General features: G+C 40.4%; 103 protein-coding genes, 1 pseudogene and 1 riboswitch (1 of these 105 running past the window's edge). Of the genes and pseudogenes, 55 read left to right on the plus strand and 49 right to left on the minus strand.

Going from position 1 to position 115343, the window contains the following annotated elements; genetic code table 11:
• Positions 1–203: 203 nt before the first annotated feature.
• On the minus strand, positions 204–1067 hold the full coding sequence (gene murI / locus PSF27_RS11960; RefSeq protein ID WP_272574414.1) for a glutamate racemase: 864 nt from the start codon (positions 1065–1067) through the stop codon (positions 204–206).
• Entirely contained in the window at positions 1012–2910 is a 1899-nt protein-coding gene (gene btuB / locus PSF27_RS11965) for a TonB-dependent vitamin B12 receptor BtuB (protein WP_272681532.1), read from the minus strand. The genes murI and btuB overlap by 56 nt, the downstream gene beginning before the upstream one ends.
• A 74-nt stretch (positions 2911–2984) precedes the next feature.
• Positions 2985–3266, minus strand: a riboswitch (cobalamin riboswitch).
• A gap of 110 nt (positions 3267–3376) precedes the next feature.
• Here btuB and trmA point away from each other — a divergent pair.
• Entirely contained in the window at positions 3377–4474 is a 1098-nt protein-coding gene (gene trmA / locus PSF27_RS11970; protein ID WP_206085991.1) for a tRNA (uridine(54)-C5)-methyltransferase TrmA, read from the plus strand.
• Between the two features lie 71 nt (positions 4475–4545).
• Here trmA and PSF27_RS11975 read toward each other — a convergent pair whose 3' ends face one another.
• Positions 4546–4941 (minus strand): YijD family membrane protein, encoded by a 396-nt coding sequence (locus tag PSF27_RS11975; RefSeq protein ID WP_206085990.1) that lies wholly within the window; start codon positions 4939–4941, stop codon positions 4546–4548.
• 12 nt (positions 4942–4953) lie between these two features.
• Positions 4954–5610: an HTH-type transcriptional repressor FabR gene (fabR, locus tag PSF27_RS11980; RefSeq protein ID WP_206085989.1), complete on the minus strand. Its 657-nt coding sequence runs from the start codon at positions 5608–5610 to the stop codon at positions 4954–4956.
• 422 nt (positions 5611–6032) lie between these two features.
• Here fabR and sthA point away from each other — a divergent pair, with 422 nt between their 5' ends.
• The gene (gene sthA / locus PSF27_RS11985) at positions 6033–7430 is read left to right on the plus strand and encodes a Si-specific NAD(P)(+) transhydrogenase (protein WP_206085988.1); all 1398 of its coding nucleotides are present in this window, start codon (positions 6033–6035) and stop codon (positions 7428–7430) included.
• Positions 7431–7506: 76 nt separating this feature from the next.
• Here the strand turns inward: sthA and oxyR are convergent, their stop codons facing one another.
• On the minus strand, positions 7507–8412 hold the full coding sequence (gene oxyR / locus PSF27_RS11990) for a DNA-binding transcriptional regulator OxyR (protein ID WP_047756880.1): 906 nt from the start codon (positions 8410–8412) through the stop codon (positions 7507–7509).
• A gap of 1304 nt (positions 8413–9716) precedes the next feature.
• On the opposite strand from oxyR, the gene PSF27_RS11995 reads away from it, so the two are divergent.
• Positions 9717–10070 (plus strand): hypothetical protein, encoded by a 354-nt coding sequence (locus tag PSF27_RS11995; RefSeq protein ID WP_272681533.1) that lies wholly within the window; start codon positions 9717–9719, stop codon positions 10068–10070.
• Positions 10071–10134: 64 nt separating this feature from the next.
• Here the strand turns inward: PSF27_RS11995 and argH are convergent, their stop codons facing one another.
• The 4 genes from argH to argC form a co-directional block, all read right to left on the minus strand.
• Entirely contained in the window at positions 10135–11511 is a 1377-nt protein-coding gene (argH, locus tag PSF27_RS12000; protein ID WP_272681534.1) for an argininosuccinate lyase, read from the minus strand.
• Between the two features lie 78 nt (positions 11512–11589).
• Complete coding sequence (locus PSF27_RS12005; protein WP_206085985.1) at positions 11590–12810, minus strand: argininosuccinate synthase; 1221 nt, start codon at positions 12808–12810, stop codon at positions 11590–11592.
• A gap of 44 nt (positions 12811–12854) precedes the next feature.
• Complete coding sequence (gene argB / locus PSF27_RS12010; protein WP_206085984.1) at positions 12855–13631, minus strand: acetylglutamate kinase; 777 nt, start codon at positions 13629–13631, stop codon at positions 12855–12857.
• Between the two features lie 12 nt (positions 13632–13643).
• Positions 13644–14648 (minus strand): N-acetyl-gamma-glutamyl-phosphate reductase, encoded by a 1005-nt coding sequence (argC, locus tag PSF27_RS12015; protein WP_272681535.1) that lies wholly within the window; start codon positions 14646–14648, stop codon positions 13644–13646.
• Positions 14649–14750: 102 nt separating this feature from the next.
• Between argC and argE the strand changes: the two genes are divergently transcribed.
• The 3 genes from argE (at position 14751) to PSF27_RS12030 (ending at position 17354) form a co-directional block, all read left to right on the plus strand.
• The gene (gene argE / locus PSF27_RS12020; RefSeq protein WP_206085982.1) at positions 14751–15905 is read left to right on the plus strand and encodes an acetylornithine deacetylase; all 1155 of its coding nucleotides are present in this window, start codon (positions 14751–14753) and stop codon (positions 15903–15905) included.
• A 231-nt stretch (positions 15906–16136) separates the two neighbouring features.
• Positions 16137–17021, plus strand: coding sequence for a methylenetetrahydrofolate reductase (metF, locus tag PSF27_RS12025; protein ID WP_206085981.1), 885 nt, complete (start codon positions 16137–16139; stop codon positions 17019–17021).
• A 93-nt stretch (positions 17022–17114) separates the two neighbouring features.
• On the plus strand, positions 17115–17354 hold the full coding sequence (locus PSF27_RS12030) for a hypothetical protein (protein WP_272681536.1): 240 nt from the start codon (positions 17115–17117) through the stop codon (positions 17352–17354).
• Between the two features lie 181 nt (positions 17355–17535).
• Here the strand turns inward: PSF27_RS12030 and ppc are convergent, their stop codons facing one another.
• The 3 genes from ppc to metB form a co-directional block, all read right to left on the minus strand.
• The gene (gene ppc, locus PSF27_RS12035; protein ID WP_206085979.1) at positions 17536–20175 is read right to left on the minus strand and encodes a phosphoenolpyruvate carboxylase; all 2640 of its coding nucleotides are present in this window, start codon (positions 20173–20175) and stop codon (positions 17536–17538) included.
• Between the two features lie 404 nt (positions 20176–20579).
• Positions 20580–23021, minus strand: coding sequence for a bifunctional aspartate kinase/homoserine dehydrogenase II (locus tag PSF27_RS12040; protein WP_272681537.1), 2442 nt, complete (start codon positions 23019–23021; stop codon positions 20580–20582).
• Between the two features lie 12 nt (positions 23022–23033).
• On the minus strand, positions 23034–24194 hold the full coding sequence (metB, locus tag PSF27_RS12045; RefSeq protein ID WP_272539885.1) for a cystathionine gamma-synthase: 1161 nt from the start codon (positions 24192–24194) through the stop codon (positions 23034–23036).
• A 315-nt stretch (positions 24195–24509) separates the two neighbouring features.
• On the opposite strand from metB, the gene metJ reads away from it, so the two are divergent.
• Both metJ and PSF27_RS12055 read left to right on the plus strand, forming a co-directional pair.
• On the plus strand, positions 24510–24827 hold the full coding sequence (metJ, locus tag PSF27_RS12050; RefSeq protein ID WP_004265315.1) for a met regulon transcriptional regulator MetJ: 318 nt from the start codon (positions 24510–24512) through the stop codon (positions 24825–24827).
• Between the two features lie 212 nt (positions 24828–25039).
• The gene (locus PSF27_RS12055) at positions 25040–25783 is read left to right on the plus strand and encodes a hypothetical protein (RefSeq protein WP_272574410.1); all 744 of its coding nucleotides are present in this window, start codon (positions 25040–25042) and stop codon (positions 25781–25783) included.
• A 217-nt stretch (positions 25784–26000) separates the two neighbouring features.
• Here PSF27_RS12055 and rpmE read toward each other — a convergent pair whose 3' ends face one another.
• Positions 26001–26216 (minus strand): 50S ribosomal protein L31, encoded by a 216-nt coding sequence (gene rpmE, locus PSF27_RS12060; RefSeq protein WP_004265313.1) that lies wholly within the window; start codon positions 26214–26216, stop codon positions 26001–26003.
• 217 nt (positions 26217–26433) lie between these two features.
• On the opposite strand from rpmE, the gene priA reads away from it, so the two are divergent.
• The 7 genes from priA (at position 26434) to rraA (ending at position 34683) form a co-directional block, all read left to right on the plus strand.
• Positions 26434–28632 (plus strand): primosomal protein N', encoded by a 2199-nt coding sequence (gene priA / locus PSF27_RS12065; RefSeq protein WP_272681538.1) that lies wholly within the window; start codon positions 26434–26436, stop codon positions 28630–28632.
• Positions 28633–28983: 351 nt separating this feature from the next.
• Positions 28984–30012, plus strand: coding sequence for a DNA-binding transcriptional regulator CytR (gene cytR / locus PSF27_RS12070; RefSeq protein ID WP_206085974.1), 1029 nt, complete (start codon positions 28984–28986; stop codon positions 30010–30012).
• Between the two features lie 73 nt (positions 30013–30085).
• Positions 30086–30901, plus strand: coding sequence for a cell division protein FtsN (ftsN, locus tag PSF27_RS12075; RefSeq protein ID WP_272539883.1), 816 nt, complete (start codon positions 30086–30088; stop codon positions 30899–30901).
• Between the two features lie 166 nt (positions 30902–31067).
• Complete coding sequence (hslV, locus tag PSF27_RS12080) at positions 31068–31598, plus strand: ATP-dependent protease subunit HslV (protein ID WP_004265304.1); 531 nt, start codon at positions 31068–31070, stop codon at positions 31596–31598.
• Positions 31599–31609: 11 nt separating this feature from the next.
• On the plus strand, positions 31610–32944 hold the full coding sequence (gene hslU, locus PSF27_RS12085) for an HslU--HslV peptidase ATPase subunit (protein ID WP_206085972.1): 1335 nt from the start codon (positions 31610–31612) through the stop codon (positions 32942–32944).
• A 185-nt stretch (positions 32945–33129) separates the two neighbouring features.
• The gene (locus tag PSF27_RS12090; protein WP_206085971.1) at positions 33130–34053 is read left to right on the plus strand and encodes a 1,4-dihydroxy-2-naphthoate polyprenyltransferase; all 924 of its coding nucleotides are present in this window, start codon (positions 33130–33132) and stop codon (positions 34051–34053) included.
• 120 nt (positions 34054–34173) lie between these two features.
• Positions 34174–34683 (plus strand): ribonuclease E activity regulator RraA, encoded by a 510-nt coding sequence (gene rraA / locus PSF27_RS12095; protein WP_272681539.1) that lies wholly within the window; start codon positions 34174–34176, stop codon positions 34681–34683.
• A gap of 360 nt (positions 34684–35043) precedes the next feature.
• On the opposite strand, the gene zapB is transcribed toward rraA, so the two are convergent.
• Positions 35044–35283 carry a cell division protein ZapB gene (gene zapB, locus PSF27_RS12100; RefSeq protein WP_004265299.1) on the minus strand — a complete coding sequence of 80 codons (240 nt, stop codon included), beginning with the start codon at positions 35281–35283 and terminating at the stop codon, positions 35044–35046.
• Positions 35284–35588: 305 nt separating this feature from the next.
• Between zapB and PSF27_RS12105 the strand changes: the two genes are divergently transcribed.
• The 3 genes from PSF27_RS12105 to PSF27_RS12115 all read left to right on the plus strand — a co-directional run bounded on the left by PSF27_RS12105 (position 35589) and on the right by PSF27_RS12115 (position 42207).
• Entirely contained in the window at positions 35589–36449 is an 861-nt protein-coding gene (locus PSF27_RS12105; RefSeq protein ID WP_206085966.1) for an MIP/aquaporin family protein, read from the plus strand.
• 3 nt (positions 36450–36452) lie between these two features.
• On the plus strand, positions 36453–37979 hold the full coding sequence (gene glpK, locus PSF27_RS12110) for a glycerol kinase GlpK (protein WP_272681540.1): 1527 nt from the start codon (positions 36453–36455) through the stop codon (positions 37977–37979).
• 238 nt (positions 37980–38217) lie between these two features.
• Complete coding sequence (locus tag PSF27_RS12115) at positions 38218–42207, plus strand: hypothetical protein (RefSeq protein ID WP_272681541.1); 3990 nt, start codon at positions 38218–38220, stop codon at positions 42205–42207.
• Between the two features lie 50 nt (positions 42208–42257).
• On the opposite strand, the gene emrD is transcribed toward PSF27_RS12115, so the two are convergent.
• Complete coding sequence (emrD, locus tag PSF27_RS12120; RefSeq protein WP_272681603.1) at positions 42258–43442, minus strand: multidrug efflux MFS transporter EmrD; 1185 nt, start codon at positions 43440–43442, stop codon at positions 42258–42260.
• Positions 43443–43882: 440 nt separating this feature from the next.
• Here emrD and fpr point away from each other — a divergent pair, with 440 nt between their 5' ends.
• Positions 43883–44629 carry a ferredoxin--NADP(+) reductase gene (gene fpr / locus PSF27_RS12125; RefSeq protein ID WP_272681542.1) on the plus strand — a complete coding sequence of 249 codons (747 nt, stop codon included), beginning with the start codon at positions 43883–43885 and terminating at the stop codon, positions 44627–44629.
• A gap of 44 nt (positions 44630–44673) precedes the next feature.
• On the opposite strand, the gene PSF27_RS12130 is transcribed toward fpr, so the two are convergent.
• Positions 44674–45093 carry a DUF805 domain-containing protein gene (locus tag PSF27_RS12130; protein ID WP_272539881.1) on the minus strand — a complete coding sequence of 140 codons (420 nt, stop codon included), beginning with the start codon at positions 45091–45093 and terminating at the stop codon, positions 44674–44676.
• A gap of 51 nt (positions 45094–45144) precedes the next feature.
• Here PSF27_RS12130 and PSF27_RS12135 point away from each other — a divergent pair, with 51 nt between their 5' ends.
• From PSF27_RS12135 to PSF27_RS12145, 3 genes are all read left to right on the plus strand, one after another.
• A complete protein-coding gene (locus PSF27_RS12135) occupies positions 45145–45759 on the plus strand; it encodes a DUF1454 family protein (protein WP_206085955.1) in 615 nt (204 codons plus the stop codon).
• A gap of 178 nt (positions 45760–45937) precedes the next feature.
• The gene (gene tpiA / locus PSF27_RS12140) at positions 45938–46708 is read left to right on the plus strand and encodes a triose-phosphate isomerase (protein WP_206085953.1); all 771 of its coding nucleotides are present in this window, start codon (positions 45938–45940) and stop codon (positions 46706–46708) included.
• Between the two features lie 323 nt (positions 46709–47031).
• Entirely contained in the window at positions 47032–47976 is a 945-nt protein-coding gene (locus PSF27_RS12145; protein WP_272681543.1) for an autotransporter outer membrane beta-barrel domain-containing protein, read from the plus strand.
• A gap of 210 nt (positions 47977–48186) precedes the next feature.
• On the opposite strand, the gene PSF27_RS12150 is transcribed toward PSF27_RS12145, so the two are convergent.
• The 9 genes from PSF27_RS12150 to PSF27_RS12190 form a co-directional block, all read right to left on the minus strand.
• Positions 48187–49200, minus strand: a complete 1014-nt coding sequence (locus PSF27_RS12150) for a sulfate ABC transporter substrate-binding protein (RefSeq protein ID WP_272681544.1) — start codon at positions 49198–49200, stop codon at positions 48187–48189.
• A gap of 311 nt (positions 49201–49511) precedes the next feature.
• Positions 49512–50489 carry a 6-phosphofructokinase gene (gene pfkA / locus PSF27_RS12155; protein WP_047756829.1) on the minus strand — a complete coding sequence of 326 codons (978 nt, stop codon included), beginning with the start codon at positions 50487–50489 and terminating at the stop codon, positions 49512–49514.
• A 405-nt stretch (positions 50490–50894) separates the two neighbouring features.
• A complete protein-coding gene (locus PSF27_RS12160; RefSeq protein WP_206085942.1) occupies positions 50895–51839 on the minus strand; it encodes a phosphatidate cytidylyltransferase in 945 nt (314 codons plus the stop codon).
• The gene (locus PSF27_RS12165) at positions 51836–52477 is read right to left on the minus strand and encodes a lysophospholipid acyltransferase family protein (RefSeq protein ID WP_206085940.1); all 642 of its coding nucleotides are present in this window, start codon (positions 52475–52477) and stop codon (positions 51836–51838) included. The genes PSF27_RS12160 and PSF27_RS12165 overlap by 4 nt, the downstream gene beginning before the upstream one ends.
• A 217-nt stretch (positions 52478–52694) precedes the next feature.
• On the minus strand, positions 52695–53447 hold the full coding sequence (locus tag PSF27_RS12170; RefSeq protein ID WP_047756827.1) for a M48 family metalloprotease: 753 nt from the start codon (positions 53445–53447) through the stop codon (positions 52695–52697).
• 227 nt (positions 53448–53674) lie between these two features.
• A complete protein-coding gene (locus PSF27_RS12175; RefSeq protein WP_206085938.1) occupies positions 53675–54256 on the minus strand; it encodes a HutD/Ves family protein in 582 nt (193 codons plus the stop codon).
• Between the two features lie 79 nt (positions 54257–54335).
• Positions 54336–54620, minus strand: a complete 285-nt coding sequence (locus tag PSF27_RS12180; RefSeq protein ID WP_206085937.1) for an addiction module antidote protein — start codon at positions 54618–54620, stop codon at positions 54336–54338.
• Positions 54611–54919, minus strand: coding sequence for a type II toxin-antitoxin system RelE/ParE family toxin (locus tag PSF27_RS12185; protein WP_272681545.1), 309 nt, complete (start codon positions 54917–54919; stop codon positions 54611–54613). Before PSF27_RS12185 ends, PSF27_RS12180 begins: the two co-directional genes overlap by 10 nt.
• A gap of 237 nt (positions 54920–55156) precedes the next feature.
• The gene (locus PSF27_RS12190) at positions 55157–55732 is read right to left on the minus strand and encodes a Spy/CpxP family protein refolding chaperone (protein WP_206085858.1); all 576 of its coding nucleotides are present in this window, start codon (positions 55730–55732) and stop codon (positions 55157–55159) included.
• A 150-nt stretch (positions 55733–55882) separates the two neighbouring features.
• Between PSF27_RS12190 and cpxR the strand changes: the two genes are divergently transcribed.
• The 16 genes from cpxR (at position 55883) to PSF27_RS21065 (ending at position 75071) form a co-directional block, all read left to right on the plus strand.
• Complete coding sequence (cpxR, locus tag PSF27_RS12195) at positions 55883–56581, plus strand: envelope stress response regulator transcription factor CpxR (protein WP_206085856.1); 699 nt, start codon at positions 55883–55885, stop codon at positions 56579–56581.
• Positions 56578–57948, plus strand: coding sequence for an envelope stress sensor histidine kinase CpxA (cpxA, locus tag PSF27_RS12200; protein ID WP_047756819.1), 1371 nt, complete (start codon positions 56578–56580; stop codon positions 57946–57948). The genes cpxR and cpxA overlap by 4 nt, the downstream gene beginning before the upstream one ends.
• 485 nt (positions 57949–58433) lie before the next feature.
• Positions 58434–59873, plus strand: coding sequence for a capsule assembly Wzi family protein (locus tag PSF27_RS12205; RefSeq protein WP_272681546.1), 1440 nt, complete (start codon positions 58434–58436; stop codon positions 59871–59873).
• Positions 59874–61928: 2055 nt separating this feature from the next.
• Positions 61929–63128 (plus strand): oligosaccharide flippase family protein, encoded by a 1200-nt coding sequence (locus PSF27_RS12210; RefSeq protein WP_272681547.1) that lies wholly within the window; start codon positions 61929–61931, stop codon positions 63126–63128.
• Positions 63125–64192 carry a glycosyltransferase gene (locus tag PSF27_RS12215; protein ID WP_272681548.1) on the plus strand — a complete coding sequence of 356 codons (1068 nt, stop codon included), beginning with the start codon at positions 63125–63127 and terminating at the stop codon, positions 64190–64192. Before PSF27_RS12210 ends, PSF27_RS12215 begins: the two co-directional genes overlap by 4 nt.
• On the plus strand, positions 64182–64745 hold the full coding sequence (locus tag PSF27_RS12220) for an acyltransferase (RefSeq protein ID WP_272681549.1): 564 nt from the start codon (positions 64182–64184) through the stop codon (positions 64743–64745). The genes PSF27_RS12215 and PSF27_RS12220 overlap by 11 nt, the downstream gene beginning before the upstream one ends.
• On the plus strand, positions 64746–65918 hold the full coding sequence (locus PSF27_RS12225; RefSeq protein ID WP_272681550.1) for a glycosyltransferase: 1173 nt from the start codon (positions 64746–64748) through the stop codon (positions 65916–65918).
• The gene (locus PSF27_RS12230) at positions 65915–66919 is read left to right on the plus strand and encodes an NAD-dependent epimerase (RefSeq protein ID WP_272681551.1); all 1005 of its coding nucleotides are present in this window, start codon (positions 65915–65917) and stop codon (positions 66917–66919) included. Before PSF27_RS12225 ends, PSF27_RS12230 begins: the two co-directional genes overlap by 4 nt.
• Before the next feature lie 12 nt (positions 66920–66931).
• Positions 66932–68047: a glycosyltransferase family 4 protein gene (locus PSF27_RS12235; protein WP_272681552.1), complete on the plus strand. Its 1116-nt coding sequence runs from the start codon at positions 66932–66934 to the stop codon at positions 68045–68047.
• Positions 68048–68088: 41 nt separating this feature from the next.
• A complete protein-coding gene (locus PSF27_RS12240) occupies positions 68089–69255 on the plus strand; it encodes a nucleotide sugar dehydrogenase (protein ID WP_272681553.1) in 1167 nt (388 codons plus the stop codon).
• A gap of 149 nt (positions 69256–69404) precedes the next feature.
• Positions 69405–70559, plus strand: coding sequence for a polysaccharide export protein (locus PSF27_RS12245; RefSeq protein WP_272681554.1), 1155 nt, complete (start codon positions 69405–69407; stop codon positions 70557–70559).
• Positions 70560–70565: 6 nt separating this feature from the next.
• Entirely contained in the window at positions 70566–70994 is a 429-nt protein-coding gene (locus PSF27_RS12250; protein WP_272681555.1) for an arsenate reductase/protein-tyrosine-phosphatase family protein, read from the plus strand.
• Positions 70995–71029: 35 nt separating this feature from the next.
• Entirely contained in the window at positions 71030–73108 is a 2079-nt protein-coding gene (locus tag PSF27_RS12255; RefSeq protein ID WP_272681556.1) for a polysaccharide biosynthesis tyrosine autokinase, read from the plus strand.
• Between the two features lie 17 nt (positions 73109–73125).
• Complete coding sequence (galE, locus tag PSF27_RS12260; RefSeq protein ID WP_272681557.1) at positions 73126–74151, plus strand: UDP-glucose 4-epimerase GalE; 1026 nt, start codon at positions 73126–73128, stop codon at positions 74149–74151.
• 141 nt (positions 74152–74292) lie between these two features.
• The gene (gene trmL, locus PSF27_RS12265) at positions 74293–74796 is read left to right on the plus strand and encodes a tRNA (uridine(34)/cytosine(34)/5-carboxymethylaminomethyluridine(34)-2'-O)-methyltransferase TrmL (protein WP_272539957.1); all 504 of its coding nucleotides are present in this window, start codon (positions 74293–74295) and stop codon (positions 74794–74796) included.
• Between the two features lie 110 nt (positions 74797–74906).
• A complete protein-coding gene (locus PSF27_RS21065; protein ID WP_272681558.1) occupies positions 74907–75071 on the plus strand; it encodes a hypothetical protein in 165 nt (54 codons plus the stop codon).
• Positions 75072–75122: 51 nt separating this feature from the next.
• On the opposite strand, the gene cysE is transcribed toward PSF27_RS21065, so the two are convergent.
• From cysE to PSF27_RS12290, 4 genes are all read right to left on the minus strand, one after another.
• Complete coding sequence (gene cysE, locus PSF27_RS12275; protein ID WP_272681559.1) at positions 75123–75944, minus strand: serine O-acetyltransferase; 822 nt, start codon at positions 75942–75944, stop codon at positions 75123–75125.
• A gap of 62 nt (positions 75945–76006) precedes the next feature.
• A complete protein-coding gene (gene gpsA, locus PSF27_RS12280) occupies positions 76007–77035 on the minus strand; it encodes an NAD(P)H-dependent glycerol-3-phosphate dehydrogenase (RefSeq protein ID WP_206085793.1) in 1029 nt (342 codons plus the stop codon).
• The gene (gene secB, locus PSF27_RS12285) at positions 77035–77511 is read right to left on the minus strand and encodes a protein-export chaperone SecB (protein WP_206085785.1); all 477 of its coding nucleotides are present in this window, start codon (positions 77509–77511) and stop codon (positions 77035–77037) included. The genes gpsA and secB overlap by 1 nt, the downstream gene beginning before the upstream one ends.
• Positions 77512–77752: 241 nt before the next feature.
• The gene (locus PSF27_RS12290; RefSeq protein ID WP_206085783.1) at positions 77753–78190 is read right to left on the minus strand and encodes a rhodanese-like domain-containing protein; all 438 of its coding nucleotides are present in this window, start codon (positions 78188–78190) and stop codon (positions 77753–77755) included.
• A gap of 435 nt (positions 78191–78625) precedes the next feature.
• On the opposite strand from PSF27_RS12290, the gene envC reads away from it, so the two are divergent.
• On the plus strand, positions 78626–79918 hold the full coding sequence (gene envC, locus PSF27_RS12295) for a murein hydrolase activator EnvC (protein ID WP_272681560.1): 1293 nt from the start codon (positions 78626–78628) through the stop codon (positions 79916–79918).
• 37 nt (positions 79919–79955) lie between these two features.
• A complete protein-coding gene (locus PSF27_RS12300; protein WP_272681561.1) occupies positions 79956–81005 on the plus strand; it encodes a divergent polysaccharide deacetylase family protein in 1050 nt (349 codons plus the stop codon).
• A gap of 66 nt (positions 81006–81071) precedes the next feature.
• Here the strand turns inward: PSF27_RS12300 and tdh are convergent, their stop codons facing one another.
• Both tdh and PSF27_RS12310 read right to left on the minus strand, forming a co-directional pair.
• The gene (gene tdh / locus PSF27_RS12305) at positions 81072–82097 is read right to left on the minus strand and encodes an L-threonine 3-dehydrogenase (protein WP_206085771.1); all 1026 of its coding nucleotides are present in this window, start codon (positions 82095–82097) and stop codon (positions 81072–81074) included.
• A 10-nt stretch (positions 82098–82107) separates the two neighbouring features.
• The gene (locus PSF27_RS12310; protein ID WP_272681562.1) at positions 82108–83304 is read right to left on the minus strand and encodes a glycine C-acetyltransferase; all 1197 of its coding nucleotides are present in this window, start codon (positions 83302–83304) and stop codon (positions 82108–82110) included.
• Positions 83305–83533: 229 nt separating this feature from the next.
• On the opposite strand from PSF27_RS12310, the gene rfaD reads away from it, so the two are divergent.
• The 3 genes from rfaD to rfaC are packed head-to-tail and all read left to right on the plus strand — an operon-like array spanning position 83534 to position 86493.
• Positions 83534–84472, plus strand: a complete 939-nt coding sequence (gene rfaD, locus PSF27_RS12315; protein ID WP_206085769.1) for an ADP-glyceromanno-heptose 6-epimerase — start codon at positions 83534–83536, stop codon at positions 84470–84472.
• Positions 84473–84481: 9 nt separating this feature from the next.
• Positions 84482–85528 (plus strand): ADP-heptose--LPS heptosyltransferase RfaF, encoded by a 1047-nt coding sequence (gene rfaF, locus PSF27_RS12320; protein WP_272681563.1) that lies wholly within the window; start codon positions 84482–84484, stop codon positions 85526–85528.
• The gene (gene rfaC / locus PSF27_RS12325) at positions 85528–86493 is read left to right on the plus strand and encodes a lipopolysaccharide heptosyltransferase RfaC (protein WP_272681564.1); all 966 of its coding nucleotides are present in this window, start codon (positions 85528–85530) and stop codon (positions 86491–86493) included. The genes rfaF and rfaC overlap by 1 nt, the downstream gene beginning before the upstream one ends.
• Before the next feature lie 37 nt (positions 86494–86530).
• On the opposite strand, the gene PSF27_RS12330 is transcribed toward rfaC, so the two are convergent.
• Positions 86531–87991, minus strand: a complete 1461-nt coding sequence (locus tag PSF27_RS12330) for an ArnT family glycosyltransferase (protein WP_206085763.1) — start codon at positions 87989–87991, stop codon at positions 86531–86533.
• 187 nt (positions 87992–88178) lie between these two features.
• Positions 88179–89459: a lipid IV(A) 3-deoxy-D-manno-octulosonic acid transferase gene (gene waaA / locus PSF27_RS12335; protein ID WP_206085995.1), complete on the minus strand. Its 1281-nt coding sequence runs from the start codon at positions 89457–89459 to the stop codon at positions 88179–88181.
• 203 nt (positions 89460–89662) lie between these two features.
• Between waaA and coaD the strand changes: the two genes are divergently transcribed.
• Positions 89663–90148 (plus strand): pantetheine-phosphate adenylyltransferase, encoded by a 486-nt coding sequence (gene coaD / locus PSF27_RS12340; RefSeq protein WP_206085761.1) that lies wholly within the window; start codon positions 89663–89665, stop codon positions 90146–90148.
• Positions 90149–90158: 10 nt separating this feature from the next.
• Here the strand turns inward: coaD and mutM are convergent, their stop codons facing one another.
• Positions 90159–90968: a bifunctional DNA-formamidopyrimidine glycosylase/DNA-(apurinic or apyrimidinic site) lyase gene (gene mutM / locus PSF27_RS12345; RefSeq protein WP_206085753.1), complete on the minus strand. Its 810-nt coding sequence runs from the start codon at positions 90966–90968 to the stop codon at positions 90159–90161.
• A gap of 200 nt (positions 90969–91168) precedes the next feature.
• Here mutM and PSF27_RS21070 point away from each other — a divergent pair, with 200 nt between their 5' ends.
• The gene (locus PSF27_RS21070; protein ID WP_272681565.1) at positions 91169–92407 is read left to right on the plus strand and encodes an O-antigen ligase family protein; all 1239 of its coding nucleotides are present in this window, start codon (positions 91169–91171) and stop codon (positions 92405–92407) included.
• Between the two features lie 41 nt (positions 92408–92448).
• Here the strand turns inward: PSF27_RS21070 and PSF27_RS12355 are convergent, their stop codons facing one another.
• Positions 92449–93489 (minus strand): glycosyltransferase, encoded by a 1041-nt coding sequence (locus tag PSF27_RS12355; protein ID WP_272539964.1) that lies wholly within the window; start codon positions 93487–93489, stop codon positions 92449–92451.
• A gap of 324 nt (positions 93490–93813) precedes the next feature.
• Here PSF27_RS12355 and PSF27_RS12360 point away from each other — a divergent pair, with 324 nt between their 5' ends.
• Positions 93814–95367 (plus strand): phosphoethanolamine transferase, encoded by a 1554-nt coding sequence (locus PSF27_RS12360; protein WP_272681566.1) that lies wholly within the window; start codon positions 93814–93816, stop codon positions 95365–95367.
• A 43-nt stretch (positions 95368–95410) separates the two neighbouring features.
• Here the strand turns inward: PSF27_RS12360 and PSF27_RS12365 are convergent, their stop codons facing one another.
• From PSF27_RS12365 to radC, 9 genes are all read right to left on the minus strand, one after another.
• The gene (locus tag PSF27_RS12365) at positions 95411–96382 is read right to left on the minus strand and encodes a glycosyltransferase family 52 (RefSeq protein WP_272681567.1); all 972 of its coding nucleotides are present in this window, start codon (positions 96380–96382) and stop codon (positions 95411–95413) included.
• Positions 96375–97418: a glycosyltransferase family 9 protein gene (locus PSF27_RS12370; protein ID WP_272539966.1), complete on the minus strand. Its 1044-nt coding sequence runs from the start codon at positions 97416–97418 to the stop codon at positions 96375–96377. The genes PSF27_RS12365 and PSF27_RS12370 overlap by 8 nt, the downstream gene beginning before the upstream one ends.
• 43 nt (positions 97419–97461) lie before the next feature.
• Positions 97462–98472: a lipopolysaccharide 3-alpha-galactosyltransferase gene (gene waaO, locus PSF27_RS12375; RefSeq protein ID WP_272681568.1), complete on the minus strand. Its 1011-nt coding sequence runs from the start codon at positions 98470–98472 to the stop codon at positions 97462–97464.
• A 28-nt stretch (positions 98473–98500) separates the two neighbouring features.
• Positions 98501–99298 carry a lipopolysaccharide core heptose(I) kinase RfaP gene (gene rfaP, locus PSF27_RS12380; protein ID WP_206085719.1) on the minus strand — a complete coding sequence of 266 codons (798 nt, stop codon included), beginning with the start codon at positions 99296–99298 and terminating at the stop codon, positions 98501–98503.
• A complete protein-coding gene (locus PSF27_RS12385) occupies positions 99291–100415 on the minus strand; it encodes a glycosyltransferase family 4 protein (RefSeq protein WP_206085717.1) in 1125 nt (374 codons plus the stop codon). The genes rfaP and PSF27_RS12385 overlap by 8 nt, the downstream gene beginning before the upstream one ends.
• 1 nt (position 100416) lies before the next feature.
• On the minus strand, positions 100417–101481 hold the full coding sequence (gene rfaQ, locus PSF27_RS12390) for a lipopolysaccharide core heptosyltransferase RfaQ (protein ID WP_272539968.1): 1065 nt from the start codon (positions 101479–101481) through the stop codon (positions 100417–100419).
• A gap of 205 nt (positions 101482–101686) precedes the next feature.
• Positions 101687–101854: a 50S ribosomal protein L33 gene (gene rpmG, locus PSF27_RS12395; RefSeq protein ID WP_004265124.1), complete on the minus strand. Its 168-nt coding sequence runs from the start codon at positions 101852–101854 to the stop codon at positions 101687–101689.
• Between the two features lie 11 nt (positions 101855–101865).
• Positions 101866–102102 carry a 50S ribosomal protein L28 gene (gene rpmB, locus PSF27_RS12400; protein ID WP_004265123.1) on the minus strand — a complete coding sequence of 79 codons (237 nt, stop codon included), beginning with the start codon at positions 102100–102102 and terminating at the stop codon, positions 101866–101868.
• Between the two features lie 251 nt (positions 102103–102353).
• Positions 102354–103019 carry a RadC family protein gene (gene radC / locus PSF27_RS12405; protein ID WP_272539969.1) on the minus strand — a complete coding sequence of 222 codons (666 nt, stop codon included), beginning with the start codon at positions 103017–103019 and terminating at the stop codon, positions 102354–102356.
• 183 nt (positions 103020–103202) lie between these two features.
• Here radC and coaBC point away from each other — a divergent pair, with 183 nt between their 5' ends.
• The 3 genes from coaBC (at position 103203) to slmA (ending at position 105672) form a co-directional block, all read left to right on the plus strand.
• Positions 103203–104414 (plus strand): bifunctional phosphopantothenoylcysteine decarboxylase/phosphopantothenate--cysteine ligase CoaBC, encoded by a 1212-nt coding sequence (gene coaBC / locus PSF27_RS12410; protein ID WP_272539970.1) that lies wholly within the window; start codon positions 103203–103205, stop codon positions 104412–104414.
• Positions 104401–104856: a dUTP diphosphatase gene (gene dut / locus PSF27_RS12415; RefSeq protein WP_272681569.1), complete on the plus strand. Its 456-nt coding sequence runs from the start codon at positions 104401–104403 to the stop codon at positions 104854–104856. The genes coaBC and dut overlap by 14 nt, the downstream gene beginning before the upstream one ends.
• A gap of 216 nt (positions 104857–105072) precedes the next feature.
• Positions 105073–105672 carry a nucleoid occlusion factor SlmA gene (slmA, locus tag PSF27_RS12420; RefSeq protein WP_206085700.1) on the plus strand — a complete coding sequence of 200 codons (600 nt, stop codon included), beginning with the start codon at positions 105073–105075 and terminating at the stop codon, positions 105670–105672.
• A gap of 50 nt (positions 105673–105722) precedes the next feature.
• Here slmA and pyrE read toward each other — a convergent pair whose 3' ends face one another.
• Complete coding sequence (gene pyrE, locus PSF27_RS12425) at positions 105723–106364, minus strand: orotate phosphoribosyltransferase (protein ID WP_206085693.1); 642 nt, start codon at positions 106362–106364, stop codon at positions 105723–105725.
• A 121-nt stretch (positions 106365–106485) separates the two neighbouring features.
• Positions 106486–107199: a ribonuclease PH gene (rph, locus tag PSF27_RS12430; RefSeq protein ID WP_206085691.1), complete on the minus strand. Its 714-nt coding sequence runs from the start codon at positions 107197–107199 to the stop codon at positions 106486–106488.
• A gap of 122 nt (positions 107200–107321) precedes the next feature.
• Between rph and PSF27_RS12435 the strand changes: the two genes are divergently transcribed.
• From PSF27_RS12435 to PSF27_RS12460, 6 genes and pseudogenes are all read left to right on the plus strand, one after another.
• Positions 107322–108185, plus strand: a complete 864-nt coding sequence (locus PSF27_RS12435; protein WP_206085689.1) for a YicC/YloC family endoribonuclease — start codon at positions 107322–107324, stop codon at positions 108183–108185.
• A 241-nt stretch (positions 108186–108426) separates the two neighbouring features.
• Positions 108427–108830: pseudogene (locus PSF27_RS12440) on the plus strand (hypothetical protein).
• A gap of 326 nt (positions 108831–109156) precedes the next feature.
• Positions 109157–110467, plus strand: a complete 1311-nt coding sequence (locus PSF27_RS12445) for an MFS transporter (protein ID WP_272681570.1) — start codon at positions 109157–109159, stop codon at positions 110465–110467.
• Between the two features lie 40 nt (positions 110468–110507).
• A complete protein-coding gene (locus tag PSF27_RS12450) occupies positions 110508–111155 on the plus strand; it encodes an RraA family protein (protein ID WP_206085685.1) in 648 nt (215 codons plus the stop codon).
• A gap of 9 nt (positions 111156–111164) precedes the next feature.
• Positions 111165–111956: a carbon-nitrogen hydrolase family protein gene (locus tag PSF27_RS12455; RefSeq protein ID WP_206085684.1), complete on the plus strand. Its 792-nt coding sequence runs from the start codon at positions 111165–111167 to the stop codon at positions 111954–111956.
• A gap of 164 nt (positions 111957–112120) precedes the next feature.
• Positions 112121–112744: a GntR family transcriptional regulator gene (locus tag PSF27_RS12460; protein WP_047756388.1), complete on the plus strand. Its 624-nt coding sequence runs from the start codon at positions 112121–112123 to the stop codon at positions 112742–112744.
• An 81-nt stretch (positions 112745–112825) separates the two neighbouring features.
• Here PSF27_RS12460 and PSF27_RS12465 read toward each other — a convergent pair whose 3' ends face one another.
• From PSF27_RS12465 to PSF27_RS12475, 3 genes are all read right to left on the minus strand, one after another.
• Positions 112826–114082 carry a nucleoside permease gene (locus tag PSF27_RS12465; RefSeq protein WP_225820420.1) on the minus strand — a complete coding sequence of 419 codons (1257 nt, stop codon included), beginning with the start codon at positions 114080–114082 and terminating at the stop codon, positions 112826–112828.
• Complete coding sequence (locus PSF27_RS12470) at positions 114079–114996, minus strand: DMT family transporter (RefSeq protein ID WP_272539972.1); 918 nt, start codon at positions 114994–114996, stop codon at positions 114079–114081. The genes PSF27_RS12465 and PSF27_RS12470 overlap by 4 nt, the downstream gene beginning before the upstream one ends.
• Positions 114997–115061: 65 nt before the next feature.
• Positions 115062–115343, minus strand: partial view of a purine-nucleoside phosphorylase gene (locus PSF27_RS12475; protein ID WP_206085679.1) — the 3' portion only. It continues 537 nt past the right edge of the window; the window shows 282 of its 819 coding nt (coding positions 538–819); its start codon lies beyond the right edge, outside the window — the gene reads right to left on this strand; its stop codon occupies positions 115062–115064.

The raw sequence follows: 115343 nt of genomic DNA on the forward strand, positions 1-115343 counted from the left end.
TGACGTATATTACGTTTTTCTTTTAGAAAGTCAAGTGTTTATTTTCAACTTTTTCTTTCTTCACCTCTGTTATCACTGGGTTTCCCCTTTTCGCCGAATCGGTTTGTCGTGACAACGGATGCGCATTATAGGGAGTCAGAAAAATCTGGCAACCCCTTTTTTGCATTTTTTTTTCGTTCGCTCAGCTTTTCAGCAAATTTAAGTTAAAGCGCTAGTTTTTCCAGCGAAATAAACCCTTCAGTTTCAAGTACAGGCCTTAAATCTTGCACAGCATCATTCATTAAGAGGCAATAAGCGAAGTCTTCTTCGTTAGAATCATGAATTTCTGCCTGATTGTTTATCAGCCAAACGGCTCTTCTAGCGATAGCAGAACCTGAATCTATAAACCTTGTTCCATCTGGTAAGACTTTTTCGAGTTCTTCTATTAATAGAGGGAAATGGGTACAGCCTAAAATAACCGTGTCTGGCGGTTCAGGCATTCTGATCCACGACCTTACCGTTTGAGCTACTTCATCTAACGGTAAAGTTTCCCCATGTAACTTTCTTTCTGCCAATTGGACTAATTCAGCAGAGCCCAGCGAAACCACTTTGCAGTCCGTAGCGAAACGGTCAATTAATTCTTTCGTGTACTCGCGATTCACAGTGCCTTTCGTGGCTAATAAACCGACCACGCCATTACGCGTGAGTTTAGTAGCAGGCTTGATTGCAGGAACCACACCGACTACAGGGAAAGTAAAGTGCGCTCTTAGATTAGGCAAACTGACGGTACTTGCAGTATTACATGCAATGATCGCAATTGTTAAAGGATGCTTTGCTGCTATTGCATTAACAATTTGATAGACCCTATCAATAATAAACTCTTCACTTTTTTCACCATACGGAAAAGCTTCGTTATCGAATGCATATATATAGTGCGCATTCGGGATCAGTTTTTTAACTTCGCGATAGACAGATAACCCGCCCACTCCTGAGTCAAACACAAGAATGGTCGGGCGAACAGATAAGGTGTTATCAGAAGTTGTAGCTTCCGGTAAGGAAATATTCTCTTCCAGCGGTGCGATAACCATACGCGGTCTCATAGTCTTTATCGAACATATTAGCTATTTTACCACGAATTGTGAGATGTGAAGTGATTGGATATGCAGCTGTGAGATCCCAAAGGCTAACGCCGCCGAGTTTTAGCCTTTTATAATCACCTGTACTGACATCATATTGACCGAAGTCTTTATCATATCTAGAGCCAATATATTGATAAGTTAACCCCCAATCTACATTGGCAACATTCCAATCTAATTGATACTTGATTTGCTGCTTAGCACGACGAAGTAGCACTTTATTAGTTTTATCATCACGCGGATCTGTATATTGATAAGTTAATTGATGATGGAAAATACCAGTGTCCATATCACCAGTCCATTCAATACCTTTTATTGTAGCTTCACCAACATTTCGCCACCCCCAATTTGTTGCATTTGTAGCATCGATAAGATTAGTTATTTCATTTTTATAAGCGACAAATTGCCAATTTAATGGACCAGTTAGCCCTTTTACTCCACCTTCCCATTGTTTACTTTCTTCTGGCTTCAAGTTTGAATTACCATAGGGTGCTGAAGAATATAACTGGCTAATATTTGGCGCTTTATATGCTGTAGCATAAGACCCAATCAATTGGTAACCGTCTATAAACTCCCATCCAGCTCCTGCTTGCCAAGTTGTATGTAAGCCAAATTCTGAATGATGTTCAGACCTTATAGCACCTTCTAGAGTAAAATCAGAAATAGCTTGCTGAGATGTTAAATATATTCCTGTATTATTGATTGATTCATTATTAGGTAACGAAGAGGTTCCTGCTTCAATGGTTTGCTTCTGATAATCAACACCCGCAGCTATTGAACCATGCTGTAATTGGTAATTATTTCCCCATTGAATATTGTACTGTTTTGAATCATCGGCTCTAGAATATTTGCCATACTGGCCATAACGAGGGTCATAGTTATAGTCTTTTACATGACTATAACTTCCCATCAATGACGTAGAATATGCATCTTGATGATATTTAACCCCTGTCTCATAGGTTCGGCTATATAGTTTTCTTTTATCAACAAGATAATTATTTCCACTTATAAAATCTTTACTATAGTAAGCATCATAATCAGTTCGATTATCATAGCCATACGCTCTCGCATAAGCTGATACTGTAGAAGATAATTGGTGCTCAACACCTAACCATAACGTCTTATTAAGGAAACCATCTTTATCAGGCTGTCGATGCCCCCCTGTATTCCCTCTTGCCTCTACATCAAAGCCTGTCGTATGCGTATAAGCCGCAGCGGCAGTTACGGTTGTATTTTCACCAATCTTTTGCTGAGTCGAACCGTTATAGTTTTGGTAACTGTGTGAGCCAATACCTGCATTTAAAGTTGTGCCATCGTTATCACGGCGAGTAATAATATTTACTACTCCACCTACCGCATCAGAACCATAAACCGCTGAACGGGCGCCGCGAATATATTCAATGCGTTGCACCAGTGAGATAGGAATTTGGCTCATATCTGATGAACCCGAAATACCTGCTTGATTTAAACGGACACCATCAATTAGCACTAGAACATGGCGAGACTCTGTTCCCCTAATAAAAAGGGAACTTTGCTGCCCCATTCCCCCATTTTGCGCAATATCCACTCCTGGTAAACGCCTTAACACATCAATCACGGTATTTGACTGCCAATGATCAATATCTTCACGAGTGACTACTGTCACGGGCGCTAATATAGAAGAAATGGGTTGTTCGAAACGATTGGCTGATACGACAACTTCGTCAGCTTTATTATTTGCACTTGCCAGAGAAGAAACACCGCATAACACTGCCACAGCAGCGGCCGATAACGGCAGCAACTTGTTATTATTCATTATGATTACACTCGGAAAATCAATTAAATTAAAATTCCGCGAAGTTGAATAAAAGGTTCGCGCTGATATTCAACAAAGCGATAAGACGTGTGGCAGGTATCGGACTCATAAGTTCCAAAGCGTTATTTCTATAATAAAAGAAACAGAAAAATGCTTGTATATATCCTAAATAATTCAAGTTACATGTAGGCGGCAAGCGAAGATATCCCTAGAAGCATACTGAAGTATGTGACTAGGGTAGCTGAGCGATGCTAACACCCATGTAGCTTGAAGAATAACGGGGATACCTTAATTACCGTTGCGCGTCAGTCTTGGATTTCAACCAAATTCCCTCAACCACACACTGTTATCGTAAGTTGAATAGTTATGAGTGTCTACGGATCGATAATGAAAACTGGACATCTTCGCCGCATTCCCTACAATTTCGCCCCTGATATGAATTTTTTACTGTTTTATGGGGCCAAGTATGCCAAACACGTTGCACACCAAAGACTACGAACTGCAACTCGCAGAGAAAACTGACCGTTTAAAGGCTATGATGGCCCCGTTTAACGCACCTGAACCTGAAATTTTTTCATCTCCAACCTCGCATTACCGGATGCGGGCAGAGTTCAGAGTTTGGCATGATAATGATGATTTGTTTCATATCATGTTTGATAAAGAGACCAAAGAACGTATCCGTGTTGACCAATTCCCAGTGGCGAGTCAATTAATTAATGACATGATGGCTGAATTGCTACCATTAATTAAACAGAATGAATTACTACGCCATAAGTTATTCCAAATCGACTATTTGTCGACACTGAGCAACAAACTGATCGTTTCACTGCTTTACCATAAAAAATTAGGTGATGAATGGACCGCTGAGGCGAAAAGTTTAAAAGCCACATTGGTGGAAAAAGGCTTTGACCTGCAGTTAATCGGCCGCGCCTCAAAAACTAAAATCATGCTTGATAATGATTATGTAGATGAAGTGCTACCTGTAAATGGTAAGGATATGGTTTATCGCCAAGTTGAAAATAGCTTCACGCAGCCGAATGCACAGGTCAATATTAAAATGCTGGAATGGGCAATTGCCGCAACGCAAAATTCAACGGGTGACTTATTAGAATTGTATTGCGGAAATGGAAACTTTTCCTTGGCATTAGCACAAAACTTTGAACGTGTTTTAGCCACTGAAATTGCTAAACCTTCCGTTGCTGCAGCGCAATATAATATAGAAGCAAACAACATTAATAATGTGCAAATTATCCGAATGTCTGCTGAAGATTTTACCCAAGCAATGCAAGGGGCACGTGAATTTAGACGTTTGGAAGGTATTACACTAACGGATTACCAATGTAATACGATTTTTGTTGACCCACCACGTAGTGGTTTAGATGATAAAACCGTAGAACTTGTCCAGGGGTACGACCATATTTTGTATATTTCCTGTAACCCAGAAACCCTTTGCGATAATTTAGTTGAGCTGACAAAAACGCATAAAATTGAGAAGCTAGCCTTGTTCGACCAATTCCCTTATACCCATCATATGGAAAGTGGTGTTTTATTAACGCGTCGCTAATTTTTAAATATAATCATAATCCATATAAGAACGCCGCAATATCCTGCGGCGTTTTAGTCTAAATACGTTTTTTAAACTTCGTTTTCAGTTTCTTGTTCAAGTGCTAGCTCAGCTTTTTCTTTCTTACGCGCTTTCCAGCTTGCATACATCCATAACGCTAGAATCACGATAAACGTCGCTGGAATAAAGTTAGAACCAATTTCAGGGTTCTGAACGCGTAAAATCGCGGCATAACCAAAGATCCCAATGAAAAAGCTGCCTGCAACAAATTTAGGGAGTCCGATTGGCATCGCTTGGTGTAAGTAGCGTTGGTGTAAACAATACGCAGCCAATACTAAGGTCAAAATTGGAAAAAATGAAAAGTCGACTAGCGAGTTGAACAACGTTGAAAAGGTTCCATGGGTTGCAAGTCCGATAACAAAGGCGAGCAATAGTGTACTTCTTTCATAACTTTTTTGATCCGTCATTGATTCTCCTTATTATTTAGTAAGGTCTGGGTCAGTTTGATTTTGTTTTTCCTGTTCACGGCGGTACCAATAGTAGGCGCCTTTAGCAATCATTCTTAACTGTAATACCAGCCGTTCTTCAAGATGTCTGCGTTTTTCTTCGTCAATATCAAGCGCTTCTGCGCCTGCACTAAAGACTATCGTTACCATCGCTTCAGCCTGCATCTCAGTAAAATGGCGAGGCATGCGACTTTCAAGTTCAAGGTAATCAGCTAATTCCGCAATAAAATGTTGAATTTCCCTTGCAACGGCAGCACGAAACTCAGCTGATGTGCCTGAACGCTCACGCAATAATAACCTAAAGGCATTGGGGTTATTACCAATAAACTCCATAAAAGTTGAGACTGATGTGCGGATCACACTCCCACCTTTTGCGATACGCTGCCTCGCTTGTCGCATCAGTTGACGTAACATCAAGCCACTTTCATCGACCATTGTTAGGCCGAGTTCATCAACGTCTTTGAAATGACGATAAAATGACGTTGGTGCAATGCCTGCTTCTCGAGCAACTTCACGTAAACTTAAGCTCGTAAAACTCCGTTCAGCGCTTAATTGGCTAAATGCGGCTTCGACGAGTGAACGCCGAGTTTTTTCTTTTTGTTTTGCTCTAACGCCAATAGTGTTACTCACGGTGATCCTAATTTCTATGTCATTAAATATTAATGAACGCATTATTGAAGGTTAATAATAAGCAAGAGTTCACCTTCTAGCATACCTGAAATTTCTTAATCTGGTTTAGAGAAAAATCGACTCTTACTGCAAATTAGCAATTTTCAGAATTTCGCATATTACCGACACCGCTTTCTTATATAGAGAAATGTTCTCACTTCCTTCTACCCTACCTGAACCCTAAAAAATAGATTCACCAAAAATGCACTTTATTTTTTGCTTTTCCCAAATGTGCTTTCTTCTCGAATTTCAGATTGAAGTAAATCAGTGAAAGAGATTCACGACGTTTTAATTAGAAAGACAAAGGGAACGGGAAATTAGGCGAAATAACCAACTAATGATAACATCTTGTTGTCATTTTGTTTTAGAGCAGGTCTTACCTCATGCAACTTACCCATTTTGATGCAATAGTTATTGGTTCTGGTCCTGGTGGCGAAGGCGCCGCGATGGGGCTGGTAAAACAAGGAAAAAACGTTGCTGTTATAGAACGTTATAATAATGTCGGCGGAGGCTGTACCCACTGGGGAACCATTCCCTCTAAAGCCCTCCGTCATGCTGTTAGTCGTATTATCGAATTCAATCAAAACCCCCTTTATAGCGATAACTCCCGTAGCTTAAGCTCCTCTTTCTCTGAAATTCTGCAACATGCGGAAACGGTCATTAGCCAACAAACTCGCATGCGCCAAGGGTTTTATGAGCGAAACGGTTGCCAGATGTTTTCGGGTGAAGCCACGTTTATTGATGATCAACATGTTAGTGTACGTTACGCCGATGGAAGCTGTGATGTTTTAAGTGCCGATAAGATAGTAATAGCAACGGGTTCACGCCCTTATTGCCCTTCGGATGTCGATTTCAACCATTCGCGAATTTATAACAGCGATACAATCCTCAACCTTACCCATGAACCTCGCCATGTTATTATTTATGGTGCAGGTGTTATTGGTTGTGAATACGCCTCAATCTTTCGCGGATTAGGTGTGAAAGTAGACTTAATCAATACGCGAGATCATTTATTAGCCTTCCTCGACCAAGAAATGTCTGATGCATTGTCTTACCATTTTTGGAATAGTGGCGTTGTCATTCGCCATAATGAAGAATATGAAAAAATCGAAGGTGTCGATGATGGTGTTATTGTTCACTTGAAATCTGGCAAGAAAGTGAAAGCTGACTGCCTATTATATGCCAACGGAAGAACGGGTAATACAGATGGCTTAGGCCTTGCAAATGTTGGCATTGACGCAGATGGCCGTGGCCTTGTTAAGGTGAATAAAGCTTACCGCACAACGAATGAACATATCTATGCTGTCGGTGATGTGATTGGTTACCCAAGTCTCGCTTCTGCGGCTTATGACCAAGGCCGAATTGCAGCACGTGCAATCGGTGGTAGTCTTGGTGATGCGCATTTAGTGGAAGATATTCCAACGGGCATTTATACCATTCCTGAAATAAGCTCTGTGGGTAAAACCGAACAAGAACTTACTGCAATGAAAGTGCCTTATGAAGTCGGCCGTGCACAATTCAAACATTTAGCACGTGCGCAAATTGCGGGAATGAATGTCGGTAGTTTGAAAATCTTATTTCATCGTGAAACATTGCAAATATTAGGTATTCACTGTTTCGGCGAAAGAGCGGCTGAAATTATACATATCGGCCAAGCGATTATGGAACAAAAAGGTGAAGGCAATACTATCGAATATTTTGTGAATACGACGTTCAATTACCCAACGATGGCAGAGGCTTTTCGCGTTGCGGCATTAAATGGTTTAAATCGACTATTTTAATTGCCTGTCTTGATGGTTGCCTCTTTTTGGCAACCATCATATCAATCTACTAAACGTTTATTTTAGCGCTTTATTCCTAAACTCTGTTTTTATAATAATTATCCATTGAGTTATAAATAGTTTCAGCTAATTGTTCATAGCGACCACGTAAAGGTGAACCTGGGCGATATACCAGAACAATTGTCCGCTTAGGTTCAGGCTCAATACAATTTAAGTAACACACGCCATCACGACACGCTTCATTTGGCACCGCCAAATCAGGTAAAAGTGTAATGCCACTTCCCGCTGCAACCATATTTCTTAATGTCTCTAAACTGGTTGCCCTAAAATGCGTATCTTCTTTTGCACCTGCTTGAAAACAAAAACCCATTGCTTGGTCACGTAAGCAATGCCCATCTTCTAACATTAATAATTTTTCACCTGACAGCTCCCCCATTTCAATGGTGTCACGGTCATGCCATGGATGGCTTTCATAAATAGCCAGTTTCATTGGTTCTTCAAATAAAGGCACAACAATAAATGGCGCTGTTTCTTTCACATCAGCCAAAATTGCACAATCTAATTTGCCGCTATCTAATTGAGCTAATAGTTGCTGAGTTTGTGCTTCATGTAAGTAAATTTCTAACTTAGGATGAGCTTGGTGTAATTGTGGGATGATATGAGGTAATAAGTAAGGTGCGACCGTTGGTATTAGGCCTATATGCAGTGGGCCAGACATGCTTTCCCCTTGCAGAGCAGCCATTTCTTGCAACACTTTTATTTCTCGCAAAATAGTTCGAGCCTGTTCAACAAGTAATAAACCTTGCTGGGTAAAAAGAACTTTACGGCTCGTTCTTTCTAATAACATGACGCCGAGCTCTTCTTCTAATTTACGAATTTGACCGCTTAATGTTGGTTGGCTGACATGACAAGAATCCGCGGCGCGTCTAAAGTGTTTATGTTCGGCGAGTGCAACGAGGTACTCTAAATCTCGAATATTCATATTTCTTTTCCTTTCGTGAATTCTTTGTCAAACCAAAGATAGATAATACCAATCACTATATCGATATTGTTCTGTTTTATCTATTAATAAATTAATAAATATCGCCATACTTCACTTTTCATACAATTTCATGCAATAAAATGAAATAATTTGCAATATTTAGAAATAAAATTGTATCCCATGTTTTTGATTGGTGATATTGATGACAACTCAAAAATAATTAAATTTATTAACCATACAGTTTTCGAGATAAAGACCCAAATAGATGTAATATTCGTGTTTTTATAATATGTAACTCGTATCTTTTATTCTTAAAACGTACAAAACAATTAAATTATTTTTGTCGAAAAAAAGCAACCATTGGCTTACTAGAAGTATTTATTAGATGGACACGCTAATATGAAGACTGAGTATATCGATATTAATAAACTGGCATATACAACTAAAGCCTCAATACTTTCAAATCACCTTGGAAGTTATGAATTCGAATGGCTGAGAAGTGATCATAAAGAAGGGCTCGTTAAAATTAGATATCAATAAACTAAAAAGAGTGTTTCGAAAGGGCTCTAATAAAGAGCCCTTCAGACTGCTGACAAACCGATTAGGTTTGACTGCAGGTTGAATAGGTTTTGAAAATAAATTAGGAAAATCAATTTATTGATTTTCGGCTGATAACACAAAGCAGGAAAAACCACGTTTTATCCTGCTTTGTCAACAACCTCAAGGGCTCTAATAAAGAGCCCTTTCTCAGATTGAGGGTCACCATAAACCTTATTGTTTTATTTAGTATCCCTCTAAACGTTAATAAATTACCTAGATAAAGTTATATTTATTTTCATGGTTGAAATATTTTGTTATGTTTTCTTTCACTCACCGTTAAACTTTGTAAGATTTTATATAAAAATAAATGTAAAATCACGATTCCTTTCTGTTAAATCCCCACAAAAAGTTATTACACGCTTATAACCCTACTCCGTTCGCTAGAAGATCAAACCAACCAAAAGCACACCAAGAAAGCATAAAACCATAAAATTATGCAAAAATAGCAATTAATTAGAATTTTACACCGCTTAAAACCCAAAGGGCAATTTAATAAACTAATGTAATCACGTTAGTTATCTTTATATTTTTAAACATTTCATTTTTTTGATTTACACATTTCTGGCATTTTTTTAATTATAATTCCTTCCCTCAAAACATCAGGGAATATTAATCACGAATTATTATTTTTAATCTATATAAGACATCTTCAATTTAAACATACAGCAAGTTGATTCACTAAAAATCAATGACGGAATACTATTATGAAAAATTCACTATTAATGTTAAAAAAATCATGTATTTGCTCATTAACCAGCTTATTTCTTGTAGCCGCTTTTACATCAATGAATGTGAATGCCAGCAATGATGAACACACCGGTATTATTCAATTTTCGGGTGCCATTGTATTTCCATCATGCATCAATGAAATCAATGAAAAAAATATCAAAATGAAATGTTTGAATAGCCAATCGGATATGGTTACTAATAAAATAGACTTAAATGATGTAACAAATATCCAAGGGTGGAAAGTCATCAATGATGGTAGGGGTGAGTATTCATATAATTGGGTAAATGAGGATAAACAGATGGGAATGCTGACGATTAAATATATTTAATCAGAAACACGTTATGGGAATAGGGGTAGTCATACTACCCCCCATTTTAATATTCAACTCGCTATCACAGCCCCAATCGACTCTTCGCTTCCACTATCGCTTTCGCCACTTGTTTCTGAGATACCCCACCTTTTGCAAGCCGTTTATCTAAACATGATTGCAGCGAGAGAACCTCATATACATCTAATTGAATTGTTTCACTGAATTTCTGCAGATCGCTTAACGCCATTTCCTCTAACGCTTTACCTTGTGCTATTGCAGTCACCACCACTTCACCCACAATATGGTGTGCTTCACGGAATGGAACACCTTTCGCCACTAGATAATCCGCCAGCTCCGTTGCATTTGCATAACCTTGTTTTGCTGCCTCTTCACAACGCGGACGACGAATTTGAATACCATCAAGAACCAGCGCAGCCATGTGTATGCAATCTAACCAAGTATCTAATGCATCAAACAGGCCTTCTTTGTCTTCTTGCATATCTTTGTTATATGCAAGGGGCAATCCTTTGAGTGTCATCATCATGCCAGTAAGAGCGCCTTGGACACGACCACATTTTCCACGGATCAATTCCAGTGCATCAGGGTTTTTCTTTTGTGGCATTAATGAAGAACCTGACGTTACTTTGTCAGATAACTCAACAAAACCCGCCTCCCCACTATTAAAGAAAATTAAATCCTCAGCGAAACGAGATAAATGCACCATACCAATGCTGGCATCAGATAGCAGTTCGAGAACGTGGTCTCTATCAGAAACGGTATCAAGGCTGTTACGCGTTGCCGATGAAAAACCTAACCAAGAAGCCAACTGCTCACGGTCAATATCGTACGCTGTGCCCGCTAATGCCCCGCAACCTAATGGACTAACATCCAAACGTTTTAAGGTATCTTTTAAGCGGCTTTCATCACGCGCTAACATTTCACCATAGGCTAAACACCAATGAGCAAATGTCACTGGTTGCGCTCGTTGTAAATGGGTATAGCCTGGCATCACGGCATCTTGATTATTTTCTGCAGTGATCACTAACGCTTTCTGTAGCTCAGTGACTGCTTCAAGTAATAATGCGACTTGGTCTTTACACCACAGTTTTAAATCTGTCGCCACTTGGTCATTACGGCTACGTCCTGTATGCAGCTTTTTACCCAAATCACCAACTTTATCAATCAGCTTACCTTCAACCCAACTGTGAATATCTTCCGCATCGCTTTGCAAAATAATGTCAGGGTTATCTTGAACTTCTTTTAATAATGTATTTAACGCTTGTTCTAAAGATTGCTGTTCGCTCTCTGTCAACACCCCGACGGTGACCAATGATTTTGACCATGCGACTGAACCGATAATATCTTGTTGCGCCAAGCGATAATCGAAACGCAATGAATCATTAAATTGTTTAAACCGCTGATCTGCCTGCTGACTAAAACGTCCACCCCAAAGTGCCATAACGGATCCCTACCTGATTGATAAAATAAGTTTTTAACCCCCGACAGCTGTGTAACTGCCGGGTTACTGCGATTAGCTTTATTTTGCTTTGTTTTGTTCTTTCAGCGCACGAATACGTGAGGACAGGGAATAAAGACGGATAAACCCACCAGCGTGGCTGTGGTCGTAAACTTCATCTTCACCAAATGTCGCAAATTCTTCAGAGTACAAACTCTTATCCGCTTTTTTCTGAATCGCTGTTACTTGGCCTTTATACAGTTTCAGTACCACTTCACCCGTGACGTCTTGTGCTAATGACTCTGCCGCTGCTTGTAATGAATGACGTAATGGCGCGAACCAACGGCCATCATAGACCACATACGACATTTCTAAACCTAGCTGCTCACGCCATTTGTAGCTGTCACGGTCTAATACTAATTGCTCAATCCCACGCAGCGCAGCCATCATAATGGTGCCTCCTGGGGTTTCATAGCAACCACGAGATTTCATACCGACTAAACGGTTTTCAACGATGTCGATACGGCCAACACCGTGTTTCGCACCCAGCGTGTTCAGTGCTTCTAAACACCCTAGAGGAGACAATGCCTTACCGTTAACAGAAACCACTTCGCCTTGTTTCACACCAACAGTCACCAGTTCCGCTTCATCTGGCGCATCTTGCGGATCAACAGTCCATACCCAGCAATCTTGGTTGGCTGCATTCCATGTGCTTTCTAATACGCCACCTTCAGTGGAAATATGCCATGCGTTTTCATCACGGCTATAGATTTTTTCAAGACTCGCTGTTGTCGGGATATTACGCTCTTTCAGGTAATCGAGCAGCGCTTCACGAGAACGCAAATCCCACTCACGCCATGGTGCAACCACTTGCAGTTGCGGTGCTAACGCCGTATAGGTGCTTTCGAAACGCACTTGGTCGTTTCCTTTACCCGTTGCACCGTGAGCAACGGCATCCGCACCCACTTTTAATGCGATTTCAACTTGTGCTTTCGCAATAATTGGGCGAGCCATTGATGTGCCTAATAAATAGCTACCTTCATATAACGCACCCGTTTTTAATACTGGATAGATATATTCTTTGATGAACTCTTCACGTAAATCAACGACATAGCATTCTGATGCGCCTGATTGCAGTGCTTTTTTCTCAACACCAACGAGATCTTCCCTGTCTTGTCCCACATCGGCAACGAATGCAACCACTTCACAACCGTCATAGTTTTCTTTCAACCATGGAATAATTGCCGAGGTATCTAAACCACCAGAGTATGCTAATACAATCTTTTTAATGCCCTTTTTCATAACGTACCTATCCGCTCAATTAATTTTTTATGTGTATGGCTCGATTACGATGCCAAGATCCGAGTTCCGATTGCTGTACCATTAAACAGCTCAGGAAGTTGTTCTGCGTGACGCCAACTTGCAATATCGACGGAGCGTTGTAGTGCGTTAGCTGCGTCTAATGCAGCATTCACCTTAACAATCATTCCATCTGTAATAATTCCTTGGTCGATGAGTTTCTGCGCTTTTTGCGTGGTCATCTCATCAATTTTTTGGCCTTTACCATCTAAAATGCCACTGACATCCGATAATAAAACCAGATCGGCATTGAGTGCTTGGGCTACAGCGGTTGCGGCTTGGTCTGCATTCACATTCATCAGCTCACCTTGTGCAGTGATCCCAATAGAACTGATGATTGGCAAATAACCCGCACTAAGCAGCAATTTTAATAGTTTGGCGTCACCTGGTTTTGCATTCCCAACATGACCCAGTTCGTCATTTAACTGTGTGACAACCGCACTTTGTCCGTCACCGAGTGATAACCCCACCGCGGGCAACTGGTGTTTGATGCTCCATGCCAGTAAGGTTTTATTTGCCGTACCCGCTAAAGCCCCCGTAATAATGTCAATTTGATCCGCGGGTGTGACACGCAGTCCTTGCTTTTTCACCACAGGAAGTTGCAGTTTCTGCATTAATTCATCAACTAGACAGCCTCCACCATGGACAATTACCAGCTCACGCTTATGCGTTTGGCGGTAAGTTTGAATGGCAGTAAAAAGTTTTTCTAACGCTTCGGTACTATCGAGTAACACACCGCCCAATTTAATCACTAAGGGTTGCATGGGTTGTCCTTATTAAAGTAATGACTGAGTTTCATTGAAACCAAAACGAATATTCATGCACTGTACAGCCTGTGCAGCGGCACCTTTTAGTAGGTTATCTTCTGTACCGACTAAAATCAGGTGTTCCCCTTTCAATACATAACCGATATCACAAAACGGTGTGCCGACCACCGATTTCAATGCAGGAACGCCTTTATCATATAAACGCACCAATGGTTTGTTTTGATATGCTTCTTTAAACGTTTCGCCAATTTTCTCTGCCGTAACACCTGCTTTCACCTTGCATGTAATAGTGGCAAGGATCCCCCTTGAGAAGTTGCCCAGATGCGGCGTGAAAATCACTTCTTGCCCTAAATGTGTGGAGATTTCAGGTTGATGGCGATGGGTGAAAATACCGTATGGCTGCAAGCTCACTTCACAGAAGCTATTTGTCATTGAGGCCTTACGCCCTGCCCCTGACACACCACTGGTTGCATTGATAACAGGCCACATGTTGTTATCTAATAATTTTGCGTCAATTAACGGCTTTAACGCGAGCTGTGAAACAGTTGGGTAACAGCCTGGCACTGCAACTAATTGAGCTTGACGAATTTTATCGGCTTGCCATTCTGCCAAACCGTAAACTGCTTGCATTAACCATTCGGTATTTGTATGTTCAAAGCCATAGTATTGCGTGTAGAACGCAGGATCTTGAACGCGGTAAGCACCCGACAAATCAAATACCACACAGCCTGCCTCAAGGAATTGCGGAGCGATATCGTGGCTGACTTCGTGCGCCGTGGCGAGGAAAACAACATCAATACCTTTTGCCACCTCAGCCACATCAGTTAATGGCTGTACAGGAAGGTCAATAATGCCTTTATACTGAGGATATAAATCAGAAAAACATTTATTTGCATCGGCACTTTGCTTCGATACCATCAACCCTTGAAGGTTAATTTCAGGATGACGTTGCAAATAAGCGGCTAATTCTGCTCCAGTATAGCCACTAGCCCCGATAATGAGTGTGTTCAACATGTGCTTTCTACCTTGTACTCGTGACTCAAACAGTTTAATGTGTATTTTTATTCAAATAAAGTGCATGAATATTGATACTATTATGGATTAAGGCTGTCAACAGTGAATATTAAATTACCTGCATTTATTGAGATTTATCGTCAATTAATTGCCACTCCATCGATTAGTGCAACTGATTCTCATTTGGATCAAAGCAATAAAGCCCTTGTGGAACTCCTTGGTGGATGGTTAGAGACTCTGGGGTTTTCGGTCAATATTCAGCCCGTACCGGAAACACGTGATAAATATAACCTGCTGGCTTCCATTGGAGAGGGTAATGGCGGCCTGATGCTATGTGGGCATACCGATACTGTGCCTTTTGATGATGGACGTTGGAGTAAAAACCCTTTCGAGCTTACTGAACATGATGGTAAGCTTTACGGTCTTGGTACTGCTGACATGAAAGGCTTTTTTGCTTTTATTGTCGATGCATTGCGCGATATGGATCTTGCCAAACTCAAGCGCCCTCTGCATATCCTTGCGACTGCCGATGAAGAAACCTCGATGGCAGGAGCCCGTTACTTTGCAGCGAATACAGCACTGCGCCCTGATTTTGCCATTATCGGTGAGCCAACCTCATTACAACCGATACGTGCACATAAAGGCCATTTATCTAACGCTATCCGCATTACGGGGCAATCGGGACATTCAAGTGACCCTGAGCGTGGTGTAAATGCCATTGAGCTGATGCATGAGTCGATTTCTCATTTAATGACGCTGCGTAACACATTGAAAGAGCGTTTTAATAACCCAGCTTTCGTGATCCCTTATCCCACCATGAACTTTGGTCATATTCATGGCGGTGATGCGGCGAACCGTATTTGTGGTTGCTGTGAATTACATATGGATATTCGCCCATTACCAGGGCTGACATTGCAAGATTTGGATGAGCTATTGAATGATGCACTCGAACCTGTGCGGGCAAGATGGCCAGGTCGTTTGGCGATTGAGTCAATGCACCCACCGATCCCAGGTTATGAATGCCCGACAGACCACAAAATGGTCGCCGTGATTGAGCAGTTACTGGGTCAAAAAGCGGATACCGTGAACTACTGTACCGAAGCACCATTTATTCAAGAACTTTGCCCTACTTTAGTCCTCGGCCCAGGTTCTATTGAACAAGCTCATCAACCCGATGAATTTATCGATATGCGCTTTATCGAACCTACTCGCCAATTAATTAGCCAAATGATTGAGCATTTCTGTTTCACCGAATAAATCTAACTAGCCACTCATATAAACGCGACGCTGAAAAGAGTCGCGTTTTTTTATCATGAATTTTTTTCCTGTTCTGACTGAAAAAACATCAGCGACATAATTTAATTTAAGTATTGACTATTGATACCGATCTGGTAATTTCTATTTAGACGTCTAAACGTATAGATGCATACATGGATATAATAATTTACAAAGATAATAGTTAGTCTGCTAATTGCGAGGTTACAGGGTATGAGTTTTTTTCACGCGAATCAGCGCGAGGCGCTAAATCAAAATTTAGCTGAATTAGATGGCCAAATTAATGTTTCATTCGAATTTTTCCCACCTCGCAGTGAAGAGATGGAGCAGACGCTTTGGAAATCCATCGATCGGCTCAAAAACCTGAAACCTAAATTTGTCTCTGTTACCTATGGCGCTAACTCAGGCGAACGGGACAGAACCCATAGCATCATTAAAGATATCAAAGACAAAACTGGCTTAGTAGCTGCACCACACTTAACCTGTATTGACGCAAGTAAAGATGAATTAAAATCTATCGCTCGTGACTATTGGAATAATGGTATTCGCCATATTGTTGCCTTACGAGGTGATTTTCCCGATAGCAGCCATAAACCTGATATGTATGCGACAGATTTGGTTGAGTTATTAAAAGGCGAGGCCGATTTTGATATTTCAGTCGCGGCTTACCCTGAAGTTCACCCTGAAGCCAAAAGCGCACAAGCTGACTTAATTAACCTGAAAAAGAAAATTGATGCAGGGGCTAATCGCGCTATCACCCAATTTTTCTTTGATGTCGAAAGCTATTTACGTTTTCGTGACCGCTGCGTAGCAACGGGTATTGATGTGGAAATAGTGCCAGGAATTTTGCCTGTGTCCAATTTCCGCCAATTAGAGCGTTTTGCCAAACTGACCAACGTGCGCATCCCTGCGTGGATGAGCAGAATGTATGAAGGGTTAGATGATGACCCAGAAAGCCGCAACCTTGTTGGGGCATCCATCGCGATGGACATGGTGAAGATCCTCAGCCGCGAAGGCGTGAAAGATTTTCATTTTTACACACTGAACCGTTCTGAGCTCACCTATGCCATCTGCCATACTTTAGGGGTTAGGCCTTAATCCCTCATTGTCGTGATGCGTTTTTGATAATACATCACGGCATTGCTTGCTTTATGAAAGCGTTCTAATTCCACTTAGTTATACTCATTGAACATGATGAGCGGAGCTCAATCACTCAGCGAGTATTTATCCTTAAAAAGTACCGTACCTTACTACGATATGCCACCTTGGAAAGAGGGCGTTGCTGAAGGCATAATCAAGCACGCAAAAAAATACGGTACTGAAGATGCCATGACGTCTAAAATCAGTGGTTACACACTTGATGGCGATATTAGGGCTTCCTATTTAAATGCGGCCCAGTATATTCCACCAACCCTAAACCAATTAAATTAGCTAAAGAAGAAGCAACTAATAAGGAGATTGCTAGTTTAAAATCCGACGATGAAATCCGTGAATTCATTACACCAAAAAATGAATGGGAAAAATGGGATCAATGGAAAGCAAATCAATAAAAAGTAAAAAGGTTACCTTAATAGGTAACCTTTCAATTCTCAGCTAAATCGGTAACTCGCTACTAACCTGTATTACGCATTCCTGCCGCAACACCAGCAATAGTCACCATCAGTGCTTGTTCAACACGTGGATCTGGGTGTTCTTGTTGGCGAGAACGGTGCAGCAATTCTGCCTGCAACACGTTAAGTGGATCGGTATATACGTTACGCAGGGCGATAGACTCGGCAATCCACGGTAAATCCGCCATAAGTGCTTCGTCTTTCGATACCGCCAGCACACTCTTAATATCATCCGATAACTGGTCACGCAGTTTTTGCCCCAATGGCCACAAACGCTCTTCCACTAAACGGTGATCATAGTATTCCGCCAGCCACAGGTCAGCTTTGGCATACACCATCTCTAACATCGCAATTCGCGTATTAAAGAACGGCCATTGCTGCCACATTTCATCGAGCACAGATTGCTTGCCCTCTTGCTCAATTACATGTTTCAGTGCCGCCCCAGCACCTAACCATGCAGGGAGCATTAAGCGGTTTTGCGTCCAGGCAAAAATCCATGGAATTGCACGCAAGGTTTCCACACCACCCGTCGGGCGACGTTTTGCTGGACGTGAGCCTAATGGTAATTTACCCAGTTCTTGCTCGGGGGTTGCAGCACGGAAGTAAGGGACAAAGTCTGGCTGCTCACGCACATAGTCTCGGTACATAGTACAAGAAACGTCAGACAGCGAATCCATGACAGATTTCCACTCATTTTTTGGCTCTGGTGGTGGTAATAAATTCGCTTCTAAAATCGCACTTGCATACAACGCAAGGCTGCTAATGGTGACTTGTGGTAGACCGAATTTAAAGCGGATCATTTCCCCTTGTTCAGTCACGCGTAAGCCACCCTTTAAACTTCCTGGTGGTTGAGACAGTAATGCAGAATGTGCTGGTGCACCGCCGCGACCGATGGTACCACCACGGCCATGGAATAACGTCAGCGTAACACCTTCTTTTTCACACAGTTTAATTAACGCATCTTGCGCACGATATTGCGCCCATGATGCGGCCATCACACCCGCATCTTTCGCGGAGTCTGAGTAACCAATCATCACCATTTGGCGGTCATCGATAAGCTCACGATACCAGTCAATGCTTAACAGTTTTGTCATGACGCTTTGTGCGTTATTTAAGTCCTCAAGGGTTTCAAATAACGGAGCAACAGGCAGTCGAATAGAAGCACCCGCCTCTTTGAGCAATAATTTGACTGCTAAAACATCTGAAGGGACTTTTGCCATTGAAATCACGTAGGCTGCGATGGAATCATTCTTCGCTTTCGCAATCACGCGGCACGTTTCAAACACTTCTTGGGTTTCAGCACTTGGTTGCCAATCTTGCGGGATCAATGGACGGCGGGACTGCAATTCTGTTAATAAAAATTGCTGCTTTTCTTCCTCAGACCACTGTGCATAATCGCCTAATCCCAAATACTGAGTAAGTTCTGCAATCGCATCGGTATGACGTGTGCTTTCTTGGCGCACATCGATACGCACCAGTTGTAAACCAAAGCTGCGAATACGGCGTAAGGTATCTAACAACTGACCATTGGCAATAATTTTCATATTGCAGGCAATCAATGATTGATAACAGGCGTATAGCGGGTCCCATAATTGGGCGTTATCCGTTAACAGATCTGCAGGTGGCAGAACTTGTTCGCCTTTCACACGACGTTCTAAATATTCTAACGTAGAGAATAATTGACTACGCAGGTTTTTTGCGATCTGACGATAAGGTTCGTCAACATCGTCTCCCCCTGCTAACGCACGCAGCTCAGGTGTGGCTTCCGTCATGGATAACTCAGAGACTAGAACCTGAATATCTTTGAGGAATAAATCTGCCGCTTTCCAACGGCTTAATAGCAAGACGTGGCGAGTGACATCTGCTGTTACGTTTGGGTTACCATCCCGGTCGCCACCCATCCATGATGTAAAACGGATTGGGTTAGCTTCGACAGGAAGAACAGCCCCAATAGACTCTTCCAGTTGCTCGTTAAACTCGCGTAAAAACGCAGGAACCCCTTCCCACAACGAATTTTCTACAACCGCAAATCCCCATTTTGCTTCATCAATTGGCGTTGGGCGAATTTTACGGATTTCGTCCGTATGCCAGGATTGAGCCACTAATTGGCGCAGACGGCGCATGATGTTATTACGTTCATAGTCGGCAATATCATCGTGATCGAGTTGTGATAAGCAATTATTTACCTCGACCAATTTGTGGATCAGAGTACGACGCGCAATCTCAGTTGGGTGCGCGGTTAACACCAGCTCAATGGATAACTGCTCCACCGCTTTTTGGATATCGTTATCGGTAAAACTTTTGTCTTTTAAGCGGCTGAATAATTTTTTCAGTGCCACTGGGTTGCTTGCCGCTTCCCCGTGTGGAGAAATACTGTGGTACTGCTCAGCCACGTTAGTCAGGTTTAAAAATTGGTTAAATGCCCTTGCAACGGGAAGCAATTCATCATTCGAAAGGTTTTGTAATGTCATCAACAATTTTTGGCGTTGAACTTCATTACCTGCACGGGAGGATTTGGAAAGCTTACGAATGGATTCAACTTTATCAAGTATGTCCTCGCCTAGTGCTTCCTTGATGGTATCGCCGAGTAGCTTACCCAGCATACTGACATTACTGCGCATTGCGGAATATTGCTGATTCATGAGACTCCTGACCTTGTGCTTCTGGCAGAATGCATCCCCGCACTAAGCACGGTTAACAGACTGCGACCTGTTTCCTGTAACAAAATTTCAGTCGGCTGCGTTAGAGTTGTCGTTTTGTGATGCAGCCCGCTAAATTTACCCTTGAGTGTATATTCATATCAGAAAAAAATGGCTTTGGGGGATTTTTCTGAAATTTAATTACAGCCTTATTTTTATTAATTTTTCTTATTTAAGTATTGTTTCAGCGCAATATATCGTCGATTCAGCACTTTTAAGACATGAATAATGTTGAAGAATTAAATCATCAGAATAAAAAAAGGGAAAAAATGGCGAGAATTAAAAAATTTCATGGATGCATTGGCGCTCTTTATAAAAATAAGAGCACCAATACAAACAAAAAATAACTACAGCAATTGAGATAATCGGTTTAAATCCGATTGAATTGCCCCAGCAGTGACATCGCGTCCAGCACCAGGGCCGCGGATGACTAATGGGTTATCACGATACCAACGACTTTCGATAGCAAATACATTATCGCCTGGCAATAATGAGGCCAATGGGTGGTCTGGTTTTACCGCTTCCACACCCACTTTCGCTTTCCCTTTCACTGCATCAAACCGAGCCACATAACGCAGCACTAACCCTAGTTCTTGTGCCGCTTCTAAACGCTGTTGCATTTGCTCGTTGATCACCGCGCTGTTTTCGAAAAACTCATCCAAAGAACCTGTCTGTGCTTGTTTTGGTACTAATGATTCAACACGTACTTCATCGGGTTCAATATCATAACCCGCCTCACGTGCTAAAATAATCAATTTACGCATCACATCTTGCCCAGAAAGGTCAATTCGTGGGTCAGGTTCAGTTAAACCCTGCTGCCACGCTTGCTCGACAAGTTCGCTAAACGGTACTGAGCCATCAAATTGCAAAAATAACCAAGACAACGTCCCCGAGAAAATACCGCTAATCGCCAGTATTCCATCTCCACTTTCTTTCAAGTCACGCACTGTGTAGTTGATGGGTAACCCTGCACCTACAGTCGCGTTATACAACCAGTGGCGACCTGTTTTTGAAAAGGCGTCACGAATTTGGCGATATTGCTCTGTTTGTGCCGCCCCAGCGATTTTGTTGGCACTGATCACATGGAAGCCATAACTGGCAAAATCTATATAGCTTTCAGCTAATGCCTCACTGGCTGTAACATCTAAAACCACTAAGTCATCATAAGGATGGGAACGCATCCAAAGAAATAAGTTGTCGTCTGCATGTTCAATGGCTTCATCGTCAAAAAAGGCTAATGCACGACTTGGGTCGATACCTTGATAATTCAATAAGCTGCGACGACTATCCACCACACCTGCCAACACAAAATCGAAATCACTGCGAGCAGAGATATTCGGTTGTTCTGCCGCGAAAAGCTCTAACCAACGTGCGCCAATATTCCCTTTACCAAATAACACTAAGCCAATACGTTTTTCGGCGCGGAACAAGCTTTGGTGCATACCTTGGATCAGGTGCTCAGTTTGATTAGTTCGCAGCACTGCAACCAAACTAATGGCATCTTCTGAATGCCAAATGAATTCGACAGGCTGGCCTTTAAGCTCTTCATAGAAACGATGGCTATGTAGTGGTTTTTTGCAAACACCTGCGCCAACTAAAGCGACTAAAGAAAAGCCTTCCCGTAACGATAATGCCCCTGGTAAAGCCGCTTCTTCGAGAACATTTAGCGCACTTTCGACAATTTCAGAGGTATAACACAATTGAATTAACGCACGGTCATCGTGAATTCCCCGCGCAAGTGGACGTAACTGAACGCGTTTGAGCAGTAAGTCCACATCTTTGCAAATTTGTTTGAAATCACGACCTGCTGCAATACGCAGCTCAATCAAACAGACATCATCATGGCTTGTGACAATTTTTGCCCCTGCACCAGAGGCTAAAACGCGTTCAATTTTTGTAGAGCCCTGCTCTGGCTGGTAACTACACCTAAGTTGCAAATCAATATTGCTTACAGAAACAGGCTGTAAAGTACGTGTATGTAAAACAGGAGCCGCTAAACGCGCTAATTCACTTGCTTCATCAAGGCGCAATAAGGGCAGCAAACAGGCATCTTTCACTTTACGAGGGTCCGCACTGTACACCCCTGCAACATCACTCCAAATTGTGACTTTTGCCACATCTGCCAATGCTCCCACTTGGGTCGCCGAATAATCACTCCCATTGCGCCCCAATAGAACTGTTTCACCCTGCTGATTACGCGAGATAAACCCAGTCACAACAATACGGCGATTAGGTAATTGCGTTAACTGCTGCTGTAATAAATAGCGTGATTTTATTTCATCAACTTGTGGCTGTGCAGCACGTTCAGCGCGTAGAAATAGACGTGCATCTAACCAAGCACTTGGCATGCCAGTTTGTGTGAGTACTTCCGCCATTAAGCGTGCCGACCAAATTTCACCATGGCCAACCACTTCCGCATAAACCGCATCATTAACGGGATGATCAAGCAAAGCGCTTAAACGCTCTAAGTCTTGAACAAATAACCGCCCTAAAGTCTCTGCCTGTTTTTCTGGTAAAAGATTTTCAATTAGCTCAAGCTGATAACGACGTAAAGATTGCTGTACCTGATGAGCCGAAATACGGTCACTTTGGCTCAATTTCAACCAATTAATCAATTGATTAGTTGTACTGCCAGCTGCAGAAACCACCATTAAATCATCGGGTTGGCTATAGTTTGCCATAATAGCTGCGACCCGCTGATAACACTTTGCATCCGCTAAACTACTTCCCCCAAACTTATGTAACTGACGGTGACAAGGAGCCACCTCAACCGCTGTTAGTACACTCATCAAAAAACTCCGCTAACGTTGTGCCGCAACCTTAAATGCTTGATCTAAATCTGCAATTAAATCCTGCACATCTTCAATCCCGACTGAAATACGCAATAAACTGTCTGTAATACCTGCCTCAAAACGCGCCTGTGCTGACATCCCTGCATGAGTCATTGTGGCTGTATGTGAAATCAATGTTTCTACCCCACCTAATGATTCCGCTAATGTAAACAGCTTTAGTGCACTCAAGAAATGACGTAATTGTGACTCATCACCTGCAAATTCAAAACTTAACATCGCCCCAAACCCTTTTTGTTGTTTGAGTGCAATTTCATGGCCTGGATGATCTTCCAGTGCAGGATAATACAATTTTTTGACCAAAGGCTGAGCTTTAAGATATTTTACGATTTCATGTGCATTTTGTTGTTGCTGTAAAATACGCGGGGACAAGGTTCGAATGCCCCTTAACAATAAATAGCTATCAAACGCCCCGCCTGTTACGCCAATATTATTGGCCCACCACGCTAATTCTATTGCCCATTTCTCTTCTTTTGCAATCACAACCCCTGCCACAATATCTGAGTGACCATTAAGATATTTTGTACAGGAATGCACAACAAAATCGGCACCGAGCGAGATAGGTTGCTGAAGTATCGGGCTCAAAAACGTGTTATCCACCACGACCAATGCGCCAACTTCATGGGCTAACTGAGTAATCTGCTGGATATCAAAAATTCTTAATAGCGGGTTACTTGGCGTTTCGATAAGAACTAATTTTGGTTTTTTCGCCAACGCCGCTTTTAATGCCGTTTCATCACTTTGGTCGACAAACTGAACTTGATATGCCCCGCGTTCATGCAGACTGTTAAATAAACGGTAGCTGCCGCCGTAACAATCATGTGGGGCGACTAATAAATCTCCTGGTCGCAAAAATACAGTACATATTAGGTGAAGCGCCGACATACCGCTATTTGTCATCACTGCTCCGCTACCACCTTCCAGCTGTGCCAATGTTTTTTGCACAATATCACGTCCTGGGTTGCCACGACGTGAATAATCATGAGCCCGAGGCTCATTAAAGTCAGTAAAATTATAGGTACTGGATAAATAAATGGGAGGCACTACGCAACCAAATTGTTGGTCTTCATTTAATCCATTATGAATTGCGATGGTTGACGGCTTGTAAGTCATAAACGCTTCTCCTGAACAGTGATAGACCAAATCATACCCATTGGATGTTTAGACGTCAACATATCTAGACGTCTAAACCTCTTTACGTTTATATCAAGTAATGGAATAATCAGCCTTAATAATTATGTGTTAATTGATAGTCAATCGCATAAGTAGGCTTAGATCGTTAATTTTACGCAATATTTTGTGTTAAACTACATTAAGTCGCGCCTAACATATATGCAGGCATTCTCGATTTAGAGCTTAGAATAAGTTTCTATTAAAAAGAATATGCATATTATTTTTTATTATTACTGAAAATATCCAAGGTATCTCATGGCTGAATGGAATGGTGAATATGTCAGTCCGTATGCTGAACATGGCAAAAAGAGTGAGCAAGTAAAAAAAATTACAGTATCTATTCCGTTAAAGGTACTCAAAATTTTAACTGACGAACGTACTCGCCGTCAGATTAACAACTTACGTCATGCCACTAACAGTGAATTACTGTGTGAAGCATTTTTACATGCGTTCACTGGACAACCACTGCCAAATGATGAAGATCTGCGTAAAGAACGCAATGACGAGATCCCAGAAGCCGCAAAAGAAATTATGCGCGAATTGGGTATTGACCCAGAAACGTGGGAATATTAATTCTTACGAATTGCACTTACGCATTCCAAATACCCGTACTACGCCACAATCTCTGTGGCGTAGTGCCGTTTCCTAGATAAAAAATGGGCTAGATTCTTCTGAATTATTTTCAATTCAGAATCCCCCTCAGGCTTTATTCACTCCCACGCTCTACACTTTCGAGTATTAATCCATAGCCATAGCTAATAGTTAAAATCACGAAGGATAGTGCAATGAATAAATACAATCTGGCTTTAATTGGGCTACTAAGCGGTATGTTACTGGTCACCGCGGGGTGTGGGAATCGCCCATATGCGGAATTCCAAGACAATAAAGATGTCGCAGCACCCCAATCTTCAGCGAAAAAACTCGGGACAAAATGGGGGGAAGATGTCAATTCTGCGGTTACCACCGTTAATGCCACACGCTTAACCAACACGCCTTTTGATACTGCTGCTATCTATTACCGTGGCGAACGAGTTCCTAACCATCTTCAAACCATGAGCTATATCGCGTTATCTCCCGTCGAAATTCAGGTGACAGATGAACGTGGTCGTAAAATGCCAATGTACCGTAATAACCAAGGGCAATATATTTTGCCTGCTCAAGAAGGCCAACGTTACCAATTAACCATCAAAAATACCGATAGAAATCGGATTTATGAAGTGGTGACAAGCGTCGATGGCATTGATGTATTAAATGGCCGCGCAGGTTCTTATCAAAATAGTGGATATTTAATTCGCCCTAGAAGTGAAGTGACTATTGAAGGCTTCCGTAAAAGCCAAGACCAAGTCGCCGCATTCCGTTTTGCCGCTCCGCAAGAGTCCTATGTGAATCAAAATGCCCAAGGCGATGAACGAAATATTGGCGTCATTGGTTTTGCACTTTTTGAAGTCCGTGAAGAATTACCTGATTGTGAAGCCAATCCGTTCCCAGCAGATACGCAATACGCACCGGCTCCGTGCCGTAAGCGATAGATAATAAGCTATCGCTTCTTAGACGCGGATAAATCTGATGTCAGTTATAACGACGATGGCGATACACTCAAGTCTAAAGTATAAGTCCGTAGTAATGATGGCATGTTCGGCGTGCTTAACCGTTTCTAATTTATTCGGTTAAAAACAAGAAACGCCTATTTTAGGCATTAAAAAAGGGAAACTGAGTTTCCCTTTTTTTCGCATTTCACAAGTTCGATTATTTTTTAGAACCTGGGATGCTGAAACGTTGGTTGAAGCGATCAACACGACCACCAGTTGCAACATCACGCTGTTTACCAGTATAGAACGGGTGGCAGTTACCACAAACGTCCAGGTTCAGCGAGTGACCAGCAGTTGAATTAATTTTCATTACATTACCGCAAGAACAAGTTGCAGTAACTTCTTCGTATTTAGGGTGAATACCTTTTTTCATGGGAGAACCTCTATTAAGGCCGTGTCGCCATTCCAGCCCTAACGCCGGACACCACACGTCGTGTTGATTGAATTTACGTATTGGTAAAATTAAGTACCAAAGGCGGCGGATCATACAGAAATTCTGTTTATCGCGCAATGAAAACCGAGTAAATTTTGTGATACTCTAGTGAAATATTATTGTTATCATCGCATAAAAAATAGACGGAAACCCAGTTATGATCGTCGTTCAGGTGGCTTTACCTGTTCCTTTAAACCGCACTTTTGATTATCGACTGCCAGATAACATGCCACTTCCTGTTGTGGGGAGCCGTGTGATGGTACCATTTGGTAAACGCCAAGCCCTTGGTATTGTGGTCAAACATAGCGATAAAAGTGAGTTTACAGAAGATCAGCTAAAAACTATCGAACTGGTTCTCGACACACAAACACTGTTTCCTGATGATGTGTGGCAGCTCTTACTGTGGTCTTCTCAATATTACCATTACCCGATAGGCGAGGTTCTCTTTCATGCCTTACCAATATTACTGCGCCAAGGGAAAGCCGCTGAATTTACGCCAATCTGGCAATGGCAAGTCACTAAAACGGGGTGCGCTGCCGATCTCAATGAATTTAAACGATCGCCCAAACAGCAACAAGCGCTAGCACTCCTCAAACGCCGCGCGGTTTATCGCCATCAAGTTAGTGAGCTTGAAATCAGTGAAAGCGCGCTACAATCCCTTAAAAAGAAAGAGTATGTCGAACTACATCCTGTGCAACCGACTGCCGAAAAATGGCAATCCACTTTTGAAGTGTGCGGTGAACGGTTACGTCTTAATAGTGAACAAGCTACAGCTGTCGGGGCGATACGTGCTCAAGACGATGAGTTTTCGCCTTGGTTACTAGCAGGTATCACGGGCTCAGGGAAAACAGAAGTCTATTTGAGTGTGCTAGAAAATGTGCTGGCACAAGGAAAACAAGCGCTCGTCCTGGTGCCTGAAATTGGTTTAACGCCACAAACGATTAACCGCTTTCGCGAACGGTTTAAAGCCCCTGTGGATGTGCTACATTCCGCTCTTAATGATAGCGAACGCTTAGCCGTCTGGTTACGCGCTAAATTAGGCCAAACCGCCATTATCATTGGTACGCGCTCTGCCCTTTTTACGCCATTTGCCAACCTCGGCATCATTATTATTGATGAAGAACACGACAATTCATACAAACAACAGGATGGCTGGCGTTATCACGCACGGGATTTGGCCGTTTTTAGAGCGAAAAAAAATAACATCCCAATAGTGATGGGCACTGCAACCCCTTCACTCGAAACCTTACTCAATGTGAAGCAACAAAAATATCGCCAACTAAATCTGACTATCCGCGCAGGAAATGCACGCCCTGCTACACAGCATTTAATTGATTTAAAAGGCCAACCGTTGAAGTTTGGTCTTTCACACTTGCTTATCCAACACATTAAAGAGCATCTAGCACAAAATAATCAGGTGATTTTGTTTTTAAATCGCCGCGGCTACTCCCCTGCGCTGATTTGCCATGAATGTGGTTGGATTGCTGAGTGCCAACGCTGCGACCACTACTATACGTTGCACCAAAACTTCCACCAGTTACGCTGCCACCACTGTGATAGCCAGCGCCCCGTTCCTCGCCAATGCCCACAATGCGGCTCAACCCATTTGGTTCCCGTTGGCATGGGAACGGAACAACTCGAAGAAGAGATATCGGAGCTATTCCCTAATACCCCTGTCACACGCATTGACCGAGATACAACAAGCCGTAAAGGGGAACTTGAACAACACTTGAACCAAGTCCACGAGGGCGGAGCTCGCATTTTAATTGGTACGCAAATGTTAGCCAAAGGCCATCATTTTCCTGATGTTACGCTAGTCGCATTACTGGATGTCGATGGTGCCCTCTTTTCCAGTGATTTTCGCGCCGCAGAGCGTTTTGCTCAACTGTATGTGCAGGTTTCAGGTCGTGCAGGTCGTGCGGGTAAACAAGGGGAAGTACTTTTACAAACTCACCACCCTGAACACCCTTTACTATTAACCTTATTGGAAAACGGCTATAACGCATTTACTCAAGAAGCGATGGAAGAACGCCGTGTAGCAATGCTCCCACCTTATACCAACCATATTTTGATCCGCTCAGAAGATCATAATAACCAGGACTCACGACAGTTCTTACAAAATGTCCGTCAGTACATCACAGAGCACCCACAAAGCGATGCTAAGCTATGGATTTTAGGGCCATCTCCGTCAATTCAAGCAAAACGTGGCGGTCGTTTCCGCTGGCAACTGCTGTTACAGCACCCTTCTCGCCCTTATTTACAACAATTTATGGCGCAGTTACTCCCTGAAATTCTTAAGCAGCCAGAAAGTCGCAAAGTAAAATGGAATGTAGATGTCGACCCAACAGATGGCTAAAGCATGACCGAAATTTAAAGGGGTATTTTATTTTACCCTGATTATTCTATCAGTCGTTCTTCGTCTCTTGGCGTTCAGTTTATTGATATTATGAGCTATCTACTTTTTTGCATAAATATCATTTTTTGTGTGAATTTCGAACAGATTGAGTTTCACCTATCTTTTTGCATCCTAAATTATTTTTGAAATTTGCGAAGCAGCTCTAAAAAATGACGCATGTCACACTTTTTATGCAAACTAGGTAACAGATATTATTGAGAATCCAATTAGAATAACTTCTAATCATAAATAATGACGTGCTTGCGCCATTCAAAAAAAAGCAAACGATTAAATCAATCTAAGGAAGGCGTTGTGGAAAGTAAAAAACACAATAACACAGCAACAATGAAAGATGTTGCTAGTGCCGCGGGCGTTTCGACAGCGACGGTCTCCAGAACATTAATGAACCCTGAAAAGGTCTCCTTACAGACCCGCCAAAAAGTCGAACAAGCGGTTATGGATGTTGGCTACTATCCTCATAACTTAGCAAGAAGCTATAAACGCAATGAATCAAAAACCATTCTGGTGTTAGTTCCCAATATTCGTGACCCGTTTTTTAGTGACGTGGTCTGTGGCATTGAAGAAATTGCCGCACAAGAAGGCTACTTTGTGTTGATTGGTGACTGCAAACACCAAGAAAAACAGGAAAATGCTTTTATTAATCTAATAATCACCAAACAAATCGATGGCATGGTGTTATTAGGCTCAAATATCCCGTTCGATATTTCGACTGAAGAACAAAAAAACTTACCCCCTATTGTGATGGCGAATGAATTCGCCCCTGAATTAAAACTACCGACTGTACACATTGACAACTTAACAGCAGCATTTAATGCCACCCATTACCTTCAAAAACAAGGCCACAAGCTGATTGCGTGTATTGCAGGGCCATCGCATATGCCACTTAGCCAGTATCGTTTAGAGGGCTACAAAAAAGCGATGTTGAGGACAGGGGAAAAATTGCGTGATGACTATATTATTCGTGGCGACTTTACACATGAGGGTGGCGCTGAAGCCGTGAAAACACTGTTATCTCTCCCTGAACCACCAACTGCGATTTTTTGCCACAGTGATATCATGGCTATTGGCGCAATGTGGCAAGCCAAAAAGATGGGGTTAACTCTGCCAGATGATTTATCTTTTGTTGGATTTGATAATTTAGAACAAGCAAAATATACCTTACCTGCGTTAACAACAATTAACCAACCTCGCGCGGAAATTGGCCATCATGCAATGCAATTGCTACTTGAACAAATCCATGGCAACAACGTTACACCAGGTTCACGTCTCCTAGATTCTGATTTAATCATCAGAGAGAGCACAAAAGCGCCTAAAAGCTAGTCAAAATTGTTCAGGTTAAGTAACATGTTAATCCAGATGATGACTAACGATTGATAACTAGTGAATTAATAGCGTGGCACAAAAAGATTATGTAGCTCGTGGGCGGTCATCCGCCCGTAAAAAAGGCAAAGGGAAATCAAAAAAAGCACAAGGTCTACCAATGACCACGCTGGTTGTTGCGGTGGCAATTGTTGTGCTATTTGTTGGTGGCCTGTTTTATATCACCCACAACAAAAAGGATGCGCCGCAGCCGCAAGTTGTTACACCTTCAGCTCCTGCAGGCAGCACGCTTCCCCCCAAACCTGAAGAGCGCTGGCGCTATATTAAAGAATTAGAACGCCGTGGCGTTGATTTGCCAAATACCCAGCAACCTAGCTCGGGTAATAATATTCTGCGCCCTTCAGACTTAACCCCTGAACAACGCCAATTATTAGAGCAAATGGATTCAGATAGACGCCAACCCGTCACGAATTTGCAAGAAGTGCCGTCCAACGGCAAACCTGTTCCTCGTTCTCAAGTGATTATCAATGAGCCCGCTCAACCTATTGAGCCTGTTCAACGTAAACCCGTGGTGAATGCTGAGCCAAAACCAGAAACTCGCCCTACTGCGCCAATTGCCCCTGTACAACCTGCAACACCTGCGGAGCCAAAGCCCGCAAATAGCATGCAAAACATGTTGGTACAATGTGGCTCATTCCGTACCGCTGACCAAGCGGAGTCTGTTCGCGCCACTTTAGCTTTTGCAGGGATTGAAAGCCGCGTGACTGCAGGTGGTGGCTGGCATCGAATTGTTCTTGGCCCTTATTCCAAGTCAACTGCAGAGAAAATGCGTGACCGCGCAGCAGGTGTTGGCGTTTCAGGTTGTATTCTTCGTGCATCAGGGGGTTGAAAAACCCCATCCCCCACCCCATCTACTGTTTTAACGCACTCATGAGCGGTTGTTTTTATCTTTAACCTAATCCAAGTGATAGCTAATCAACAACTATCACTTGGGTTTTATCTCTTGAAAATAAAACTCAACTGCATTTTTTTGTAATAAAACCAGGGGCTAACTCATGACAACAATCGTAAGTGTTCGCCGTAATGGCCAGGTCGTAATTGGTGGTGATGGACAGGCGACGATGGGTAATACCGTCATGAAAGGCAATGTCCGCAAAGTTCGCCGTCTCTATAATGACAAAGTCATTGCCGGATTTGCCGGTGGCACCGCAGACGCATTCACGCTTTTTGAATTGTTCGAACGTAAACTCGAACTGCACCAAGGCCATTTAACCAAAGCGGCCGTAGAACTCGCTAAAGATTGGCGTACAGACCGTATGCTGCGCAAACTAGAAGCACTGCTTGCCGTAGCAGATGAACATACCTCCCTCATCATCACGGGTAATGGTGATGTCGTTCAGCCAGAAAATGATTTAATCGCTATTGGCTCTGGTGGCCCATATGCACAATCTGCTGCACGCGCACTGTTAGAAAATACAGATTTAAGCGCAAAAGAAATTGCTGAAAAAGCACTCGCCATTGCAGGCGATATCTGTATTTACACCAACCATAATGTCAACTTTGAAGAAATTTCTTCAAAATCATAAGGATTGTTAGCATGTCCGAAATGACTCCACGCGAAATTGTCAGCGAACTCGACAATCATATTATTGGCCAAAATAAAGCCAAACGTTCTGTTGCCATTGCTCTGCGTAACCGCTGGCGCCGCATGCAGTTAAACGAAGTGTTACGCCATGAAGTCACGCCTAAAAATATTTTGATGATTGGCCCAACAGGGGTAGGTAAAACTGAAATTGCCCGCCGCTTAGCTAAATTAGCCAACGCGCCATTTATTAAAGTTGAAGCCACCAAATTTACTGAAGTAGGTTATGTGGGTAAAGAAGTCGACTCAATCATTCGTGATTTAACTGACTCCGCAGTAAAAATGGTGCGTTTGCAATCTATTGAAAAAAACCGCTACCGTGCGGAAGAAATGGCAGAAGAACGTATTCTGGACGTGTTGATCCCACCAGCAAAAAATAACTGGGGACAAACGGAGCCTGCAGATGAGCATTCGCCAGCACGCCAAACTTTCCGTAAAAAATTACGCGAAGGACAGTTAGACGATAAAGAAATTGAGATTGAAGTCGCTGCGTCACCGATGGGTGTTGAGATTATGGCACCTCCAGGTATGGAAGAGATGACCAACCAGCTGCAATCGATGTTCCAAAATCTCGCAGGGCAAAAACAAAAACCGCGTAAGATGAAAATCAAAGAAGCGTTCAAGTTGCTGGTGGAAGAAGAAGCCGCTAAGTTAGTTAACCCTGAAGAGTTAAAAGAACAAGCCATCGAAGCCGTTGAGCAAAACGGTATTGTGTTTATCGATGAGTTCGACAAAATCTGTAAACGCGGTGGGCAAAGTTCAGGTCCAGATGTCTCTCGTGAAGGGGTACAACGTGACTTACTGCCACTCATCGAGGGTTGTACCATTTCGACTAAACACGGTATGGTAAAAACCGACCATATCCTGTTTATTGCCTCTGGTGCCTTCCAAGTCTCTAGCCCATCGGATTTAATTCCTGAATTACAAGGCCGTTTGCCAATTCGCGTTGAATTGCAAGCGTTGACCACGGAAGATTTCGTGCGGATATTAACGGAGCCAAATGCCTCTTTAACGGAACAATATAAAGCACTGATGGCCACTGAAGGGGTAAATATTGAGTTCACTGCTGACGGTATTCGTAAGATTGCTGAGTCTGCATGGCAGGTCAATGAGTCTACCGAAAACATCGGTGCACGCCGCCTGCACACAGTGCTTGAGCGTTTAATGGAAGACATCTCTTTTGATGCAAGCGACCGTAATGGCCAAACCATCCAAATTGATGCGCAATACGTGAAACAGCACTTAGATGAGCTGGTTGCGGACGAAGACTTGAGTAGATTTATTTTATAATCTTATTAATTATCAGGTTTTCATGTATCCTTAATATACATCGACTAAAGTGCAGCTTTTATCGCTGCACTTTTTCTATGAAATATTCAGCCCATTGCATTGAATATACTCTGGTATTTCTTCATGCGGTGGGTTATTACATTTTTAAGAACGTATCTCAAAGAGTTTGAATTATAGGTAACTGCATGCAGCCGACATCCACAACAATAAGTCGTAAACAAGCTTGGATTGAAAGTCTTCGCCCTAAAACCCTGCCTCTTGGGGTTATCGCCATTGTCACTGGCTCTGCACTCACCTACCTGACAGGTCATTTCAAATGGCCAGTCGCCTTGCTTGCGCTAATTACAGCAGGCTTACTCCAGATTTTATCAAACCTCGCGAATGATTACGGCGATGCCGTAAAAGGGTCGGATACCGCTGAACGCATTGGGCCACTGCGCGGAATGCAAAAAGGGGTGATTACCCAAGCGGATATGAAAAAAGCGCTGAAACTCAATATTACCGCAGCCTGCCTATCAGGGTTATTACTGATTATTGTCGCCTGCGAAAAGCCTGAAGATGCCTTTGGCTTTCTTGCGCTAGGCCTCGTGGCGATTGTGGCCGCGATTACCTATACTGTGGGCAAAAAACCCTATGGTTATCTGGGGTTAGGTGATATCTCCGTCTTAATTTTCTTTGGTTGGCTAAGTGTGATTGGCACCTATTATTTGCAAGCGAATACATTCAACATCATCACCGTCTTACCTGCTACCGCATGTGGCCTACTTTCTGTCGCCGTATTAAATATCAACAATATGCGTGATATTGAGAACGACATCAAAGCAGGAAAAAATACCTTAGCGGTTCGTTTAGGGCCACAAGGTGCACGTATTTACCATGCCATTATTATTATTGTGGCTATTTTGTGTTTAGTGCTGTTCAAGTTGATTTACTTATCAGGCTGGAGTGGTTGGTTATTCTTATTCGCAGTCCCAATATTGCTCAATCACCTTCGCCGTGTCCTGACCGACCCCACCCCCGAAGGGATGCGCCCGCTTCTTGAGAACATGGTTAAAGCCGCCCTTGTGACGAACGTGTTATTCGCTGTTGGCGTGGTAATGAGTAAATAACCTGCGTTATTTGACCATTTTTTGACTTTTTCCGCCTATTTTTAGGCGGGGAATTTTGCCAAGTACAGATCAAAAGGGATATACTGGCATCCTCTTGCAGCAAAAAAAGACCTAAATCCTATGAAATATGATACTTCCGAACTCTGCGATATATACCAAGAAAGCGTTAACGTGGTAGAACCTCTTTTCTCCAACTTTGGTGGACGTACTTCATTTGGCGGTCAAATCATTACAGTGAAGTGCTTTGAAGATAACGGCCTCCTGTATGATTTGCTGGAAGAAGAAGGCGCTGGTCGTGTTCTGCTCGTTGATGGTGGCGGTTCTGTCCGTAAAGCACTAATCGATGCCGAAGTGGCAAGGTTAGCCGTCGATAACCACTGGGAAGGCATTGTAGTTTACGGTGCCGTGCGCCAAGTTGATGCCCTGATGGAACTTGACCTTGGGATCCAAGCTATCGCTGCGATGCCTGCGGGCTGCCCTGATGAAGGTATCGGCGAAAGCGATATCCGTGTTAATTTTGGTGGTGTTACGTTCTTCTCAGGTGATTATCTGTATGCGGATAATACTGGCATGATTTTGTCTGAAGAACCGCTCACCCAAGAAACTACAGAGAATGAATTCGACGAATAAGCCTCACCAAATTCAATAAAAAAAGGCAGATTCGAATATCTGCCTTTTTCTTTTTTGTTCTGCCTTCCGCTTTCTGTTTTTTCACTCACTTTTCACATATCTCAGAAAACATACTCCAAAATAATTCGAGTCACAGGTAGGCGGCAAGTGAAGGACATCCCGATGAGCATACATAAGTATGTAATTAGGGTATCCAAACGAAGCCAGCGCTCTACAACGTGAGGTATAACAAACATTTTTCTAAATAATTCGTGTTGTAGGTAGGCGGCAAGTCGATAAGACCCTAGGAGCATACATAAGTATGTGACTAGGGCGAAGAGACGAAGCCAACACCCCTACAACGCGAAGTATGACGAGAAATTACACTTCTTCCATCTTACCTAGCAAAGTCCGTAAACGCTCCTGCCAAGCTTGCTGTTCTTGCTTCAATTGTTCATTTTCACGCACGAGTGAATCGGTCCCTGATTTTGCAGTTTCTAACTCTTGGCTTAATGCACCGTTTTTATCTTTTAATTCGTCGATTTCCATCTGTAACAGGGTAATTGTATCAATCGCTTGTTGAACTTTGGATTCGAGCTTCTCAAATACTTCAAATGACATGTTTCTGGTCTCCCTTATCAGCTTTTACACGATTGTAAGTAGCATGATCCTCTGTGTCCAGCTCCTTCCATCTGAATCAGTACATTGTGATGATAAAAACACTGGTCTGATCACATAGCAAAGGTCGATTACATCACTATTTTTGTTTGTTTTTGTTCGCTTTAGTGATGTAACACACAATTTTCAATTTCGATATTTCTCGTTTATGTTCTTTAACGATAAATTTACAGATAAGGGTTTTCCATTAGAAAATCTTAACTTAAAAAAACATTACAATAATTTTCATTTTCGTAGGATAGAAACATATGAGCCAAATGACCTCAACATCACTCACTGGTCAGTGCATCTCGGAGTTTTTAGGGACTGCGCTACTTGTATTCTTTGGTTTAGGTTGTGTTGCCGCCGTCAGAATCGCAGGGGCACAACTTGGCCTCTGGGAAATTAGTGTTATCTGGGGATTCGGCGTCGCTTTAGCCGTTTATCTCACAGCAGGTATTTCAGGTGCCCACCTTAACCCTGCAGTTACCCTCGCTCTCTGGCTGTTTGCATGCTTTGATAAGCGCAAAGTTGTGCCGTACATCATTGCGCAAATGTTAGGTGGCTTTTGTGCCGCTGCACTCGTTTACGCCATGTATTCCCCTGTTTTTTTCGATTACGAACAAGTTCACCATATTATCCGCGGCACACAAGAAAGCTTATTTACCGCTGGGGTGTTCTCAACATATCCCGCTCCGCAAATTAGCGTCTTTCATGCATTCTTTATTGAAGTCGTCATCGCTGCCATCCTCGTTTGCTTAATCTTAGGCTTAACTGATGATGGTAACGGTGTGCCACGCGGCCCTCTCGCCCCCCTATTAATTGGTATCTTAATTGCGGTTATCGGCGGTTCATTTGGTCCACTGACAGGCTTTGCCCTCAACCCAGCACGTGATTTCGGCCCTAAAGTTGTCGCTTATCTCGCTGGATGGGGTGACATTGCCTTCACGGGTGGTCGAGACATTCCCTATTTCCTTGTCCCATTGACAGCGCCTATTGTCGGTGGTCTGCTAGGAGCCTTCGGTTATCGCAAATTAATCGGTCGCCACTTGCCTTGCATGGTATGTGAAGAAGAGACCAAAGCAGAAAAATTATCCGTCAAAAACCCAAAATCCTCGGAACAGGCTTAAATTATGACAACTGAAACCACCATTGAAAAAAAATATATCGTTGCACTTGATCAAGGCACAACCAGTTCTCGAGCTGTCGTACTCGACCACGATGCGAATATTGTGAGCATTTCACAACGTGAATTCACTCAGGTTTACCCTAAGCCTGGCTGGGTAGAGCACGACCCAATGGAAATTTGGGCATCACAAAGTTCCACATTGGTCGAAGTATTAGCTAAAGCAGATATTCGTACCGATGAAGTCGCAGGGATTGGTATCACCAACCAACGTGAAACAACCATTGTCTGGGAAAAAGAGACAGGTAAACCTATTTATAATGCGATTGTGTGGCAATGCCGCCGTACCGCTGATTTCTGTACTCATCTCAAGCAAAATGAAAAAGATTTAGAAGAGTATATTCGCCAAAATACAGGCCTTGTGGTTGACCCTTATTTTTCAGGAACAAAAGTTAAGTGGATTTTAGATAACGTCGAGGGTGCTCGCGAACGTGCTGAAAAAGGGGAATTGCTATTTGGTACCGTCGATACCTGGCTGGTCTGGAAAATGACCCAAGGCCGCGTACATGTGACTGATTACACCAATGCATCTCGTACCATGTTGTTTAATATTCGCAATTTAGAGTGGGATGACAAAATTCTCAAAGCATTGAATATCCCACGTGCCATGTTACCTGAAGTTCGCCCTTCTTCTGAAGTATATGGTCAAACCAACATTGGGGGTAAAGGTGGTACCCGTATTCCCATTTCGGGCATGGCAGGTGACCAACAAGCGGCACTGTATGGTCAGTTGTGCGTAAAACCAGGCATGGCCAAAAACACCTATGGAACAGGTTGTTTCTTGCTGTTAAATACAGGGGAAACCGCGGTTCGTTCTAACCATGGGCTGTTAACCACCATTGCTTGCGGGCCAAAAGGGGAAGTGAATTACGCCCTCGAAGGCGCAGTGTTCGTTGGTGGTGCATCCATTCAATGGCTGCGTGATGAACTAAAACTGATTGATGAATCCACAGACTCTGAATATTTCGCTACCAAAGTGAAAGACAGTAATGGCGTGTATGTGGTGCCTGCTTTCACTGGTTTAGGGGCTCCATACTGGGACCCATACGCACGTGGCGCGATTTTTGGATTAACGCGCGGTGCGAACCGTAACCACATCATTCGTGCAACGTTAGAATCTATCGCTTACCAAACCCGTGATGTGCTCGATGCGATGCAAGCCGATTCTGGCGAACGCCTAAAAGCACTGCGTGTTGATGGCGGTGCAGTGGCAAACAACTTCTTAATGCAGTTTCAATCTGACATCCTAGGCACGCCTGTTGAACGCCCTGAAGTACGTGAAAGCACTGCACTGGGTGCGGCTTACCTTGCTGGTCTAGCGGTTGGTTTTTGGAATAACCTGGATGAGCTGCAAAGCAAAGCGACTATTGAGCGCGTCTTTAAACCAGGTATTGAAACCACCGAGCGTAATTTCAAATACGAAGGCTGGAAAAAAGCCGTCGCACGGGCACAAGAGTGGGAGGATCGCGGCTAGCATTGCTGGTAGAAATAACCACATATCTTGCTAATTTTGTCTTATCTGAAGCAGTGCTAAAGCACTGCTTTTTTTATTTTAGGTTTATAAAAAACGACCTAGAATATTTTCTATAAATAATTACAAAATCAATACAACGGAAATTAATAGACTAATAATAAATTAGAAGACAGAAAGTTATTTACTTAAAATTCATAATCACAGTAACACGTCCTCATTTTACTTTAGGAATTTGGTTATGGATAACCGAGAGAAAAAAACATTTATTGTAACCAATCAATATTCGACAGATATTATTTCTAACTCAATACAATATAACGAAATACAACTGGGTTATTATAAAAATCGAGGCCGAGTGGCAAAGGTTAAAGCTCAAAGTCTCTATTTAAAAGGGCTACAAGATAACCCTCAAGAAACGGATAACGGGCAAGCTGCTTTTGACCTGATGAATTGGCTACTAAATAAGCCTCGCTTACCTGGAGACAAGCATGCTAGCTATCTATTAAGCACCTTACCTGAGTCCGAATTATCCGGGTTTAATTTCAACAAAAATCACAATTTATGGATTGATGAAACGCGTATTAAACAAACATGGCGAGATAATGAAATTCGATCTTCATCTCAAATTGTTGATATGTTGCAACCGAGCGGACAATGGCATCGCCACTATGGCACTATACTACTCTCAAGCGATGCAAATAATCTTCAAGTCATGATAATACGCCATTGGCTTGAGTTAAACGGCGGCGGGCTACTCATTATTGAAGATGATACCAAAGAGATGTCATCACATATTCAGCAGCTCCTTAGTGAATTAGAAATGATTAAACCGGCAATCATTTCAGAAAAAAAACCTGGCCTCTTGGTAAAAGGCTACCCACACGACAAGAATATTGAGCATTCAACTTCCCTTCTGCCTGGTTTAGCGACACTCAATCACCGACCAGCCGACCTTTCTACCCCCACAGATTGGATTTATGAAGGTATTCTTACTGTTCCTAACGATGAAATGACGATCATTTATCTAGATGCGGCGAACTATTCAGATGACCTTTTGTTAGAGCTTGGGCAACATTCTATTTTCATTAACAAAGACGAGTCATTTGGAGAGATCATTCTAGAAAACGCCAAAGCGGGTCAACAGCTTCCTTTTCGGATCACGACAACAACGCAAGGTAAATCCCCTCAAATACGTTTAGGTTGGGGATTTCCGAGTGTTGGTGAAATTGAAACTATTCCTGATAGTGCGATACATCACACGCAAGGCTCTCTCTTTGACATCCCCGCACCTTTTCCGCCATCTACACCTACTGAAACCATATTTACGACGTCAGCAAAATTTAATCCAGACGGATATGAACAGGTTATCTCCTTACCATCAGTATCAATAAACTCTTTCGCATTAACAGAAGAAACACGGAATAATAGCCATTACTTTACCATGGTCTTTACGTTATCTTCGCAAAACGTTCCCCTGCGACTTGATAATATCGAGATTTCCCCTCAAACATCATGGCATACATTAGCCTCAGAAATAGAAGCAAAAGCTAATCAGCAACTAGCAGTTCATGACCTAGCACCTATCTCAATCCGCTATTCTACTGGGAAGTTATTGATCCATAGTGAAGACCTATCCATTTCCCAATTTCAATTGAAAAACCAAAATCTCCACCCCATTCTTATTACAGAAAACTACAATGAGGCTAATAATAAACTTGTGGTTGGTGCTATTCATGGCTCTCTCCCTAACCACGAGGATATTGCCTATTATGAATTACTAGAGCAGCCGCTGTTTGGCCAAGTTGATGTCAATCGACAAACAGGGCAATGGCTATATCAACCTGATCGGCAATCAACATTTCAAGGGCATGATCAATTTGATATTGTCGCGATGATGAAAGATGGTTCGGTTTCACGACCGATGTCAATCCAATTACAATCTGAAAGTGCCCCTCAAGTCGCCATTCCTGGTCAAAAGATATTTACCCTTCCTGACCCTATTTATAACCAGCCAAACCGAACTTATCATTCCGTTCCACATGATATGCAATTACACAAAATACAATTGGCGCAAACGCATTTACTCTCCCCTGATGATAATTACTTTAGTCTCACCGCAAACCGTTGGGCTTTATTAAAAGTCGATATAACCAGTCATTCCGCAGCAAATGCCCCTGATATTATTGCCATCATTAAGGATAAAGAAGGTAATTTACTCGAGGAAATAACCTTAACAGGCCCTAAAAAGCTTCCTAGTGAAATACCTACCACAGAGAATAAACCAAGTATTGAAGCTCGTGATTTTCATCGAAATAGCTATACTGCCCCAATTAAAGGACAATGGGTACAGCCTGAAATGCAAATACAGATCATGGCTGGCGATATTCCGCTTACACAGCCATATACTGATGAGAACGGCATCTTTGTACCGAGTGTAAAAACAGTGGCTCCAATTAGAGCGCATATTACCCATACGTCGATGTATCGCGAGGGCCATGGTACCTACGACCATTCACCGCTAAGCTGGGGACTAGAAGCCGCTTCCAAACTACCAACTCACCAGTTTTCATTATTTAGTTATCCTTCCCTTACTCATCAGCCCAGTGTGTTTCCTTATAATAGTGAAAATAAGAAAAATGATATTGATTACTCATCGCTAGTACACCTCTTATACGATGCACCGTACACAATCCAAGAGCCTTACACATCACAAATTAGTTGGGCATACTTGCATGCTAAAAAAGATTGGCCAAATAGCTCATTATCTTCTGAGTTTTTTTATTCTGCTATTAAGCCATTTAATATAGAAGGCGGTACATTAGGAGTGATTGGATTAGGATCGCCAAAAGTGGGGGGAGGGATCACATCTACAGCCGTAATGTGGCATGAAATATTCGGCCATGGCCTTTCATTGCCGCATACTTCTAGTAAAACTTATCCTTATTCTGCGAAAAGCAATGGCGAAGCAATTGCATTCGACCAGTACCGTCAGCAATACACGACTTACCTTGATGAAGACCAGCATAGTGAAATTATGCCTGCTATGTACCCAGCTAATTATCCACATTATACCGAGCACTACGATGCATTCTTATTTCACTCAGCCTATTTTACCCATAAAGCTCAGGCGTTTTTAGCAAGGTTCACTCAAAGTGATACACCACCAAATTATTTACCTGTTTACCAACTTCATGGCACATTTCTTACCCAAGACGACGGTTCACAACATCCTTATAACCAGCTAAGAATAACGGAGACATTAGGTCCCCTTACTCAACAAAGTCCATATGACATGGGTTATCATCTTATTGCCACGTACGCTACCCCAACAGGGTTATTAACAGACACGATAGAAATCTCATTACAATATAGTGAACTCAATATCAATATTCCTAACAAAGGGGAGCTAGTCAGTATCGACATCATTAAAGATGTTGATAATACAGGATCAGCTGTCTACCAATACAAAAATCCAAGATCTCTAGCAAACCGTATGTTGATTAACTCTAATCAACATACATTGTCAGAAAACACACAGCTGGATAATTATTGGCAGGGAAGTAAGTTGTTTTGGTCCTTCAGTGAAAAAAGTTTCGCATTATGCGCTAAATGGGTAGATAAAGGGCGACTTCGCCAACAATATTTTTCCATCGAAACGCCGTTAAACCGTCAAGTTGACACTGATGAAAACTCATATAAGCCTATCAATCACTTAGAGATACCAGTAAATACGCAACAAACCTCACCCAAAGAGATGAATGTTACCTCAAATGTTCGATTACTTTCTGATGTACATATTTATCAAGAAATTGATGTTCGCGAACTAGGGCTATCAGAGCACGATACTTATTGGGTTACATTAAGTATTTATGATGAACAAGGTGATATCCAAGAGCACACACCACTAGAAGCTTGGTATATTTCAGTACAGGATGGGAATTTGACCATTAGAGGGGCAATAGACAGTACGCCAGATTTAAAGATTGCGGGGATTAAAATATATATCGACTCCCATTTACAAGATGGTATAGATGCCAGCGTTATATGGTTCCAACAAAATACTGAAGGCACTCTTGCAGAAAATCGTGAGTTTTTAAATTATGATCGTCCAATAGTGTTTAATGAACTCATTTCACATATAGCGGGAATGAGAGAAGAACAAGCAGAATTACACTATTCCCCCACTGTATGGAGTTCACCGAAACATTCAGTGCCACTAGTCGCTTAACATGAATAGCGCTTTCAGGCGATGCATTATCATCGCCTGAAAATTACCAATCAGACCATACGCTCAGTATGCCCCATACGACGAGCCAGCGGCAGCCAACACAAGAGTACAAGAACCGACATCAAGAACATCAGCAAGCCAAGACTAAATTGCCCATGTTGTGGCATTAATGAAGAAACCCATGTTGCAACCCCAGAACCGACATTTTGTAAGCCCCCCACAAGTGCGCCCGCAGCGCCCGCCAAATAAGGGAATGGCTCCATCGCTCCTGTGGTCGCAAGCGGAAATAACATACCTGCTCCAAAGAAAAATACGGCGGCAGGGACTAACAACGTCCACGTATTCATGATGCCAAACCAACTCGGCATCCACATCATTAAACCTGCAAGCAAACAAATTAATACCGATTGCCACATCAAGTTGTAGAACGTTTTTCCTTCACGCCCTGCATACCACGCACCAAAAAAGGCAGCGGGGATAGGTAATATAAATAAAATACTGACAGTAATGCTACTGAGGCCCAATACACCGCCCATTAAAACACCGCTACTCGCTTCAAAAACAGCAATTCCCGCCAGCGCACCAATTAACATCGATAAATAAGACAAAAATGCCCCATTAGAGAGTAACTCACAATATGATGCCACCATTTTACGTTTTTCTGGGGATACAGGCCGTGTTTCAGGTAGCCACCGATACATGCTAAATAATACGCCCGCACCTAGGATAAATAGGAAAATATAACAGGCATGCCAACCAAAAAAGTGAGCCAATATTCCACCAAACATCGGCGCTAATAATGGACTTACCAAAACACCCATATTTAATAAACTATTTGCATAGCGCAATGCCGTGCCTTTATATAAATCTCGGGGCATGGTTCTCGCCATAACACCCGCAACCCCTGTACCAAGGCCTTGCATGCCGCTTGCGATAGTGAGCGTATTTAAAGTCGGCGCAAAAATCGCCACAATGGTCGAAAATAAGAAAATAGTCAGCCCCGCTAAAATAACAGGACGACGACCAATTTGGTCGGATAATGGCCCATATAATAGTTGCGAAAAACCATATGAAAATAAATATGCCGCCATCACCTTCTGAACGGCACCAGAAGGTTCATTAAAGTACACTGCAATTTCAGCAATCACAGGGACATAAATAGTTTGCGTCATTTGGCCAACAGCCGCCAATGCAATAAGCATTAATAACAGATTGAAATGTTCCAGCTTTCTCATTTTTCTCTCGGACACAGCAAAAATTCCAGACACACAGCAACCCAGTATTATTAAAAGTTAATAATACAAACCGAATATTGGAATTTAATGACGAATATTTAAATGTTGTTTTTACGCATTAGAACTATCCCAGATAAACAACAGATAGCACGTTTTGCTCTAATGTGATTAAGATAACAAAATTTACGATTTTTTCTAAGTAGCTCGACATTTTAGTTTATACACCAACGGCAGCTATATTCGCCACATCTGTCAACATAACTGTACATTAAAATTAATAAATAACTATTATTAAGAATAAAACACTGGAACACATTATCGATAAGCATAAATAGTGAACTGTTTTAGTATTAAATCCTAATGAGCAATACCCCGACTAACTTAAGGTAAAACATCACTCACTTAGCGGGATTGATTTTGAAATAATAAGAGGTGGATTTATGGCAAATTGGGTAACTGGGAAAGTGATTGAAGCCAAGTTTTGGACTGATACATTGTTTAGCCTTGTCATCGACGCCCCCATTAAACCTTTTACTGCAGGACAATACGCTAAACTTGGCCTTGAAATCGAGGGAGAACGAATTCAACGTGCCTATTCTTATGTGAATGCCCCCAGCGATAACCGACTTGAGTTTTATTTTGTGATTGTTCCCAGGGGCAAACTGAGTCCCAAATTAGCACAGCTAAAGCCTAACGATACATTACAAATAACAGATGAAGCGGCAGGTTTTTTTGTCTTAGATGAAATTCCAGCGTGTAAAAATTTATGGATGCTTTCAACTGGGACAGCTATTGGCCCATTCTTATCAATCTTACAAGAAGGAAAAGATCTCGAACGATTTGAAAAAATCGTTTTATTGCACGCTGTTCGATATGAAAAAGACTTGAGCTATCTGCCATTAATGCAGGAACTTGAGCAACAGTACCAAGGAAAATTAAAAATTGTCACTGTTGTCAGTCGAGAGCAAACCCAAACATCTTTGCATGGTCGAGTCCCTGCCTTAATTGAAAGTCATGCTCTCGAAAATGCGGTTGGTTTATCCCTTTCGCCTGAAACTTGCCATGTGATGTTATGTGGTAACCCTGAAATGGTACGTGACACACGAGATACGCTAAAAATTAGCCATGGAATGATTAAGCATTTACGCCGTAAGCCTGGTCATATTTCCAGCGAGCAATACTGGTAAAGAGAGATAAACACTACCCTGAATATTTCAGGGTAGTCAATGCGTTATAAATAATTCACAGTCTCAGTTTTTTCACCGTATTTATTCGCACTATCCATTCCGACAAACACACCACAATCCAATAGCATAATCATCGCAATAAATAGGGGTAAGAATCGCCCAATTCCCCACTGCCAAATAGGTTCGAACTGGCTGACATCCATTGAATAAAGCGCAAAAGCCAATACAATTAATGCGAACCACCCACCTGATTTTCCTCTGTCGTGTAGGCGCTTTGAAAAAATCGCGGCTAAAGGATAAAGCAAGAGGACAAAAAGAAAAAGAGTAACCATTTCAGGTAATAAAAACGTATTCTGTAACAGGACAATCACAGCCACCAAAATAAAGCTGGCAGCGATACCGACCCAAAATGGTCGCCGCCCTATTCGACCTTTGAAGGAAAAAGCCCATTGTTGTAATGTCATTACTTATAATCCTGATACAATGTGAAAACCCAAAGAATGAGTGGCAAAAAAATGACTCAAACCTTAATTCGTTCGATATCCGCCATCATAACCATTTTTACACTCAGTGCGCCACCATTGGCATTCGCCCAAAAAGTGCCAACCTTACCTGATACTGATTTTGAAGTCGCTTACTTAGCCCCTGATGCGGCTTCTTTTAACCTCACCATCCCTGAGTTACGCACTCAGTTTAATCAAGCCTATAAAGATTTATATCTTCATGAATATAAAGTCATTGCGAGCCAAGACATTGCAGCTCCTTATATTCGTGCCGCTTCCCGTATCAATCAACAAATTTATTCTTCTGCGGTGTTAGAACGCGGTAGTGAAAAAATTAAAAGCTTACAAATTACCTTACTCCCAACAGATAACGTACAAGAAGCCCAAGAAAACCGCCAATTAATGGAACGCTATACGCTTGCAATCATCCATCAATTTGCCCCAGATGTTTCTTTAGATAAAGCCCCTGAGCTGACCACTGCCTTAAATAAATTTATGGCAGATCAAAACCCAACCCGTGCAGAAGAAGCTCGGTTAGGCGACCTGCGATATATTTTAGTAAAAAGTGACAATAATGTGCTTACTTTTGCTGTTGAACCGATTAAGCTAGAGCAACAAACACCCTAAACAGACTGTGATCACGCTCTAAGAACAAGCATGATGAAAAGCAAAGCTATTATGCCCTAATGTTCTTATAATACTTAAGGTGAATGGCGACAAAACTGTCCCGTTGCGTTGGCAACATTAATGCGCAATGAATAACTTATTGATTAATCATTCAAACTCTCTGGTTGGAGGAAATAACATGCGACATCCATTGGTAATGGGTAACTGGAAATTAAACGGCAGCACCCATATGGTCAATGACCTGATCGCAGGTCTGCGTAACGAACTGAGCAGCGTCGATGGCTGTGATGTAGCTATCGCACCACCCGCAATCTACCTGACTCAAGCAAAACATGCTCTAGCGGGCAGCCGCATTGCATTAGGTGCACAAAACGTTGACGTTAACTTGTCTGGCGCATTCACGGGTGAAACATCGGCTGAAATGCTTAAAGATGTAGGTGCAAAATACATTATTATTGGCCACTCTGAGCGCCGTACTTACCACAAAGAGAGTGATGAGTTTGTTGCTCAAAAATTCGCAGTGCTGAAAGAGCAAGGCTTAATCCCTGTTCTGTGTATTGGTGAAACCGAAGCGGAAAACGAAGCAGGTAAAACTGAAGAAGTTTGTGCTCGTCAAATTGACGCAGTGCTGAACACCTTAGGTGCGCAAGCATTCCAAGGTGCCGTCATCGCATATGAACCAATTTGGGCTATCGGTACAGGCAAATCCGCAACGCCAGCACAAGCACAAGCTATTCATAAATTCATTCGTACCCATATTGCGAAAAAAGATGCGGCGATTGCTGAGCAAGTCATCATCCAATACGGCGGCTCAGTCAATGCAAGCAATGCTGCTGAATTATTTACTCAGCCAGATATCGATGGCGCATTAGTGGGTGGCGCATCCCTGAAAGCAGATGCATTTGCTGTCATTGTCAAAGCAGCCGCTGAAGCGAAAAAAACAAAATAAATTTATTTTGTTATTTAATGATTAGCCGCCATTATTGGCGGTTTTTTTATTTAACGAGTAGCAAATTTTTAATTATTAAAGTTACGAATAATTTAAATTAATATTATATTTAAAATCAAACGATTGAGAAAAATCATTACCTCACACAAAAAATAAAAAACAATAAAACCAATTAAATTCAAAGTGATAAATATAATATTCACATCTTTAGTTTATCCACTATCAAATAATAACAATAGACACTACTGAAAGTTTAATTCAAATTTATCCTGCTTAACAAATTAGTAAATAACAATTAATAAAGTTTACTTTAAAGGATGAAAATGAAATATATAATTAGTTTAGTATTTAATATTATAATTATATTTCCAGCCATTTGCTTTTCAGAAACAAATAATGATTTTTGGCGAATTAAAACCAATGTCTATATGGAAATAGAAGAATATCAAGGGCAAGTCGATGCATTTAAAAATAAAGTGTACGATAAAATCAGTACCGTAGGCCAATTATCCCTGACAAACCCAGCATCTCAGTGGCGATTTGACATAGAACACCGCGAATCACTGAGAAACCATGGGCGTAATTTCAGTACTTCCCGTGATTCTTATCTTCGTAGCCGCACTCAACTTGACATTACAAAACAATTTGTTAAAACACCACAATCAGACATTGAAATTGGCGCACGATATCGAAAAGAATCTAATGACTCCCCACCAGGAACCAAAGTACGCCCCTCCAATAGCTTATACGCACTAACACCAGCGGGTAACTATCATTTTAATGATAAATGGTCTTTTAATTTCTGGCTTTCTTATTATTATTACAGTAATTATTTTAGTTCTAATAGCCATGAAGCAGAAACAGAATTTGGAGCCACTTACCAACACTCTGAGGCCTTAAAAGCAAAACTGACCTTATACTTTGACAAAGCATGGGATAAACACTTCAGTACTCGGTTTATGCAATCACAAGTCCGCGCTTATTTACCTTTCACTTTAAAGTCTGATTGGCGTATTACGCCTTATGTTCGTTATGCTTTACAGGAAGACACCTATGATGAACATTTTTATCTCGTTCAAAAAATTAATAACGGTTTTCGTCTAGGAACAAATATCGAATATCAAGCCACTCCATCCTTAACATTATGGGGTGGTGTCGCCTATGAACCCTCAACATGGAAACATCCAAAAGATGATGGTACAACATCTGGTAATAATAATAAGCAGACGCTTTATCTCGGAAACATTGGCGTAAAATACCTTTGGTAACCGCACTAGTTAGTACATATAAGTATGTGACTCTACGGTTTAAAATATCAAAATACCAATTTTCAAAATAGTTTGAGTTGCAGCTAGGCGGCAAGTAAGTGAATCCCTAGAAACATACATAAGTATGTGACTAGGGTGAGCGCACGCAGCTAACAACGCTGCGGCTCAAAATATGAAGAAATCTCCCTGCAAATTGAAATATGACGAGTATTAACGCTGAATTATCTCATCAAATACTCCCCCATTCACAAAATGCGTTTTTTGCGCTGCCTGCCAGCCACCGAAATCCTTATCTACCGTTAGCAACTTCAATTCTGGAAACTGCTGCTGGTATTTTTTTGCAACTTCACTATCTCGTGGTCGATAATAATTCTTAGCAGCAATTTCTTGCCCTTCTGGTGAATAAAGATGTGTAAGATAGGCCTCTGCGACCTCTCTGCGATCACGCTTATCAACTGTTTTATCAACAACTGCGACCGTTGGCTCTGCTAAGATGGAAATACTGGGTGTAACCACTTCAAACTGGCCATTTTCACCTAATTCATTGATAGCAAGTAACGCTTCATTTTCCCAGGCAATTAATACATCACCAATGCCGCGTTCAACAAAGCTATTTGTCGCCCCTCGAGCCCCTGAATCTAATACTTCTACGTTTTGGTAAAGCTGCTTCACAAATTGCTTCGCTTTTTCAGGATCTTGTTGATTTTTATTTAGTGCATAACCCCAAGCCGCTAAATAATTCCATCGTGCACCGCCTGAAGTTTTCGGATTTGGCGTCACCACAGAGACATCTTTGCGGACTAAATCATCCCAATCGCGAATGTTTTTTGGATTATCTTTACGGACTAAAAAGACAATCGTTGAGGTATAAGGAGCTGAGTTATCGGGGAGTTTTTCTATCCAGTTTTTATCTATTCGCCCACTTTGCGCAATCGCATCCACGTCATAGGCTAAGGCTAACGTAACAACATCCGCCTCTAACCCATTAATAACTGAGATAGCTTGTTTACCAGATCCACCATGAGACTGACGCACGGTAACAGTATCCCCCGTTTTCTTTTGCCAATAATCACTAAACTCCTGATTATATTGCTGATAGAACTCACGCGTAGGATCATAAGACACATTCAACAGTTGAATATTTTTCGCCCAAGCCCCCGTCGTCAATATTAATAACAATGCGGTCGTTAATTGTGATTTTGTTACCTGCCATGAACGTGCCATTTTGAGCCCTCATCAAATTGTCGATAAGGCGAGGCTGACAGATAGCATCAATAACTGGAAATAATTAAAAAGAAAAACTTATGCTTACGGGGAATATATGAACAGGTAAGGGAGAGATTTAAGTTGTGACTAGGGTTAATGAGCGTAGCTAACACCCCTACAGCTTGAAATATGACAAATATCCATCTTCTAAATAGTTCAAGTTGTAGGTAGGCGGCAAGCAAAGCTAATCCCTAGGAGCATACATAAGTATGTGACTAGGGTTAGTGAGCGTAGCCAACACCCCTACAGCTTGAAATATGACGAAGATTTTAGTAGAGCTTCTTAGCTGTATCAAACCAATCCTTCTTAAAGACGCGTTTCATATTCATTACCGCATCAATGATATCATGGTGAACCAATTTCTCATTTTGGATACCCACGCAGCGGCCGCCGTAGCCTTCAAGTAGTAATTGAATGGAGTATGCGCCCATGCGTGATGCTAAAATACGGTCATAAGCCACTGGCGAGCCACCACGTTGAATATGGCCGAGAACCGTTGCGCGAGTTTCGTGGTGTGTTTCTTGCTCAATATATTTGGCTAACTCACCCACGTCACAAACGTGTTCAGTGATAGCAACGATTGCATGGCGTTTGCCTTTTTCAATACCGCGTTTGATTTCAGATAACAATTCTTCGCGATCGAACGCCATTTCTTGCTCAGGCAATACAAGGAATTCGCACCCGCCCGCGATCGCCGCAGATAATGTTAAATCACCACAGTAACGTCCCATCACTTCAACAATAGAGATACGTTTATGAGATGTAGAGGTATCACGCAAGCGGTCAATTGCTTCAACAACGGTTTCAAGCGCAGTAAAATAACCAATGGTGTAATCGGTTCCTGCAACGTCATTATCGATTGTACCTGGTAGACCAATGCACGGGAAGCCTGCTTCGGTCAGTGCTTTCGCACCCAAATAGGAACCGTCACCACCAATAACGACTAGCGCATCAATATGATTTTTCTTCAGATTTTCAAAGGCTATTGCACGTACTTTTTCATCACGGAATTGTGGGAAACGAGCTGAGCCTAAAAAGGTGCCACCGCGGTTGATCATATCCGATACGCTGTATCTATCTAATTGTTTCATGCGGTTTTCATACAGGCCAAGGTACCCATCAAAAATACCCATCACTTCTAGCCCTTCACCTAAAGCAGCACGTACCACACCACGGATCGCGGCATTCATACCTGGTGCATCGCCACCACTCGTTAAAACCCCAATTCTTTTAATCTGCTTGACCATGATGACCTCTGATTAATGAACATAAAATTGCAAATCGATAAAACCGTTACGCTGCTAATCTTTTTAACGCTAATTACGCTGGCTTACTAGTGCTGAATTGATTCACCTAACAGCATAATACGGCAAAGAGTGAATTATGCATCTGCTTTCCATCAAGCTTTTATGTTTTATTGTGATCCAGTTTACATAATTCTAGCCGATCACCCCAATAGGTAAATCTTTCAATGCAAAAAAAGCCCTAGAGTACCAACTCAAGCGAATTACCCTAGTTGAATCTTAGTTTGAAATAAAAATTAAGTACTGATGATAACACTTAAATTCCTTCTATGCTGTACCTATAAAACAAAAGAAAAGCACCATTTGGTGCTCTTTTAATTAACGAACAAAAACGAAAATAAAATTGGCCTATGTATAGTAATAACGCGTTAAATGGAAAAAAATAGGCGCGGCAAAACACAATGAGTCAATGCGATCCAGCATGCCCCCATGCCCTTCAATAATCGCCCCAAAATCTTTAATACCACTATCACGCTTAATGGCTGACATACATAAACCACCCACAAACCCCATAATCGTGATCGCCAATGACATTAAACCAGCAACCCACCAACTGAATGGCGTAACCCAATATAAGCAAATTCCAATCAGTACAGAGGATAAGATCCCACCAACAAAGCCTTCTATCGTCTTATTTGGGCTCAATTTAGGTACAATCGGACGTTTACCCATCAGTTTACCGAATACATACTGCAAGACATCGGAAATTTGCGTCACAATAATTAAGAAGAGCAATAATTTCACACCCTCCCCTTCATAACCCTCAATATTGAGCATCAACAACGCGGGAACGTGGCTTAAACAGAAAACCGTCACCAACATCCCCCATTGAATTTTTGCCGTGCGCTCAAGAAAATGAAAGGTATCCCCTGCGAGTGCAATACGTGTAGGTAAAAAGAGGAAAACAAACACAGGCACAAAAATTGAAAACATCCCATACCACTCAATACCGACCAGAAGGTATTGCAATGGAATGAAAATAAAGAAACACCAAAATAACGCTTCATGATCACTTCGCCGTGTTGGCGTTAAAGTAATAAACTCGCGCAACGCAAAGAATGATATCAATGCAAATAAAATAACGACTGCAATGTTGCCAAGTACTACCGCCAATACGCAGATAATACACATCACCCACCATGCCCGGATACGAGCATTCAGGTTATCAATTGTTGGATTGCTTTTATCACCAGAATAACGATAAGCCAAGATCCCACCAACGACACTCGCAAATACTAATATTCCAAACACACCCGATAACAGTAAAGCTAATTCGCTGTCCCAAACGCTCATGGCATCAACTCCTCTAGCGCTTCTTTGGCGCGTTGCAAAAATTCAGTTTTATTTTCAGCTTCGGTTAAAGGAGAGATAGGCTTACCGACTACCGCAGAGCAAATAACAGGCACAACTAATTTAGACCCTTTTGGTAATACGCGGTTAAGGTTTTCAAGGTAGATGGGGACGACTTCAACATCGGGATATTTTTTCGCTAAATGGTACAGGCCACTTTTAAATTGACCTAGCACTTCGCCACTACCACGGGTTCCCTCGGGGAAAAATATCAATGAATGCTTTGCTGCCAAAACGGACTCAAGAGGCTCCAAGATATTACCTTGCGCAGGTTTGTCCCCTTTTCTATCGACAAGGACAGCGCGAAAAACGTTATTCACTAAATAACGGCGAAATGGCGTTTTATCCCAATAATCTTTCGCGGCGACAGGATGAACAAAATGGCGCATCAGCGGCGGTAAACCAGACCAAATGACTAACCCATCTAAGTGGCTTGAATGATTTGCATAATAAATACGCGGGGTTATGGCAGGCTGGCAGCCAACCCAACGAGTACGAACCCCTGTTAATAAACGGCAAGTTCCCGATAACAGCATTCCCATTCCTTTTGCAAGAAGGGAAATTTTCTGCACTTTTTCCATCTTTTTTCCTTGTTAGCGTTTTATCAAACATAAAACTGCAACACCATGAAAAAACCTGAATATTATTTAATAGATAAGATAGTGAGTGATTTAAGGAAGTACAACGGGGGAAGTTCTGATTTCTAATTCTGAAATAAGAATATCTGCAAGAAATACATAATAGGTGCAACAATGCTTATTTACACTGTTACACCTTATGATAAAAAATAATTAATAATTATTTTTTATCAGCAGCGATACGGTCACGGATGTTTTGTGCGCGCTCACTTGAAGGTGGGTGAGAGTCAAACATGCTGGTCTCTTGGCTACCCATTTTTGCCAATTTCTCAAAACCAGTCACTAAACCGTCAGTTTTTACACCACGTTTTTTCAGTAAGTCATAAGAGAAGTTATCCGCTTCGCTTTCTTGGTGTTGAGAGAACTGGGAGTTGATCAGTTTTTCACCCAATGCAGCAACTTGTGATGCGCTCAGTTGTTCAACTACGCCGCCAGCTGATGCTGCCGCTGTACGCGCTGCAACTGCTGCATAAGCAACTTGCATTGCTTTACGAGTATGGCCTAATGCTACGTGACCCATTTCATGGCCCAGAACGCCTTCAACTTCGTTGTCGTTCATGACATCCATCAGGCCGCTGTATACACGCACACAACCATTCGCCATCGCCCATGCGTTTACATCGTTAGTCATGTAAACTTTATAGTTAACGGGTGTACCATCAACTTCGTTACCCAGAGCTTTAGCGATTTTGTCTAAACGTTTGGAATATTTGCTTGATGAAGGAGCAATTTTGTTCTGTGCGTCCATCTCTTTACAAGATTGATCGCTTAATTGCTTAACATCTGAATCACTCAGTGTTGCTGCTTGGAATAATTGCATTCCAGAGTTAGTCAACATCCCTTGGTCCATATTTTTACAGCCTGTTAAAATCACAGCAGAGACAGCAACGGCGACAAGCGCTTTCATTTTCATAGATCATTTTTCCTTTAAGAAATACCATTCTTATTTTTTTAGTGACGCTAAAGACTATAAATTTTGCGGAAAATAACAATAGGAATAAAGCCATAATTACAGGTTCTATGAATTTGATAACATTTTTACTAAAATAATTTAATCGACAGAGTAATATCCCACCCTAAAAAATAATTAATGCTAAAAATATTGGAAAAACATCCAAATAAATAGCATTAAGTCCCTAACTATTTAATAAATAACTCTATTATGCAGAAATCTTGTCCTGCAGATTGCTGAGTTGAAAATTGTAGTGGCTGGATATTGTTTCTCACTAACAACGTTTCAAAATGTTTTAACACAAACGGTTGCGAGTTTACGTCCAAGCTCATACTTGGCGCAGTACTGAAAATGAGAATTTGGGCTGCATCGCTAATCCAAGAACTACCCGATGCTGAATTTACCCACTGTAGGCGTGCTGAATATTTTGCAGGATTATAAATGAGATTAAAATCACGAATAGCGCCTTTAACTAATTCAGCATGCACATTGCTCTCCCCCTTGAAGGCAAAGAATTCTTTTTGCTGTAACGTCACTGGGCTCTGGTCATCCACAAGCAAAGTCATCCCATTCCCTTCCAGCACACCAATAATACGTTGGCGATTTAAAAAATGAGAAAAAGGCCCCGCAGCTTTCACATCCGCAATTGATACCCGCCAGTCAAAATCATCAAGCCCTTCACCATGGCTTCTCGCCACTTCCAACGTGACGCCTTGCCCATTTTTCCAAGGCATACTGCGATAATCCTGAGCTGTTAACACCTGAACCATAACGTTATCCTATTTTTTAGTAGAGAGGTAATAGCAAGATAATGAGATAAGAAGTTTTTATTTTAATAAAAACAGAGTATTAAATACTTTTAAATTGTAGCTTCAAACCAAGAGAGTTAACTATTTTTATGATTGTGGTGAATGTAGGATTACCTTGACCTGATAATGCTTTATATAAACCTTCACGGCTCATCCCTACCTCTTTAGCTAGTTGACTCATATTGCGAGCTTTTGCTATATCCCCGAGAGCCGATAATACTAAAGCAGGGTCACCCTCCTCCAAGATCTCATTAAGATACAATTGGATTTCTTCTTCGCTATTTAAATGCTCAGCAATATCATATTCTTTTAATTTTATGGCCATAATTCACCTTCAATTTGACTAAAAACCTGTTTGGCTTTGATGATATCTTTTTGCTGGGTTCCTTTACTCCTACCTGAGAGCAAAATGACCATAACGTTATTTTTCTGTTTTAAATAAACACGATACCCTTGCCCCTCATGTATCCTCAGCTCTGAAAAGCCATCACTAATTGGCTCAATATCGCCAAAATTTCCATTTTTTAGGTGCCGAATTCTCACTTGAATCTTTGTTTTCGCCCTTAAATCCTTGAGATCGCGTATCCAGTTGTCGAATAGATCTGTCGTTAATACTGTTATCATAAGACGTCTCCTTGTCTTAATACCTGTATCTTAATCGCCCTCGACAAATTGTCAACTATAGTTAACACCTAACCTATTTAAACAAAAAAAAGCCCCTAAAAGGGGCTATAAAAGACAGGGATGGTGTCTATGGCAAGGAAAAACTTCATTTATTGCTACTTCACTACTTACTTCAAAATTAAGGATCTGAAATTAACTTGCTTACTCAACTACAACTACGGGTACTCTCAATCTGATTTATTGGAACTGCATCGCTTGATATTCAGCCATTTTGTGTTGGTGAATCTGTTCAAGCTCACTTTTCTGCTCTGGCGTCAATAATTGGTATAATTCATGATGAATTCTTGCCATTTCAACGCGTTGTTCCAATTCTTTTTGCATTCTTTTTTCAAGTTGCTGGCGAACCGCTTTATCATCAAAGCTATCCGCTATAATTAATTTATGTAACGCTTCACGCTCTTGCACTAATGCCGTGCTATCAGTGCGATAATGGCGCTGCGTTGCCATCAAATCACGTAGCTGCTGGCGTTGCTTTTCATTTAATGTGATACCATTAAACATAAATGTGCTGGCGCGTTCTTCACTGCTAAACATGTCATGTGACTGAAATGGCACAACGACTTGGTGAGCTGTCGAAGGTACTTCCTCAGGCTGCATCTGCAACATTAATGGCACTGAGCTTTCATCATTCGCAACATTCTGTGAAACTTCTGCGAAAGCAATTGTTGGTCCGAACACAAATGCAGAAGCTAAAACTAACATTGCGGTTTTATGTACTGTATTATGTACTTTGCTATGTGTTGTTCTTCGCATTTGACACCTTGTCTCCGAACTGTGCTCGTGATTCAATGTGAATAAATATACACCTGTGGCTGCAAACTAGCGTCAGAGCATGTAAAAGAACGTAAAGTCATGGAATCGTACAGATTGTTATCGTATTTTGGCAGTTGGAGGACTTAAAAAATGCATAAAATCCTATTAGTTGATGACGACCGTGAACTCACGTCGCTCTTAAAAGAACTGCTGGAAATGGAAGGTTTCAATGTCGTCATCGCTTATGATGGTGAACAGGCATTGCAACAGATTGACTCATCCATTGATTTGCTTTTATTGGATGTCATGATGCCGAAAAAAAATGGTATTGAGACACTCAAAGAATTGCGCCAAATTCATCAGACCCCTGTCATTATGTTAACCGCTCGTGGTAGTGAGTTAGATAAAGTACTGGGCTTGGAATTAGGTGCGGATGACTATCTACCAAAACCGTTTAATGACCGTGAGCTCGTGGCACGTATTCGTGCGTTATTACGCCGCTCAAACTGGAGTGAACAAACACAGGATAGCAACAGCAATACCCCTGTATTGCAAGTTGATAAACTGCAACTCAACCCAGGTCGCCAAGAAGCCAGTTTCGATAATGAAATTTTGGACTTAACGGGCACCGAATTCACCTTGTTATATCTGTTAGCACAACATTTAGGCCAAGTAGTTTCACGAGAACACCTTAGCCAAGAAGTTTTGGGTAAACGCCTAACACCGTTTGACCGTGCTATTGATATGCATATTTCGAATTTGCGCCGTAAATTACCAGAACGCACTGATGGCCAACCTTGGTTTAAAACCTTACGTGGCCGTGGTTACTTAATGGTTTCTGCCACATGATCAACAGCTTAACCGCAAGGATCTTTGCGATTTTCTGGTTTACCCTCGCACTAGTGCTAATGCTAGTGCTGATGGTGCCCAAGCTCGACTCTCGGCAAATCACCGTCCTGATGGAAAGTGAACAACGCCAAGGGGAGATGCTTGAGCAACATATTGAAGCCGAACTCGCACAAGCTCCCATGAATGACCTACTTTGGTGGCGTCGGATTTCAAACGCTATCAAAAAATGGGCGCCGCCGGGTCAGCGGCTAATTATTGTCACCAGTGAAGGCCGTGTTATTGGTGCGATGCCCAGTGAAATGCAGGTGATCCGTAACTTTATTGGTCAATCCGATAACGCCGATCACCCCAAAAAGAAAAAATATGGCCGAGCTGAAATTCTCGGGCCGTTCTCTATTCGTGATGGCGAAGACCACTATCAACTCTATTTAGTGCGCCCAGCCAGCAGCCCGCAATCTGACTTTATTAACTTATTGTTTGATAGGCCATTCTTGCTCTTAATTGCCACCATGTTAATCAGTGCCCCACTGTTATTATGGCTATCTTGGAGCTTAGCTCGCCCCGCGCGAAAACTCAAAATGGCAGCCGATGATGTCGCCAAAGGGAATTTGCGGCCGCACCCTGAACTGGAAGCTGGGCCTCAAGAGTTCCTCTCCGCAGGGAACAGTTTCAATCAGATGATCAGCGCACTTGATGGCATGGTGAGTGCACAACAGCGCTTAATTTCTGATATTTCACATGAACTACGCACCCCACTCACGCGCTTACAACTGGCAACCGCCCTATTACGCCGTCGCCATGGTGAAAGTAAAGAGCTGGAGCGCATCGAAACCGAAACGCATCGTTTAGATAGCATGATCAATGACTTGTTGGTGCTCTCACGTAGCCAACATAAAAATGAAATTCTGCGCGAAAATATCAAAGCCGATGAACTTTGGGGGGATATTTTAGATGATGCTAGCTTCGAAGCGGAACAGATGAACAAAACGCTCGATATCACCTCAAACCCAGGCCCTTGGCCGTTGTATTGCAATCCTTCAGCGGTGGGCAGTGCGTTTGAAAATATTGTCCGTAATGCGCTGCGTTATTCACATACCCATATTGCTGTTGATTTTAAAGAAGAAAACAACGGTATTTTGATTACTGTGGATGATGATGGCCCAGGTGTTAGCCCTGCAGACCGTGAGCATATCTTCCGCCCATTCTACCGTACCGATGAAGCGCGAGACCGTGAAACTGGCGGTACAGGGTTAGGCTTAGCAATTGTTGAAACTGCCATTACACAGCATAAAGGCTGGGTGAAAGCCGATGACAGCCCTCTGGGCGGGCTAAGGTTACAAATCTGGCTACCTGAGCACGGCCGTTAAGCCATTTCAAACATTACTCCCAAAAGCCTTCTATTTAAAATAGAGGGCTTTTTTATTTCTATTCCCCAAATGGATTTATAAGCACCTAATATAGAATATTCTTATATTGAGTTCCCATAGCAATAAACCCTAAACCATCCTGCAAAATATTAATCTGTTTATTTTAAATTCAAATAACAAAGCAAAATTAAATCTCAATAAAATTGAAATAATAGACACAAAAATCTAATGCATATCACATTGCTATATATTTTAATAAGTTACTCTTTCCTATCCCGAATAGTTTAATCTGATATTCTATTTTACTTAATTTAATTGTGATGATTGCTTCTCGACATAACACGGGTGGCTCACCCGTTAAAATTAGCATACTTATAATAAAGCAAAATATCACTACACTTTATATTGGTTTAATTTTTAGAAATTTATTTATCTTTATTGACCTGTTCAATATTAGGCGAACTCAACTTCAAACGGATTTATCAATGAAAAAATTCAAGCTTACCAAGCTGGCAATGCTTGCGGTATTAGGCGCAATAAGCGCACACAGTGTGGCGGGAGGATTAGTCCTACCCAATGATAACTTACGCAGTGATTTAGCATGGCTTTCAGAGCGTAACGTCATTCAAATTAGCTTATCCACTTGGCCACTCTCCCAAGAAGAAATTACCCGCTCGTTGAATAATGCAAATATTACCAATAGCGAACAAGAAGCGATTATTCAGCGTATTAAGAAAAACCTAGACCGTAAAAAGAACAGTGTTCAACTGGAAACGCACTTTGCCTCTAGCCATAACTCTATGCCGCAAGGCTTTGCCCAAAGTGAAAAAAGTGACATTCGTTACACCGTTTCAGGTAACTACAGCACAGACGATGTGGATTTAAACCTCACCGCTAATGGTGAGCGCGCTCTGCGCGTTGAAAACGGTTCAGACTACAACCTCAATGGCTCATATGGTGGTGTAAAAATTTGGAACCAATGGGTCACTTTCGGTGAGATCCCACAATGGTGGGGCCCTGGCCACGACGGCAGCTTAATTCGCACCGATGCTGCTCGCCCTGTCACTGGCTTTTTGCTGCAACGTGCCGACCAAAGCCCATTTGAAACCCCATGGCTTTCTTGGATTGGCTCGTGGCAATATCAGCTCACCGCTGGCCAAATCAAACAATACTCATCCCAGCCAAACACTAAACTGATTGGTTTACGCATGACCATGAACCCAACTGATTTCTTTGAACTCGGCGGTTCCCGCGTGGTGATGTGGGGAGGCGATGGCCGTCCTAATAACTGGAATTCTTTCTGGAATGCCATGGGCGGAAGGGATAATACTGGTGATGTAAATGACGATCCAGGTAACCAACTCGCAGGTTTAGACTTTAAACTGAAACTTTACCCATTAATCGATCTACCTGTCAGCTTATATGGCCAAATGGTCGGTGAAGATGAAGCCAACCTTTTTCCATCGAAAAATGCCTTTATGGGCGGTATCGAGGGCTATCACACGCTATGGGGTCAACCATTAAATTGGTATATTGAAGGCGCGAATACCCATACTGAGTGGGACAAAGATGGTGTGATGTACCAACATTTTATTTATGGTAATGGTTATTACCAACAAGGTGCCGCACTGGGGCACGCAATGGGGGGTGATGGCCGTATGCTAACCACCAAAGTGGAATATACCCTTGATGATGATAACCGTGTTAGCACACGTTTGATGTATGCGAAAGTGAATAAGTCTAACTTTGACGGCAACAAGTTATTCCCTAAATCTGAAACCATTAAAGGTGTTGATATGGGTTGGTGGCATAACTTTGACAATGACGTCAGCACGGATGCGAAAGTTTGGGTATCTAAAACTGATTACGAAACACGAAATGATGTCGGTGCCGCAGTGACGGTAAACGTGCCATTTAAGTGGTAATCATCTTATAGTCACAAGCCATGCTTATTATTGAAATGGATTATGGGTAAACTATAATCCATTAGGTTGCTGACAAAGCAGGATAAAAGCGTGGTTTTTTCTGCTTTGTGTTATCAGCCGAAAATCAATTCTTTGATTTTCCTTTGTTTTTTCAAAACCTATCCAACCTGCAGCCAAGCCTAATCGGTTTGGCTGCAGTCTAACGGATTATAGGTAAACTATAATCTGTTTTTTTGCTAATTTGTTTCTGTTTTACAACAAAACATATCTGGCTGAAAAATAAACGTAAAAATTGGGTAAATTAATATTATCAATCACGCATATTATTAATCCATCGTAACACTAAATTCGTGTAAAAATAGGTATGTTTTATTTTTGAGCTAATTATATCCATATTAAATGCAATGATATAAAAGACTTAACTTAAGCAAAATATTTAATCACGGAACAAGCGTATAATAAGAATTATAACCTGATAATTTAAAATAACTTATTCATTTGATACTCCTATTAGGACTATTCTCTAAGACAATCGCAGTGATAGTCACTACCTAGGTTTGGTGGTATTATTAAGCGCTTTTGCTTGACCCAATTCGCCATGAGGCATACCCTTTGGGCGGCAAAAAACAATAAGCCATGCTTATCAATTGAACGCGATAGCAAAAAATGTAACGTTTTCAATTAATAAGTATGCATTTACAATTTCAATGGTGCTCTGGGACCCGACAACCCAGTGCGGTAGCTATGGTTATTATAAAAGCAATTAAACTATGAGTTAACCTAATAATAAGAATTTAATATGATATTTCTAAGTATAATATGCATTATTCAATCTATTTTCATGCTATCAGTCAGCATAAATAAATTATCAAAAAAAAGATACAATGCTGCCATTCTATACTACCCTGTATTCTTTCTAATATTCCCATTTCACAATATATTGGATATCACCTTTGGCTTACCTGAATATAAAAGTTCAATTTTTTCACTTGAAGAAACCTTATATAATGACAATGCAAGTATAATATATTATATATTTATATTTATAATGAATTTTATTTTTTTTATTTTCTTTATTGGAAAAAAACAATCTATAAGTATAAATAGCATAAATGTCAATAAACTTGCTATAATATCACTTTGGTTAATTGCATTTTCAGGTCCTTTATCAATTTTACTAACCAATAATCCTAGTACATATCTGGTTTATGGCGAAATACGAAATTATATTGGCCAAGAACAATATGACGAGTATAGTCTTGTTTGGATACTCAGTTTTTTTTCCAGTATTTCCGTCATTTCATTAAGGTTTATATATGGTAAAAAAATCAACATTCTATTATCCATTCTATTAATTTCATTATTAATTATAGACTTATATATAAATAATAAAAGATTCATCTATGGCCTCATCATTGTTTATGCAGTAATTTCATTTTTTTATAGTACAAAAAGAACCTTTAAATTTCTAAATGTTTTATTATCTATTATAATATTTTCTGTATTATACATAACATACTCGTTTAATTATAAATACGACTATAGCCAGACAACTTCAGAAGTTTACGCATCTACTAGGCATGAACTAAGTCGTGATGATGTATTACGGTATGTAATTCAAGAAAAATTACTTGGTGAAAGGAATATTGTTGAATACTCTGGTCAGACATACTTAAGTATAATCTTTGGCTTTGTTCCAAGAAAAATGTGGCCTGATAAACCATATCCGTATGGGCAGTACCTCACAAATAAGGTTCTTCATAATAATGTTGGTCCAGCTCTAGGAACTTGGACAATTACGACTAGTTTATATGATGAGGCTATAGCGAACTTCGGTTGGTATGGCTTCATATTTATATTCATATTTATAGTCACCATATTAAATATGATTAACAAAAACAGATCATTATTAGTAAGATCACTATTGTTTATAATTTTAGTTTTTTATTCATTTACTAATGTGAATTGGTTTTTGCCAATTGTTTACTTTGTGATTTTGTTGATTTTAATCAATGCCGCAAAAGGTATTTTAATAAATCCACGCAGGATAAAATAATGAGTTTTCATGTTTTTAAGGGAGCGAGTTATACTCTAATAGGAAATTTGTCATTTGCTTTTTCACAATGGGCAATTCTAATTATAATCAATAAAATGGGAACAACTAATGATGTTGGTATCTTCACTCTAGCTCTAGCTATTTTAAACCCAATATTTATGATGGCTCAAGGAGGTCTTCGTTCATATATAGTAATTGATACCAATAGGAGCTTCAAATTCAGGACTTATTTTCAACTTCGAGTTCTATTTTCTATTTTGGCTTTATTTATATCTCTATTATTTGTATTCAAAGAAAATTATCTTTACTCAGTATTATTACTAGCGCTATATAAAATCTTTGATAACCTTTTTGATATATTCTATGGCGAATATCAAAGAAAAGACACAATGAAAAAAATCGCCATATCCCGAACAAGCAGAGGACTAGCCAATTTAATTTTTTTCTTACTGTCATATATCTTAACTAAGAATTTAAACATTGCTTTATTGAGCTATGTTTTATCATCATCAATAATATTTGTTCTTTATGATTATAGAAATTATAACTTTAAACTGGAAGACTCCTATACCCCTCCAGATGTATTAAAAAAATTAGCAAAGCTATCTTTCCCTTTAGCTATAACTGCAATGTTAATCTCATTAAACACCAATTTACCTAGACTATTCTTAGAGAACAATTCAGGGCTTACTGAGTTAGGCGCGTTTGGCAGTTTCATGTATATTATCACTGTCGCTCAGATAATCATTCAATCAATTTGCCAAGCTTTTGTTCCTAAAATTGCACATGCATATAATGAAAATAGGATTGATGATTTCATTAAAACCGTAAAATTACTTCTGTGTTTTACAATATTTATCTCCATTGCATTTTGTGTGTTCGCCATATTCTTTAAAGATATAATTTTCCTTCTCATTTTCAATGCTGAATATGAAATATTTTATTCTTTATATGATAATATAATCATGATATCACCATTTATATTCCTCTGTTTGGTTCTTGGAAACATTAATACGGCTAGGCGGCGTATAAAGTATCAACCATATATATTCTTAAGCATACTAATCATTAATATCCCCACAAGCTTTATACTTATAAACTATTTGAGTGCTAATGGAGCAGTCCTTTCCTCATTAATAGTATCTATCTTAACCATTATCATTTTAAGTATTTATTCCATTAAGGGCCGAGAAGGATGAAAGTTTTATTTGTTATAGGTCAATTAGATATTGGAGGGATTGAGTGTTGGTTAGATGATTTAACCGATTTAATTGCTCTAAAAAAACCAGATGTAGAGATATATGTTCTTGTTGATAAGCCTCATAAAGGTGTATTAGAAGATAAATTTTCGCAAAGAGGGATAACCATATTAAGGGTTAGTTCCAGTAAAATTAGTAAATTATCATATATAAAGAATCTTTTTTTTATACTTAGAAAATATAAGTTTGATGTTGTCCACTCCAATGTAAGTTTCACTAATGGTATCAATTCACTCTTAGCATTTATAACTAAAGTTCCGATTCGCATATCTCATATACATAGTAATAGGAATAATCAAAAACTAACAAAACTAAAAAAACTAAATTATTTCTTTCTAAAAATATTTATTGAGCTATTTTCCACTCATAAAATTGCCGTGAGTGAACAATCAAAAAGCAACTATTTGTCACATGAAAATGTCCTTATAATGCCTTGCGGTATTAGCCTAGAGAAAACAGTAAACCATGAAGATGTTAAGGCACGTAATGGTTGGGACAGTAATAGTATATTACTATGTTCCGTAGGAAGGCTAGAGTCAGTAAAAAATCATGAGTTTATAATTAAATTAATGCCTAATCTTCCCCTATGTTACAAATATGTAATTGCAGGTGAAGGCTCTCTCCGGGAAGAATTAGAGCAATTAGTTAGAAATTTAAACCTGCAAGATAGGGTTATATTAATTGGTAACATAACGTCAACCATAAGCTTTTTAAAAAAAAATGCCGATATCTTATTATTCCCATCTCATCATGAAGGATTTGGTGTGGTCGCCGTAGAGGCTCAATTAGCAAGTATTCCTGTTATAGCTTCAACAAATGTTCCTATATCTACAAAAATTTCTAATGCGATATATTACATTCCTTCTGATGATAAAATAACATGGATTGAAAAAATCAAGCATACAACTACAGAAAATATCAAACTTACTGTAGATAGCAATATCTTCGATATAAAAAATAATTATGAAAAACTAATTAGGATATATGCAAAAGATGACAGGTAAAGAAAAGTTCGAGAAGTTCAATTTTATTATAAAAATATCAATAAAATTAACCAGCCTACTTCCTCGATTCCTACGAGTTTTTTTATATAATATTTTCATGTCAATGCCATCAGTCGTTGGTGTTGCCATAAGGTATATATTAATTAAAACTCTCATAAATCAATGTGGCGATAATGTTTATGTATCAAGGTGGGTCACTATAAAAAATTTTGAGCGTATAAATATAGGTAATAATGTAAGTATTCATGAATATTCCTATATAGATGGTCTAGGTTATATAGATATAGGAAATAATGTATCTATTGCACATAACTCATCATTAATATCATTTGAGCATACCTTCAGTCAAAAAACACCAATCAAATATCAAGATCTATTACTAAAAAAAATATCTATTTCTGATGATGTCTGGATTGGTTGCGGGTGCAGGATACTGAGTGGTACACACATCCATTCTCATTCCGTCATTGGAGCTAATTCTGTTGTAAAGAATATTATTAGTTCTGACTCACTATATGCTGGCTCTCCAGCAAAAAAAATTAAAGATATTTAAATGAAAGCATTATTCGTTCATGACCACATTTTTCATTATAATAGCAATGAAGATTTACTATTTTCAGCGGGAAAATTAAACAATCAATCTTTTTCTAGATACCTAGAACACTTTGATAGTTTAACTATTCTATCTCGACATAAACTTGTAGATTGGAGCGAAGAAACTAACACATCAATGAATTTAATTGATGACAATCGAGTACACTTTATACCTTTCGAGAATCAATCAACTTTTAAGAATAGATTTATAAACCGAAATAAAAGTAAAATACTAATAAAAAATATAATTTCAAATTTTGATGCAATTATATTACGAGTTCCAAGTGAGATTGGTTTCCTAACAGCTGAAGTATGCCGTCAAGAAAAAATTCCTTATATTTGTGAAGTTGTTGCCTGCCCAGTTGACGCAATGAAAGGACTTAACACTCTAAAATCCAAAATATACTTACCCATAATTAAACATTCAATGGTTTCTACTGTGAGTAATGCATTTAGTGCACTATATGTAACTAGCCATTTTTTACAAAAGAGATACCCTACAAAAGGTCAATCCACTACAGCATCGAATGTTGAGATAGATACAATATCTAAAACCCCTAAACAATTATCCAAGAAGGGTGTATATAGCATAGCTTTAATTGGAAACTTAGATAGTGATCACAAAGGTTATCCAATACTTTATAAGGCATTATATGAACTAGATAAAAAATTAAGTTTCAATATCAATATTTTATTAATTGGCGCGGGTTCTAAATATAAAATAGAGTCTCAATACTCAAATATAAAAATTACATATACCGGTACCCTTAAAAAAAATATTATACATCAAATTTTAGCTAGTGATGTTGATTTATATATACAGCCCAGCAATCAAGAAGGCCTCCCAAGAGCTACTATTGAGGCTATGAGTCACGCATTACCGTGCATTGTTAGTGATGCAGGAGGGTTACCAGAGCTAATTAATGCTGATTATACACATAATCCCTCAGATTTTATGATGCTATCTAACCTAATTTTAAAACTGCTAACAGATACTCAAGAATATAAAGCTCAATCTATAGAGAACTTAGAAAAATCTTCTGATTATTTATCAGAAAAACTATCACCTATTCGATTTGATTTTTATAGATCTTATTATAATCATATTAAACAAAAGCGAACTCCAAAATGAATATACTAGTTACTGGTGCATCTGGATTTATTGGTAGTAAAGTCGTTGAACAACTTCTAAAAAAAAACCATAAAATCATTGGTATTGACAATAACAATTCATATTATGATGTTAATTTAAAATTAGCTCGACTCGAAAAAATTAAGCATCCTCAATTTTCCTTTATTCAGTGTGACCTTTCGGATAGGCATGCAATAAATACAATTTTTGATCAACATAGCTTTGACTATGTTATTCATCTCGGAGCTCAAGCTGGTGTTCGTTATTCTATTGAGAACCCCCACGCGTATGCGGACTCAAATTTAGTTGGCCATTTAAATATCCTAGAAGGTTGTCGCTCTAATAATGTTAAACATTTAGTTTATGCCTCATCTAGCTCTGTATATGGATTAAATAGTAAAACGCCTTTCTCAACAACTGATTCTGTTGACCATCCAGTTTCTTTATATGCTGCAACTAAGAAAGCCAATGAATTAATGGCCCACTCATACTCGCACTTATATAATATACCGACTACAGGCTTACGTTTCTTTACTGTCTACGGTCCTTGGGGCCGACCTGATATGGCTCCATTTATTTTCACAAAAAAAATACTAAATAATGAAGTTATCGATATCAACAATAATGGTGATATGTGGCGTGATTTTACATATATTGACGATATCGTAGAAGGAATTATCCGTATTTCTGATGTTATCCCTCAAAAGGACAACAATTGGACAGTAGAAACTGGTTCACCAGCGACAAGCTCAGCACCTTATAGTATTTATAATATTGGCCACGGTTCACCAGTTAATTTAATGGATTTTATAAAAACAATCGAAAATGAACTTGGTATTGAAGCTAAGAAAAATTATAGAGAAATGCAGCCTGGCGATGTATATAAAACATTCGCAGATACACAAGATTTATTTGACGTCATTGACTATAAACCAGAGATTGGCATTAAGGAAGGTGTTGCTAACCTAGTTAAATGGTATCGTGAATATTATGGTAAATAAGGTGATTACTCAATGATTGCCATAACTGCTAATACAAGTTGGTACATTTATAATTTTAGGCAAAACACAATCAAAGCACTGATAACTGCTGGCTATAGTGTTGTCGCTATTGCCCCTAAAGATGATTATTCTTCCCGTTTAGAAAACCTAGGTTGTAAATTTATTCATTTATCTATTGACCAAGGAGGAAAGAATCCTCTTAATGATATAAAAACATTATTTCAGTTCTATCGTTCATTTAAAGTTAACTCAATTAAATGCGTTTTAAACTTCACACCTAAAAATAATATTTATGCGACTTTAGCGGCCTCATTCCTTAAAATAAAAACAATCAATAACATTGCTGGCCTTGGTACTCTTTTTATAGAAGAAAATTTATCGTCTAAAATTGCCCGTGCTTTGTATAAAATAAGCCAGAAAAAAGCCTCTAAAATCTTCTTTCAAAATGAAGAAGACCGTTCTCTTTTCTTACAAAGCGGATATGCTCCCGAGGATATAACCGAGCGGCTCCCCGGTTCTGGTGTAGACTTAACTCGCTTTACCATATCACCAGCTGCTGATGATGGTGTTATTAGATTTTTGCTAATCGCGAGAATGTTATACGATAAGGGTGTCGGACATTATGTAGAAGCCGCTAGAGAATTGAAGCAAAAATATAAGCAAAATGTAGAGTTCTATTTGCTTGGTTTTTTAGGTGTTAATAACCCTTCTGCCATCACTGAGCTTGAAATGCGAAACTGGGTTGAGGAAGGAATTGTCATATATTTAGGTACCTCTGATTCAGTTGAGAAAGAAATCGCGAAGGTTGATTGTATGGTTTTACCCTCTTTTTACCGTGAAGGTGTACCTAAATCACTACTAGAGTCTGGTGCAATGGGTAAGCCTATCGTAACAACTGATAACGTAGGATGTAGAGAAACGGTTGAGCATGGCGTTAATGGTTTTTTATGCCAACCTCGCTCTACAGAAAGCCTTGTCGCGTCTCTCGAAAAAATTATTTCAATGACACATGAGCAACGCTTAGAAATGGGGCAAGAAAGTCGCAAAAAAATGGCCCGCGAGTTTAACGAACAAATTATCATCAATCAATACTTACAAGCTATCACTCATTGTTACCACAAAAACTAACTTCTTCTAAACAATAATTTATATGTATGTCAGGATTTAAAATGAAAATAGCAATTGCAGGAACCGGCTATGTCGGCTTATCTAACGCCATGTTACTGTCACAAAACCACGAAGTGGTAGCAGTGGACATCATTCCTGAAAAAGTGGCGATGTTGAATAATAAACAATCGCCGATTGTCGACACGGAAATCGAACAGTTTTTAGCGGAAAAGACACTCAATTTCCGCGCAACAGAAGACAAAACTGATGCTTACACAGGGGCTCAGTACGTTATTGTTGCCACACCGACTGACTATGACCCGAAAACCAACTATTTTAATACCAAATCAGTCGAGTCCGTCATTCATGATGTGAATGAAATTAACCCAACAGCCACCATTATTGTTAAGTCCACCATTCCTGTGGGCTTTACGGCACGTTTACGTGAAGAGTATGGCTACAGTAACGTCATTTTCTCCCCCGAGTTTTTACGTGAAGGCCGTGCATTGTGGGATAATCTGTACCCATCGCGCATTGTGGTGGGCGAACGTTCCGAGCGCGCGCAAATTTTTGCGGACTTATTGCTGGAAGGCGCAATTAAGAAAGATGTGCCAGTGTTGTTTACCGATGGTACTGAAGCCGAAGCCATCAAGTTATTTGCTAACACCTACTTAGCCATGCGTGTGGCCTATTTTAACGAGCTCGATACTTACGCAGAAAGCCGTGGGTTAAATGCCCGTCAAATTATTGAAGGTGTCTCTTTAGACCCACGTATTGGTAGCCATTATAATAACCCATCATTCGGTTACGGCGGTTATTGTTTACCGAAAGATACTAAACAGTTGCTGGCTAACTACGATGACGTGCCGAATAACTTGATTAACGCGATAGTCGAATCAAACCGTACTCGTAAAGACTTTATATCAGATGCATTAATTGCTAAATCACCACGTAAAGTAGGTGTTTATCGCTTAGTGATGAAAGCGGGCTCGGATAACTTCCGTGCTTCTGCGGTGCAGGGCATAATGAAACGTATCAAAGCCAAAGGTATTGAAGTGGTTGTATATGAACCAGTGATGAAAGAAGCAGAATTTTTCCGTTCAAAAGTAGTCAATGACTTAGCAGAGTTCAAAGCTCAATGCGATATCATCTTAGCAAACCGAATGGTGCCAGAGATCGAAGATGTGGCAGAAAAAGTCTATACCCGTGATTTATTTGGTAATGACTAACTTAACTGGGTTTCTTATGCCCTCAATTTTTGCCAAATATACAACATCAATATAAACTACATCATTCGTAGTAATATGTATAAGTGGGAATGATGATACCCATCATCACTTATATCTTATCTAATCATTTTTTATCATAGGATGGTACCGTGTTTAGGAAGCGTCTCCCACTTACACTATTAACTATCAGTATATTATTAACAGGTTGCACCATCGCTCCTGGTACTTATATGTCAACTTCAGGTAAAAATGTCGTTGATACGGGTGATACAGATATTACTAAGTTAGTCGATATCTACCCAATATCCCCTAAGTTATTAGATGATATGTACACAGCGCCAATCATCGCAAAGCCCAATGCACAATTAGAAAGACAACTAACTCACTATGAGTACCGAGTGGGAGCGGGTGACGTATTAACTGTTACCGTTTGGGACCACCCTGAACTAACTATTCCCGCAGGTTCTTACCGTAGTGCTCAAGACTCAGGCAACTGGGTTCACGCAGACGGCACCATTTATTACCCCTATATCGGCAAAGTTAAAGTGGCTGGTAAAACTATCACAGAAATCCGTACCGTAATTAGTAACCGCTTAGCCACCTATATAGAATCCCCACAAGTAGATGTCAGTATTGCCGCATTCCGCTCGCAAAAAATGTATGTTTCCGGTGAGGTCGCAAAACCAGGTACACTGCCAATCACTAACGTACCCCTGACCATCTTAGAAGCCTTTAACAATGCAGGCGGTTTAACGGAAAATGCAGACTGGGATAATGTGGTACTGACCCGTAATGGTAAAGAAATTAAAGTATCATTACAGTCTTTGGTCCAATATGGGGACCTGACACAGAACCACCTCATGCTACAGGGTGACGTGCTGTATGTACCGCGTAATGATGGTCAAAAAGTTTTTGTGATGGGTGAAGTCGGCCAACCAACCACATTGACTATCGACCGTGCGGGTATGAGTATTACAGAAGCACTGAGCAAAGCCCAAGGACTTAACCAAAATACCGCCAGTGCCACAGGGGTATTTGTTATTCGCCCAGTTAAAAACCAGCCAGCAGCAGATAAAGAACTCGAAGCGCTATTACCGAAAAAAATGGCAGCGGTATATCAGTTAAATTTATCAGATGCGACCTCGTTAGTGATGGGAACCGAGTTTAAACTGCAACCCTATGACTTAGTGTATGTAACTGCAGCACCAGTGGTGCGTTGGAACCGCCTAATCACCCAACTGTTACCAACCATTGCCTCATATAACCAGTTAACAGAAGGCACCAAGCGTATTCACGATTGGTAATAGACAATGTTTAATAATGTCCTAGTTGTGTGTATGGGAAATATTTGCCGCTCTCCTACGGGGGAGCGTTTATTACAAAATTACTTCCCGCAAAAAAAAGTGCACTCTGCCGGTATTATCGCCAAAAATGAGTTGCCCGCTTATGACAGTGCCATCCGTATTGCCGAGCAGCACAGTCTTTCCCTTGAAAACCATCAGTCACGTCGTTTAACGAGCGAATTATGCAATAAAGCAGACTTAATCCTAGTGATGGAAAACGAACATATTGCTAAAATCCACCAACAGTTTCCTGAAACCCGCGGTAAAGTGATGCTTTTTGGCCAGTGGATTAATAAAACCGAAATTCCAGACCCCCATAAGCGCAGTGATGAAATGTTTGAACATGTTTATCAGCTCATGGAAAAAGCCGCGCTTGCTTGGCAAGGCAAAATTTAATTTTATTTATTGGATGACTTAACATTTAACCTACTATGAACACAACAAAAAATAGCTCCCCAGCATCAGATGAAATCGATCTGCTCGCTCTGTTTAAAGTTTTGAAATCCAACTATATTAAAATTGGGTTTTTTACCGTTATTTTTGCAGCCATTGCAATAGCCTATAGCTTACTGGCAACCCCCATCTACCAAGCCAATGCCACATTACAATATGATAAGTTAGGTCAAGTCTCATTACTGGACCAAATGAGTGACGTCATGCCATTTAGTGGTAGCAATAACCAAGTGGACTCCGAGATTGAAGTGATCAAATCTCGCATGGTTCTGGGCAAAACTGTGGCGGATTTAAACCTTGATGCGCTCGTTGCACCAACTGGCTTTGCCAGTAAACTACTTGGTGAAACTGCCCCCTTAGCTATTACGGTATATCAACTGCCTGACCATTTAGTGGGTGAACCTGCAACATTAACTTTTACCAGTGAAAAAACTTACTCAATTAATATTGATGGGCAGGTTTTTGAAGGCAGCGTTGGTCAAGTCCTCAAACAAGGTGACATTACTTTACTCATTTCCAATTCTTCAGCGAAAGCAGGCGAAGAATTTACCCTGATAAAAAATGCCCGTTACTCTTCTATCGAAGATTTACGTAATACCTTAACCATTGCGGAAGTAGGTAAAGGCACCGGTATTATAAGTCTAGCCATTAAAGGCGCAGATAAAACCGAAAATGTTAAGATTCTTAATAGTATTATCCAAAACTACGTTGACCAAAATACCGAACGTAAAAAAGAAGTCACTAACAATACACTCGTATTCTTAGATGGCTACTTACCGACTATTAAAAAGAAATTAGATAACTATGAAAACCAGCTCAATGCATTTCGCAAAAAGAATGAATCAATTGACCTCTCTCTAGAAGCTAAAGCGGCATTAGATACTGCATTGCAGGTCGAAGAGAAACTCAATGAATTAACCTTCAAAGAAGTGGAAATTCAACAGTTATATACCCGTAACCACCCCGCTTATCAGTCTTTATTAGACAAGCGCCAGCAACTGTTACGTGAAAAAGAAAAAATCAGCAAGAACATTCAAAAATTACCGAATACCCAACAAGAAATCGTCCGTTTAACCCGTGATGTTGAAGCAGAACAAGCGATTTACGCACAATTAGTGGCGAAACAACAAGAACTCAGTGTATTGAACTCCGGTATTACTGCTGATGTGCGTATAATCGACTCCGCAGAATCACAACCAAAACCCGTGGCACCGAAAAAATCACTGATTGTTGCCCTTGCTACTATATTTGGCTTTATTGTAGGTTGTGCTTATGTGATTGCACGTGAATTCTTTAATAACAAAATTAAAAGTACCGAAGATATCGATGCGCTGGGTGTTAATGTCTATGCCACCATCCCATTCTCTGCCCATGAGAAGAAACTAATTGAGGCTGGTAATAAGAGCCCATTAGCCATCGAAAACCCAGCGGATACCGCAGTAGAAGCCATCCGTTCGTTACGTACCAGTGTGTACTTCTCGGTGATGAACCAAGGTAATAACTTGGTGATGGTGACCAGTGCCTCACCAGGCGTTGGTAAAAGCTTTGTCACCTCGAATATGGCGGTGGTTTTGGCCAATGCAGGTAAGAATGTACTATTAATCGATACCGACTTACGTAAAGGCCGCCTGCATAAAGCCTTTGGGTTAAGTAATAAAGCTGGCTTATCTGAGTACTTATCACAACCAAACCTTGAATCACCAACCGTCCACACTAACGTGATTGAAAACTTAGATGTCATTTGCCGTGGTAAAAATGTCACTCACTCTTCTGAATTACTCATGGGTGAACGCTTTAAGCAATTGCTAGATAAGGTGAAAAACCAATACGACATCGTGGTGATTGATACCGCACCAATCTTAGCGATTACTGACTCAGCCATTATTGGTAAATATGTCGGCACTTCGCTGCTGATTGCTTTCTACGGCGTGAATACAGTTAAAGATGTCGATTTATCACTCAAGCGCTTTAAGCAAAATGATATCGAAATCACTGGTGTGATCCTCAATGGTATTGATGCCAGATCAGACGATTATAACTACCACTACGAATATTAAGACTCAGGGAATTTGAGATGAATGGCGAACAGGTTCTAGTCACAGGAGGTCTTGGTTACATTGGTAGCCATACCTGTGTGCAAATGCTTCAGCAGGGAATGCAGCCGATTATTTTAGATAACCTGCATAATGCTAACCTTGAAGTGCTAAATCGTATTGAGGCTATCACTGGAACAAAACCGACTTTTTACCAAGGTGATGTGCGTGATAGCCAAATTTTAGACACTATTTTTGCTAATCACCAAATTCATTCTGTGATCCACTTTGCAGGTTTAAAGGCAGTGGGTGAGTCAGTACAAAAACCGATTGAATACTATGATGTTAACGTCAATGGCACATTAGTATTAGTTGAAAGCATGAAAAAAGCGGGAGTTAAAAGCCTGATTTTTAGCTCATCGGCCACGGTTTATGGTGAGCCTGAACACATTCCATTAACGGAAGAGGCTTCAGTCGGTAATACCAATAGTCCGTATGGTACCAGTAAATATATGGTTGAGCGTATTCTAACTGACTTAAATATCGCAGATAACGAATGGTCTATCTCATTACTGCGCTATTTTAACCCTGTTGGCGCTCATAATTCAGGTTTGATGGGTGAAGACCCTAATGGCATCCCAAATAACCTAACGCCATTTATCGGGCAAGTCGCAGTTGGTCGTCGCAAAGAGTTAGCTATATTTGGTGGTGACTACCCGACTAAAGATGGTACGGGTGTTCGTGACTATATCCATGTGATGGATTTGGCTAATGGCCACATTGCTGCGCTAAATAAAGTTAGCCAGCAAGCTGGATTACATATCTACAACCTTGGTACAGGTACAGGTACAAGTGTTTTGGAAGTTGTTGCTGCATTTGAAAAAGCGGTCGGTAAACCTATCCCTTATACGATTTCAGCACGCCGCCCTGGTGATATTGCAGAATACTGGTCAACTCCAGCAAAAGCCGCTCGTGATTTAGGTTGGACAGCAAAATATTCTATTCAAGATATGGCAGATGATGTTTGGCGTTGGCAATCCATGAACCCAAATGGTTATAAAAGCTAACCTCAATTAGCAACTTTAAAAGCGCGCCTCTGTGGCGCGTTTTTTGTTTTTAGCACGCAACTAAAAGTTCCGCATGAAAATAATGCGATTTGCGCGTACACTCTGCCCATCATTTTATCATCACAATATCAGTTAAACGCTATGCCACACATTGTTTTATTCGAACCTGAAATACCACCAAACACGGGTAATATCATTCGCCTCTGTGCCAATACGGGCTTTAGTTTGCACCTTATCCACCCGCTCGGGTTTACGTGGGATGATAAACGCCTGCGCCGTGCTGGGTTAGATTACAGTGAATTTGCCGATATCAAGCACCATCATGATTATTATGCCTTTTTAAAAAGTGAAGGGCTGAACCCAGATAATAATCAGTCTGAAAGTGGCGCGCGTGTCTTTGCTTTAACCACCAAAGGTAAGCCAAGCCACAGTAATGTCAGCTATCAAGAAAATGACTATTTAATGTTTGGCCCTGAAACGCGCGGGTTGCCACCTTATGTACTCGACAATATGCCAATGGAGCAAAAAATTCGCATTCCAATGTTGGCAGATAGCCGCAGTATGAATTTATCCAACTCAGTGGCCGTGGTGGTGTTTGAAGCATGGAGGCAGTTGGGTTATGCAGGAGCTCTACTAAAAGACTAGAATTACTCGATATACCTCAAGCGGTATGAGTGTGGCTTCACGCCAATACCCAAGCTACATACCGCTCGAATTATTTAGAGGATAGCTCTAAACATAAGCGAGATATATCCATGAAAGAGACAGTTATTAAACAATCTAAGCAACCCACTAATGCACCACTGGATAATATCGATGAAACCACTTATTTATTACGTTCACCCGCTAATGCCGAACATTTAAATAAATCGATTACTCAGTTTAAAATGGGAAATATGTTTAAAAAAACATACTATTGAAGAATAACAACGATAGTGAGCAACTCACTATCTTTTACGCCTACCCACAACTCAAATCCCGTCCCCATATTCAAAACCCCAAATACTGCCATTAAAGTTTTGATCCATTTCTAAGGATGGCTTATCGCTAGTTGGTTTGCCAACAATGCGTGCAGGAACCCCCGCCACTGTGGTATGAGGAGGTACAGGGTGAAGAACAACCGAACCCGCGCCAATTTTTGCGCCGCGGCCGATTTCGATGTTGCCTAAAATTTTTGCCCCTGCCCCAATCATTACCCCTTCCCTGACTTTGGGATGGCGATCGCCACAGGTTTTGCCTGTCCCGCCAAGGGTAACCGACTGTAAAATCGACACATCATTTTCCACGATGGCGGTTTCACCAATCACAATACCCGTTGCATGGTCGAGCATGATGCCACAACCAATACGGGCTGCAGGGTGGATATCGACACCAAATGAAACAGAAATTTGATTTTGTAGGTAAACCGCGAGTGCTTGGCGGCCTTCTTTCCACAACCAATTGCCTATGCGATAGGCTTGCAAGGCGTGGAAACCTTTTAAGTACAATAATGGAGTGGAATATTTATCAACGGCAGGGTCACGTAAGCGAACGGCGGCTAGGTCCATAGCCGCAGAGAAAATCATACTTTCGTCATTGCGATAAGCGGCTTCCACAATTTCGCGCACTTCCAGAGCAGGCATGATAGGCGAGCTGAGCTTGTTCGCCAGCATATAGCTGAGCGCACTGCCCAAGTTGTCATGCTTTAATAATGTCGCGTTAAAAAAACTGGCTAGGAGTGGTTCGCAGTCAGCAAGCGACTTCGCTTCTTCTTTAATGAAGCCCCAAATTCTATCCAATTCTTCACGCGACATAATCACTCACCTATCTATTTTTATATTTACCCTATTATGTAACTTAACCAGACTAATTTTTATTAATCCTGCAGTTTTGGCATATCTGCAATTTCATCTTTCGTCGCTCGGCCTAATAGCGCTTGCGCCGCCTCTAACACATTTTTATGACGGTAAAGGATTTGATAAATTTGCTCTGTAATTGGCATTTCGACACCCGCGCGTTCAGCGAGTGCACGGACTTCTTTGGTATTTCTATATCCTTCAACCACTTGGCCAATCTCTTTTTCCGCTTCTTCAACGGTAATACCATCGCCGAGCATCATACCAAAACGGCGGTTGCGGGATTGGTTATCGGTACAGGTTAACACAAGGTCGCCTAAGCCTGCCATCCCCATAAAGGTTGCAGGGTCTGCTCCCAAAGCTGCACCTAAACGGCTCATTTCAGCTAAACCACGGGTAATCAATGCAGTACGTGCGTTTGCCCCAAAACCCATGCCATCAGAAATCCCCGCACCGATTGCGATGACGTTTTTTACTGCGCCACCCAGTTGCACCCCAACCATATCCGGGTTTTTATAAACACGGAAACTTTTGCCACAATGGAATAATTGTTGTAAATCATCACCAAATTGGCTGTCGCTCGCTGCTACAGAAATTGCCGTTGGTAAACCTGCGGCTAATTCTTTTGCAAACGTTGGGCCAGATAATACCGCCAGAGGAATTTCATTGCCTAATACCTCACGTGCCACTTCTTGCAACAAACGGCCAGTATCCCTTTCTAAGCCTTTCGTTGCCCAAATAATGCGGGAGTCAGGTCGTAAATAAGGTTGGATTTGTTTGAGTACATCACCAAAAACATGGCTCGGTACGACTATCAAGATATTGGGACTCGCCTCAACGGCGCGTTTTAAGTCCGTTTCGAGAGATAAACTATCAGGGAAAGAAACGCCAGGCAAAAATGCCTGATTGCTGCGATCTTGTTCTAATTGATGAATGTGTTTTGGGTCATGGCCCCATAACACCACCTGATGTGCATTACGTGCAAGTGTAATGGCTAAAGCGGTGCCGTAAGAGCCGGCACCGATCACTGTCATTGAAGCAGTATTCATTAAGCGTCCTGTTGAACTTCTGAGTTCTGCGCTTGTTCACCTTGTTGCTGCTGTAAATAGTTCATGAACAGTGCATCAAAGTTAACTGGCGCTAAGTTCAATTGTGGGAATGTACCACGGCCCACTAAGCTGGTGATCGCTTCACGTGCATATGGGAACAGAATGTTCGGGCAGTATGCACCTAAGCAATGCGCCATTTGAGTGCCTTCGATACCTTCGATAGAGAAAACACCGGCTTGCTGGACTTCACACAGGAAAGCGGTTTCTTCACCTAAAGTTGCTGTCGTAGTGACACGTAAAACAACCTCATAAACGCCTTCTGACAGCTGAGTTGAAGAAGTATCTAAATCTAATTTAATTTCTGGCTGCCATTCTTGTTGAAAGATGTGCGGCGCGTTAGGTGCTTCAAATGAAACGTCTTTTGCGTAGATACGTTGAATTTGAAAAACCATTTCTGAGTTGTTTTGTTCTGACATAGTTTATGTACCTTTAACTTCCATATGAATTTTCCCTGTTATTCTTTGAGCTACAGGGGTGTTCGCTGCATTGCGCTACCCAAGTCACATACTGATGTATGCTCCTTGGATATCTTCACTTGCTGCCTACCTGTAGCCCAAATAATTTAAGGGAAACCCTGTTATTCTGAGCTACTGGGGTGTTCGCTGCATTGCGCTACCCAAGTTACCTATTGATATAGGCAGCTTGAGGTAACGGTAACTACTTCTTACCACGAGCCAGTGGAAGGTTTTCACCTGCCCAACCAGCAATCCCTTCTTTCAGGACAAAGACTTTTTCAAAACCGTGTTGCACGAGTTGCTCTGCGGGTTTGTTTGATTCCATGCCACTTGCAGAAACGATAATCACAGGTTTCTGTTTGTGTTTATCTAACTCACCTAAATTATTATCTTTAATTTCAGACGGCGTTAAATTAATAGAATCAATGATATGGCCTTTACGGAAGTCGTCACGAGAACGCAAATCCACAATAACCGCTTCTTCTTTATTAATCAGTGTAATCGCTTGTGAGCGAGCAATCACTTTCGTTTTAGAAAAAAGGCCTTTAAAGGTCATGACGACCACAGCAACTAATAGCGCTATCCAAACCAGACTCAATAACATGTTCCGGCTTACAAATTGCATGATTTCTTGGATCATGGGGGGCAATCACTCCCGTTAGTTAAAATCGAATATCAAAGGGTTCAGAGTATACCTGTGTGTTGAGCTAATTACAGCCAATTCACGCAAACTACTGTGTTTTTTTTGCGGTAATGTACGCAAAATTAATACCATTTTACTGAAAAATAGAATTTCTTTCTCGAAGCGGTACGCAAATATTTTACCATAAACATGCCTAAACGGGACTAACCTGTAGATTAAATAGGCGTTCAATAATAAAAAACCGTTCAAAACTAGCTATACAAAATAAATCAGTGATAATAAAACTATATTATTTGACTTAATTAGCCTTTGTTTCAGGGCAAAAGTCCGAATTTATAAGTGTTTTCAATACTATTTATTAGAGAGTGCTGGAAACCATCACTTGCAGATGAAATAATCAGTTATTGCATTTAATTGAGGTGATCTATCACAATGGCCAATACACAATATCGAATGAAAACAACATTTCTTCGTCAGGCTATTACATCCGCCCTACTTGGTTTAGGGCTCTTTGCGCTTGCCCCTACACATACCGCTTTCGCAAACCAGATCACTGAAAATAAAGGGCAATTACACGATTTACTCAAAAGTATTGCTGAAAAAGAAAAAAGTGTTAAAGAACAGCAGGCTAAGCGTTCTAACTTACTGGAACAGCTCAAACAGCAAGAACAAAGCATTTCCGCTGCGGGGCGTAGCTTACATGAAACACAAAACCAATTAAAACAGCTAGATAAAGAAATTGTTTCCTTAAACAACAATATCAAACAGCTTCAAACTAAGAAACAACAACAAGAAAAAATGCTTGCAGATCAGCTCGATGCCGCTTTTCGTTTAGGTAAACACCAAGGCCTAACCCTGATGTTTAAAGGGGAAGAAGGCCAACGGGAAGAGCGTATCTTGGCGTACTATAGTTATTTAAATCAAGCGCGTGAAAAAAACATTGTTGCACTTGAAGAAACAACTAAAGAGCTACAACAACAAAAACAATTAGAACAAAAAAAACAGGCGGAACAAAAAAGTACACTTACCCGCCAACAACAAGAGAAGCGTAAATTAGATAACGCCCGAGCCTCTCGGCAAAAAACCCTGACAGCCCTTGAAAGTACCTTAAAAGAAGACCAAAAAAATCTCGCGGTTTTAAAACAAAATGAAGCAAGGTTGCGTGACAAAATTGCTCGTGCAGAACGCGAAGCCAAAGCTAGAGCCGAACGCGAAGCCAAAGAAGCGGCACGTATTCGCGCCCAAGTGGCAGAAAAAGAACGCCAAGCAAAACAGAAAGGGGCGACTTATAAACCTTCTGAAAGTGAGCGATCACTTATGTCCCGTACAGGTGGTTTAGGGCGTCCCGCAGGCCAAGCCATGTGGCCAGTTCGTGGCTCCCTACTTCACAATTATGGTGATGTCATTTCCAGCGAACTACGTTGGAAAGGCATGGTTATTGCCGCCAATGAAGGCACACAAGTCAAAGCCATTGCAGATGGTCGCGTTTTACTGGCAGACTGGCTACAAGGTTATGGCCTTGTTGTGGTCGTTGAGCATGGTAAAGGTGACATGAGCCTGTATGGTTATAACCAGAGTGCCTTAGTCAATGTGGGCCAAGAAGTTCGTGCTGGCCAGCCAATTGCTCTAGTCGGTAGCAGTGGTGGTCAAGAGCGACCATCCTTGTACTTTGAAATTCGCAGGCAAGGTAAAACCGTTAATCCTCGCCCATGGTTAGGAAGATAACCCAGAAAACTTAAAATCAAACGATTAGGATGAAATTATGTTGAAGCGCTTACCCTTTAGATTATTCATTAGTTTACCGCTGTTACTGATGAGCCTGCAGGTAAGCGCCGCAAAACTCGCGATAGTCATTGATGATTTTGGCTATCGCGCTAAAGAAGATAACCAAATTTTAGCACTTTCCCCTGCGGTCACGATTGCGATTTTACCCAGTTCGCCCCATGGCCGTGAAGTGGCGGAAAAAGCCTACCAGCAAGGGCGGGATATTCTGATCCACATGCCCATGAAACCATTGAGTAAGCAGCCCTTAGAAAAAGACACTCTCGCCCCCTCAATGAGTGCGGCGGAAATTGACCGTATTATTAAAAATGCTATTTCCCGTGTACCCCATGCAAAAGGCATGAATAATCATATGGGTAGCGAAATGACATCCAACCTGCCAGGTATGCGTAATGTGATGCAGAGCCTCTCCCAATCAAATTTATTTTTTCTCGATAGTGTGACTATCGGCAATACGCAGGCAGGAAATGCAGCAAAAGAATTTGGCGTCCCAACACTGCGCCGTAACATCTTTATTGATAACCACCAATCAGAAGAAGAAACACGTACCCAACTAAATAAAGCCGTTGCTTATGCGCGAAAACACGGTAGCGCTGTAGCGATAGGTCACCCGCATCCCTCTACTGTGCGTGCACTGCAAAAATATTTGCCACAACTGCCCGCTGATATCGAACTGGTTGCAGTAAGTGCATTGGTTAACCCTCAAGATCCTGCAAAGCAATCTGCGACATCACTCAGAATGCTCTCTGAAGAAGCACAGAAAAAACCTGAGCAACCTAAAGAGAAACAGCCTGACAGTGAGCAGCCAAAAGCACCAGAGTCAACGGAATCGATTGAAAGCAAACCAGAAGATGGACTTATTGTCGAAGAGTTAGGCATTTGTGAGGTCACAATACCTGAAACGAAATTACAAGGTATCGATTTAATTATGTCGATTGTCGAAAATATTTATCAAGACAAAACATTGCAACCATTGCTTAAACAAGAAGCGCCAACGAAAAAGCGCATGCTTTTTAAAACCGAATCTTAGAGGTTAGCTCCCACATACATCATTCCCTTCTGAAGGCAATAACCTCAGAAGGGAATAACTCGCTAATTAATCCCAGTTTAAAATCACTTTTCCGGCTTGGCCTGAGCGCATAACGTCAAAGCCTTTTTGGAAATCATCAATGGAAAATTGATGAGTGATGATGGGTGATAAATCTAATCCTGATTGGATCAGTGTCGCCATTTTATACCAAGTTTCGAACATCTCTCGGCCATAAATACCTTTAATAAACAGTCCTTTGAATATAACTTGGCTCCAATCTGTTGCCATTGAGGCAGGAGGTATCCCTAATAACGCAATACGTCCACCATGGTTCATGGTGTCTAACATGGTTTGAAAAGCCGCAGGCGCCCCCGAAACTTCTAATGCCACATCAAAACCTTCTTTCATGCCGAGTTCGTTCATCACATCTTTTAGGTTTTCACGACTCACATTGACTGCACGGGAAACACCCATTTTTTTCGCTAATTCAAGGCGATAATCATTCACATCCGTAATAACTACATGACGAGCGCCAACATGGCGACAGACCGCGGCAGCCATGATGCCAATCGGCCCAGCCCCAGAAACCAGCACATCCTCACCCACTAAATCGAACGAAAGCGCTGTATGCACAGCGTTACCAAATGGGTCAAAAATAGCGGCTATTTCATCGGGAATATTGTCGGGTATTTTGAATGCGTTGAAAGCTGGGATCACCAAATACTCGGCGAAACAGCCTTCTCGATTCACGCCTACACCAATTGTATTACGACAAAGATGGGTACGGCCACCACGACAGTTACGGCAGTGACCACATGTAATATGCCCTTCTCCTGACACTCGGTCACCAATTTTAAAACCTTTGACTTCCTGCCCAATCGCAACGATTTCCCCTATATATTCATGACCGACCACCATCGGGACAGGAATGGTTTTTTGTGACCATTCATCCCAGTTATAGATATGTACATCTGTACCGCAGATAGCGGTTTTACGAATTTTGATCATCACATCATTGTGCCCGAGTTCCGGTTTCGGAACGTCCGTCATCCATATACCTGGTTCAGCTTTTAGTTTGGACAGTGCTTTCATAAAAGACCTTTTATTTGATTATTTTTAGTTTTCTACCAATGCGGGTGAATGCTTCAACGGCGTGTAAAATATCCTCCTCACTGTGGGCTGCGGACATCTGTGTACGAATTCGTGCCTGACCTTGCGGCACAACTGGGTAGAAAAAGCCAGTGACATAGATACCTTCATCAAGTAGCTCTTTCGCAAAAGTTTGGGCGAGCTTGGCGTCACCTAACATAACAGGGATGATAGCGTGGTCGGCTCCGGCAAGCGTGAAACCCGCTGCCGTCATTCTTTCCCTAAATAACACCGCGTTACGCCATAGTTTTTCACGTAGTGATTGGCCTTCTTCCATCATATCAATCACTTTGATAGACGCGGCAACAATCGCAGGCGCAAGGGAATTCGAGAATAAATAAGGGCGAGAACGCTGACGTAGCCACTCAACGACCTCTTTTTTCGCTGCCGTATAACCACCGGAAGCACCGCCAAGTGCTTTACCTAACGTTCCCGTAATAATATCGATACGCCCCATTACATTGCAGTATTCATGGCTACCGCGGCCATTTTCGCCGACAAAACCCACGGCATGGGAGTCATCAACCATCACTAACGCTTGGTACTCATCCGCTAAGTCACAAATAGATTGTAAATCAGCAATCACACCATCCATTGAAAAAACGCCATCAGTGGCAATTAAAATATGACGAGCCCCCGCCGCTTTTGCTTCTTCTAGGCGTTCTTTTAACTCAACCATATTGTTATTGCTGTAACGGTAGCGTTTAGCTTTACTTAACCGCACACCATCAATAATTGAAGCATGGTTTAATGCATCAGAAATAATGGCATCTTCTGGCCCCAATAAGGTTTCGAATAGGCCGCCGTTAGCATCAAAACAGGATGAATAGAGAATAGCGTCTTCCATGCCTAAGAAATCAGCCAGTTTGCGCTCTAAAACTTTATGGCTGTCTTGCGTTCCACAAATAAAACGGACGGAAGCCATTCCAAAACCATGAGTATCCATGCCTTGTTTAGCCGCTTCAATTAACGCCGGGTGGTTCGCAAGCCCAAGATAATTATTAGCGCAGAAATTGATGACTCGTTGGCCTCCGACAATTTCAATGTCGGCATCTTGTGAGGTCGTAATAATGCGTTCGTGTTTAAATAACCCATCCGCTTCAATTTGTACCAATTGGTCTTGAATCTGCTGATAAAATCTTTCTGACATGATTTCTTCCTGTATAGTGACTATTTATAGAGTTTAATAATAGTCTCTGTGTGTAGCGATATTCACAGCATAAATAAGTTAAGTTTGTAGCCAAGATCACGATATTTACCTTGTTCCCATTCAGCCCCTAGTTCAATTCTCTGCTATCAATGCTACCGTCTGCGCCAAGAGATGTTATTATAGTCATCAATTGTTATTCCATTTTCTTAACCCATTTGAGGTATACCCAATGATCATAGTCACTGGTGGAGCTGGTTTTATTGGCAGCAATATTGTTAGAGCCCTAAATGCAATCGGCCGCACAGATATCCTAGTGGTAGATAATCTGAAAGATGGCACTAAGTTTGCCAACCTTGTTGACCTTGATATTGCGGACTACGCAGATAAAGAAGATTTTCTTGTTAGCATCCTTTCAGGTGATGACTTTGGCGATGTTGATGCCGTATTCCATGAAGGTGCATGTTCATCCACTACGGAGTGGGATGGCAAGTATATGATGGATAATAACTATCAGTATTCTAAAGAGTTATTACATTACTGCTTAGAACGCGAAATTCCCTTCTTATACGCCTCTTCTGCCGCCACTTATGGCGGCCGTAGCGACAACTTTATTGAAGAACGTGAGTTCGAAAAGCCATTGAATGTCTATGGTTACTCTAAATTCCAATTTGACCAATATGTTCGTGAAATCCTGCCAGAAGCTGAGTCACAAATTTGCGGCTTCCGTTATTTCAACGTTTATGGCCCAAATGAAGAACACAAAGGTGGCATGGCGAGCGTTGCTTATCATTTAAATAAACAAATTAATGAAGGGCAAAACCCGAAATTGTTTGAGGGTAGCGAAACATTCCGCCGTGACTTTATCTATGTTGGCGATGTTGCTGCAGTGAATTTATGGTTCTGGGAAAATAACGTATCAGGTATTTTTAACTGTGGAACAGGGCGCGCAGAGTCTTTCCAAGCCGTTGCCGATGCCGTGACTGAATTTCACAAAGACAAAAATGTGGCTGTCGAATATATTGAATTCCCAGAAAAATTAAAAGGTCGCTACCAAAGCTTCACACAAGCGGACCTCACCAAGTTACGTGCCGCTGGTTACACTGCGCCATTTAAAACGGTTGCAGAAGGTGTCACTGAATACATGCAGTTACTCAATAAAGACGCGTAATTAGTATTTATGAAAATATTGGTGATCGGCCCTTCGTGGGTAGGGGATATGATGATGTCACAAAGCCTATATCGTACGATAAAGGCGCTTCATCCTCACGCACAAATTGATGTGATGGCACCACAATGGTGCCGTCCTTTATTAGCAAAAATGCCTGAAGTCAATCAAGCCATCCCGATGCCTTTAGGCCATGGTGCCCTTGAAATCGGTGAACGTCGTCGATTAGGCATCAGTTTGCGGGAAAATGGGTACGACCAAGCGATTGTTTTGCCTAACTCATTAAAATCTGCACTTGTTCCATTCTTTGCTCACATTGCAAAAAGAACGGGCTGGCGCGGAGAGATGCGTTATGGGTTACTCAATGATATTCGCCCATTGAATAAAGAAGCGTTTCCACTCATGGTACAACGCTACGTTGCGCTTGCTTATGATAAGCAAACTATTCAATCTGCTGCTGATATCCCATCACCAATATTAAAACCTAAACTTGTCACGGTGCCACAAGAAGTCAACGAAACACTGCAAACCTTTGGCATTGATGATTCTCGCCCAATTATTGGTTTTTGCCCAGGTGCAGAGTTCGGCCCCGCAAAACGCTGGCCGCACTATCATTATGCAACGCTCGCTCAAGAGCTAATCAGTTTAAAAGGCTACCGAGTCTTATTATTTGGTTCCCAAAAAGACCATCCCGCAGGGGAAGATATTCGCCAAAGTCTAACGGATGATGCCAAATCGTACTGCTATAATTTTGCAGGAAAAACCTCGCTAGAACAAGCCGTTAACTTAATTGATGCCTGCCATGCCGTTGTCAGTAACGATTCAGGCCTTATGCATGTCGCTGCCGCATTAGATAAACCTTTAGTTGCACTTTATGGCCCAAGCAGCCCAGATTTCACACCGCCTTTATCTGATAAAGCAGAAGTGATCCGCTTAATCGAGGGGTATCATAAAGTTCGTAAAGGGGATGGTGAAAGCGGTTATCACCAAAGCCTGATCGATATCCAGCCAGAAATGGTTTTAGACGCATTAGCCCGTTTAAATATAGGTATTGAATAATGCGAGTATTATTAGTCAAAACATCCTCAATGGGCGATGTTTTACATTCTTTACCTGCATTAACCGATGCTCAGCAAGCTATTCCCAATATTCAATTTGATTGGGTGGTTGAGGAAGGTTTCGCACAAATTCCAACATGGCACAGTGCGGTCAACCAAGTGATCCCTGTCGCTATCCGCCGTTGGCGAAAAAACTGGTTTTCTGCGCCGATCAGAGCTGAACGTGCAGCTTTTCGCCAGCAACTGCAAGCAACACAGTATGATGCAATTATTGATGCTCAAGGCCTGCTAAAAAGCGCATTTCTTGTTACGCGCTTGGCACATGGCGATAAACACGGCTATGACCGCCATAGCATTCGTGAACCTCTTGCCAGTTTTTTCTACGACCACCGTTATGCTATTAGCAAGCAACAACACGCCGTTGAACGCATCCGTCAATTATTTGCGAAAAGCCTTGATTATACTTGCCCAACGCAACAAGGTGACTACGCTATTGCGCAGCATTTCCGACAATCTTCAACTCGTCAGGAATGCCCTTACGTGGTTTTCCTACACTCAACCACCCGTGATGATAAACACTGGCCTGAAGAAAGTTGGCGGAATTTAATTGAATTAATGGCGGGGAGTGGCATAAAAATAAAGCTACCGTGGGGAGCGCCACATGAACAGCAACGCGCACAGCGGTTGGCAAACGGTTTTGATTTTGTCGAAGTATTACCAAAGCTCACACTTGCTGAAGTTGCGCAGCAAATTGCCAATGCCAAAGCTGTTGTCTCTGTTGATACAGGGCTAAGCCATCTAACTGCTGCACTGGATAAACCTAACTTCACGCTCTTTGGCCCTACCGATCCAGGGCTGATTGGGGGTTATGGGCAAGAACAGCACGAATTGATATCAACCAACAAGGTTATGGCTAATATTACACCAAATACAGTTTACCAACAGCTGGTTCAATTTATTTCATAAGATAAAAAATCGGCATATCGCCGATTTTTTCTTTAGATCATTTCTGCGGTGCAATAAACCCAAAGCACATCGTTTCAGGCGCGGCATCAGGCTCTGACTGGTAAATGACATCTTCTTTTTCGATGGTAAATTGCGGCCAGAACTTACGTACTTTGGCAAAATTCTCATGGGCACAATCATCGTATTTTTTACCTAATAACAAAGCACCATGCTGGCGAATTTCTGCTTCAGTGATATCACGGTTATATACATTTGGCGGCATATGTTTCTCCATCGACCAAGGTTGGATAACATGCGGCCTGTCTTTCCCATAAATAATAAACCATTGATATTGGTTATCTTCGCCACCGACGTATTTCACGGGTGTACCATAGCGCTGATACCAACGCTGTTCACCATCAGCAATTAAGGTTTTAACACCAATAAATTTTTGCCCTGCTCCGCGGATATTCGCCGCTTGCACTGTGATATAACCGACAACCACTAAAACCCCAAAAATCGCAAAACCAATGAGTGATTTGTTAAACGGTTTTCTTGGCATCACAGTTATTGAGCCAACAAACAAAGGTGCAATAATCGCCATAAAAGGCTGTAACCATTCTGTAATCCGCCCGCCATCATGGAACGAGAACCAGCCATAAATAACAACTAGAGGGAATAAAATAATGAAATTTGCCATACGATTAGGCAATGCTTTAGGCCACCCAAGTTTCCCGCCACTGCAATAAATAATAATGGCCGCAATCACTAACGGGTAAAAAACACTAAGTGCCGCTTGAGTTGTATGGAAATTAAAACCAGGGTCAATTTGCGAATCCACCCATTTGAAAGCAGAGAAATCCGTTGCCATCAACCAAAAGAAATTAGGTAGAACTAAAGCAAACCACAGTGCGATAGCCAAATAAAAGACAGGATAACGATAGCTTTGACGCGCTTGCTTAACAAAAATAGTCAGTAAAAAAACCGAGCCGACTAAAGCCAATGTTGAGTATTTACCCATTGTTGCCAGCCCAGCAAACAAGGCAAAAGGCAACCACCACGCTGGATTATCGTCCACCGCACGCAAAAAGAAATACAACACCCATGGCCACAAAGTGACTAAAATATAGTTATCATTATAAGGAATGATATCGAAATTAATGACACCTGATAAATTCAGCATCAACATTGCAAACCAAGCGAGATCACGACGCCCAGTTAAACGATAAGCCAGCTTCCAGACACCCAACAGACCAAACGCAATACCGATAAAATGGATCAAATACCAATAAAAACTATACGAAATCCCCAAATAGATAGCTGGCCACATCAATACGCCAACAAACCAGGGATTTTTCGGGGAGCCCCATTCCCCATTCATTCCCCAATTCACAGCTTCTACCGTGTCATAAGGCACTGTTGGGTCAAAATAAAAGCTCGCTAAGATCCATGCTACGGCATAGCCTATGATCCATAAATAAACATATTTATTTGAATTTGGTTGATTGATTGCTGGCATACTGTCTTAAAATATAAGGAAAAAACAAGTACTCTATTCATGACTTAAAAAGCAAAATAGAATACCCCTATAACAAACGGTGCAGTCTACTATAGTTTAAATATAATACTAAGGTGTGGGAGAAAATATTCACTGTTCATTGTTGAAATGTTCAAGTTAGCCTATCTAAAAAAGACACTCTTGATTATTATTGTTCTTTTGGGGGTAAATATGGCTGCAATAATTTTAATAGCCGTTGCAGAGCGCCTTGGTTTTCATGTAAAACTTCTGCAGCATGGCGGCCATAATATAAACGGTAGTCTTCATCAGAAAGCAAGCTAGTTACAGCTTGAGCCATCGATTCACTATCCGTGACAGTAATCAGCCCATCTGCCTGCGTTAACTTTCCACAAATATCTTTAAAATTAAAGGTATGCGGTCCCATTAAAACGGGTAATGCATGCGCTGCCGCTTCTAGAGGGTTATGCCCTCCCGTTTCAACTAAGCTTCCACCAACAAAGGCAATATCTGCAATTCCATACAGCAACATCAATTCACCCATGGTATCGCCAATAACCACTTGAGTATCTACGCTAGGAATAGTGTTGGCACTACGACGAATAAACGTTAAGCCCGCTTTTTGAGTTAGCTCTTCAGCTTTCGTAAAACGTTCAGGGTGGCGAGGGACTAAAATAAGCAATAAATTAGGAAAACGTTTTAATAACTTTTGGTGTGTCTCTAAGACAATCGCTTCTTCACCATCATGAGTACTGGTCGCAATCCATACAGGGCGATGAGCAGCCCATTGCCTGCGAAGTGTAATGGCTCGAACGGCTAATTCAGGGGTAACAGAAATATCAAATTTTAAGCTTCCCGTCACTGTTAACTGCATACGCCTTAACCCTAACTGAACAAAGCGCTCACCATCTTCTTGGTGCTGTGCTGCAATCATCGTGACATTACGCAGCATACGCTTCACAAAGCTGCCTAATTTTTGATAACCCGCTGCGGAACGCTCTGACAATCGCGCATTGGCGATAACTAAAGGAATTTTTTGCTTATGTAGTTGATTTATCATGTTTGGCCAAAGCTCAGTTTCCATGATGATCACAAGCTTAGGGTCAACCTGCTTAAGAAAACGACGCATCGAGCCGGGTAAATCATAGGGTAGGTAAACATGGCTAACATCATCACCAAATGCGGACTGTACACGTTCCGACCCTGTTGGCGTCATTGTTGTAACAGTGATGGGCAAAGAAGGATAATGATGACGGAGTGCCCTGACTAAAGGGACTGCAGCGAGCGTTTCGCCAACTGACACCGAATGCAGCAAAATGCCTTGAGGCTTAACTTTACCCGCACAAAAACCATAGCGCTCGCCCCAACGTTTACGGTACGCAGGCGCTTTTCGGCTACGCAGTAAAAGGCGAACCCATATAAATGGCTGGATAAGATAAAGAAGTACCTGATATAACCGCAGCAATAACATTCGATCTGATTCACTTACCAAAATTGGCGCTATCTTACCATAAACCTTCTGCAAAAGTGTGCAGAATATGCACCTAAAAATTCACAGAGCCTCGCTAACTCTTGTTGCAACCATACGAGATAGCCGATAAGGTTAAACGCTCACATCGCTTATTTACGCTAATATTTTGAATAAGCAATAACAAACAATGAGATACTATCGCCATGGAACATAAAGCCATCTACCCAGGTACCTTTGACCCGATCACATCAGGGCACGTTGATATTGTCACCCGTGCAGCGGCAATGTTTGACCATGTGCTACTCGCGATAGCCAATAGCCAACGCAAGAACCCCATGTTCACCCTTGATGAGCGAGTTTCCCTTGCAAGGGAAGTAACATCTCATCTTGATAATGTTGAAGTCGTGGGTTTTTCTGAGTTAATGGCGAGCTTTGCACAAAAAAAAGGGGCGAATATTCTAATTCGTGGTGTCCGTTCCGTGGCTGATTTTGAATATGAGTGGCAATTAGCGAATATGAACCGCCACTTCGTCCCTGAATTAGAAACGGTATTTTTACTCCCATCACAAAGCCTATCTTTCGTTTCATCCTCTTTAATCAAAGACGTTGCCCTTCATGATGGTGATATTTCCTCTTTTCTGCCCCCTGTCGTTGCAGATGCGATGCTAAGAAAGCTCAATAAAAAATAGCTATTACAGATTACTTTTGGCATTGCGGACAGAAAAAAGTACTACGCTGGCCTTGTTTAATACTTTCAATTGGTGTTCCGCACATTGAACAAGGCTCTCCCTTTTTACCATACACAAACAACTCTTGTGCAAAATACCCTGGTTTACCATCTGACTGCAAAAAATCCTTCAGCGTTGTACCACCTTGCTCAATCGACCGTGTTAACACGAGTTTGATTTGCTTAACCAACTCCGTGATTTCAGCCAATGTTAATGTATTGGTTATTTTTTCAGGTGAAATTTTTGTCGCAAATAAAGCTTCATTTGCATAAATATTGCCAACGCCAACCACGACTTTGTTATCCATCAGCCAAGGCTTGACCGCCACTTTCTTTTTTTGTGAGAGTTCATAAAGATATTGCGGGTTAAATGCATCAGATAGGGGCTCAGGGCCCAAGTGCGCGAGTACCGAACTATTTTCTAAGTCGTCACACCACAACCAAGCGCCAAAACGCCGAGGGTCGGTATAGCGTAAAACTTTACCGTCACGCATGACTAAATCTACATGGTCATGTTTTTCTTCAGGTAACTCTTGCGTTAAAATACGCACACTGCCTGACATCCCTAAGTGAACGATAATCCAGCCCTTTTTCAATTCAATCAGCAAATACTTCGCACGGCGTTGTACACTTAAAACAATTTCATCAGATAAACTTTTTATTTGTTCACTGACAGGCCAACGCAAACGGCTGTTTCTTACGACTGCATAAGAGATTGTATTACCGACTAAATGTGGTTCAATGCCACGACGGCTGGTTTCGACTTCTGGTAGTTCTGGCATTTTAAACCCTACATAAATCAGATATTAAATATACAATACAGTATGTGGCTCATTAAACGAAATAGGTTACCAGATAGAATCCTTTTATCCATTGGATTTCTTTGCTTCGTTATGAATGTGCTATGTTTACATTCCATACTCTTTCCTACATGATAAGCATCAATTTTTGAGATTAAATCAAAGACAATAAAGGCAATTTCGTGAAAATAAACAGCTTTCTCCTACACCAATTTCCTTTTTTATTACTATTTTTAGTCACACTGGGAATGTTTACCAACGATACACAGGGGGTATTAAATGTCTCAGTTGCCTTGCTTTTTTTATATACAACTTTCACACTTTTAAAGAATAGAGTTAATATCAAAACTGACCTTCTCGCTCTAATTAAGGCAAGAAAGATGCTTTTTTTATTTGGTGGCTGGGGGCTATTTTGCGCTATATTTTTTACTTATTCAGGCTTCACTCAAGAGGCCATCAAAGCATTCTTTGATGATTGGCGATATGTTTTTATTATTACTTTCTTTCTTCTCGTATTTAAAAGCGATGGTGATAAATCAAAAAAAACAATCTGTTATGCACTCATTGCCACATTGGCCTTTATAATATTTTTTATTCCAATTCTAAAACAGTTTAAAAATAGTGCGTTACCTCTCTACTTACAACTTAGATATGGTTTCGCACATTATATGACACTCTTATTTCCCTTTACTTTCAGCGCCTTATTTCTATTCAAACAAAGAATATTAAAAGCCTCTATGCTACTTCTTTCTGTATTGGCCTTCTTGTTCATATTGTATACTGGTAGCCGAGGAGGTTTCCTCTCTGTTATTATTGAAGCTGCTATTATTTTGTTTATTTTATCCTCAAACTACAAAAAGCTCATTGTTAATATTGTGAGTTTTGGTGTTTTAGCAATAGTAATTGTTTTCGCCTCTTATCATTACATCCCGCAAGTAAAAAATAAAATAAACCAATCTCTATATGCGTCAGACATCACTTCATCTCGAGGTAAAATCATTGATACTCGATATCCAATTTTTACTCAAAATCTCTCATATCAATTGATGGGAACGGGCTATGGTTCAGTCGCTTATAATCAGTTTTTATTTGATAATAATGCCCCAAAATTCAGTGGTGGAATGGGGTATTCTAGAAGTAAAAAAGAGTCATTTTACAACAATGATGAACCCTTCTTTCTAAATATTAGCTATAATATAGGCCTAATTGGATTAGTTCTGTTTTTGGTAACATTTGCCATCAATATGAGAGACTTATTTAAAAGTATTCAAGTTGAAAAAGATATTTTTAATGTTGGGATATTTGTTTCATCTATCGGCTACTTTTTAGTTTATTGTCTATTTGAATTTATTTTTATCGATATCTTTATTTTATATAATATTTTAACGGCTATTTTTATTCGAAAAATACTAATCAAGTAAAGAAAGGCCCTGTATAAACGTAAATAAACAGGGTTTTAAAATCAAAATATCTTTTTAACTAAATACTTAAATGTTGTAGACAGAAAACCTAAATAATCTCCATTCTTCCTTAAATGTGATTTCTTTCTTGATAACTGTTTATACCCTTTTGGCTTTATTAAATCGATGTCTTTCCATGGAGACTGGCGCCTTGCCTCTTCAAAAAAAGCATATTCCTCATAAAATCTTGCCCACTCATGAAATGGTTTAGTCAAGCCAACAAAGTGAATAAAAACAACATCTTGAGTTATTTTTGGGATGCTGGATTTTTTCCCTATATACCAGTCTAAAGAGAACATATAATTAAAATTCTCACTAATATTAACTAGCTTCGTATTTAATAAAATATTCAAGGCATCTTGGTCTGGGTGACTAAAATCATTATCACTAACTAACTCAATCACTTTATTTGGAATATTATATTCAGCTAATTTTTTTACTGACATATATAAAAAGCCAGAATTAAAATACATTGACATATTCATTGGCAATGTTTTTTTCTGGCTACAAAACTTATCTTTTACCGCGTACAAAAAAATATTTTCGTTAAACTCTAATGAATCAAGATAAGATAGATTACCTTTACAGATAATATCTGCATCTAAGTACAATAACTTATTGATACTTTTTCCTGCTAAATAAGAGATAATGATCAGGCGAAAATAGATTGCAGAGCTCCAGCCTTTCGATGGCAAAGGTAATGATTGAAATTTTTCGTTATCAATCAAATAAATAGTTAACCTATGTTGCGTTCCTTCAATCAAGCGATGAAAAAGCAATTCATTTTTTAATTTATCAATAAAAACATGGAAATGAAAACGACGTTCAGTGTTATAGATAAGAATTGAGGATATTGAAGTACCTACACCGTATAAAAAATTTTCATCTACACCATAAGCGATATGAAAAAAGTCTCCATCACTGATGTTGGTATCTGAGCTTATTTCTATTTTTGATTTTATCATCTCATTACTTAACATCATATGTTCCCATTGCAAGCCTTTTACCATTTTAACTTTAACGCCACTTTCTATAAGTATCATCAATAGTATAAACTATTCTTGGTTTGATTTTAGGTTATTCACGTAGTTTTACACTTTATTCTTTTCACGGAAAACATCATAGAATCAATGCACTAAATGATAATAACTATCATTCCCCCGTTGTTAACAAATTGAAGCTCACCTTTATTCATTAGTAAACACAATACCCATAACTCTAAGTAGTCCCCTTTTACTCGTGTAAATACTTTAGTTTTCCTTTATAATCACGAAGTAAAGCATTATACAAAACATACTCTATAGAAATACAATAAGCTCAATGACTAACGAGTATAACAGTTTTATTTTTAATCACATGGCTGCTCTATGATACAAAAACCAGAGTTAAAAAAAACCTTATTGGTTTTATTTTCCTTAATTATCCTAGCCTCTATAGCTAAACTTATGTTACTAGGCTCGGGGAATGCACACCCTACAGTAAGGGAAATAACGTTAGTTTGTTTTTTAATTATTATATTAAGCTCTTCAAATAAATCTTACTGGTACATAGGATTTCCAATTGTATTGGTTAATGCTATATACACGCCTATTGGCTTAAACTTCGGTGAGCCTACTTATCAATATATTTCATCTGTTATTGCTACAGATGCGATGGAGTCCAAAGAATTTTTCACTCAAATTCCGATAAAAAATTATCTTTTTTCAATAGTGATTGTAGCTGGGTTTATTTTCTATCGAAAGATAACCGTTAAGAATGGAATATACTTTTATAAAAATAAAACACTACTTGTTTGCTTAGCTATTCTTGCATTGATAAACCAGTCTCCTTTTAAACTTTTTGATAATATGTATCAATCAACACTAAATGTGAAAAAAGAAGTTGATAGCCTCAGTGAGTTCACTAAAAATAGTGAATGGGGAAAATCAACATTAATAAAGGATAGGACTCAATATGATGACTATGTTTTAGTTATCGGCGAGAGTGTTCGCCGAGATTATATGAGCGCTTATGGGTACCCAATAGATAACACCCCATTTATCAATAAAACTAATGGTATAATAGTTGAAGGTTTAACTTCTGGTGGAACCAATACCGTTTCTTCGTTACGCGTAATGTTAACACAATCAAGTACAGAAAGCTGGGAACCCAACTATGGGCAAAATTTTGTTGATTTAGCAAAATCAGCTGGCTATAAAGTTTACTGGATCTCAAATCAAGGTTTTCTTGGTGAATTTGATACACCAATAACGTTTATCGCCAAAAGGAGTGATGTTAAAAAGTTCAACAAGATGGGGGCCTTTAACTCCAACGATTCAAGTGACTTTAGCTTAGTAAATATGTTTAAAGATGAATTAGAAGAAAAAGTAAATAAGAATCAAAAACGGTTATTTGTCATCCATTTATATGGTTCTCACCCTGATGCTTGTGCACGTATTGAAGATTATGAAAATAAATATGTCACTAAAGATAAAAAATATACGAATATCTCATGTTATGTCTCAAGTATCGAAAAAACAGACAATATCCTTGAATCAATTTATAATATATTAAAAATACAAGAAAAAGAAAATAATCGTAGTTTTTCAATGTTATACTTTGCAGACCATGGTGTTTCGCATACCATGATTGATGATGAAATTAAATTAAACTTAAGTAATTCATCTACTCAAGTTCTAAGAACTCCATTAATGGTATTCAACTCTGATAGCTCCAAAAAGGAATATATAAAAACAAAAAAATCAGGAAAATTATTTATACAAGGTATAGCAAATTGGCTGAATATCAAAAATAGTAAGATTCAGCCTAATTACAGCCTATTTACAGAACAAAAAGACAATGATGGATATAATTTTGAACAACAATTTGAGAGACTAAGAAATGGGGATACTGACTTACCCATTGATGTGAGTGAAAAATAGCTTAGAATTCCCTATTTTGCCTATTAATGTTAATAGGCAATTTTCAATCAAGATCAATTATGATAAGTTCCCTAGACAAATCAAATAATAAAAATGATTCAAATATATCCTCCCTAATTAAATTAGTCCTTAACAAAGTTATTTTTACATTATTCATTTTCATTAAGTTTAGCTGGCATGTGCTAGCAAATCCAATTAAATTAACTGAGTGCCCATCACTAATAAGTTTTATAATAAAATCTTCAGATATCGTATCCACACTTTTTTCTATCATAGAAAATGCGTCAATTAAATTTTCTCTCGGATGTCTAAGATAAATAATATTAGGGTACTGCCTTGACAATTCTCTTATTTTACCAAGTAATAAATTAAAATTTTCTTCATTTTTATCTCTCAGTATATCCTTAAATTTTGACCCTATAAATATGTTAATATTTTCTTTCTGAACGTTATTTTTAAAATCAAAATCAAACAAATTAATCTTCACCAATTTAGATTTAACATTTAATTTTCTGTTATTATCTAAAATAGTATAATGAACATCACTCTCATTAATTATTCTCTTTATACTATAGTTATTTTGATAAAATAGTTTAGTTAATTTATGTTTTATTTTTCTTTTTTCCTTTAATTCCAAATCAATATTTTTAATTGTATTGATATTTAATATTCCATCATCAAATGTTCTAATAATAAAATCACTTTTTATATTTGACAATATATAATGAACAGTTAAATCATTTGCATTTGCAAGATACACAAAAAGGTTTCCATTTTTTATTTTGGAAATAAATCTCATGATATGCTTGAAATTAAATATTCCATAATCCATCCCAGAAATTAAGTAGGAATCATATTCAGTAAGAATATTTTTCCTTATCCCATTATTAATTATAGAATTTGCTTTGAGATACAAAACATGAAATTCATTATCAAAAACACTAAATTCTTTTTTTATTTTTGAGACTATACTTAATTGCAAAGGTGAGCATACAATAAATATATGATTATTCATTGTCTCCTCCAACTTTATCTAAGAGTTTTAATTCGTGTAAAATAGCATTAACTATATCATTCACATTAAGATTACTAATTCCTGTTGACTCTACTATTTGTTTAGACTTAGCATAGTTTGGAGCACATAAAAAATCCGTGTTGAACCCATCATTAAATACTGAACTATAAAATGCTAGCAAAGGAATATCCTTGCTATTTGCTAAATGAACAAAAGATGTATCTGAAGAAATACAAAAATCACAAAGACTTAATATTGCAGCAGATGAAATAAAGCTCTCTGTTTTAAAAAAGTAAACATTTTCATCAATATTAATATTTTTCACTCTGTGTTCTTCGCAGAGTATAATAATACTTATATTCTTTTCTTTTTTTAACTTACCTAAAACTGCATTAACTTGCTCATCACTAAAACTTCTTTCTAGGGTTGATGCGAATGGGCAAAATGCAATTTTTAAATCTGACGTTGGAATATTACCTAGTAGTTCATGGGCTTTTTTTATTTCACCATCTGGTATGTTAACAATATATTGCCCTTCAATTTTACTATTAAAGAATTTTTTTAAAACATGGTTATAATAATCAGTTATATGAATACCATTTTCTGAAAGAAAATTATCACTATATTTACTTGGCTTTTTAACATTAAAACCACTCAAATACTTATACTTCATTTCACTTAATAGTTTATAATATCTATAAGAAAAAAACCATCCACAGTGACTATAAGGATCCACAACTAAATCATATTTTTGCTGATTTGTTTTTTTTTCATCAATGCAAAGTACATTTCTCACATCTTTATTATTAGTGAATATGTCAAAGTTTTTTTTAGCAATAATAACATCTATGCTCTTATTTAACTTTTTTAGTTCATGAATAAATGAGGTTGCCATTATTGCATCACCAATTCCAACATTAATCAAAATCAGACATACTGAATTAATACTCTCTCCTTCCTCGTAACTAGCTAGTTTTAGCATATTAGTCTGCTGAATTATTGATTTTATTTTATATTTAAATTCACTAAAACTCATATTGTCACCTAACATAGAAATTACATATAGCTAATGAATATTATCAAACTACCTTTTTTAGTAAATATTTGAGATAATTTTTGATACATGCAAAATATCTTTTCTGATAGCTTAAATGCTTCGCACAATAGCGTAAATGATTACTACTCTTCGCTTTTAATAAGGGAATATCTTTCCATGGAGATGCATTTTTTGCATCTATAAAAGGCTGAGCAGTGGGGTAATTGGCCCATTCATGCCAAGGCTTAGTCGGTCCAATATAATGGATCAAAACAGTATCAGATGTTATTGGATTTTCTTTTTTACCTTTTTGTAGCTCATAGTTGATGCTGTATTGGGTGTTATATTTCCCATCAAGATAAATAACTTTCTCTGTTAAGAGCATATTTAAAATATCCTGATCGAGATAAGATAGTTTCGCTTTAACGGCCTCTTGAGAAAGTAATTCCATTGCCTTAGTCGATATATCAAATTTTGACCAATTGACTAAATTAAGAACCAAAAAACCTGCATTAAAATAGCCAGAAGCAATACTTGGGATCCCTAAAGCATCGGCCCGCTTTTGCCACCATACCTTGTCTCTTTCCGGTACTACTGCTGCAATCTCATCTTGTTCAAACTGAATATCTAATAGCGGTTTCAATGGGCCTTGGCACATAATATCCGCATCCATGTAAATCATTCGTTCTAATTGATTCGAAAAATAATCCGCAATAATAAACCTAAAATAGGTAGCATAGGACCAGTTCTTAGTACTCGGTAATGATCTTAGTTGTTCACAATCAACAAGATATATTTTAATACTAGTTTTGTATTGTTCTGCAAGCGCCTTAAACAATCGAGATTGTTCATCATCAAAATAGTCTGTAAAAACATGAAATGAGAATGAAATATCAGAATTTGCTTTTAATAATGATGCGATGGAAATCCCACAACCATATAAAAAATTACGGTCAATACCATACGAAACATGCAAGCTACCATCACCAATAACCGTATCAGATGATGATAAATCAATCTGTTTTGTAACTGCATTTTCCTTATTGAAGAACATTATTCTATCTCTCTAATTTCGATTGTATTTACAATGACTTTCTAATCGTACGTTCTTTTATCTTTTCAGCTTTACGACTGACTTTTCCAATAAGTGCTTGCTCTTTTTTTAAAATTTCTTTTAATGGTAAGGAAAAATAAATCTTCATAAAACGAAAAATATCACGTTGGGTAAGCCCAATATTTAGCGAAGAATAATAGAGGCCAATTAAATCTTTGTCACGCCAACGCATTGGGACTGATTTTCTCAGTTGTGCGCGGTGCAAATCAATCACGGATATTTTTAAATCACCTTCATTTTCGGTGAAAGGTAAATGGAGTAGAAAATGGCAAATATAACAGTCACGATGATTAATACCCGCTTTATGCATACCACGAACCATGTCAGCAACTCGGCGAATAATCATTTGTTTCGTACGAAATAACGGGGGCTCATTTAACCAATTTGCACAATAATCTTCCAAGCTAATGGTTGGCGTTAAGTCTTCTGTAATAATAAATGAATGGCGACGCAGCGGATTTACCCCTTTTTGCCCAAAGGCACGTCCATTCATCGTATCGACACCCACTTGTGTAAGCCGATGAATCGCATTCCATTCTCTATCTGCACCTAAAACAGGCAACCGAAAAGAAATCAGATTTTTCAGGACTTCTTTTAAGGTTGTACCATAATGAATTTTGATAAAATAACTACGACTTTCAACCTCAAAACGTAGCGTTTTTCGGGTCTCTAATGCACGAAAAACCTCACCTTGCAGTTTATCCGCTTCAATAAATGGATCTTTATTTTTCCAAAGCTCATCAAAAGGTGATTTTAATTCAATCATTTTGGCATCCTAAAATAATATCAGCTGCCTTTTGCGGTAGACTATATAAGTCTTCCGTATCTGCAAACTTTTGGGCATTTTTAACCCACGTCATGCGCTTTTCTGTCTCTTCTAAACCATTTTGTAACGCATAATTGAGTTCTGATTGCTCAAAAGGTTCGTTAATAACGACTCCACATTGCGCTTTTTGAATAAACGAGGCGTAACCACACACTTCAGTAACAATAATAGGTAAGCCCGCAGTAATCGCTTCCAATAAGACAATACCCGCAGCCTCTTGGTACGCAGGGTGCATTAAGATATCGGCCGCAGCCATTAATTCTGCAATATCATTACGCCCACTAAAGAAAGATACCTGCTGGCTAATACCTAATGATTGTGCTAACTGCTGGTATTTTGACGGTTTATCTTGCCCTACCACCATCAGCAGTGTGTTTTTCTTGATGTTCTCTGGTAGTGCAGCAAGAGCCCTTAACGTACGGTCAACACCTTTACGCTTAAAGTCAGAGCCTACTTGCAATAGCAAAAACGCAGATTCTGGGATTTGGTTCTTTTGGCGATAAATCCGTTTTGCATCAGTAATTTGCTTATCGTATTTACGATCCAAAGCAATACCTGGTGGCAACATATGGAAACGCACATCTTCAGTTTGGTAGTGCTTTTTGAAATGTTTGATTTGATGTGGTGTTAACATTAATAGTTGTGTGGGTTTATCCACATCAAAAACGGCTTTTTCGAATGCCGCATAATGCTTATAACGTGGTGTCAGTTTATAGAAAAAACCTTTTTCTTCAGCAACTTTCTGTGCATAACACACATCCGCAGCATAATAAACATCCAAACCAGGCATCTTATTAAAGCCAACAATACGGTCAACAGGGTGCTGCTTAATATTTGCGAGTACCCAGTCACAATATTGTGCATTTCGACCATGATTGGTGCTTGAAGACACGGGGACAATGACAACCTCAAACCCATCAGGTTTTTCGCCTTCCCATGATTGGGTATACACTCGAATATGATGACCCCGTGATTGGCATTCTGTCGCAATGCGCAAAAAATCGCGCTGTAAACCACCAAAAGGGAAGTATTTATACAAGCAAAATGCCAATTTCATATTAATACCTTGTCATCATGGAACGGATATTCATTGGCAACAATTTTTCCGTTGCTTTAATCACATCTGAGGCAGGAATAATCGAAAGATATTTTTTATTTCTATCCAATTCATCCCGTGGTGGCATTGCTTCGTAATCACCCGCCCAAAATTGTACTGCATTATCCGTCCATGGGCGCCAAAATATGTGATTAGTTGCGCCAAAAAGACACACAATTGGTGTATTTACAGCTGCGGCTATATGCATCGGTGCTGAATCTACACCAATAAATAATGCAGCATGGGCAATCAATGCGCCAAGTTCAGGAAACGTCGTTTTACCCGCTAATTCAATCACTGGCTTTGTTCGGCAACCATTCGCAATATTATTGACACATTCAAGATCTTCCTTGCTTGGCCCAGAAGTTAATACCACTTGGTAACCACGCGATTGCAATGCATCAATGACTTCAGAGAATTTCTCATCATCCCAGCACTTAAAAATTTGCCGCGCTGTTGGCTGAATAACCACATAGCTGCTATGCACGCCTAAGTCTAATAGCCTTTGGTCAATATTTTTCCAATCATCAGCTGTGTAAGACATCGTTAGATTTGTTTTAAGTTCTTTTAATTCTAACGGTTTAAGCACAGATAAATTATTTAAAACAACATGCTCCCCTTCGGGGATAGTTAAATGCGTGAAGCTGTTACGCCAATATTTAGAATCACGATGACTAAACTGGTGCGAAATTTTTGTTCCCGCAGGAATTGAACGCACCAGTAAACTTACCATCCACTGATCTGCTAAATTAACAACCAAATCGTATTTATTTTTACGCAGCACTAAAAGCAATTTAATAAAATTGCACGCTTTACTTATCCCACTACTTTTTTTATTTGCCATCCCATATAGCGCATTAATTTCGCTGTTTTCAGATAGGATAGGGAGCGTATCCTGATAAAGCAAAACATCAATTTCAGCATCAGGATATTGGTGTTTTAATGAACTGATAACTGGCGTTGTCAGCAACATGTCCCCATGAAACCGCATCTTGATAACAAGAATTTTTTTAAACTGTTTTTTCACCAGGCACTCTTAGTCAGGTCTATGTATAAAAAGTAAAAGACGATAGATATTCGACAATAAATATCATCATTAATTCAATCAATATTCGCTATGTTACTACTTTCAGAATAATGGTCATAGCCTCCTGTGCGCATATCGCCATTCAATTAAAATTTAGGCAAAAAAAAACTCAGCCTAGGCTGAGTTTTTAACGCAGAAAGCAAAATTATTTGATTTTTGCTTCTTTGTAGATCACATGCTTACGAACAACTGGATCGAATTTTTTCAGTTCCAGTTTTTCTGGCATTGTGCGCTTGTTCTTCGTAGTGGTATAGAAGTGACCTGTACCTTCAGAAGAAACCAGCTTGATTTTCTCGCGAATACCTTTAGCCATTTTTTAGCTCCTTAGTACTTCTCACCACGGGTACGCAGTTCAGCAAGAACAGCATCAATACCCTTTTTATCGATAACACGCATACCTTTAGCAGATACACGCAGTGTTACGAAACGTTTCTCAGACTCAACCCAGAAACGGTGAGAGTGCAGGTTTGGCAAAAAACGACGTTTGGTCGCATTTAATGCGTGTGAACGGTTGTTACCGCTCATTGGACGCTTGCCGGTAACTTGGCAGACTCGTGACATGTCTATTCTCCAAAAATCTAATCAGCTCGAGCTTTTTTGTTCTGGGTATGGCCGCCTCGTCAGGCTTAGGAGCCCATCTCAGCAAACTTTTAGTGACTGAAAAAACCGTTTATACCTAAGTAAAAAATTTACTGAGATAGGCCCTTCTCGCCAAACCCAAGATCCTTAAAGGTGGCGTAGTATACGCTTTCAATCGTTTTCACTCAAGCCCAACAACGTAAAAGTTGTCATTTTTTAGGCAAAAAATGATTTTACAGCCACCCTCGCTCTGCAAAGGAGACGCATCGTTTGTGCCCAACAACAAAATGGTCGAGTAATTTCACTCCCATAATGGAACAAGCGCTCTGGATCCGTTCAGTGACTTCTCTATCTGCGGCGCTGGGTTCAGGATTACCTGATGGGTGGTTATGCGCTAAAATGATTGAACTTGCATTCATTTTTATTGCAAAACGAATAATTTCCCTTGGATGAACTTCAACGCGGTTTAATGTGCCCTTAAACATTTCTTCATAACAAATAATTTGATTTTGAGTATTTAAAAATAACACAATAAAGACTTCGCGTTCTTGCCCCGCAAACAAATCAAGCAATCTAGATTTTAGGAGGTCAGGCCCACTCATTACATCCTCATGCAGAAATTGCTCCGAAAAAAAACGACGAGCCAACTCGCTAATGGCTTGCAACTGCGTGAATTTACAGCTTCCCATACCTTTACATTGTATTAGCTTCGTATAATCGGCTTGAATTAATAAATACAAAGAACCGAACTCCTTAATTAGCCGTTCAGCAAGTTTCAAAACTGGCTCTCCTTGGCTCCCCGTTCGCAAAAAAATCGCTAATAATTCGGCATCCGAGAGCGCTGCTGCACCATAAGCAAGTAGCTTCTCTCTGGGCGGTAAGTTTTGGTGTTCATTCATGATATTATTCGTCCTTGAATTCTCTCTCACCACTTTTATCGAGTTTTCAGTGAATCACAATTGCGCTCATAAGGCTTTGCGTAGCGCTTCGCAAAAATAATAAGTTGATGCAAAATCGAGCGCGCCACCTAAACGTGCAATGTGGTAATATGCCGTTCATGTTGAGCAAAGTGGATAAAAATAATGAATCAACTATCACTATTGGGTAAACAGATAGTTATTGGTATCAGTGGGGGCATCGCCGCCTATAAAATTCCAGAACTAACGCGTCGCTTACGTGATCAAGGCGCGGTTGTACGTGTCGTCATGACTCAAGGTGCGAAAGCCTTTATTACCCCTCTGACTTTACAGGCAGTCTCTGGCCATCCAGTCGCAGACGATTTATTAGATCCAGCGGCTGAAGCAGCAATGGGTCATATTGAATTAGCAAAATGGGCTGACTTGATTATTTTAGCCCCAGCAACTGCTGATTTAATTGCTAGGTTAAATGCAGGTATGGCGAATGATTTGCTTACCACAATATGCCTTGCTAGCGCTGCGCCGATTGCCGTTGTACCCGCAATGAATCAACAAATGTATCGGGCCCGTGCAACACAAGATAATTTAATCAGATTGAAACAACGCCAGTGTATGATTTGGGGGCCTGATGAGGGCAGTCAAGCTTGTGGTGATATTGGCCCAGGCCGCATGATTGATCCGCTCGAAATTGTTCGTTTGGCTGGTGAATATTTCAATCCTAAGCTAGATTTACAAGGCATTAAACTGATGATCACTGCGGGCCCAACTCGTGAAGATCTAGACCCAGTACGTTTTATCAGCAATCACAGCTCAGGAAAAATGGGGTTTGCTATCGCACAAGCAGCAAGCCAACGAGGGGCTGATGTGACATTAATTTCAGGGCCAGTTAACCTCCCTACACCGATGAGCGTTAATCGAATTAACGTGATTAGCGGCTTAGATATGTATGAAAAAGTGCACCAATCTATCGCTGAGCAAGATATTTTTATTGGTTGCGCTGCTGTTGCAGATTACCGAGCCAAAACGGTTGCTGAAAATAAAATAAAAAAACAAGGCGATGAGTTCACGATTACACTGGTGAAAAACCCAGACATTGTCGCAAGTGTTGGGGCTCTTACGAAAAATCGCCCTTATGTTGTGGGATTTGCAGCTGAAACCCAAAATGTGGAAGAATATGCTCGCCAAAAACGACAACAAAAACAATTAGATTTAATTTGTGCCAATGATGTTTCCCTTGCAGACAACGGTTTTAATAGCGATAACAACGCATTACATCTATTTGATGCCAACGGTGAGACTCGGTTGCCACATAGCAGTAAAATTGAATTAAGCCACTATTTACTTGACGAGATACTTCAACGTTATGAAAAAAATTGACCTAAAAATCCTTGATAACCGTATCGGTAATGAATTTCCTTTACCAACCTATGCAACAACAGGTTCAGCAGGTTTAGACTTGCGCGCTTGTCTTGATGCACCTATTGATTTAGCGCCAGGTCAAACAGAATTAATTCCAACAGGTTTAGCGATTCACATCGCTGATGAAAGTCTCGCTGCAGTTATTCTTCCCCGTTCAGGGCTGGGCCATAAACACGGTGTTGTACTCGGGAATCTTGTCGGACTTATTGACTCCGATTATCAAGGGCAACTCATGGTTTCTGTTTGGAATCGTGGTGATAAAACCTTTACTGTTGAGCCAGGCGAACGCATGGCACAAATGGTTTTTGTCCCTGTGGTTCAAGCTGAATTTAATATTGTTGACGACTTTGATACAACAGAACGTGGTGCAGGTGGTTTCGGTCACTCAGGTCGCCAATAAATAAAATATTCTGATATTTAATATGCTATATAGAACCTACTTTAGGTTCTATATTTATGAATCAAAACAATCAGTCGCATATTACTAAACAGGAAATTGTTCAAAATTTACTTATACTCTCTACATTTTTAAACCTATTTTGCTCTGTAAGTCTCTTTACTAAGAGCAAAATTTTGGATAGTTTGTTTTGCTGTTTTAGCAGGGGTCTTATTAGACATGGCAGAAAAAGCGACAACACAAAAACGTAACAGACGTGACGAGATCTTACAGGCTCTTGCGTTAATGTTAGAAAGTAGTGATGGTAGCCAACGCATTACGACTGCAAAACTTGCAGCCTCCGTTGGTGTTTCAGAAGCAGCGTTATATCGTCATTTTCCCAGTAAAATGAAAATGTTTGATAGTCTTATTGGGTTTATTGAAGATTCACTGGTCTCGCGTATCAATCTGATTTTAAATGATGAAAAAGATACCATCATTAGAATTAAATTAATGTTAGCGTTAATTTTAGGGTTTTCAGAGAAAAACCCAGGCTTAACACGTATAATGACAGGCCATGCGCTCATGTTTGAGCAAGACAGGCTACAAGACCGAATTAACCAATTGTTTGAGCGAATAGAGTCTCAATTGCGCCAAGTGTTAAAAGAGAAAAAAATACGTGATGGTCATGGCTTTATCCATGATGAATCGCTACTTGCTTCTCAATTACTTGCTTATTGCGAAGGCATGTTATCACGCTTCGTACGTTCAGAATTTCGTTACCGACCAACTGTCGAATTTGAAGCGCGCTGGCCTTTAATTTTAGCTCAGTTACAATAACAGTTATTAGTACTACTCACCCCGCCCGTTTTTTGGGCGAGGGGATTTTTTTAAATACCGTACTGTTCTCTATAAGCTTTCATTGCCACTAAGTGTGCTTCCATACCTTCTTGTTCAGAAAGATACGTAATCAAATCACTCATCGTAATGATTGAATAAACCTTGCAGTTATAGTCACGCTCAACCTCTTGTACGGCTGAGATTTCCCCTTTTCCTTTTTCTTGACGGTCTAAACACAACAAAACACCATTGAGAGTCGCTTTTTGCTGCTTAATAATTTCCATTGATTCACGAATTGCAGTACCTGCAGTGATCACATCATCAACCACAACAACACGTCCTTGCAGAGGGCTACCAACTAATACACCACCTTCACCGTGATCTTTTGCTTCCTTACGATTAAAGCAATATGGCATATCGATATCATGATGCTCAGCCAATGCAACTGCCATTGTAGTTGCAATGGGAATACCTTTATAGGCTGGCCCAAAAATCACATCACACTCAATTGCACTCTCTTGTAGCGCTTGCGCATAAAAACGACCGACAAGTGCCAGATCACGCCCAGTATTAAATAACCCTGCATTAAAAAAATAAGGGCTTTTTCGACCTGATTTCAGCGTAAACTCACCAAATTTCAATACCTGTTTTTTCATGGCAAGTTCAATAAAATCGCGCTGATAGGCTTTCATTGGTCATTCTCCTCATTGATGACGATTATGTATATTAAATTTGTTATTTTGCTAATTGCGTTATCTGCCATTTAGCAGACATAAAAAAGGCGACTTTTCAGCCGCCTATTTAAACATTAATTTATTTCAGCGCTTCTCGCTGAGCTTCAAAAATGGTGTCGAGCCCTGTTTTGGCTAATGCTAATAGAGCCAATAATTCTTCATGGCTAAATGGTTCGCCTTCTGCAGTGCCTTGTACTTCAATCATACGGCCATCATCCATCATCACGACGTTCATGTCCGTTTCTGCCGCAGAGTCTTCAACGTACTCAAGGTCGCAAAGCGCTTCTTGGTTCACAATCCCGACCGAAACTGCAGCAACCATCGACTTCAGAGGACTTTTTGCAATTTTCCCCTGAGCAACCATATTATTCAGTGCATCCACCAGTGCCACACAAGCACCTGAAATCGCCGCTGTACGTGTACCGCCGTCAGCCTGGATAACATCACAATCTAAAGTGATGGTGAATTCACCCAATTTTTTCAGATCAACAGCTGCACGTAATGAACGGGCAATCAAACGTTGAATTTCCATTGTACGGCCAGTTTGTTTACCACGAGCCGCTTCACGTTGGTTACGTGAATTTGTTGCGCGAGGTAACATGCCGTACTCAGCGGTTACCCAACCTTGACCTTGACCTTTTAAAAAGCGAGGTACCCCCTCTTCAACCGTTGCATTACATAACACCTTCGTGTCGCCAAACTCAATAAGAACAGAGCCTTCTGCGTGTTTTGTATAATTGCGCGTGATGGTAATCGGGCGCATTTCGTCCGCTTGTCTATCTGCTGGGCGCATGGTGTTATCTCCGTTATCAACTCAAATTGGGACGCATTATACGTCCTTAAAACGATAATGCCTATCCTGTCATCTCTCATAGCGTTATAATCCCATTATCTTATCGATAATAGGAACGAATTATGATCCGTAGTATGACCGCTTTTGCCCGCCGTGATATCAAGGGTGAATGGGGGAATGCGGCCTGGGAGCTGCGTTCCGTAAACCAACGTTATTTAGAAACGTATATCCGTTTACCTGAGCAATTCAGAAGCCTTGAACCCGTTATTCGTGAACGCCTTCGTTCACGCTTAACGCGCGGAAAAGTGGAATGTAACCTGCGTTTTGAATTAGACGGTGCAAACCGTGGCGAATTAATTCTCAATGAACAATTAGCCCGCCAATTAATTAGCGCAGCAAATTGGGTCAAAAATTACAGCCACGAAGGTGAAATCAACCCGCTAGAGATTTTACGTTGGCCAGGTGTGATGTCGGCTGGCGAGCAAGATTTAGATGCCATCAGCGAACAGTTAATGGCTGGTTTAGATGAAACTATCGATGCTTTCATCCAAAGCCGAGAAGCGGAAGGTGCTTCATTGCATGCCTTAATTGAACAACGCCTTGATGGTGTTTTAGTTGAAGTGGCAAAAGTTCGTCAACATATGCCAGAAATTCTGCAATGGCAGCGCGATCGCCTTCAAAGTAAGCTCGAAGAAGCGGAAATCCAAGTGGATAACAACCGCTTAGAACAGGAGCTCATTTTGCTCGCCCAACGTGTTGATGTTGCTGAGGAATTGGATAGATTAGAAGCGCACGTTAAAGAAACGCGTAATATCTTGAAGAAAAAAGAAGCCAATGGGCGCCGCCTTGACTTTATGATGCAAGAATTTAATCGTGAGTCTAATACGTTAGCATCAAAATCGATTAATAGCGAAGTCACCACTTCCGCCGTTGAACTGAAAGTATTAATCGAACAAATGAGAGAACAAATTCAGAATATTGAGTAATCTCTCTGTCTGTCATGCATGACTAAGCCAATTAATGCTCTGTGTAAATTGGCTTTTTTTATTTTACTGAAATATCCAAATAACCTGAAATAGGTGGATCCCCCCGCAATTTTGGAATAAAAATCGCATAAACTGCCTTAAAAATCCTATTTTTTGAAAATCCTTAGGCGCTCAAATAATCTCCACGATAAACTATCTTTCTTCCCCCAAAAAATCACTTACTCAAAAATTGGAGAGTCAAATGGTGCCGCAACAGCCTTTTGAAGATATTAGAAAAACAGATAATTCGGGAAATGAATACTGGTCAGCGAGAGAGTTGTCTAAACTCCTCGAATATTCGGAATATCGGCATTCTTACCTGTTTTAGAAAAAGCAAAAGAGGCATGTTTGCAAAGTAGACATGCCATTGAAGACCATTTCGAGGAGATCATCGATATGGTCGAAATTGGTTCTGGTGCTAAACGAAAGCTCAAACGAGATAACATCCAAAGTAAAACAGAAGCGAATCAAACTCACTTTGAAGTTGGCCAAAAAGTGAGAGAAACCATTAAAGAACTTGGCGGTACCATGCCAGAAAATCTGCCTACCCCAGAAAAAAGCATAAGACAACTCGCTCAAAAAGAGGCGAAAAAAAAAGAAAATTGATAAATAACGTCTATGTTAAATCTAGAAATACGTCGGCATTTCTAGATTTAACTATTTCCCACGGCAACAAACGCTTAATTTACCCATGCTCCCTCAGAAGCATAATACATTGATTAATAACAAATTAATCTTTGATAATTGTTTTATCGAAAAAACATGAGCTCGCTCATAAATTCACCAAATGTTTTGATTTCAATCACAGATAACAAAACAGATCTTTGACAGGCCAATAACGGGTTATTAACATCCATCTTGTATACAAGTTGAATTCAATATAAATACAATAAAATTAATTACCTCTACAGACCAATAAAAAAGGTAAGACTATGTCATACAAAGACTCTGTGATAGCACCTACAGCAAAAGACACACCAGGGCGTTTACGCTGGGGTTTAGCAGCAATATTTTTTATTATCGGTTTAATTGCCTATATGGATCGCGCCAACATTTCCATTGTTGCGGAACATATGATGACCGATTTAGGTATGAGTAAAGTCCAATTTGGTTTTTTAGGCGCATTATTTTCTCTTGGTTATGCATTAGCACAAATTCCAAGTGGAATATTAGCGGAACGCTTTGGCAGCCGGTTAATTGCGACAATAAGCTTATATGTTTGGTCTGCGTTTACCATTCTAACGGTGGTTGCACCGACTTACCTCTGGTTATGTATCGTTCGTTTTTTCTTTGGTGTTGGCGAGGCGCCTCTATACCCTTCAAATGCTGTCTTTAATACTTGGTGGTTTCGTCAAAATGAAAAAGCCAGAGCGGCAAGCTTCTTATTGGCAGGCTCTTATTTTGGCCCAGTCATCGCTCCTACCCTTACTGTTTTCATTATGATTTCTTTCGGTTGGCACGCTGTTTTCTATATCTTTGGAGTCATTGGTATTTTAATGGGTTTGATCTGGTACTTCTGCGCTCGCAATAAACCAGAACAGCACCCTAAGATTTCACAAAGCGAAATCGCATTTATACAAAGTGGCCGAACAATCAGTGAGAATGGCGGTGAAGATGTCAAAGCTCCATGGCGTAAATTTATGAAAGAACGTCCATTTTGGGCTGTAGGCTTTCAATACTTTTTTGTCGCCTATATGACTACGTTATTTATGATTTGGTTACCAACTTACCTCCAAGAAGCACGCGGATTTTCACTAACTCAAATGGGTGTTGCGGCAAGTTTCCCATGGTTAGCCATTTGTATTGCTGTGCTTACCGCGGGTTCAGTATCTGACTGGCTACTCAATAAAGGCTACTCCCAATTAGTGGCAAGGGGCTACATCGCCATTACTGGTTTTATCCTGTTTATTGTTGGGATTTGTGGTGCTGCTCAAACGGAGAGCGCTGTTGTAAGTGTCGCATGGCTAACCCTTGCCCTCGGTGCTTTAGGCCTGCCCGTTGTGACTTCGTGGGCAATTGCCGCTGATAAAGGCCGTCAATATGCAGGATCAGTAAGTGGATGGATGAATCTGTGGGGCAATTTGGGTGGTGTTATTTCTCCAATTTTATGCGGCTGGCTTGCCCAACACTTTGGGTGGACGGTTGCCTTACTTTTCAACGTGATACCTATTAGTTTAGCCATTATTTGCTGGTTCTTCATTCAACCTGATAAACCTCTAGCAGCGGCTGTAAACCAAGATTAGTTTTACTCATACACTCTAATATAACGAATAAAGGTGCCCTATGTTTACGTTAAATCCTCGAGTTACCTGTTTTAGCCAAGAAGTGATCGAAAGCTGCCGCGATGTTTGCCCGTCAACAATTGGCCATATGACCGATTTTGGCTTCATCAAAACACTACGTCCACAAATTGAAAAAAACCAGTTCATTGGCCACGCAGTAACTGTGCGAATTCCACATATGGACTCTTCAGCAGTACATAAAGTCTTTGATATTGTTCAAGAAGGAGATGTTGTTTGCATTGATATGTCAGGAGATTATGACCGCGCCTGTTGGGGTGAGATGGTGTCCTATATGGCACGAGCAAAAAAAATTGCTGGGGCTGTTATCGATGGTTGCGTAACTGATATCAAAGCGCTGCGTGAGATTGGTGTCCCTGTATTTGCTCACAAAGTCAGTCCGCTAACAACTCGAATCCTAGGCATTGAAGGCGCAATCAATGTGCCAATCAGTGTCGATGGCGTCACTATCCACCCAGGTAATTTAATTATTGCAGATGGTGATGGCATTTTAGTGGCTGATGAAGTGACATTGCAAGAATATCGCCAACGCGCGCTTAATGCACAACATGCTGAAATTGATGTCAAAAAACGCATAGATGCAGGTGAAACCTTAGCCGCTATCTCAGGCGCTGCAAAATATTTCGAATAAGGAGCCAACATGAAAGTTGCAATTGCCCAACTAGCCAGTAGCCCTAATAAAGAACAAAACTTGAAAAAAGCCTGTGATGCCATACAAAAGGCGGCTCAAGGCGGAGCAGATTTAGTTCTATTACCTGAAATGTTTATGGCATTTGTTCCCGCGGATAGTGGTATCAGCTATGCGGATGTCGCAGAGAACGTTGATGGTCCTTTTGTTTCTCAACTAGCCAAAACAGCAAAAGAGTATGGAATTTATGTGGTTTGTGGTATTTATGAACGGGCTGAGAATGAACCTAAACGCGCGTTTAACACCACCATTATGTTAAACCGCCAAGGGGAACTCATTTATCATTACCAAAAAACGCATTTATATGACGCATTCTCTTATCAAGAGTCACTCAATATCATTCAAAGTCATAATGAATTGAAACCTGTCGAAACCGAATTTGGGAAAATTGGTATTTTAGTATGCTATGAGCTGCGTTTCCCAGAAGTCGCCCGTAAATTAGCATTAGCAGGGGCAGATTTACTCCTAGTCCCAACAGCTTGGGTCAGTGGTCCTCTCAAAGAAGAGCACTACCAAACCCTAGTAAAAGCCCGTGCTCTAGAAAATACCATACCTGTTTGTGCGTGTGACCAAACCAGTAATATTTTTATTGGGCGCAGCTTAATTTGTGATGCTCTTGGCGTAACAATTGCTTCTGCAGGCTATGATGAAACCGTGTTCTTCGCTGAAATTTCCCCCGAGCACACAGCTGAAACTCGTCAAAAATTGCCCTGTATGGAAAACCGCCGTCCTGAATTATATTAACGCAATCAAAACTGGCACGGATGCTGGTTTATTATCCATATTATCACCAATAATTAACCGCCATTTGCTTATTATCTAAACAATATAAAGTTGGTACTTTACTTGTATACCAATCTATTCCTTTCTATACTCACTGAAATTTCTAATTTTGATACAAGATCCTGATGAAAGATAAACCACTCAGCCAACAAGCCTATACGGCTATTAAACATAAAATTCTCAGTAAGCAGTTTGGCGAGGAAAGCTATACCTCTGAAAACAGCTTAGTTGAAGAACTTGGTATGAGCCGTACTCCAATTCGTGAAGCGCTATATCAGCTACAAAATGAAGGTTTGGTTAAAATTATTCCACGCAAAGGGGTATTTATCCAAAAACTGTCCTTAAAAGAAACGCGGGATAATTATGATTTACGTTTAGCCATTGAGTCTCATGCAATTAAACTCGTCCGTGATTATTTAACTGAGGAACACTTCGCTTGCTTAGATGCGATAATTGAACAGCAAAAAGCGCTACTTGCCGAAAATAATTACCAAGGTTGGATTAAAGAAGATGAGCGCTTTCATCGATTCTTTTTAGAGTTACTCGATAACACTGTCTTTTTAGATTTAGCGGATAATATTCGCCAGCGTGTTTATTTTCAGCCAGACCCCATTTATCGTAATGAATATTACTTTGAGTCTACACGTCAACATCAACAACTTGTCGAACAACTCAAGCAAAAGGCTTTCAGCCAAGCAGAAGAAACTCTGACAGAACATATTCTACGAGGTAAACGTAACTATGTTTAGCGTTGAGTTGCGCCAAAAAGAAAAAGCCAAATTAATGGCTTTCTCTTTTTACGTTTTGTTCGTTATGTTTAACAGATTATCTTAGCTGGCTTTGGCTTCCTTCATTGCCGCGTCTTTATCATGACTATAATGGAAGGTAAATTGGAAAATAATCGCTAAAACAATTGTGTAAGACGAAAAGACCAGCCAAATCATTTGCCAATCTTTAATACCGTCAACAGTATAGTAATCGACAACCAACCCGCTGAGAATTGCACCAAAATAAGCACCGACACCATTCACCATGGTCATAAATAACCCTTGGGCACTCGCACGCATTCGTGTATCGACTTCTCGTTCAATAAATATTGAACCTGAAATATTAAAGAAATCAAATGCACAACCATACACAATCATCGACATGATTAAGAACATCAAACCAATCGCTGATGGATCTCCGAAGGCAAAGAACCCAAACCGCAATGTCCATGCAAACATACTTAATAACATAACGGTTTTAATGCCATAGCGTTTTAAGAAGAATGGAATTGCTAAAATAAAACACACTTCCGCCATTTGCGAGATAGATAATAATATGGAGGGATATTGCACCACTAAACTATCTTGATACAGCGGATTGAGACCAAAATCATGTAAGAACGGGTTACCAAATGTATTGGTTATTTGTAAAACCGCACCAAGCAACATAGCGAATAAGAAAAATACAGCCATTATTGGCTTCTTAAATAACACTAACGCATCTAAGCCTAGCTTGCTCATCCAGCTACTTGAAATGGCTTTTTTATTCACTTCAATTTTAGGTAATGTTAGGGAATATGCGGCTAATAGCAGCGAACATCCCCCTGCTATATATAGTTGCATACTGCTGAGTTCAAATTTTAATAAGCTAATACTCCACATGGCGACAATAAACCCAACCGTTCCAAATACACGAATTGGAGGGAAGTTACTGACCGAATCCAATTGGTATTGGCTTAGTGATGAATAACTAATGGTATTTGAAAGGGCAATTGTCGGCATAAATGCCATCGCATTTATCAACATCACCCAAAACATCACCGATGAGCTGGTGACTGTAGCGGCATAAAATAGTGCAGCTGCCCCTATCAAATGGCAGATCATATATAAGCGATTCGCTGGGATATATTTATCCGCAATAATGCCGATAAGCCCTGGCATTAAAATAGCCGCAATGCCTTTAGAGCTATAAACTAAACCAACTTCAGCACCTGAGAAACTCAAAGTTTTCATCATGTACGAGCCGAGCGTAACTAACCAACTTCCCCAAACAAAATATTGCAGGAAAAGCATGATTTTCAAGCGGGATTTAATGTTCATACAAAGCTCCGTTTGGAGTTACATGTGTTTATTTTTATTTTCAGCTCAGCGATAGCCACCCCCATTAAAATGACGGCAACACCTACAAACTGAATGAATTCGAGGGGTAATTGCAGAACAGTCACTGACAGTAAAATAGTAACGGGCAGCTGCATTGAGCTCACAATGGTCGCTAAGCTTGTACCAATCAGAGGTGTGCCTTTAGCAAACATCCACATACCGAAGAAAGAACCAAAGAAAGCCAGAGGTAATCCATAAGTAAAAAATAGCGATTGAAACGTTGATACACTAAATAAGAATGTTGGTGGCACGATAATAGAGGTCAAGATTGCGCCTCCCGTCACCATAATTGCCGAGCGCATCATCGGATCCGTTTTTACAGCCAATGCGCCACTCACATACACCCGTATCGCATTTGATAATGCTGCACATAATCCTAATAGCACGCCTGCCCAATGAAATACGATATCTTGGCTATTTAATAACCCTGTCGCCAGTATGGTACCAATTAAGATCACTATTACAGAAACAATTGTCATTAATGGTGGTATTTGACGGTTTACGACAGCATTAATCGCCACTCCCATCCATGTAAATTGCAGAAATAGCACCACACCTAATGCTGGGGATAAATACTGCAACGATGCGTAATATAATAACCCCGTTAGGCCCGTCGTCGTCCCCGTTAACAACATCAAAAGACCTTGTTGCCGAGTTGGCCACATTAAGCGAGCTTTTTTCACTAATGCGCCGACAACAACAAAAAACCATAACAAAATTGCACCAAGTACCGTTTGGCTACCGATTACATCATTCAAGGAATAACCTGCGCGATAAGCCAGTACAACTAATGTTGAAAGAATGCCATAACTACAAGCGCCTAAAGAAACTAAAATCAGACCTTTAAATTTCATTTCAATATTCACCTTATTAATAATTACAGCATCTTTATTTTATTTTGAGAAAAAGAGTCTTTAAATTAGAAACGCGCAATCACACCCGTGACGAGTTTCAAGAATGTCGCTTTCACTTTTTCTGCGGTTTCAATCACTTCATCATGACTTAAGGGTTGTTCCAAAATTCCGCATGCCATATTAGTTAAGCAGGAAATTCCTACGGTTTTAATTTGTGAATGATGTGCAACTAATGCTTCTGGTACTGTCGACATACCGACTGCATCAGCCCCTAATGTTCTGATCATGCGAATTTCCGCTGGTGTTTCGTAAGTCGGGCCTGTCCACCATGCGTAAACCCCTTCACG

It is taken from the genome of Providencia sp. PROV129 (genome assembly GCF_028482245.1).
Taxonomy (GTDB): Bacteria; Pseudomonadota; Gammaproteobacteria; order Enterobacterales; family Enterobacteriaceae; genus Providencia; species Providencia vermicola.

Bases quoted from the DNA above. Each gene is read 5' to 3' on its own strand.
- tdh (WP_206085771.1), bottom strand. From the start codon at position 82,097: ATGAAAGCACTGTCCAAACTAAAAGCTGAACCAGGTATATGGATGACG.
- PSF27_RS12435 (WP_206085689.1), top strand. From the start codon at position 107,322: ATGATCCGTAGTATGACCGCTTTTGCCCGCCGTGATATCAAGGGTGAA.
- PSF27_RS12150 (WP_272681544.1), bottom strand. From the start codon at position 49,200: ATGGCACGTTCATGGCAGGTAACAAAATCACAATTAACGACCGCATTG.
- PSF27_RS12105 (WP_206085966.1), top strand. From the start codon at position 35,589: ATGAGCCAAATGACCTCAACATCACTCACTGGTCAGTGCATCTCGGAG.
- rpmB (WP_004265123.1), bottom strand. From the start codon at position 102,102: ATGTCACGAGTCTGCCAAGTTACCGGCAAGCGTCCAATGAGCGGTAAC.
- PSF27_RS12370 (WP_272539966.1), bottom strand. From the start codon at position 97,418: ATGAGTTTTAGTGAATTTAAATATAAAATAAAATCAATAATTCAGCAG.
- hslV (WP_004265304.1), top strand. From the start codon at position 31,068: ATGACAACAATCGTAAGTGTTCGCCGTAATGGCCAGGTCGTAATTGGT.
- cysE (WP_272681559.1), bottom strand. From the start codon at position 75,944: ATGTCGCGTGAAGAATTGGATAGAATTTGGGGCTTCATTAAAGAAGAA.
- PSF27_RS12385 (WP_206085717.1), bottom strand. From the start codon at position 100,415: ATGAAATTGGCATTTTGCTTGTATAAATACTTCCCTTTTGGTGGTTTA.
- PSF27_RS12310 (WP_272681562.1), bottom strand. From the start codon at position 83,304: ATGTCAGAAAGATTTTATCAGCAGATTCAAGACCAATTGGTACAAATT.
- argB (WP_206085984.1), bottom strand. From the start codon at position 13,631: ATGCAACCCTTAGTGATTAAATTGGGCGGTGTGTTACTCGATAGTACC.
- PSF27_RS12175 (WP_206085938.1), bottom strand. From the start codon at position 54,256: ATGGTTCAGGTGTTAACAGCTCAGGATTATCGCAGTATGCCTTGGAAA.
- secB (WP_206085785.1), bottom strand. From the start codon at position 77,511: ATGTCAGAACAAAACAACTCAGAAATGGTTTTTCAAATTCAACGTATC.
- btuB (WP_272681532.1), bottom strand. From the start codon at position 2,910: ATGAATAATAACAAGTTGCTGCCGTTATCGGCCGCTGCTGTGGCAGTG.
- PSF27_RS12255 (WP_272681556.1), top strand. From the start codon at position 71,030: ATGAACACAACAAAAAATAGCTCCCCAGCATCAGATGAAATCGATCTG.
- trmA (WP_206085991.1), top strand. From the start codon at position 3,377: ATGCCAAACACGTTGCACACCAAAGACTACGAACTGCAACTCGCAGAG.
- PSF27_RS12165 (WP_206085940.1), bottom strand. From the start codon at position 52,477: ATGGAAAAAGTGCAGAAAATTTCCCTTCTTGCAAAAGGAATGGGAATG.
- trmL (WP_272539957.1), top strand. From the start codon at position 74,293: ATGCCACACATTGTTTTATTCGAACCTGAAATACCACCAAACACGGGT.
- PSF27_RS12365 (WP_272681567.1), bottom strand. From the start codon at position 96,382: ATGAATAATCATATATTTATTGTATGCTCACCTTTGCAATTAAGTATA.
- metJ (WP_004265315.1), top strand. From the start codon at position 24,510: ATGGCTGAATGGAATGGTGAATATGTCAGTCCGTATGCTGAACATGGC.
- PSF27_RS12090 (WP_206085971.1), top strand. From the start codon at position 33,130: ATGCAGCCGACATCCACAACAATAAGTCGTAAACAAGCTTGGATTGAA.
- argH (WP_272681534.1), bottom strand. From the start codon at position 11,511: ATGGCACTTTGGGGTGGACGTTTTAGTCAGCAGGCAGATCAGCGGTTT.
- PSF27_RS12300 (WP_272681561.1), top strand. From the start codon at position 79,956: ATGTTGAAGCGCTTACCCTTTAGATTATTCATTAGTTTACCGCTGTTA.
- waaO (WP_272681568.1), bottom strand. From the start codon at position 98,472: ATGTTCTTCAATAAGGAAAATGCAGTTACAAAACAGATTGATTTATCA.
- cpxA (WP_047756819.1), top strand. From the start codon at position 56,578: ATGATCAACAGCTTAACCGCAAGGATCTTTGCGATTTTCTGGTTTACC.
- PSF27_RS12465 (WP_225820420.1), bottom strand. From the start codon at position 114,082: ATGAACATTAAATCCCGCTTGAAAATCATGCTTTTCCTGCAATATTTT.
- PSF27_RS12445 (WP_272681570.1), top strand. From the start codon at position 109,157: ATGTCATACAAAGACTCTGTGATAGCACCTACAGCAAAAGACACACCA.
- PSF27_RS12205 (WP_272681546.1), top strand. From the start codon at position 58,434: ATGAAAAAATTCAAGCTTACCAAGCTGGCAATGCTTGCGGTATTAGGC.
- radC (WP_272539969.1), bottom strand. From the start codon at position 103,019: ATGAATGAACACCAAAACTTACCGCCCAGAGAGAAGCTACTTGCTTAT.
- PSF27_RS12225 (WP_272681550.1), top strand. From the start codon at position 64,746: ATGAAAGCATTATTCGTTCATGACCACATTTTTCATTATAATAGCAAT.
- pfkA (WP_047756829.1), bottom strand. From the start codon at position 50,489: ATGGTCAAGCAGATTAAAAGAATTGGGGTTTTAACGAGTGGTGGCGAT.
- PSF27_RS12145 (WP_272681543.1), top strand. From the start codon at position 47,032: ATGAAATATATAATTAGTTTAGTATTTAATATTATAATTATATTTCCA.
- gpsA (WP_206085793.1), bottom strand. From the start codon at position 77,035: ATGAATACTGCTTCAATGACAGTGATCGGTGCCGGCTCTTACGGCACC.
- PSF27_RS11995 (WP_272681533.1), top strand. From the start codon at position 9,717: ATGAAAAATTCACTATTAATGTTAAAAAAATCATGTATTTGCTCATTA.
- oxyR (WP_047756880.1), bottom strand. From the start codon at position 8,412: ATGAATATTCGAGATTTAGAGTACCTCGTTGCACTCGCCGAACATAAA.
- PSF27_RS12470 (WP_272539972.1), bottom strand. From the start codon at position 114,996: ATGAAATTTAAAGGTCTGATTTTAGTTTCTTTAGGCGCTTGTAGTTAT.
- sthA (WP_206085988.1), top strand. From the start codon at position 6,033: ATGCAACTTACCCATTTTGATGCAATAGTTATTGGTTCTGGTCCTGGT.
- rfaF (WP_272681563.1), top strand. From the start codon at position 84,482: ATGAAAATATTGGTGATCGGCCCTTCGTGGGTAGGGGATATGATGATG.
- PSF27_RS12220 (WP_272681549.1), top strand. From the start codon at position 64,182: ATGACAGGTAAAGAAAAGTTCGAGAAGTTCAATTTTATTATAAAAATA.
- tpiA (WP_206085953.1), top strand. From the start codon at position 45,938: ATGCGACATCCATTGGTAATGGGTAACTGGAAATTAAACGGCAGCACC.
- cpxR (WP_206085856.1), top strand. From the start codon at position 55,883: ATGCATAAAATCCTATTAGTTGATGACGACCGTGAACTCACGTCGCTC.
- rph (WP_206085691.1), bottom strand. From the start codon at position 107,199: ATGCGCCCAGCAGATAGACAAGCGGACGAAATGCGCCCGATTACCATC.
- zapB (WP_004265299.1), bottom strand. From the start codon at position 35,283: ATGTCATTTGAAGTATTTGAGAAGCTCGAATCCAAAGTTCAACAAGCG.
- waaA (WP_206085995.1), bottom strand. From the start codon at position 89,459: ATGTTATTGCTGCGGTTATATCAGGTACTTCTTTATCTTATCCAGCCA.
- glpK (WP_272681540.1), top strand. From the start codon at position 36,453: ATGACAACTGAAACCACCATTGAAAAAAAATATATCGTTGCACTTGAT.
- PSF27_RS12330 (WP_206085763.1), bottom strand. From the start codon at position 87,991: ATGCCAGCAATCAATCAACCAAATTCAAATAAATATGTTTATTTATGG.
- PSF27_RS12250 (WP_272681555.1), top strand. From the start codon at position 70,566: ATGTTTAATAATGTCCTAGTTGTGTGTATGGGAAATATTTGCCGCTCT.
- slmA (WP_206085700.1), top strand. From the start codon at position 105,073: ATGGCAGAAAAAGCGACAACACAAAAACGTAACAGACGTGACGAGATC.
- metB (WP_272539885.1), bottom strand. From the start codon at position 24,194: ATGACTTACAAGCCGTCAACCATCGCAATTCATAATGGATTAAATGAA.
- PSF27_RS12130 (WP_272539881.1), bottom strand. From the start codon at position 45,093: ATGACATTACAACAATGGGCTTTTTCCTTCAAAGGTCGAATAGGGCGG.
- rfaP (WP_206085719.1), bottom strand. From the start codon at position 99,298: ATGATTGAATTAAAATCACCTTTTGATGAGCTTTGGAAAAATAAAGAT.
- metF (WP_206085981.1), top strand. From the start codon at position 16,137: ATGAGTTTTTTTCACGCGAATCAGCGCGAGGCGCTAAATCAAAATTTA.
- PSF27_RS12005 (WP_206085985.1), bottom strand. From the start codon at position 12,810: ATGAAAAAGGGCATTAAAAAGATTGTATTAGCATACTCTGGTGGTTTA.
- priA (WP_272681538.1), top strand. From the start codon at position 26,434: ATGATCGTCGTTCAGGTGGCTTTACCTGTTCCTTTAAACCGCACTTTT.
- PSF27_RS12030 (WP_272681536.1), top strand. From the start codon at position 17,115: ATGATGAGCGGAGCTCAATCACTCAGCGAGTATTTATCCTTAAAAAGT.
- rpmE (WP_004265313.1), bottom strand. From the start codon at position 26,216: ATGAAAAAAGGTATTCACCCTAAATACGAAGAAGTTACTGCAACTTGT.
- rfaC (WP_272681564.1), top strand. From the start codon at position 85,528: ATGCGAGTATTATTAGTCAAAACATCCTCAATGGGCGATGTTTTACAT.
- PSF27_RS12230 (WP_272681551.1), top strand. From the start codon at position 65,915: ATGAATATACTAGTTACTGGTGCATCTGGATTTATTGGTAGTAAAGTC.
- PSF27_RS12240 (WP_272681553.1), top strand. From the start codon at position 68,089: ATGAAAATAGCAATTGCAGGAACCGGCTATGTCGGCTTATCTAACGCC.
- PSF27_RS12055 (WP_272574410.1), top strand. From the start codon at position 25,040: ATGAATAAATACAATCTGGCTTTAATTGGGCTACTAAGCGGTATGTTA.
- coaBC (WP_272539970.1), top strand. From the start codon at position 103,203: ATGAATCAACTATCACTATTGGGTAAACAGATAGTTATTGGTATCAGT.
- PSF27_RS12460 (WP_047756388.1), top strand. From the start codon at position 112,121: ATGAAAGATAAACCACTCAGCCAACAAGCCTATACGGCTATTAAACAT.
- pyrE (WP_206085693.1), bottom strand. From the start codon at position 106,364: ATGAAAGCCTATCAGCGCGATTTTATTGAACTTGCCATGAAAAAACAG.
- dut (WP_272681569.1), top strand. From the start codon at position 104,401: ATGAAAAAAATTGACCTAAAAATCCTTGATAACCGTATCGGTAATGAA.
- rraA (WP_272681539.1), top strand. From the start codon at position 34,174: ATGAAATATGATACTTCCGAACTCTGCGATATATACCAAGAAAGCGTT.
- PSF27_RS12360 (WP_272681566.1), top strand. From the start codon at position 93,814: ATGATACAAAAACCAGAGTTAAAAAAAACCTTATTGGTTTTATTTTCC.
- PSF27_RS12040 (WP_272681537.1), bottom strand. From the start codon at position 23,021: ATGAGTGTACTAACAGCGGTTGAGGTGGCTCCTTGTCACCGTCAGTTA.
- PSF27_RS12170 (WP_047756827.1), bottom strand. From the start codon at position 53,447: ATGAAAATGAAAGCGCTTGTCGCCGTTGCTGTCTCTGCTGTGATTTTA.
- PSF27_RS12355 (WP_272539964.1), bottom strand. From the start codon at position 93,489: ATGATACTTATAGAAAGTGGCGTTAAAGTTAAAATGGTAAAAGGCTTG.
- PSF27_RS12190 (WP_206085858.1), bottom strand. From the start codon at position 55,732: ATGCGAAGAACAACACATAGCAAAGTACATAATACAGTACATAAAACC.
- PSF27_RS12215 (WP_272681548.1), top strand. From the start codon at position 63,125: ATGAAAGTTTTATTTGTTATAGGTCAATTAGATATTGGAGGGATTGAG.
- PSF27_RS12135 (WP_206085955.1), top strand. From the start codon at position 45,145: ATGACTCAAACCTTAATTCGTTCGATATCCGCCATCATAACCATTTTT.
- fpr (WP_272681542.1), top strand. From the start codon at position 43,883: ATGGCAAATTGGGTAACTGGGAAAGTGATTGAAGCCAAGTTTTGGACT.
- PSF27_RS12235 (WP_272681552.1), top strand. From the start codon at position 66,932: ATGATTGCCATAACTGCTAATACAAGTTGGTACATTTATAATTTTAGG.
- PSF27_RS12290 (WP_206085783.1), bottom strand. From the start codon at position 78,190: ATGATCCAAGAAATCATGCAATTTGTAAGCCGGAACATGTTATTGAGT.
- PSF27_RS11975 (WP_206085990.1), bottom strand. From the start codon at position 4,941: ATGACGGATCAAAAAAGTTATGAAAGAAGTACACTATTGCTCGCCTTT.
- coaD (WP_206085761.1), top strand. From the start codon at position 89,663: ATGGAACATAAAGCCATCTACCCAGGTACCTTTGACCCGATCACATCA.
- hslU (WP_206085972.1), top strand. From the start codon at position 31,610: ATGTCCGAAATGACTCCACGCGAAATTGTCAGCGAACTCGACAATCAT.
- argC (WP_272681535.1), bottom strand. From the start codon at position 14,648: ATGTTGAACACACTCATTATCGGGGCTAGTGGCTATACTGGAGCAGAA.
- PSF27_RS12185 (WP_272681545.1), bottom strand. From the start codon at position 54,919: ATGATAACAGTATTAACGACAGATCTATTCGACAACTGGATACGCGAT.
- emrD (WP_272681603.1), bottom strand. From the start codon at position 43,442: ATGAGAAAGCTGGAACATTTCAATCTGTTATTAATGCTTATTGCATTG.
- PSF27_RS12450 (WP_206085685.1), top strand. From the start codon at position 110,508: ATGTTTACGTTAAATCCTCGAGTTACCTGTTTTAGCCAAGAAGTGATC.
- rpmG (WP_004265124.1), bottom strand. From the start codon at position 101,854: ATGGCTAAAGGTATTCGCGAGAAAATCAAGCTGGTTTCTTCTGAAGGT.
- PSF27_RS12210 (WP_272681547.1), top strand. From the start codon at position 61,929: ATGAGTTTTCATGTTTTTAAGGGAGCGAGTTATACTCTAATAGGAAAT.
- galE (WP_272681557.1), top strand. From the start codon at position 73,126: ATGAATGGCGAACAGGTTCTAGTCACAGGAGGTCTTGGTTACATTGGT.
- PSF27_RS21065 (WP_272681558.1), top strand. From the start codon at position 74,907: ATGAAAGAGACAGTTATTAAACAATCTAAGCAACCCACTAATGCACCA.
- murI (WP_272574414.1), bottom strand. From the start codon at position 1,067: ATGGTTATCGCACCGCTGGAAGAGAATATTTCCTTACCGGAAGCTACA.
- PSF27_RS12180 (WP_206085937.1), bottom strand. From the start codon at position 54,620: ATGGCCATAAAATTAAAAGAATATGATATTGCTGAGCATTTAAATAGC.
- PSF27_RS12455 (WP_206085684.1), top strand. From the start codon at position 111,165: ATGAAAGTTGCAATTGCCCAACTAGCCAGTAGCCCTAATAAAGAACAA.
- envC (WP_272681560.1), top strand. From the start codon at position 78,626: ATGGCCAATACACAATATCGAATGAAAACAACATTTCTTCGTCAGGCT.
- mutM (WP_206085753.1), bottom strand. From the start codon at position 90,968: ATGCCAGAACTACCAGAAGTCGAAACCAGCCGTCGTGGCATTGAACCA.
- PSF27_RS12160 (WP_206085942.1), bottom strand. From the start codon at position 51,839: ATGAGCGTTTGGGACAGCGAATTAGCTTTACTGTTATCGGGTGTGTTT.
- ppc (WP_206085979.1), bottom strand. From the start codon at position 20,175: ATGAATCAGCAATATTCCGCAATGCGCAGTAATGTCAGTATGCTGGGT.
- PSF27_RS12115 (WP_272681541.1), top strand. From the start codon at position 38,218: ATGGATAACCGAGAGAAAAAAACATTTATTGTAACCAATCAATATTCG.
- rfaD (WP_206085769.1), top strand. From the start codon at position 83,534: ATGATCATAGTCACTGGTGGAGCTGGTTTTATTGGCAGCAATATTGTT.